At 71.4% G+C, this 114,485-nt stretch carries 100 protein-coding genes and 6 pseudogenes (2 of these 106 only partly in view); 36 read left to right on the forward strand and 70 right to left on the reverse strand.

Annotation, left to right across the window (positions count from 1 at the left end):
• Both AMK25_RS22325 and AMK25_RS22330 read right to left on the reverse strand, forming a co-directional pair.
• Positions 1–526, reverse strand: the 5' portion of a protein-coding gene (locus tag AMK25_RS22325) for an alkaline phosphatase PhoX (protein ID WP_073830332.1). Its footprint begins 644 nt before the window's first position; 526 of the gene's 1,170 nt are visible here — the first part of the coding sequence; the start codon lies at positions 524–526; the stop codon falls past the left edge of the window.
• 104 nt (positions 527–630) lie between these two features.
• Positions 631–1,050 carry a 50S ribosomal protein L7/L12 gene (locus AMK25_RS22330; protein WP_073830333.1) on the reverse strand — a complete coding sequence of 140 codons (420 nt, stop codon included), beginning with the start codon at positions 1,048–1,050 and terminating at the stop codon, positions 631–633.
• A gap of 67 nt (positions 1,051–1,117) precedes the next feature.
• Here AMK25_RS22330 and AMK25_RS22335 point away from each other — a divergent pair, with 67 nt between their 5' ends.
• Positions 1,118–2,713: a phytoene desaturase family protein gene (locus tag AMK25_RS22335; protein ID WP_073830334.1), complete on the forward strand. Its 1,596-nt coding sequence runs from the start codon at positions 1,118–1,120 to the stop codon at positions 2,711–2,713.
• A gap of 56 nt (positions 2,714–2,769) precedes the next feature.
• Here AMK25_RS22335 and AMK25_RS22340 read toward each other — a convergent pair whose 3' ends face one another.
• Positions 2,770–3,408 (reverse strand): TMEM175 family protein, encoded by a 639-nt coding sequence (locus AMK25_RS22340; protein WP_073830499.1) that lies wholly within the window; start codon positions 3,406–3,408, stop codon positions 2,770–2,772.
• A 108-nt stretch (positions 3,409–3,516) separates the two neighbouring features.
• The gene (locus tag AMK25_RS22345) at positions 3,517–5,097 is read right to left on the reverse strand and encodes a Rieske 2Fe-2S domain-containing protein (RefSeq protein ID WP_073830335.1); all 1,581 of its coding nucleotides are present in this window, start codon (positions 5,095–5,097) and stop codon (positions 3,517–3,519) included.
• Positions 5,098–5,344: 247 nt separating this feature from the next.
• On the opposite strand from AMK25_RS22345, the gene AMK25_RS22350 reads away from it, so the two are divergent.
• Positions 5,345–5,569, forward strand: coding sequence for a hypothetical protein (locus AMK25_RS22350; RefSeq protein WP_073830336.1), 225 nt, complete (start codon positions 5,345–5,347; stop codon positions 5,567–5,569).
• Positions 5,570–5,644: 75 nt separating this feature from the next.
• Here the strand turns inward: AMK25_RS22350 and AMK25_RS22355 are convergent, their stop codons facing one another.
• From AMK25_RS22355 to AMK25_RS22400, 10 genes are all read right to left on the reverse strand, one after another.
• Positions 5,645–6,862, reverse strand: a complete 1,218-nt coding sequence (locus tag AMK25_RS22355) for a DivIVA domain-containing protein (RefSeq protein WP_073830337.1) — start codon at positions 6,860–6,862, stop codon at positions 5,645–5,647.
• Positions 6,863–6,884: 22 nt separating this feature from the next.
• Positions 6,885–8,030: a 23S rRNA (adenine(2503)-C(2))-methyltransferase RlmN gene (rlmN, locus tag AMK25_RS22360; protein WP_073830338.1), complete on the reverse strand. Its 1,146-nt coding sequence runs from the start codon at positions 8,028–8,030 to the stop codon at positions 6,885–6,887.
• Between the two features lie 104 nt (positions 8,031–8,134).
• Positions 8,135–9,439, reverse strand: coding sequence for a phosphatidate cytidylyltransferase (locus tag AMK25_RS22365; protein WP_073830339.1), 1,305 nt, complete (start codon positions 9,437–9,439; stop codon positions 8,135–8,137).
• A 252-nt stretch (positions 9,440–9,691) separates the two neighbouring features.
• Positions 9,692–10,249 (reverse strand): ribosome recycling factor, encoded by a 558-nt coding sequence (gene frr / locus AMK25_RS22370; protein ID WP_030504243.1) that lies wholly within the window; start codon positions 10,247–10,249, stop codon positions 9,692–9,694.
• Positions 10,250–10,336: 87 nt separating this feature from the next.
• Positions 10,337–11,104 carry a UMP kinase gene (pyrH, locus tag AMK25_RS22375; protein WP_043325891.1) on the reverse strand — a complete coding sequence of 256 codons (768 nt, stop codon included), beginning with the start codon at positions 11,102–11,104 and terminating at the stop codon, positions 10,337–10,339.
• 157 nt (positions 11,105–11,261) lie between these two features.
• Positions 11,262–12,089 carry a translation elongation factor Ts gene (gene tsf, locus AMK25_RS22380; RefSeq protein WP_073830340.1) on the reverse strand — a complete coding sequence of 276 codons (828 nt, stop codon included), beginning with the start codon at positions 12,087–12,089 and terminating at the stop codon, positions 11,262–11,264.
• A gap of 127 nt (positions 12,090–12,216) precedes the next feature.
• The gene (gene rpsB / locus AMK25_RS22385) at positions 12,217–13,101 is read right to left on the reverse strand and encodes a 30S ribosomal protein S2 (protein WP_073830341.1); all 885 of its coding nucleotides are present in this window, start codon (positions 13,099–13,101) and stop codon (positions 12,217–12,219) included.
• Positions 13,102–13,430: 329 nt separating this feature from the next.
• A complete protein-coding gene (locus AMK25_RS22390) occupies positions 13,431–14,495 on the reverse strand; it encodes a hypothetical protein (RefSeq protein ID WP_073830342.1) in 1,065 nt (354 codons plus the stop codon).
• Between the two features lie 598 nt (positions 14,496–15,093).
• Positions 15,094–15,561: an SUKH-3 domain-containing protein gene (locus tag AMK25_RS33260; protein ID WP_073830343.1), complete on the reverse strand. Its 468-nt coding sequence runs from the start codon at positions 15,559–15,561 to the stop codon at positions 15,094–15,096.
• A gap of 605 nt (positions 15,562–16,166) precedes the next feature.
• On the reverse strand, positions 16,167–17,360 hold the full coding sequence (locus AMK25_RS22400) for a helix-turn-helix domain-containing protein (protein ID WP_073830344.1): 1,194 nt from the start codon (positions 17,358–17,360) through the stop codon (positions 16,167–16,169).
• A gap of 174 nt (positions 17,361–17,534) precedes the next feature.
• On the opposite strand from AMK25_RS22400, the gene AMK25_RS22405 reads away from it, so the two are divergent.
• Positions 17,535–17,798: a flavin reductase gene (locus AMK25_RS22405; RefSeq protein ID WP_073830345.1), complete on the forward strand. Its 264-nt coding sequence runs from the start codon at positions 17,535–17,537 to the stop codon at positions 17,796–17,798.
• A 27-nt stretch (positions 17,799–17,825) separates the two neighbouring features.
• Here the strand turns inward: AMK25_RS22405 and AMK25_RS22410 are convergent.
• The 5 genes and pseudogenes from AMK25_RS22410 to AMK25_RS22430 all read right to left on the reverse strand — a co-directional run.
• Positions 17,826–18,209 (reverse strand): annotated as a pseudogene (locus AMK25_RS22410) (tyrosine-type recombinase/integrase); the annotation flags it as partial.
• Positions 18,209–18,907, reverse strand: a pseudogene (locus AMK25_RS22415) (FtsK/SpoIIIE domain-containing protein); the annotation flags it as partial. The pseudogenes AMK25_RS22415 and AMK25_RS22410, both read right to left, overlap by 1 nt.
• 121 nt (positions 18,908–19,028) lie before the next feature.
• On the reverse strand, positions 19,029–19,427 hold the full coding sequence (locus tag AMK25_RS22420; RefSeq protein WP_073830346.1) for a hypothetical protein: 399 nt from the start codon (positions 19,425–19,427) through the stop codon (positions 19,029–19,031).
• 9 nt (positions 19,428–19,436) lie between these two features.
• Positions 19,437–26,378: an RHS repeat-associated core domain-containing protein gene (locus AMK25_RS22425; protein WP_073830347.1), complete on the reverse strand. Its 6,942-nt coding sequence runs from the start codon at positions 26,376–26,378 to the stop codon at positions 19,437–19,439.
• Positions 26,379–26,490: 112 nt separating this feature from the next.
• Positions 26,491–30,018 (reverse strand): LamG domain-containing protein, encoded by a 3,528-nt coding sequence (locus tag AMK25_RS22430; RefSeq protein ID WP_143194779.1) that lies wholly within the window; start codon positions 30,016–30,018, stop codon positions 26,491–26,493.
• A 491-nt stretch (positions 30,019–30,509) separates the two neighbouring features.
• Here AMK25_RS22430 and AMK25_RS22435 point away from each other — a divergent pair, with 491 nt between their 5' ends.
• The 5 genes and pseudogenes from AMK25_RS22435 to AMK25_RS22455 all read left to right on the forward strand — a co-directional run bounded on the left by AMK25_RS22435 (position 30,510) and on the right by AMK25_RS22455 (position 37,213).
• Entirely contained in the window at positions 30,510–30,869 is a 360-nt protein-coding gene (locus AMK25_RS22435) for a YraN family protein (RefSeq protein ID WP_073830500.1), read from the forward strand.
• 1 nt (position 30,870) lies between these two features.
• Positions 30,871–31,788, forward strand: a pseudogene (locus AMK25_RS22440) (YifB family Mg chelatase-like AAA ATPase); the annotation flags it as partial.
• A gap of 68 nt (positions 31,789–31,856) precedes the next feature.
• The gene (locus AMK25_RS22445) at positions 31,857–33,434 is read left to right on the forward strand and encodes a recombinase family protein (protein WP_073830349.1); all 1,578 of its coding nucleotides are present in this window, start codon (positions 31,857–31,859) and stop codon (positions 33,432–33,434) included.
• Between the two features lie 736 nt (positions 33,435–34,170).
• Entirely contained in the window at positions 34,171–34,533 is a 363-nt protein-coding gene (locus tag AMK25_RS22450) for a hypothetical protein (RefSeq protein ID WP_206744914.1), read from the forward strand.
• A gap of 1,231 nt (positions 34,534–35,764) precedes the next feature.
• Entirely contained in the window at positions 35,765–37,213 is a 1,449-nt protein-coding gene (locus tag AMK25_RS22455) for a hypothetical protein (protein ID WP_073830351.1), read from the forward strand.
• 34 nt (positions 37,214–37,247) lie between these two features.
• Here AMK25_RS22455 and AMK25_RS22460 read toward each other — a convergent pair whose 3' ends face one another.
• Positions 37,248–37,907, reverse strand: a complete 660-nt coding sequence (locus tag AMK25_RS22460; RefSeq protein ID WP_198937630.1) for a recombinase family protein — start codon at positions 37,905–37,907, stop codon at positions 37,248–37,250.
• Positions 37,908–38,309: 402 nt separating this feature from the next.
• Between AMK25_RS22460 and AMK25_RS22465 the strand changes: the two genes are divergently transcribed.
• The 5 genes from AMK25_RS22465 to AMK25_RS22485 all read left to right on the forward strand — a co-directional run bounded on the left by AMK25_RS22465 (position 38,310) and on the right by AMK25_RS22485 (position 42,770).
• Positions 38,310–39,482 (forward strand): DNA cytosine methyltransferase, encoded by a 1,173-nt coding sequence (locus AMK25_RS22465; RefSeq protein ID WP_241826449.1) that lies wholly within the window; start codon positions 38,310–38,312, stop codon positions 39,480–39,482.
• 24 nt (positions 39,483–39,506) lie between these two features.
• Positions 39,507–40,451, forward strand: coding sequence for a hypothetical protein (locus AMK25_RS32040; protein WP_143194780.1), 945 nt, complete (start codon positions 39,507–39,509; stop codon positions 40,449–40,451).
• A gap of 58 nt (positions 40,452–40,509) precedes the next feature.
• A complete protein-coding gene (locus AMK25_RS22470; protein WP_073830353.1) occupies positions 40,510–40,908 on the forward strand; it encodes a very short patch repair endonuclease in 399 nt (132 codons plus the stop codon).
• A 142-nt stretch (positions 40,909–41,050) separates the two neighbouring features.
• Positions 41,051–42,160 (forward strand): hypothetical protein, encoded by a 1,110-nt coding sequence (locus AMK25_RS22475; protein ID WP_143194781.1) that lies wholly within the window; start codon positions 41,051–41,053, stop codon positions 42,158–42,160.
• Positions 42,161–42,488: 328 nt separating this feature from the next.
• Positions 42,489–42,770 carry a hypothetical protein gene (locus AMK25_RS22485; RefSeq protein WP_073830356.1) on the forward strand — a complete coding sequence of 94 codons (282 nt, stop codon included), beginning with the start codon at positions 42,489–42,491 and terminating at the stop codon, positions 42,768–42,770.
• Positions 42,771–43,549: 779 nt separating this feature from the next.
• Here the strand turns inward: AMK25_RS22485 and AMK25_RS22490 are convergent.
• The 4 genes from AMK25_RS22490 to AMK25_RS33265 are packed head-to-tail and all read right to left on the reverse strand — an operon-like array spanning position 43,550 to position 46,870.
• Positions 43,550–45,286, reverse strand: coding sequence for a type IV secretory system conjugative DNA transfer family protein (locus tag AMK25_RS22490; protein ID WP_073830357.1), 1,737 nt, complete (start codon positions 45,284–45,286; stop codon positions 43,550–43,552).
• Positions 45,283–46,107 (reverse strand): ABC transporter permease, encoded by an 825-nt coding sequence (locus AMK25_RS22495; RefSeq protein ID WP_073830358.1) that lies wholly within the window; start codon positions 46,105–46,107, stop codon positions 45,283–45,285. Before AMK25_RS22495 ends, AMK25_RS22490 begins: the two co-directional genes overlap by 4 nt.
• Positions 46,104–46,289, reverse strand: coding sequence for a hypothetical protein (locus AMK25_RS22500; protein ID WP_073830359.1), 186 nt, complete (start codon positions 46,287–46,289; stop codon positions 46,104–46,106). The genes AMK25_RS22495 and AMK25_RS22500 overlap by 4 nt, the downstream gene beginning before the upstream one ends.
• Positions 46,286–46,870 carry a helix-turn-helix domain-containing protein gene (locus AMK25_RS33265; RefSeq protein ID WP_083664796.1) on the reverse strand — a complete coding sequence of 195 codons (585 nt, stop codon included), beginning with the start codon at positions 46,868–46,870 and terminating at the stop codon, positions 46,286–46,288. Before AMK25_RS33265 ends, AMK25_RS22500 begins: the two co-directional genes overlap by 4 nt.
• Positions 46,871–46,961: 91 nt before the next feature.
• On the opposite strand from AMK25_RS33265, the pseudogene AMK25_RS22510 reads away from it, so the two are divergent.
• The 3 genes and pseudogenes from AMK25_RS22510 to AMK25_RS22520 all read left to right on the forward strand — a co-directional run.
• Positions 46,962–47,576, forward strand: a pseudogene (locus tag AMK25_RS22510) (ATP-binding protein); the annotation flags it as partial.
• A complete protein-coding gene (locus tag AMK25_RS22515; RefSeq protein ID WP_143194782.1) occupies positions 47,573–48,751 on the forward strand; it encodes a DNA-processing protein DprA in 1,179 nt (392 codons plus the stop codon). The pseudogene AMK25_RS22510 and the gene AMK25_RS22515, both read left to right, overlap by 4 nt.
• A gap of 259 nt (positions 48,752–49,010) precedes the next feature.
• A complete protein-coding gene (locus tag AMK25_RS22520) occupies positions 49,011–49,397 on the forward strand; it encodes a hypothetical protein (RefSeq protein WP_073830361.1) in 387 nt (128 codons plus the stop codon).
• 46 nt (positions 49,398–49,443) lie between these two features.
• On the opposite strand, the gene AMK25_RS22525 is transcribed toward AMK25_RS22520, so the two are convergent.
• Entirely contained in the window at positions 49,444–49,785 is a 342-nt protein-coding gene (locus tag AMK25_RS22525) for a hypothetical protein (protein ID WP_073830362.1), read from the reverse strand.
• A 422-nt stretch (positions 49,786–50,207) separates the two neighbouring features.
• Between AMK25_RS22525 and AMK25_RS22530 the strand changes: the two genes are divergently transcribed.
• Together AMK25_RS22530 and AMK25_RS22535 are read left to right on the forward strand one after the other, a co-directional pair.
• Positions 50,208–51,134, forward strand: coding sequence for a tyrosine recombinase XerC (locus tag AMK25_RS22530; RefSeq protein WP_073830503.1), 927 nt, complete (start codon positions 50,208–50,210; stop codon positions 51,132–51,134).
• A gap of 49 nt (positions 51,135–51,183) precedes the next feature.
• The gene (locus AMK25_RS22535; protein WP_073830363.1) at positions 51,184–52,365 is read left to right on the forward strand and encodes an aminotransferase class V-fold PLP-dependent enzyme; all 1,182 of its coding nucleotides are present in this window, start codon (positions 51,184–51,186) and stop codon (positions 52,363–52,365) included.
• Between the two features lie 129 nt (positions 52,366–52,494).
• Here AMK25_RS22535 and AMK25_RS31635 read toward each other — a convergent pair.
• Positions 52,495–53,022 (reverse strand): annotated as a pseudogene (locus AMK25_RS31635) (murein hydrolase activator EnvC family protein); the annotation flags it as partial.
• A gap of 194 nt (positions 53,023–53,216) precedes the next feature.
• Here AMK25_RS31635 and AMK25_RS22545 point away from each other — a divergent pair.
• Positions 53,217–53,873: a methyltransferase domain-containing protein gene (locus AMK25_RS22545; protein WP_073830364.1), complete on the forward strand. Its 657-nt coding sequence runs from the start codon at positions 53,217–53,219 to the stop codon at positions 53,871–53,873.
• Complete coding sequence (locus tag AMK25_RS22550; RefSeq protein WP_073830365.1) at positions 53,873–54,979, forward strand: sulfite oxidase; 1,107 nt, start codon at positions 53,873–53,875, stop codon at positions 54,977–54,979. Before AMK25_RS22545 ends, AMK25_RS22550 begins: the two co-directional genes overlap by 1 nt.
• Positions 54,980–55,004: 25 nt before the next feature.
• Here AMK25_RS22550 and AMK25_RS22555 read toward each other — a convergent pair whose 3' ends face one another.
• The 12 genes from AMK25_RS22555 to proS all read right to left on the reverse strand — a co-directional run bounded on the left by AMK25_RS22555 (position 55,005) and on the right by proS (position 63,358).
• On the reverse strand, positions 55,005–55,328 hold the full coding sequence (locus tag AMK25_RS22555) for a DUF2469 domain-containing protein (protein ID WP_011905215.1): 324 nt from the start codon (positions 55,326–55,328) through the stop codon (positions 55,005–55,007).
• Positions 55,325–56,200: a ribonuclease HII gene (locus AMK25_RS22560; RefSeq protein WP_073830366.1), complete on the reverse strand. Its 876-nt coding sequence runs from the start codon at positions 56,198–56,200 to the stop codon at positions 55,325–55,327. Before AMK25_RS22560 ends, AMK25_RS22555 begins: the two co-directional genes overlap by 4 nt.
• Complete coding sequence (locus tag AMK25_RS22565) at positions 56,194–56,661, reverse strand: NUDIX hydrolase (RefSeq protein ID WP_073830367.1); 468 nt, start codon at positions 56,659–56,661, stop codon at positions 56,194–56,196. Before AMK25_RS22565 ends, AMK25_RS22560 begins: the two co-directional genes overlap by 7 nt.
• A gap of 90 nt (positions 56,662–56,751) precedes the next feature.
• Complete coding sequence (lepB, locus tag AMK25_RS22570; protein WP_043325910.1) at positions 56,752–57,384, reverse strand: signal peptidase I; 633 nt, start codon at positions 57,382–57,384, stop codon at positions 56,752–56,754.
• Positions 57,381–58,265: a signal peptidase I gene (lepB, locus tag AMK25_RS22575; protein WP_073830368.1), complete on the reverse strand. Its 885-nt coding sequence runs from the start codon at positions 58,263–58,265 to the stop codon at positions 57,381–57,383. The genes lepB (AMK25_RS22570) and lepB (AMK25_RS22575) overlap by 4 nt, the downstream gene beginning before the upstream one ends.
• Positions 58,266–58,433: 168 nt before the next feature.
• Complete coding sequence (rplS, locus tag AMK25_RS22580; RefSeq protein WP_073830369.1) at positions 58,434–58,793, reverse strand: 50S ribosomal protein L19; 360 nt, start codon at positions 58,791–58,793, stop codon at positions 58,434–58,436.
• Between the two features lie 143 nt (positions 58,794–58,936).
• Positions 58,937–59,725, reverse strand: coding sequence for a tRNA (guanosine(37)-N1)-methyltransferase TrmD (trmD, locus tag AMK25_RS22585; RefSeq protein WP_073830370.1), 789 nt, complete (start codon positions 59,723–59,725; stop codon positions 58,937–58,939).
• Positions 59,726–59,752: 27 nt separating this feature from the next.
• Positions 59,753–60,292, reverse strand: coding sequence for a ribosome maturation factor RimM (gene rimM, locus AMK25_RS22590; protein WP_073830371.1), 540 nt, complete (start codon positions 60,290–60,292; stop codon positions 59,753–59,755).
• A complete protein-coding gene (locus AMK25_RS22595; RefSeq protein WP_030500803.1) occupies positions 60,292–60,552 on the reverse strand; it encodes an RNA-binding protein in 261 nt (86 codons plus the stop codon). The genes rimM and AMK25_RS22595 overlap by 1 nt, the downstream gene beginning before the upstream one ends.
• Complete coding sequence (gene rpsP, locus AMK25_RS22600; protein WP_073830372.1) at positions 60,527–60,985, reverse strand: 30S ribosomal protein S16; 459 nt, start codon at positions 60,983–60,985, stop codon at positions 60,527–60,529. The genes AMK25_RS22595 and rpsP overlap by 26 nt, the downstream gene beginning before the upstream one ends.
• 243 nt (positions 60,986–61,228) lie before the next feature.
• Positions 61,229–61,876: a DUF402 domain-containing protein gene (locus AMK25_RS22605; protein WP_073830504.1), complete on the reverse strand. Its 648-nt coding sequence runs from the start codon at positions 61,874–61,876 to the stop codon at positions 61,229–61,231.
• Positions 61,877–61,951: 75 nt separating this feature from the next.
• A complete protein-coding gene (gene proS / locus AMK25_RS22610) occupies positions 61,952–63,358 on the reverse strand; it encodes a proline--tRNA ligase (protein ID WP_073830373.1) in 1,407 nt (468 codons plus the stop codon).
• A gap of 92 nt (positions 63,359–63,450) precedes the next feature.
• Between proS and AMK25_RS22615 the strand changes: the two genes are divergently transcribed.
• On the forward strand, positions 63,451–64,026 hold the full coding sequence (locus AMK25_RS22615) for a TetR/AcrR family transcriptional regulator (protein ID WP_073830374.1): 576 nt from the start codon (positions 63,451–63,453) through the stop codon (positions 64,024–64,026).
• A 22-nt stretch (positions 64,027–64,048) separates the two neighbouring features.
• Here the strand turns inward: AMK25_RS22615 and AMK25_RS22620 are convergent, their stop codons facing one another.
• The 8 genes from AMK25_RS22620 to ftsY all read right to left on the reverse strand — a co-directional run bounded on the left by AMK25_RS22620 (position 64,049) and on the right by ftsY (position 73,757).
• Entirely contained in the window at positions 64,049–65,128 is a 1,080-nt protein-coding gene (locus tag AMK25_RS22620; protein ID WP_073830375.1) for an amidohydrolase family protein, read from the reverse strand.
• Positions 65,129–65,146: 18 nt separating this feature from the next.
• The gene (locus AMK25_RS22625) at positions 65,147–65,728 is read right to left on the reverse strand and encodes a Uma2 family endonuclease (protein WP_073830376.1); all 582 of its coding nucleotides are present in this window, start codon (positions 65,726–65,728) and stop codon (positions 65,147–65,149) included.
• A 66-nt stretch (positions 65,729–65,794) separates the two neighbouring features.
• A complete protein-coding gene (gene ffh / locus AMK25_RS22630; protein WP_073830377.1) occupies positions 65,795–67,348 on the reverse strand; it encodes a signal recognition particle protein in 1,554 nt (517 codons plus the stop codon).
• A 187-nt stretch (positions 67,349–67,535) separates the two neighbouring features.
• A complete protein-coding gene (locus AMK25_RS22635; protein ID WP_073830378.1) occupies positions 67,536–69,800 on the reverse strand; it encodes a [protein-PII] uridylyltransferase in 2,265 nt (754 codons plus the stop codon).
• Positions 69,801–69,817: 17 nt separating this feature from the next.
• On the reverse strand, positions 69,818–70,156 hold the full coding sequence (locus AMK25_RS22640; RefSeq protein ID WP_174537509.1) for a P-II family nitrogen regulator: 339 nt from the start codon (positions 70,154–70,156) through the stop codon (positions 69,818–69,820).
• Between the two features lie 25 nt (positions 70,157–70,181).
• Positions 70,182–71,537 carry an ammonium transporter gene (locus AMK25_RS22645; protein WP_073830379.1) on the reverse strand — a complete coding sequence of 452 codons (1,356 nt, stop codon included), beginning with the start codon at positions 71,535–71,537 and terminating at the stop codon, positions 70,182–70,184.
• A 166-nt stretch (positions 71,538–71,703) separates the two neighbouring features.
• Entirely contained in the window at positions 71,704–72,567 is an 864-nt protein-coding gene (locus tag AMK25_RS22650; RefSeq protein ID WP_174537508.1) for an aminoglycoside phosphotransferase family protein, read from the reverse strand.
• Positions 72,568–72,575: 8 nt separating this feature from the next.
• Positions 72,576–73,757 (reverse strand): signal recognition particle-docking protein FtsY, encoded by a 1,182-nt coding sequence (gene ftsY, locus AMK25_RS22655; RefSeq protein WP_073830380.1) that lies wholly within the window; start codon positions 73,755–73,757, stop codon positions 72,576–72,578.
• 146 nt (positions 73,758–73,903) lie between these two features.
• Here ftsY and AMK25_RS22660 point away from each other — a divergent pair, with 146 nt between their 5' ends.
• The 4 genes from AMK25_RS22660 (at position 73,904) to AMK25_RS22675 (ending at position 78,300) form a co-directional block, all read left to right on the forward strand.
• A complete protein-coding gene (locus AMK25_RS22660) occupies positions 73,904–75,616 on the forward strand; it encodes an alkaline phosphatase D family protein (protein ID WP_073830381.1) in 1,713 nt (570 codons plus the stop codon).
• 13 nt (positions 75,617–75,629) lie between these two features.
• Positions 75,630–76,055, forward strand: a complete 426-nt coding sequence (locus tag AMK25_RS22665) for a MarR family winged helix-turn-helix transcriptional regulator (RefSeq protein ID WP_073830382.1) — start codon at positions 75,630–75,632, stop codon at positions 76,053–76,055.
• A gap of 110 nt (positions 76,056–76,165) precedes the next feature.
• A complete protein-coding gene (locus tag AMK25_RS22670; protein WP_073830383.1) occupies positions 76,166–77,710 on the forward strand; it encodes an MDR family MFS transporter in 1,545 nt (514 codons plus the stop codon).
• Positions 77,711–77,772: 62 nt separating this feature from the next.
• On the forward strand, positions 77,773–78,300 hold the full coding sequence (locus tag AMK25_RS22675; RefSeq protein ID WP_073830384.1) for a DinB family protein: 528 nt from the start codon (positions 77,773–77,775) through the stop codon (positions 78,298–78,300).
• 6 nt (positions 78,301–78,306) lie between these two features.
• Here the strand turns inward: AMK25_RS22675 and AMK25_RS22680 are convergent, their stop codons facing one another.
• From AMK25_RS22680 to AMK25_RS22690, 3 genes are all read right to left on the reverse strand, one after another.
• Positions 78,307–78,924 (reverse strand): HAD family hydrolase, encoded by a 618-nt coding sequence (locus AMK25_RS22680; RefSeq protein ID WP_073830385.1) that lies wholly within the window; start codon positions 78,922–78,924, stop codon positions 78,307–78,309.
• The gene (smc, locus tag AMK25_RS22685) at positions 78,921–82,520 is read right to left on the reverse strand and encodes a chromosome segregation protein SMC (protein WP_073830386.1); all 3,600 of its coding nucleotides are present in this window, start codon (positions 82,518–82,520) and stop codon (positions 78,921–78,923) included. Before smc ends, AMK25_RS22680 begins: the two co-directional genes overlap by 4 nt.
• 314 nt (positions 82,521–82,834) lie before the next feature.
• Positions 82,835–83,029: a hypothetical protein gene (locus tag AMK25_RS22690; RefSeq protein ID WP_013284566.1), complete on the reverse strand. Its 195-nt coding sequence runs from the start codon at positions 83,027–83,029 to the stop codon at positions 82,835–82,837.
• 373 nt (positions 83,030–83,402) lie between these two features.
• Between AMK25_RS22690 and AMK25_RS22695 the strand changes: the two genes are divergently transcribed.
• Together AMK25_RS22695 and AMK25_RS22700 are read left to right on the forward strand one after the other, a co-directional pair.
• On the forward strand, positions 83,403–84,509 hold the full coding sequence (locus AMK25_RS22695) for a CAP domain-containing protein (RefSeq protein ID WP_073830387.1): 1,107 nt from the start codon (positions 83,403–83,405) through the stop codon (positions 84,507–84,509).
• A gap of 78 nt (positions 84,510–84,587) precedes the next feature.
• Positions 84,588–85,457, forward strand: coding sequence for an endo alpha-1,4 polygalactosaminidase (locus tag AMK25_RS22700; RefSeq protein ID WP_073830388.1), 870 nt, complete (start codon positions 84,588–84,590; stop codon positions 85,455–85,457).
• 271 nt (positions 85,458–85,728) lie between these two features.
• Here the strand turns inward: AMK25_RS22700 and AMK25_RS22705 are convergent, their stop codons facing one another.
• From AMK25_RS22705 to rsmD, 9 genes are all read right to left on the reverse strand, one after another.
• Complete coding sequence (locus AMK25_RS22705; protein ID WP_073830389.1) at positions 85,729–87,945, reverse strand: MMPL family transporter; 2,217 nt, start codon at positions 87,943–87,945, stop codon at positions 85,729–85,731.
• Positions 87,946–88,184: 239 nt separating this feature from the next.
• Positions 88,185–89,042 carry a bifunctional DNA-formamidopyrimidine glycosylase/DNA-(apurinic or apyrimidinic site) lyase gene (mutM, locus tag AMK25_RS22710; RefSeq protein ID WP_073830390.1) on the reverse strand — a complete coding sequence of 286 codons (858 nt, stop codon included), beginning with the start codon at positions 89,040–89,042 and terminating at the stop codon, positions 88,185–88,187.
• A complete protein-coding gene (gene rnc, locus AMK25_RS22715; RefSeq protein WP_073830391.1) occupies positions 89,035–89,838 on the reverse strand; it encodes a ribonuclease III in 804 nt (267 codons plus the stop codon). Before rnc ends, mutM begins: the two co-directional genes overlap by 8 nt.
• Positions 89,835–90,794 (reverse strand): phosphate acyltransferase PlsX, encoded by a 960-nt coding sequence (locus AMK25_RS22720; protein WP_192900265.1) that lies wholly within the window; start codon positions 90,792–90,794, stop codon positions 89,835–89,837. The genes rnc and AMK25_RS22720 overlap by 4 nt, the downstream gene beginning before the upstream one ends.
• 132 nt (positions 90,795–90,926) lie before the next feature.
• The gene (rpmF, locus tag AMK25_RS22725; protein WP_073830392.1) at positions 90,927–91,100 is read right to left on the reverse strand and encodes a 50S ribosomal protein L32; all 174 of its coding nucleotides are present in this window, start codon (positions 91,098–91,100) and stop codon (positions 90,927–90,929) included.
• 5 nt (positions 91,101–91,105) lie between these two features.
• Positions 91,106–91,669: a YceD family protein gene (locus AMK25_RS22730; protein ID WP_073830393.1), complete on the reverse strand. Its 564-nt coding sequence runs from the start codon at positions 91,667–91,669 to the stop codon at positions 91,106–91,108.
• Positions 91,670–91,792: 123 nt separating this feature from the next.
• A complete protein-coding gene (locus tag AMK25_RS22735) occupies positions 91,793–92,290 on the reverse strand; it encodes a hypothetical protein (RefSeq protein ID WP_073830394.1) in 498 nt (165 codons plus the stop codon).
• 163 nt (positions 92,291–92,453) lie between these two features.
• A complete protein-coding gene (coaD, locus tag AMK25_RS22740) occupies positions 92,454–92,930 on the reverse strand; it encodes a pantetheine-phosphate adenylyltransferase (protein ID WP_073830395.1) in 477 nt (158 codons plus the stop codon).
• Positions 92,927–93,490: a 16S rRNA (guanine(966)-N(2))-methyltransferase RsmD gene (gene rsmD, locus AMK25_RS22745; protein ID WP_073830396.1), complete on the reverse strand. Its 564-nt coding sequence runs from the start codon at positions 93,488–93,490 to the stop codon at positions 92,927–92,929. The genes coaD and rsmD overlap by 4 nt, the downstream gene beginning before the upstream one ends.
• 251 nt (positions 93,491–93,741) lie before the next feature.
• Here rsmD and AMK25_RS22750 point away from each other — a divergent pair, with 251 nt between their 5' ends.
• Positions 93,742–94,683, forward strand: a complete 942-nt coding sequence (locus AMK25_RS22750) for a cell wall anchor protein (protein WP_073830397.1) — start codon at positions 93,742–93,744, stop codon at positions 94,681–94,683.
• Between the two features lie 64 nt (positions 94,684–94,747).
• On the opposite strand, the gene AMK25_RS22755 is transcribed toward AMK25_RS22750, so the two are convergent.
• The 3 genes from AMK25_RS22755 to AMK25_RS22765 are packed head-to-tail and all read right to left on the reverse strand — an operon-like array spanning position 94,748 to position 99,555.
• Positions 94,748–95,683 (reverse strand): serine hydrolase domain-containing protein, encoded by a 936-nt coding sequence (locus tag AMK25_RS22755; RefSeq protein ID WP_073830398.1) that lies wholly within the window; start codon positions 95,681–95,683, stop codon positions 94,748–94,750.
• A gap of 60 nt (positions 95,684–95,743) precedes the next feature.
• Positions 95,744–97,945 (reverse strand): ATP-dependent DNA helicase RecG, encoded by a 2,202-nt coding sequence (gene recG / locus AMK25_RS22760; RefSeq protein ID WP_073830399.1) that lies wholly within the window; start codon positions 97,943–97,945, stop codon positions 95,744–95,746.
• Complete coding sequence (locus tag AMK25_RS22765; RefSeq protein ID WP_073830400.1) at positions 97,942–99,555, reverse strand: DAK2 domain-containing protein; 1,614 nt, start codon at positions 99,553–99,555, stop codon at positions 97,942–97,944. Before AMK25_RS22765 ends, recG begins: the two co-directional genes overlap by 4 nt.
• A gap of 210 nt (positions 99,556–99,765) precedes the next feature.
• Here AMK25_RS22765 and rpmB point away from each other — a divergent pair, with 210 nt between their 5' ends.
• Positions 99,766–99,957 (forward strand): 50S ribosomal protein L28, encoded by a 192-nt coding sequence (rpmB, locus tag AMK25_RS22770; protein WP_011905179.1) that lies wholly within the window; start codon positions 99,766–99,768, stop codon positions 99,955–99,957.
• 186 nt (positions 99,958–100,143) lie between these two features.
• Positions 100,144–101,400: an ATP-grasp domain-containing protein gene (locus tag AMK25_RS22775; protein WP_073830401.1), complete on the forward strand. Its 1,257-nt coding sequence runs from the start codon at positions 100,144–100,146 to the stop codon at positions 101,398–101,400.
• Here AMK25_RS22775 and AMK25_RS22780 read toward each other — a convergent pair.
• On the reverse strand, positions 101,397–101,864 hold the full coding sequence (locus AMK25_RS22780) for a GNAT family N-acetyltransferase (protein ID WP_073830402.1): 468 nt from the start codon (positions 101,862–101,864) through the stop codon (positions 101,397–101,399). The two genes, AMK25_RS22775 and AMK25_RS22780, sit on opposite strands and share 4 nt — an antisense overlap.
• Before the next feature lie 159 nt (positions 101,865–102,023).
• The gene (locus AMK25_RS22785; RefSeq protein ID WP_073830403.1) at positions 102,024–102,974 is read right to left on the reverse strand and encodes a thiamine-phosphate kinase; all 951 of its coding nucleotides are present in this window, start codon (positions 102,972–102,974) and stop codon (positions 102,024–102,026) included.
• Positions 102,975–103,137: 163 nt separating this feature from the next.
• On the opposite strand from AMK25_RS22785, the gene AMK25_RS22790 reads away from it, so the two are divergent.
• Both AMK25_RS22790 and AMK25_RS22795 read left to right on the forward strand, forming a co-directional pair.
• Positions 103,138–103,371: an Lrp/AsnC ligand binding domain-containing protein gene (locus AMK25_RS22790; protein WP_013284547.1), complete on the forward strand. Its 234-nt coding sequence runs from the start codon at positions 103,138–103,140 to the stop codon at positions 103,369–103,371.
• Positions 103,372–103,956 (forward strand): DUF3515 family protein, encoded by a 585-nt coding sequence (locus AMK25_RS22795; RefSeq protein ID WP_073830404.1) that lies wholly within the window; start codon positions 103,372–103,374, stop codon positions 103,954–103,956. It abuts the gene before it with no gap.
• A 16-nt stretch (positions 103,957–103,972) separates the two neighbouring features.
• Here the strand turns inward: AMK25_RS22795 and AMK25_RS22800 are convergent, their stop codons facing one another.
• Entirely contained in the window at positions 103,973–105,076 is a 1,104-nt protein-coding gene (locus AMK25_RS22800) for a D-alanine--D-alanine ligase family protein (RefSeq protein WP_043325953.1), read from the reverse strand.
• Between the two features lie 167 nt (positions 105,077–105,243).
• Entirely contained in the window at positions 105,244–105,468 is a 225-nt protein-coding gene (locus AMK25_RS22805) for a hypothetical protein (RefSeq protein ID WP_073830405.1), read from the reverse strand.
• Positions 105,469–105,745: 277 nt separating this feature from the next.
• Here AMK25_RS22805 and AMK25_RS22810 point away from each other — a divergent pair, with 277 nt between their 5' ends.
• Positions 105,746–106,591, forward strand: a complete 846-nt coding sequence (locus tag AMK25_RS22810) for a helix-turn-helix domain-containing protein (RefSeq protein WP_073830406.1) — start codon at positions 105,746–105,748, stop codon at positions 106,589–106,591.
• Positions 106,592–106,595: 4 nt separating this feature from the next.
• The gene (locus tag AMK25_RS22815; RefSeq protein WP_073830407.1) at positions 106,596–106,796 is read left to right on the forward strand and encodes a DUF397 domain-containing protein; all 201 of its coding nucleotides are present in this window, start codon (positions 106,596–106,598) and stop codon (positions 106,794–106,796) included.
• Positions 106,797–106,806: 10 nt separating this feature from the next.
• On the opposite strand, the gene AMK25_RS22820 is transcribed toward AMK25_RS22815, so the two are convergent.
• The 5 genes from AMK25_RS22820 to AMK25_RS22840 form a co-directional block, all read right to left on the reverse strand.
• Positions 106,807–107,871: an ROK family protein gene (locus tag AMK25_RS22820; protein WP_073830506.1), complete on the reverse strand. Its 1,065-nt coding sequence runs from the start codon at positions 107,869–107,871 to the stop codon at positions 106,807–106,809.
• Between the two features lie 87 nt (positions 107,872–107,958).
• The gene (locus AMK25_RS22825; RefSeq protein WP_073830408.1) at positions 107,959–108,750 is read right to left on the reverse strand and encodes a putative protein N(5)-glutamine methyltransferase; all 792 of its coding nucleotides are present in this window, start codon (positions 108,748–108,750) and stop codon (positions 107,959–107,961) included.
• Positions 108,751–108,922: 172 nt separating this feature from the next.
• Positions 108,923–110,056: a cystathionine gamma-lyase gene (locus AMK25_RS22830; protein ID WP_073830409.1), complete on the reverse strand. Its 1,134-nt coding sequence runs from the start codon at positions 110,054–110,056 to the stop codon at positions 108,923–108,925.
• Positions 110,053–111,060: an NAD(P)H-dependent glycerol-3-phosphate dehydrogenase gene (locus tag AMK25_RS22835; RefSeq protein ID WP_073830410.1), complete on the reverse strand. Its 1,008-nt coding sequence runs from the start codon at positions 111,058–111,060 to the stop codon at positions 110,053–110,055. The genes AMK25_RS22830 and AMK25_RS22835 overlap by 4 nt, the downstream gene beginning before the upstream one ends.
• Positions 111,057–111,782: a lysophospholipid acyltransferase family protein gene (locus AMK25_RS22840; protein WP_073830411.1), complete on the reverse strand. Its 726-nt coding sequence runs from the start codon at positions 111,780–111,782 to the stop codon at positions 111,057–111,059. The genes AMK25_RS22835 and AMK25_RS22840 overlap by 4 nt, the downstream gene beginning before the upstream one ends.
• Before the next feature lie 95 nt (positions 111,783–111,877).
• Between AMK25_RS22840 and cofC the strand changes: the two are divergent.
• Together cofC and AMK25_RS22850 are read left to right on the forward strand one after the other, a co-directional pair.
• Positions 111,878–112,486, forward strand: a pseudogene (gene cofC / locus AMK25_RS32785) (2-phospho-L-lactate guanylyltransferase); the annotation flags it as partial.
• Positions 112,487–112,771: 285 nt separating this feature from the next.
• Positions 112,772–114,485, forward strand: partial view of an RNA degradosome polyphosphate kinase gene (locus tag AMK25_RS22850; RefSeq protein WP_443189922.1) — the 5' portion only. 584 nt of this gene lie beyond the right edge of the window; 1,714 of the gene's 2,298 nt are visible here — the first part of the coding sequence; the start codon lies at positions 112,772–112,774; its stop codon lies off the right edge, out of view.

Below are 114,485 nucleotides of genomic sequence, written 5' to 3' on the forward strand. Positions count from 1 at the left end.
CCTCGTGCTTGAAGCGGCCCATCCGGGTCCGCTCCTCGCCGGCCCGGCCGCCCTCCGGCCAGGTCTCGAAGACCCGGCCCAGCGGCACCTCCTCGCAGGACAGCCACGTCCCCCACGGGGTCGGCCCGCCCGCGCAGTTGACGTTGGTGCCGCCGAGGATCCGGTACGCGGCGGCGATCGCGCCGTCGGCGGCGAACCGCACCGCCGAGGCGCCACCGACGAGCGGCACCTCCGAGTTGGAGACGTAGATCCAGCCGTCGCCGGACGGGAAGCAGGCGCCGCCGTCCGGCGCCGGGTGCCAGGTGTACGAGGTGCCCGCGACCCGCTGCCCGGAGCGCGCGATCACCCGGCTGGTGAAGCCGGCCGGCACCTGGAGACCGTTGGCGTCGGCGGACAGCAGGTCACCGTACGGGCCGGGACCGGGCTGGGCGGGCTGGGCCGGTGCGGCCGCGGCAGCCCAGAGGCCACCGGCGAAAGCGGCCGCGCCGCCGACGGCTGTGGCACGCAGGACGGTACGACGATCCATCGGGGATTACCTCCCGGAGGCGGTGGGTGTCCCGTCGACGGTAGGACGGAAATGCATCGACAACTGCCACTATAGGGTGAACGCCCGGTGCCGGCCGTCCGGCGTCAGAGGCCCTCGACGTACCGCTTGGCGTCGGCGAGCGACATGTGCGTGTGCTCCCGTACCACCTTGATCGCCTGGATCTTCTTCCCCCGGTGCAGCAGCCGCACGGCCTCGGCCCGCACCGCGTCGTCGACGCCCTTTCCGGGCGCCGGGGCGCCGGGCGACCAGGTGCCGCCGGCCGCCAGCGCGTCCACCGCCCGCTTCGCGTCCAGCAGCGACAGCCCGGTCTGCTCGCGCAGCACCTTGACCGCCTCGACCGTACGCCCCGCGCGGGCCAGCCGGAGCACCTCGGCCTGCCCGTCGCCGGCCGGGCGATCCGGGGTGACCAGGTCCCGGGGACGGTCGCGCCGCAGCACCAGCAGGAGAAGGAACACCACCACGACGAGCGCCACCGCGAGCGCGATCTGGACAGCCGGGGACATGCCGGGAACGGTAGCGCCCCACGGCGAACCCTCCCGCAAGGGCTCGCCCGCCGCTACGCTCCGGCCCATGAGCGACGCGAGTGAGCTGCCGTCCCGCGCCGACGTCGTGGTGGTCGGCGCCGGGCACAACGGCCTGGTCTCGGCGATCCTGCTGGCCCGCGCCGGCCTGGACGTGCTGGTGCTGGAGGCGTCCGGGGTGATCGGCGGGGCGACCCGCACCGAGAACCCGTTCCCGAAGGTGCCGGGGCTGCGTCACTCCACCGGGTCGTACCTGCTCGGGCTGATGCCGCCGGAGCTGCTGGCCACGCTCGACGTGAGCATCCCGGTGCTGCGCCGCGACCCGCACTACTTCCTGCCCACGCCGGGCGGGCTCGGCTCGCCGTACCTGCTGGCGGGCAGCGACGTCGCGGCCGGCCGGCGGCAGCTCGCGGAGATGTTCTCCCCCGCCGACGTCGCAGCCGACGACGCGTTGCACGCCGAGCTGGCCCAACTGCGGGAGGATCTCGCCCCGGCGTGGCTGGCCGAACCGCTGCCGGTCGAGGAGACCGCCGAACGCTACGTGCGGCCCGCGCTGCGGCAGGTCTTCGTCGACCTGGTCCGCGGCTCGGTCGCCGACCACCTGGCCCGCTTCGACTTCCGCTCCGAGCTGCTGGTCAGCATGTACGCGGTCACCGACGGCCTGTCCGGGCTCAACGCCGGCCCGGACGACCCGGGCACCGGGCACAACTTCCTGGTGCACAACATGTGCCGGCTGCCGGGCGCGGACGGCACCTGGATGATCACCCGGGGCGGCATGGGGACGGTGTCGCGCACGTTCGCCGAGGCAGCCGTGCGCGCCGGGGCGCGGATCGTGGCCGACGCGCCGGTCACCGCGATCCGGCTGGCCTCCGGTGCCGCCGCCGGGGTGACACTCGCCGACGGGCGGGAGGTGGACGCCCCGGTGGTGCTCGGCGCCTGCGACCCGTACCGGCTGATGGAGCTGTTGCCCGACGGCGCGCTTCCGGCGGAGCTGGGCGCGCGGATGGCGGCGGTCCGCCGCCCCGGCACCACGCTCAAGCTCAACCTGGCGCTGACCGGGCTGCCGCGCTTCTCCTGTCTGCCGGAGGACGCGCCGAGCCCGTTCGGCTCGACCATCCACCTGCTGCCCGGCTCGGCCTCGCTCGTCGGCGACGGCGGCGAGTCGCCGATGGCGGCGCTGCGCGGCATGTGGGCGGACGTGCGGGCCGGGCGGCTGCCCGACGAGCCGACCATCGAGTGGTACCTGCACACCACTGTCGACCCGTCGCTGTCCGACGACGCGGGGCACCACTCGTCGGCGTTGTTCGTGCAGTCGGTCCCCTACGAGCTGGCCGGCACCACCTGGGACGCGGCGCTGCCCGGCTACGTGGAGCGGCTGATCGCGATCTGCGAGCGGTACGCCCCGGGCGCCGGTGACCTGGTCGCGGACGCGGTACCCCTGCCGCCGCCCGGCATCGAGGCGCACTTCGGCATCACCGGCGGGCACATCCACCACGTCGACAACACGGTGTCGTTCGCCGACCGGATGCCGTACGCGACGGGTGTGGACGGCGTGTACGCGGGCAGCGCCGGCTGCCACCCGGCGGGCAGCGTGATCGGCGCGGCCGGCCACAACGCGGCCCGCCGCATCCTCGCCGAGATGTAAGGAAGGGCCCCCTATTAACGCCTCAGGTAGAGGAAGGGCCCCTTCTTAACAAACGCTCACGGCGTGTCGGGCGCCTCCTGGCCGGCGGGCGGAAGATCGCCCGGACCCCGCACCAGGTAGACGCCGACCAGCAGCAGGTACGCCAGCAGGCTCAGCAGCGGGTCGATGAACACGATGGCGAACGCGACCACGTAGAGCAGCGGGCCGAGCCGGAACCGGCGGGCCACCGCGCTCGCCAGCCTCGGGTCGAGATCCGGGTGCAGCAGCCCGCGGCGGCGCGCCCACCACCAGCTCAGGTTGAAGAAGAGCGCCTCGCCGAGCACCACGCCCACGTACAGCGCGGCGGTCAGCCGCTGGTCGCGGACGGTGCCGCGCAGGTTGTCCGCGAGCAGGTCGGCGGTGAACGGGATCGCCGCCACGAACATCAGCAGCAGCAGGTTCAGCACCAGCAGCATCTGGTCGACCCGGCGGACGTAGCGCCACATGTTGTGGTGGGTCAGCCAGACCTGGCCGACGATGGCGAAGGTGATCACGTACGCCAGGTAGGCCCGCCACTCCTGCATGAGCACTGCGGCCAGCCCGTCGTCCTGCGGCAGGTCAGGGTCGAACGCGAGCAGTTCGACGGCCATCAGGGTGAGCACGATGGCGATCACCGCGTCGCTGAACGCCTCCACCCGGGAGGCGTCGCGCGCCATCTCGCTGCCGCGCCCGAACCGGTACGCCGGTTCCCTGTCCGCACCCGTCACGCCGCCCCCTCACGCCTGATGGTCGCGTGCCGGGGGCGGCGGGCGGGGCGGAAACCGTCAGATGGCCGCTTCCCCGGCCGGCGCCGGGGTCTCCGCGTCCGCGCGGTGCGCCCGGATCTTGTGCCCGACGCTGGTCAGGCAGCGACCGCTGGCCAGGTCGAACTTCCAGCCGTGCAGCTGGCAGGTCAGCTGGTCGCCGTCGACGATGCCGAACCGGCTCAGGTCCGCCTTCAGGTGCGGGCAGCGCCGCTGCACCACCCAGCCGTCGAGCGTGATGTCCTCGGCGTCGACGGCCCGCTCGTGCTCGTCGTACCAGCCCTCGGCGTACTGGAGACGCTCCTCGGAGAGGCACTTGAAGAAGGCGTAGACGAACTCGTTGTACTGGCCGATGCGGGCCGCCGAGAAGCGGCAGGACAGGAAGAGCGAGTTGACCCAGTCGACCTCGCCGATGTGCAGCAGGTGCTCGATGAGCGCCCGCTCGGTACGGAAGCGGTAACGGACCTTCTCGTCCGCGTACGGCCGCACCTCCTTGCCCGGGAAGTCCACCACGATCGACTCGACGCTGTCGCCGTCGTAGCCGACCAGGTCGAAGCGGACCGGACCGCCGACGCCCTTGGCCAGGTAGATCGACTCGTCCAGCAGCGGCTCGATCCGGCGCTTCATCTCACCCAGCACGTCGACCTCGGGGTGCCGCCAGGACGCCTTCTCGGCCTCGATGACGCCGCGCTTGCGCTCCCGCATCTCCTCCAGGTGGGCGACCTTGTTCGCGAAGAACTCCTCCACCGGCACCGGGTGCGTGGTCGTCGCGCCCTCGGTGGTGATCTCCGAGACGCTGCCCGGCAGCAGGACGATGCCGTTGGTGCCGCCGACCTTGGCGTACTCGGAGAGGAACACCGACTGGTCGGGGAAGATGTTGCCCTCGTCGCCGAAGATGTCGTTGAACTGCCACAGCTCGTCGTCGAGGAAGCACGGCGGGCCGGCGATCGGGAAGACGTGGTCGGCCTTCAGGTCGTCGATGTAGCGCCAGGTGCGGTCGAACTGCCGGTCCCGCTTCTGCTTGCCGAACGCGGTCTTCGCCGCCTGCGGCAGCTCGTAGACCATCGGGTACCAGATCGCGCCGGAGAACTGCAGCATGTGCGCGTGCACGTGGCCCAGCTCGGCGAAGACGCTCAGGTCGGTCGGGCGGGCGTCGTTCTGGTTGAGCAGCCGGACGCCGTCGTACTCGACCCAGAGCGAGGAGTCGCCGATCGGGCCGTCGGTCGGGCTGGTCAGCGCCTGGATCATGATCTTCAGGCCGCCGGGCAGCTCCACTACCTGCTCGTTCGGGGCCTTGAGGAACTTGGTGAAGCCCAGCTCCCGGAACTCGTCCTCCATCTCCGAGGTGGGGAACTCGGGGAGCAGGACGGTGGCGTCCTTCGACACGAAGTCGCGCAGGTGCTTGGCGTCGAAGTGGTCCCGGTGCAGGTGCGACACGTACAGGTAGTCGACCTGGCCGAGGGTCTCCCAGTCGAGCAGGGAGTTGTCCGGGAAGGGGAACCACGAGGCGAAGTAGGCGGGATTGACCCACGGGTCGCACAGGATGCTGCCCGCGGCCGTGTCGATCCGCATGCTGGCATGGCCCGTACCGGTCACTCGCACCGCAGTCCCCCTCAAAAAGGCATCAGGTGTACGTCAAGACGCTACCGGAGGCAGTGTGCTCGCCGTCCCGCGACGCCGGTAGTGCCCAACCGCCCCGACCCGGACGGGACCTACGGCCCGGGTCACGCGACAACAGCGCTGTCGCCCGCCCGGGTCATCCAGCGCACCGGAGGCCGGACCCTGCGCCGGGGCCGGTTGAGGGCGTGCCAGACTGATCGGAGATCCGATCGCGAGGGAAGGACCGACAGTGGCAGGAGACGAGCCGGTAACCGCGCCAGATCAGCACAAGCCCGGGCACCGCAAGTCCGGACGGATCGGCGCGGTGCTGTCGGCGCTGGTCTTGGTTCTGATGGCGTTCTGCGGGATCGAGGAGGGCCGGGTGGAGCACATCTGGCTGTTCGGGATCGCCGGGCTGCTGATCGCCATCGTCATCGGCGACGCCGTGCTGCGCCGCAACGGCCTGCGGTCCTGACGCGCGGCGCCCACGGTACGCGGAAGGGCCCACCCCTCACGGGGTGGGCCCTTCGTCGTCGGGTGACCGGGCGGGTCAGCGGCCGAGCAGGATGTCCTGCACGTCCTTGAGCGCGGCGTCGACCTCGGCTTCGAAGTAGCCGCCGGGCACCAGCCCGAAGCGCAGCGTGTCGAGTTCCTTCGGGTTCACCGGCATCGGGTTGCGGCCCTGCATGCCGCCGAGCAGCGTGTCGAAGAACCGGTCGACCTGGTCCGGGTCGTACCCGCTGCCGAACCGGCGGACCTGGAAGCTGCGCCGGATCTGGTCGACCCGGTAGAGGTCGCTGCCGGGCGGGCCGGCCATCGGCGGTCCCACCATGGGCGGGCCGGCGACCGGTGGGGTCACCAGCGGCGGGCCGGTCATCGAAGGGCCCGGGCCGTAGCCCTGGTCCGACGGTCCGTAACCCGGGTCCGGCGGCCCGTAACCGGGCTCCGGCGCGCCGTAACCCTGCTGCGGCAGCGCCGGCGGGCCACCGGGGCCACGACCGCGCAGCTCACGCTCGGGCATGCGGATCTCGGCGGTCATGTCGGCACGCCCGCGCCGGCCCGCCTCGAAGCCGTCGAAGCGCTCCTCCTGGCCGTACCCGCCGGGGCCGCTGTCCTGGCCGTAGCCGCCCGGGCCGCTGTCCTGGCCGTACCCGCCGGGACCGCTGTCCTGGCCGTACCCGCCCGGGCCGGTGTCCTGGCCGTAGCCGCCAGGGCCGGGCGGCAGGCCGCGCGGCGGCGGGCCGCCGTGCCCGATCGGCGCGCCCGGACCCATCGGGCCGGGGCCGCCCGGGCCACGCGGGCCGTCGTAGCCACCGCGCGGACCGTCGTACCCGCCGGCGAACGCGCCGGTCGGCTCGTCGTAGCGGCTGCCGTAGCGGTCGGCGGGCGGGCCGGGCTGGGCCGGCATCTGCCGGGGCGGCATCGGCGGCTGCGGCACCGGCGACATGCCCCGGTCGTCGCGCATCGGCGGGCCGAGCCGGTCGGCCATCCGGGGGTCGCCACCGCGCCCGGCGGGGGCGCCACCGCGCTCCTCCAGCTCGGCGAGCTGCCGCTCGACCCGGTCGAGGTGCAGGTCCACCTGCCACTCGTCGTAGCCGTTGAAGCGGACCCGGAAGACGACGTCGTGGACCTCCTGGGAGGCCACGGGCGCGCCGACCGGCTGACCGGCGAGTGTCGCCTCGACCCGGTCCAGGAAGGCGTCGACCTCGTCGACCTTGTATCCCCGGCGGAGCGCCTTACGCCGGAAACGCTGACCCTGACTCGCCACTATGTCTCCTGGTCTCGTACCGCTACGCCGTTGCCGCGCGTGAGTCGCCGTCCGTGTCCCCGGCGGCGGCGAGTTGGCCACACGCCCCGTCGATCTCGCGCCCCCGGGTGTCCCGCACGGTGGTCGACACCCCGGCGTCGCGCAACCGCCGGACGAACTCCCGCTCGACCGGCTTCGGGCTGGCGTCCCAGCGGCTGCCCGGAGTCGGGTTGAGCGGGATCAGGTTCACGTGGGCCAGCTTGCCGGCCAACAGCCGCCCGAGCAGATCTGCTCTCCACGGCTGGTCGTTCACGTCCTTGATCATCGCGTATTCGATGGACACGCGACGCCCCGTCGTGGCCGCGTAGTCCCACACCGCGTCCAGCACCTCGGACACCTTCCAGCGCTGGTTGACCGGGACGAGTTCGTCGCGCAGCTCATCATCGGGGGCGTGCAGCGACAACGCAAGGGTCACGGAGAGGTCTTCGCTGGCCAGTCGCCGGATCGCCGGGACCAGCCCGACGGTGGAGACGGTGATGTGCCGCTGCGACAGGCCCAGACCCTCCGGCGCCGGAGCGACCAGCCGGCGGATCGCCGCCACCACCCGCGAGTAGTTGGCCAGCGGCTCGCCCATGCCCATGAACACCACGTGCGACAGCCGCGGCGGCGAGCCGGCCACCGCGCCGGACGCGGCCACCCCGGCCAGGTAGACCGCCTGGTCGACGATTTCCGCGGTGGACAGGTTACGGGTCAGCCCGGCCTGGCCGGTCGCGCAGAACGGGCAGGCCATGCCGCAGCCGGCCTGGCTGGAGATGCAGACGGTCACCCGGTCCGGGTAGCCCATCAGCACGCTCTCCACGAGCGAGCCGTCGTGCAGCCGCCAGAGCGCCTTGCGGGTCGCGCCGTCGTCACAGGCCAGCTCGCGCACCGGGGTGAGCAGGGTGGGCAGCAGCGTGCCGGCCAGCCGCTCCCGGGTCGCCGCCGGCAGGTCGGTCATCCGCTCCGGGTCGCGCACGAGGCGGCCGAAGTAGTGGTTGGAGACCTGCTTGGCGCGGAACGCCGGCTCGCCCAGCTCGGCGACGAGCGCCTGCCGGCCGGGCAGGTCCAGGTCGGCGAGGTGGCGCGGGGGCATCGAGGGTCGGCGGCCGCGGGCGTCGGGGTCTACGGAGATCAGCGGAAGACTCGTCATGGCGCGTCCAGTCTGACACGCTCCCGCCCGGACGCACCCGTCCGTACGTGTCGAATCGCCCCCGGCCGCCCGGCCCGCCACGGGTCGCCGCCGTGACGCATGCCTCAGCTCACCACCGGGACGAACACGGCGAGCAGCAGGTAGGCCACCGGCACCGCGAACAGGACCGAGTCGAGCCGGTCCATCAGACCGCCGTGCCCGGGCAGCAGGTTGCTCATGTCCTTGACGCCGAGATCCCGCTTGATCATCGACTCGGCGAGGTCGCCGAGCACCGCGGAGACCGAGATCGCCATCCCGAACAGCGCGCCCCACCAGGGCGCCACGTCGAACAACACCCACAACAGCACCGCGCTGCCCGCCGCCGCGGCGGCCACCGAGCCGGCGAAGCCCTCCCAGGACTTCTTCGGGCTGATCGTGGGCGCCATCGGATGCTTGCCGAACGTCACCCCGGCCGCGTACCCGCCGGTGTCGGAGAGCACCACCGCGACCAGCGTCACGAGCACCCGCAGGTGCCCGTCGCCCGGCGCCGCCGCGAGCATGGCCGCGAACCCGGCGAGGAACGGCACGTACACCGCGATCAGGGTGGCCGCGGTGAGGTCGCGCTGGTAGTTACCCGGCCCGTCGCCCAGCCGCCAGATCATCGTGCCCAGCACCGTGACCAGCAGGCCGAGGCAGAGCGCGTCCGGGCCGGCGAACCATGCCAGGCCCACAGTGATCACGCCACCGGCTACCAGCGGCGCCAGCGGCGGGTGGGCGCCGCTGCGGCGTACCGCCCGGGCCATCTCCCAGATGCCGATCCCGACCGCTGTCGCGAGCACGGCGAGGAACGCCGGCATGAAGAAGAACAGCGGCACCACCACCGCGGCGCCGAGGGCCACCCCGACGCCGATCGCGGCCGGCAGGTTGCGCCCCGCCCGGGACGTCTTCGGCACGACGGTCGGCGGTCGCTCCGCGCTCGCCCGCCGCCGCCCCCGGCCCCGCCGGCCGGTTTGCGGCTCGGGCTCGGGCTCGTCGCGTACCGCCGGGATCTGGTCGGTGGGCTCGTCCCGCACCGGCGCGATCTGCGCGGTCGGGTACTCGTCGTCGCGGGGCGGCTCACCCCACGGGCCGCCGTGCTCCGGCCCGCCGGGCCGGCCGCGGTCGCCGGCCTGCGGTCCGTCGTACCGGCCGGGTCCGTCGTGGTGCCGCGACGTCGTCGGGTACGGCCCGGCGTACGTGTTGTCGGGGCCGGCGTACGTGTCGTACGCGTCCGGGCGGGCGTAGGTGTCCGGCTCGGCGGGGTGGGCGGGCGCCGCCGGACCGGGCCGCCAGGGGCCGGGTTCCAGGTCGGTGTCCGGCCAGGGCAGGGCGGGGGCCGGACGGTCCCAGCCACGCGGCTCGGTGCTGCCGTAGGGGTCGGGGTGGGACATCACGCACCGGCAGCCGGTACGAGAGCCACCACATGACGCAAGACCAAAACCATCCCCTACCGGCGTGAGACTTCCTGTTGACCGACCGACGGCCGGGCGACCCCCGCCGTTCACCCCGTGGTGGTCGGGAATCGTGCCGAGCCTACTGCACCCGCCGGAGCCCCGAGGGTGTGCGCCGCCGGGCACGACGACGGCACCGGGCCGCCGCCCGTGCGGGCGACGGCGGCGGTGCCGTGCGGGGTACGCGCGCGCTCAGACTTCGAGCAGCTCGCTCTCCTTGTGCTTGACCAGCTCGTCGACTCCTGCGACGAAACGGTGGGTCAGGTCGTCCAGTTCCTTCTCCGCGCGCCGGCCCTCGTCCTCGCCGACCTCGCCGTCCTTGACCAGGCGGTCCAGCTCTTCCTTGGCCTTGCGGCGGATGTTGCGGACGGCGACCTTGGCCTCTTCGCCCTTCTGCCGGGCGACCTTGATCATCTCCCGGCGCCGCTCCTCGGTCATCTGCGGCAGGACGATGCGGAGCTGGTTGCCCTCGTTGTTCGGGTTGGCCCCGAGGTCCGAGTCGCGGATCGCCTTCTCCATGGCGCCCAGCTGCGAGTTGTCGTACGGCTTGATGATCACCATGCGGGGCTCGGGCACCGCGATGGAGGCCATCTGCGGCAGCGGGGTCGGGCTGCCGTAGTAGTCGATGACGATCCGGGAGAACATGGCGGCGTTGGCGCGACCGGTACGGATCCCGCCGAACTCCTCCTTGGCGTGCTCGATGGCACGCTCCATCTTCTCCTCCGCCTCGAGGAGGGTGTCGTCGATCACCGGTCTCCTCGCCTCCTTCTGTCGCTCGTCGTGGGTAGTGCGGGTGCCGCCGTGGCAGAGGGACCGCTTGTCGATCCGGCGGGCCGGTCAGGCGGTGATCAGGGTGCCGATCTTCTCACCGGCGACGGCCCGGACGATGGTGTCGTCGCCCTGGGCGCCGAAGACCAGCATCGGCAGGCCGTTCTCCATGCAGAGGCTGAACGCCGCGGCGTCGGCCACCCGCAGGTTGCGGCGCAGCACCTCGGAGAAGGTGATCGAGTCGAGCTTGCTCGCGGTCGGGTCGATCCGGGGGTCGGCGGTGTACACCGCGTCCACGCCGTTCTTGCTCATCAGCACCACGTCCGCGCGGATCTCCAGCGCCCGCTGGGCGGCCACCGTGTCGGTGGAGAAGTACGGCATGCCGGCGCCCGCGCCGAAGATGACCACGCGGCCCTTCTCCAGGTGCCGGATCGCCCGCAGCGGGATGTACGGCTCGGCGACCTGGGCCATCGTGATCGCGGTCTGCACCCGGGTCTCGATGCCCTCCTTCTCCAGGAAGTCCTGGAGGGCCAGGCAGTTCATGACCGTGCCGAGCATGCCCATGTAGTCGGCGCGGGCCCGGTCCATGCCCCGCTTCTGCAGCTCGGCGCCGCGGAAGAAGTTGCCGCCGCCGACCACCACGGAGACCTGCACGCCGCGGCGTACCACGGTGGCGATCTGCCGGGCGATGCCCTGCACGACGTCGGGGTCGACGCCGATCGCGCCGCCGCCGAAGACCTCACCGGAGAGCTTCAGCACCACCCGGCGGGACCGACCGGGAGGAGGCGCGGTCGGATCCTCCATCGCCAGGCTCCGGTCACTCACAACCTGCGTCATCCGCCCCGCCCCTTCTCCCCGCGCATCGCGCGAGCGTCGCGTACGTGCCCTTGCCGACCCTATGTGACGAGGAGGCCGCGGTGCCTGTCACGTACACCGGCGGCCTCCTCGTCGACGTTTCCCCTGTGCCCGGGCCCGGAAGGCCCGGCGCGGCGGCTCAGGCCTGGCCGACCTCGAACCGCAGGAAGCGGGTCACCTCGATGCCGGCGTCGGCCAGCACCTGCTTGACGGTCTTCTTGTTGTCGGCGACCGACGCCTGCTCCAGCAGGACGAAGTCCTTGAAGAAGGCGTTGACCCGGCCCTCGACGATCTTCGGCAGCGCCGCCTCGGGCTTGTTCTCCTCGCGGGCGGTCTGCTCGGCGATGCGCCGCTCCGACTCGACGGTCTCGGCCGGCACCTCGTCGCGGGTGAGGTACTTCGGCCGCATCGCGGCGATCTGCATGGCCACGGCGCGCGCGTCGGCGTCCGCCGCCTCGTCGGTCTTGCCGGTGAACTCCACGAGCACGCCGACCGCCGGGGGCAGGTCCTGGCTCTTGCGGTGCATGTAGACAGCGGTGGTGCCGTCGAGCTTGGCGAAGCGGTTGAGCACCAGCTTCTCGCCGATCTTGGCGGACTGCTCCTGGATCAGGTCGGCCACGCTCTTGCCGTCGATGCTGCTGGCGAGCAGCTCCTCGGCGTTGGTGGCGCCGCTGGCCACGCCGTGCTCGACGAGCTGCTGGGCCAGCGCGATGAAGGCGTCGTTCTTGGCGACGAAGTCCGTCTCGCAGTTGAGCTCGAGCAGCGCCTGGCCGGAGTGGGCGACGAGCCCGTTGGCGGCGGTGCGGCCGGCCCGCTTGCCGACGTCCTTGGCGCCCTTGACGCGCAGGATCTCGACGGCCTTGTCGAAGTCGCCCTCGGCCTCCGTCAGCGCCTTCTTGGAGTCCATCATGCCGGCGCCGGTGAGGTCGCGGAGCTTCTTGACGTCCGCGGCGGTGAAGTTGGACATGACTCTCTCTTCGGTGTCAGTGAGGTGGTCTGGGGTGCTGGTTACCCGGTTCCGGGCCGGTGCTGACCCGGCGTACCCGTCGCGCCCCACCGCCGGGGATCCGGACGGTGGGGACGCGACGGCGAGATCACTCCGCGGCGGCGGTCGCCGGCTGCTCGGCAGCGGCGGGCTGCTCGGCGGCGGCGGGCTCCGGCTGCGCGGCGGCGGGCTGCTCGTCGGCCTTCTTCGGCTCCTCGAGCAGCTCGCGCTCCCACTCGGCCAGCGGCTCGTCGGCGGCGACCTGGCCGGCCTCGGGCTTCTCGTCCGCGCCCCGGTTACGGCCGGAGCGGGCGATCAGACCGTCGGCGACGGCGGCGGCGACGACCCTGGTCAGCAGCTCGGCCGAGCGGATGGCGTCGTCGTTGCCCGGGATCGGGAAGTCGACCTCGTCCGGGTCGCAGTTGGTGTCGAGCACGGCGATCACCGGGATGCCCAGCTTGCGGGCCTCGTCGACGGCGATGTGCTCCTTCTTGGTGTCGACGATCCAGACCGCGGCCGGGAGCTTCTGCATGTCCCGCAGACCACCGAGGGTCTTGGTGAGCTTGATCTTCTCGCGGGAGAGCTGGAGCGTCTCCTTCTTGGTGTAACCGGCGGCGGTGCCGCTCAGGTCACCCAGGGCCTCCAGCTCCTTCATCCGCTGCAGCCGCTTGTACACGGTCTGGAAGTTCGTCAGCATGCCACCGAGCCAGCGGTGGTTGACGTACGGCTGGCCGACCCGGGTCGCCTGCTCGGCGATGGCCTCCTGGGCCTGCTTCTTGGTGCCGACGAACAGGATGCTGCCGCCACCGGCGACGGTGGTGCGCACGAACTCGTACGCCTTCTCGATGTAGTCGAGCGTCTGGCGCAGGTCGATGATGTAGATACCGTTGCGCTCGGTGAAGATGAAGCGCTTCATCTTCGGGTTCCAGCGCCGGGTCTGGTGCCCGAAGTGCACACCGCTTTCCAGCAGCTGACGCATGGTCACGACGGCCATGGTGGGTTACTCCTACTTTGTCCCTGGTTGTCCGTCCGGTCGGCGACCGGACGCCTGGCGCCCGGTCGCCGGCCTGGGTGGGCCCGGGTGAAGAACCGGGACCAGGGAGGCCGTCGCCCCACGGAGGAGACCGTGGAGAGGGCACGCGAGGTCGACCGCGCGAGGCGGTCGCCAGTCGACCAGTGTACGCGCCCTGTCCGCCGCACGGCCCTCGGGTGCGGAAGGCCGCCTCGACTTGATCGTCTCGCTTGATCGTCTCCAGTACGGCGAAGTGGCGGCATCGACCTGTCGGTGACACCGCCACTCCGGCGTACTGGTTCAGCGAAAGCTCAGCCCGCGGCGAGGGCGGCGGCGAGGAAGAGGACCAGCCCGACGGTGAGGTAGGCGGTCGGCGGGCGCAGCCAGCCCCGGCTGCCGTCGGCGAGCGCCAGCCCGCCGGTACGCAGCCCGTACAGGCCGGTGCCGAAGATCGGCAGCCCGACCACCAGGAACATGCCCACCACCACGTGCGACGTCGACACCGGGTCGCCGAACAGGCCGTGCAGCAACACCCGCACCGCCGGCACCTCCAGCACCAGCACCATCACCGCCAGCAGCACCGCCAGCGCCGGACGCCGGGTCCGGTACACGCCGTCACCGGGCGGCGGACCCTCCGGCCGGGGCATGAGTGCCGGCATCGGGCCGGTCGGCATCTCCAGCGGGTTCGGGGTCGCCGCCGGCTCGGCCGGACCGGCCGGGCGCTCACCGATCCGCAGCGGAGTCGCCTCGCCGGGATTGAGCCGCGCCGCGGCCGACGGGTCCGCCCCACCGGTCGCCGGCGGCTCGGCCGAACGGCCGGTGTCCACGATCGGGTAGCCGCCGAGCGGCCCCGGACCGGCCTGGCCGGCAGCGCCGCCGAGGGCCAGCGCGTTACCGCCACCGCGCGGATCGGCGTTGTGAGCGGCCAGGCCGTACGGGTCGCCGCCGGTACGGGACGCGCCGTCGGGGGCCGGGGCGCCGAGCGGGCTCGCCGGCACCGCGCTCAGCGGGTTGCCGTGCGCGGCGGTGCCGAGCGCGTCCACACCGCTGCGGGACACCGCGGCGAGCGAATCGTCCGCGGACTCGCGGGCTGCCCGCCGGCCGGCCCGCGTCCCGGGCAGCTCACCGGAGACCTCCGGGTCGTCGGGCCGCTGCGACCGCCAACTGCTCGTGTCGTCCACCAGCGGGTCGGCGGCGGAGTACCGGCCCGGCTCGGCGTACCGGCTCTCACCGGCCCGCTGCTCCGGCGTGCGGTAGTCGTCGTCGCGGTAGCGGGGCTCACCCGCGGCGCGCCAGTCCGACTCGTATCCGCGGTCGCCCCATCGCGACCCCTGCTCATCCTCGGGATAGCTCCGTCGTCCGTCCACGACCGGCACGGTATGCGACCGGCTCCAGCCGCGCCATTCGGGTCCGGTGGACATCGTCCCAGCTCGCACGGACTATCTCGCGTCATCGGATCGTCGCATCTCGTGAGTTGGGCGCGACGGTCGCCTAGTGAGGCTCGACGCCTGCTGGCACTCGCTACCGTCGAACCCGCCCCGCTGAGGTGCACCACTTGACCGATCCGCAGGCCGCCGACCAACGGGTGCACCAAGAGGCCACGTAGGGCCGAACAGGGCAAATCTTCGGCCACGACGGACATGCCCCCGTAACGCCGCCCCCTCGGCGACCCACCTCTTCGTGGCAGCCAGCGGAAGCCAGGGCACTACTCAGCATGTCACCCTCACCCCGATGAGACACAACCGAAGACGCGCCGGCACTCAGGGCAGCGTTGGCATGGGAAGCCGAACGCCTCCTGCCCGCGGAGTAGCTACCTAGGGCAGCCCACTCCACAACCGGAGGCATTCGTCTCCACGCCCACTCACGTTGCGCAGCAATAGCATAGCTGTGAGTTGTGGCGGTGGCGGCTTGGACGCATCCAACCACTCCGGGCACCCTGAGCGGGAAAGCTCAATAAGCCCCGCCGCCACAGGCTCACTGAGCCGCCCAGTCGCCCAAGAAGGATGGGCGGACTCCATTCTTCATCATCGAGAACATGTCGTTCCGACTATTCCCATATCGGTAGACCGAGGAATCGAATCCCGCGTAAAACCTGCCATCACTCCCTGAATATATGGTCAAATGAAAGCTGTCGACTCCAACTGGCATGAGAGCGACGCCAGCCACTGTCGCACAGCGCCGGGATATTCTCGCGTCCCGCACTGTACATACGGCCGACGGTTCAAACCGAGTCCAGCTCGCAATCCTTTCCCCTGCGATGAGGAGGGTTGGAGGATGCTCAACCGTCAGGCCGATGTATTGACCCAAGAATGCGTGACCCTCCTCGTGACACTCAAATCCTGCCCGCTTCAGATTCGCCGCGACAACTTCTATTTCAGGCAACCCACCAGCCGCCCTCGAATTGAACGAGCCGAGGAACCCGAACAGTTCTGCTTCATGCATAGTTCACCTTGACAGGTCAGTCGCTCCACGCCGCACGAGGACACTTTGACAGGATAGGCATGCCGCCTCCGAGACACCAGTTGCATTGCGAACAGTCAAGAACTCGATGTCACTCAAACGTAGCGAGCGTCCGGCTCGAGCCTCGAACGCCGCTCCGTGCTCTGCGATAAGAGCGTTGCAAGCCCGAATCTCCGCGCAGTTGTCGGCCCCTCGGCCCGCAATCTGCCCGCCATCCGCAAGAGCGGAATCGATCTCGGGCTCGAAATAGGCTGGACGGGACGAATGGCCAGAGTGGCCGATCGAAACCATGTCGGTCCCTCGAAACCGGGCTGCGGCAGTCATCGTGGCGTCTTCGGGCGCTGATCGCGCTGCGGCTCTAGCCTCAGATCCGCAGTTGTGCACGAGTACCGGAGTGTTGCCGGCCACCACATAGTACGTGTGGCGTTGCTACGGCGGCTGCGGCGAAGTCATGGCGTCGATCTTGGCAGGGAGCTGGGCGTATGCTCAACCACCCGCCGCCAGCTCATCGATTGTCGGCGATTTTGACAGCAGTCGTGACAGCAACGTGGGCGCACGTCGGGCCGAGCGGGGGGTCTGTTGGCCGTCTACTCGGTCGGTCGTCTGGTCCTGTTGGCGGACTTCTTCTGTGCGCGGCGGTCGATGAGGCGATCCACGGCGGCGATGCGGCGGTGGAGGCGTGTGGAGCCGGCGTCGATGGCGGTGGTGTCGATGCGGCGCAGGACGGCGCAGGCGGCGTCGAGGTCGCCTGCTCTGGCGTGGCCTTCGGCGAGCCAGGTTTGGTAGAGGGCGACTTCGCGGGCGTGGTCGTGGTTGTAGGCGCCGAGTGCGCGGGTGAGCAGGGGTTCGGCGGCGGCTGGGGTGCCGAGTTCGATGAGGCAGCGGGCGGCCATGACGTCGATCTCGGCGCGGTTGAGCCAGTACACCCATTCGGGTTCGGCGGCGCCGTCGGAGTGCTGGTCGTAGGCGTCGTTGACGGCGTCGAGGGCGCGGCGGGTGGTGTCGGTGTCGCGGAGGCGGGCGGCGGCCCAGGCGAGGCGTTCCAGCAGCAGCGCCCGCACGAGCGGGCTGGCGTGGGGTGCGCCGGTGACGGCGGAGCGGGCGATGAGGAGGGCGTCGTCGCGTTTGCCGATGTTGGTGATCTGGTAGGCGAGGCTGGAAAGCAGTTGCGCGCCCAGTGCTCGGTCGCCGGCTGTTTCGGCGGCGGTGACGCCGGACAGGTAGAGGCGTTGGGCGTCGGGGTAGTGGCCGGCGTCGCTGGCGACCCAGCCGGCGAGTTGGGCCAGTTCACCGATCACGGTGTACAGCCGCTTACCGGAAGTGTCGGTGTAGGAGGCGGTGCGGGCGAGGTGTTCGGCCTGGTCGAGTTCGGCGCGGATGACGGGTAGCAGGGTGCGGCTGCCGACGGTGTCGTCGAGGTGCCGTAGTTCCACCACCCTGGCTTCCAACGTTCGGATCTGGCCGACGCCGATGCGACGATCGGCGCGCAGGCAGCGGGTGGCGGGCGGGTTGCCGATGAGCCATTCGTGGGTGCGGCGGACCGGGTCGTGTGGGGTGCCGATCGGCACGCCGAGGACCTGTTCGTAGCGTTCGACGACGTCGGGGGTGGCAGGGCGGCGGCCGGTTTCGACGAGGCCGAGGTAGGACTTGCTGAAGTGGGTGAGCACGGCCATCCCGGCGAGGCTGTGCCCGGCGGCCTCGCGGGCGGCGCGCAGGTGAGCGCCGAGGTCGGCGGTGTCGGGTGTAGACGAGGGAAGACCCTCGCCTGCTTCCATGGTCATCTCTCTCCCCTGATCCTGGTGGCAGGCCCAGCGGGGACGTGCATCGAGTCCGGACCTGGCTGGTGCTGTTCCGGGAGGGCCGGGACGGGCACGAAGATCGGCATTCTTCATACCCGGGTGCGTGCCCGGCCCTCACACCGTAGACCACGTACGTCTCCGGAGGGTTGAGCAGCGATGTCGATGCACCTGCCGGTTCGCCCGGCCTGGACCTGTGCCGGGTGTGGGCAGGCGTGGCCGTGTCTCAGCCGCAAACGTCAACTGTTGGCCGAGTTCGCCGGGGCGCGGGTGTCGCTGATGCTCTACCTGTCGCGGTTCTTCGTCGAGGCGTGCGTGGACATGCCGGCCACCACGTCGGGGACGCTATACCGCCGGTTCTTTACCTGGCCATACGAACCAGCCGACGGCCGCCAGGGCGAGAGCGCCCCGCCGGGGCGGTGATCCCGGCGGGGCGCGTTCTCGGTCGGCTCAGTCGTCGGAGCCGAGGTTGTGGTCGTCGTCGGGCTGGTCGGGTTGCAGCGCCTGGTCCATGGACTCGACGGCGTGGCGTTGCAGGCGGAGCCGGACGTGGGAGTAGATGTCGGCGGTGGTGTGGATCTGCGCGTGGCCGAGCAGGTCCTTGATCGTCACCAGGTCCACGCCCTGTTCGAGCAGCAGCGTGGCGCAGGTGTGTCGCAGGTCGTGGAAGCGGATGTAGCGGACGTCGGCGAGTTCGCAGATGGCCTGGTGGTGGTGGTGCACCGCGGCCGGGTCCATCGGCCCGCCCGTGGTGTTGGCGAATACGAGCCCGGTCTCGGTCCAGTTGTCGCCGGCCTCGCGCCGGTCGATGTCCTGCCGTGTGCGGTAGCGCTGCCGCCCTTGCCATCGATCAACACGAACTGCACCGCCGAACTCGCCGCGAGTTGACAGAACCGGGCGTTTAGCAGCGAGGTCTTCCCGAAGCCGGCCAACCCCGCGACCACCACCCCCGACACCCCGGAGGAACGGATGGTGACCGGCTGACTGTCAGCGTCAACACCCGCCGACCATGTCTCCAGGTGGTCGGCGGTCGTGGTCTGCCCGTCCCAGGCGGTCGGTTGGGTGAGCGGGTCGACCAGCAGTGCCCGCAGCCGGACCAGACCCGGACGGACCTGCGCTACCCGCACCTGCGGCACGCGCCACGCGTCGGCGAGATGCCCGGCGGCGTTCTGGAACTCGGCCAGGCCGAGCCGGCCGACCGTCGAGGCGTCGACCTCGACACCCCAGCGTCGCGCCCGTACCCGGACCGCCGGAACCAACTCCCGCCGCACCACCACCGTCTGCGGCCGAGACGACCACAACGGCGGACGGACGCGTTCGGTCTGCACCAGGCCCACCCGCACGGCGGTGCGCCGCCACGTCCACCGGATCCGCCAACCGACGCGCAACGCCGGCCGGATCTCCGCGTCGGCCAGCAGATACCGCACCAGATGCGCGGCCAGCCACACCGTCGCCACGGCAGCCGCCGCGCCCAGCAGCACGGCGGGAACCATGGTGAGCAACCTCAGATATGCGTTCCAAATATCTGACATCAGTCGTGACAGCAACCGGGGTGCACAACCATGCACCCCGGCGCGCGACGTCACTGAACCTGCACCATACGGAGTGGTCCGCCGATGCTTTACAACTCCGGATCAATCGAACGTTTGGAAATCAAATAGCCGACCGCTTGCTCGACTCTGCTTCGATTTCGGCGATCATTTCAGTTACGTTCTCAGCCGAGAAGACGAACGGGCGCATTTGATCGACCACAGCCTCTCTTTTGGCTTCCGGCGTGGGTAACTCACCCCACATTTTGGCTAGGTAAGCGCGCACGGCAGGGCGTTCCATTGCTCGCGCTTCAAAGCGACGCCAATCACGCCAACCTTGCGCTTTCCGCGACTCCCCCACTTCTTCGTGATACGCAATGATCGTCTCAACTAGCCGCTCATGTACGCGACTCAGGAACGGACTACCTTTCACCGCCCAATCCACATCGGCCGCGTTGAAGCGGATCTCCATCAAGCCCTTCTGAAGTGCGTAAAGCTCGTCGATGTTGTCGATCTCGAACATACTTCCTCATCATCCGAATGGATTCGGGCCATGGAAAACCACGTCATCGAGCGTGAATCTGAACGACCCCGTGTGCATTAGCTCGTTGGGCTGTGAGCCGGGCACCAGTCTAGTCCCAGCGGGCAACCTAAACGCGATCAGGTGGGTTCCTCGGTCCCCGCCCCTTCCCATGAAGAGTGCGTTGCTTGTTTCCTTGGAGCTAAGCATCTCCCTTGTGAAGTATGTGACGCCCTTTGCGTTTGCAGTTACCACACCGCCGTCCATGATTTTGGCGTGGCTGCCTTCGGACGTGTAATGGAATACGACATTGTCGTCTAGCGAGTCCGCAAGGTTATCCACGCTGTGCTTCGCTGCATCGCCGCAGTTGTGTACGAGGACCGGGGTGGCGCCGGCCACCACATAGTACGTGTGGAAGACGGAGACCGTCAGGTCGCGCATCACCTCACTGCCGCTGAAGTTGCGGACCTTGACGACGTCTACCGTCGACCCGTCCGCCGCGAGCAGCCCTTCGGCGGCCTTGAGCTCACCCGCGCCGACCCACTGCTTGCGGGTGACGCTCCAGAACGGGTGGTGCTGCGTGGTGTCGATTGTCGACACAGCGCCCTTGCCATCGCGGACGACCAGGTCGGTCAGGGCGTCGTCCTGGTTGATGTGCAGCTTTTCCACCGTCTGGGCACTGGTGGCCCCCCGCTCGGGGTCGTGGGCGAGGACCTGGTCGCCCTCACGTACCTCGGCGATCGGCTGCGTCGTCCCGTCGGCCATGAGGACCGGGGTGTCCGGCGAGAAGCTGTGTGTCGGGCAGCCGCCCTTGGAGCTGGGTGCGCCTCCGCCGTTGTTTCCGCCGGTCTTGCCCTTGGCTGGCGCGACGGGCTCCTTTTTCGGAGGTTCGGGCGTCTTCGGTGCCGGTGGCCGCGGAGTCTCCCGGATCTCCTTCTTCAGCAAGGCCATCTCTTTGGCCTCGGCCGCCGGGTTGATCGACGGGGGCTTGCCCCACCTGATGCGCGCCACGACTGCGCCGGCCTTGTCGGCTCCCCAGTCGATGACCTTCTTGCACCACCTGCCGAGCTTGCAGGCCCAGTCGAGTCCGGGCACGACCGAGACGCCGGACAGCGCGGCCTCCCGCCAGTTTCCTTCGGTGGCGTAAATGACCGCGTTGACGCCGTCACATCCCGCGCCCAGACCGATGAGGAAAAGGCCACACGCCTCAAGGGACTCGTGCGTCTTCTGTCGGCCGGTCTTCTTCGTCGGCCCCCCACTGCCGTCGTTGCGACTGGGACCATGGCCCTGGCCGGTCTTGCCCTCCGCGTAGTTCTGGCACGCATAGCCCCCGAGGCCGCTGCAAACAACAATGTTGTTGGCCGTCGGGTTGAGGTACTCGGGGATGATCAGACCGCTCGGGTCGCTGAACGTGACCGGGTTGTTCGACGCGTAGGTGTAGGCGGACAACTGCTGCGGGTTGCCCGGGTCGTTGATCGGGTCGACCGAGATGAACCGGCCGATGGTCGGGTCGTATTCACGGGCTCCGAGATGGGTCAGGCCGGTGGGATCCTGATAACCACCGAGGAACCCCTGTTGGTTGGGCCAGGTAACCGCCGCACCCCGGGGCGACCCGTACGGCGTCTGACGGCGCTGGGTGATGGTCTGGTTCGTGTCGTTGGCGACGCTGACCTGCGAGGTCCCCTGGTGGTCACTGGCCAGCCAGGTGATGCCGGTGACGGTGCGCTGCGCGACCACCTCCCCGCCGAACGAGTAGTAGCGGGTGGCCGTCACCTGCCCCGTGGTGCCGTTCTTGCGGATCTCCTGATCACCGAGGAACAGGGTGCTTCCGGTGGGATCGGTGGCGATGAGCCGGTTGCCGCCTGCGTCGTAGATGTAGGAGCTGGTACCGGTGCTGTCGGTCACCGAGGCCAGGTGCCCCTCGACGTCCCAGGTGAGGCTCTGCTGCCCGGACCTGCCTGGCCGGCTCTTCGTGTTGCCGGCCTCGTCGTAGGTGTACGAGCCGGTGGTGGTGCCGGTGTTGTCGGTCCTGCTCCACCCGTTGAGCCGGTGCGACTGCGGCGTGCCCGCCGTCGGGTAGGAGTAGGACGTCGTCACCGTCCCCGTCGGGGTCCCGCGCTCGATCTGGGTGCGACGGTTGCCGATGCGGCCCTCCGGGTCGTTCGGCGCGCCGAACGACCACTGCTGCCAGTACGGTGCCGGGCCGCCCAGTTGGGTCTCGGTCTGCGGTTTCGCCGTGCAGTCGAAGGAAGCCGGAGTCCACGCCTCGGTGAGCCGGCGCTGGTGGTCGTAGGTGAAGCACTGGGTGTCGCGGGGACGGGTACCCGTGTTGTCGTCGATCTTGGTGATATTGCCGCTGGCGTCGTAGTCGTAGAACGTGTTCAGCACATAAGACGGGGCGACTGAGCGGGTCACCGAACTGCTGCTGACCCGGCCCGTGGTCTCGTCGTACGAGTTCTTGCTCTGGACCGACTTCGCACCCGTCAGCGCGGTGGCGCGGGTGATGGTGTTCAGTTCGTGCAGGTCGCTGTAGCCGGCGTCGACCACGTAGTAGGTGGCGTCGATGTAGTCGGTCGCCAACCGGTCCAGCATCGCGTACGTGGTGTCGTACTTGTAGTTCAGCACCTCCTGGTCGAGGCCACCCGCGGCCGGAATGGTGAGCGTGTTGGGTGAGCCATCGCCCAGGAAGGTCGCCTTGGACGTGAAGCTACAGGTGACCTTGCCGATACCGCAGAAGCCGGCCTGCGACGCCGGGAGGGTGAGCTTGGTCTGCGTCGTGTTGTACATCTTGTCGACAGTCACGACCTCGGAGCGGTACTCCTCGGACCCGATCCACCGCGACGACGACGTGGCGATGCCCTTGACCGGCGAGTCGTAGGTCAACTCCGTGCGCTTCTGCCCCGTCAGGCTGCCCTCGTGGGTGGTGCGTAGCCGTCCGACCTCGTCGTAGGCGTACCAGAGGTCAGGCGTGTCGGGGCGGGAGTCGGTAGTCCTCTCCAACTCCCCGAGGGTGTTGTACTTCCTGGTGGACGTGCCGGCGTCCGGGTCGCTCGACGAGATCAACCGGCCCTGGATGTCGTAGGCGTAGGACCAGGTGTTGCCGGACGGGTCCTTGACGGTGGCCAACTGCCCCACCGGGTGGTAGGTGTACATGGTCTCGTCGTAGGTCCCGGTGGCGGTCCGCCCGTGGTACTGCCAGAGCTTCTCCGTCCGGCCGTACGGGTCGGTCCATACCGTGGTGGCGGCCTGCCCGCCCGGAGGCTCCACGGTGACGTGGTCACCGTGATACGTGGTCGAGGTTCTGGCCTTCTCGACCTGGACGCTCGCGACCGAGCCGAGAAGCAGGGAGTGAGTCTGTCGGCCGGCGTTGTCGTAGATCGCCTGGGTCTGGCTCGGCACGTCCTGGTCGAGCCGCGATCTGATGGTCGAGGTGTCGATCGCGCCGGAGTCGTAGTAGGCCGAGTTGGACTTGTAGATGCGACCGGCCGCGTCGTAGAACGTCTCGGTCATGATCCGGCCGCTGCGATGGGCCGGTTCCTGCGTCTGCCGCTGGCGGCCCAGCGCGTCGAAGATCATGTACGAGGTGTCGCTACCACCGAGAGCGTTCACCGCGGTGGTCACCACGTACGACGGCGCCGTCTTCGACAGCGTGTAGGCATAGCTGGTCGACGGCGTGGTGGGGTTGTTCGCCCGCTGCCGGTTGGGCAACCACACCTGGAGGGCGCGGCCCAGGGCATCGTAGGTGTACTCGGTGACGTAGTTGTTGACGTCGGTGCTCTTGAGCGCGAGGCCGGTGGCCGGGTCGAGGTCCACCGTCGTGGTCCACTGCAACGGGTTGGTGGTCGTCCGCTGGGTGACCGGCCCACCGGTGGCCGGGACGTACGCGGTCGTCGTCTTCTTCCCGGCGATGTCGGTGACCTCGGTCGTGCGGCCCCGAAGGTCGTACTTGGCTGTCCCCACCTGCTGGTAGGTGCGGTTGCCGCCGGCAAAGTCGACGATCTTCTCGCTCGCGGTGAGCAGCCCCTTGTCCGGCGCCGTGCCGTACGCCTGCCCGTCGTAGCTGAACCGGACGTCACCGAGGATCTGGTTGGTGTCGGTGGGCGTGGTGGAGCACGCCCCGACCCAGCCGTGGATTCGCTTGACCGGCGTGAGCAACCACCGGTTGGCGTTGCGGATGTACTCGGTCTTGCTGCACCGCTTGTCCCCGGTGGCGCCGCCGTCGGGGCTGTCCTCCTGGGTGGTCGGCATGCCGTAGTCGTCGAAGTCGGTGGTCGACGTGCTGCGCCGCCAACCCGAGTCCGTGGCGGTGCGGGAACTCACCGTGCGTACCCGGGTGTACCGGGATTCGGCGACTGGGCTTCCCGCCCGGGTGGCCGTCGCCTCGGAGCGCCACATCGTGTATACGGTCGCGGACAGGACGTTTCCGTCCAGCCAGGTGATCGTCTCGCGGGGCGAGCCGCTGAAGTGGTCGTAGTCGTTTACCGCCCCGCCTTCCAGACCCTGGACTTGCGTCGTGCGGGTGCTGCCGTTGGCGAGCTTGTCGCCGTACATCCCTCGGTAGTAGAGGGTTTCGGTCTTGGTCCGCGCGGGGCCCTCACCGACGTAGGTCACCACGCGGGGGAAGCCACGCCACTGCGACCAGGTACGGCGGTCGTTCGGAGTGATGCCGGTGTCGTCGTCGTGGTGCCACAACGCCTCGTTGTTGGTGTTGAGGTACTCGTACGCGGTGCGCAGCGGCCTCGACCCTCCGGTGGGGTCGATCTGCTGGACCTCCTCCACGACGTACTTGTGGAAGAAGTCGGTGACCTTGTCCCTGCCGTTGGGTGCCCACTCGACCGGATAACAGAGCAGTTTGTTCTTGTCCAGCGCGTCCTTCGAGGGCATCACGCTGCCGCGGACGCATTGCGGCTGCTTGTAGGTGACGAAGATCTGCCCGCCGGTCTCCAGGGTGATCAGGTTGACCCGGTGCCAGTTCATCGCCAGGGCCCAGTCGCTGCCGCCGGCGTCCACCCGGTTCGGCATCTGGATGCCGGAGAAGGTCACCTCCGGCGTCGTGATCGTGCCACCGTTGAGACCCTTGTGGGTGATGCCTTCGAGCCAGAGACCGGCCCTCGTGCCGTCACCGGGGTCGAGGAACGCGTGGCGGAAGGTCCACGAGTCCGCCTTCTGGTAGGCCGAGGCGGACGCCTTCCACGCCTTGGTGGTGATCTCCGTGGTGCGCTTTGCGGACCAGAACGTGGGAGAGCCGTTGGTGCACGGGTTGGTCGAGGCGGTGCAACTCTGGTCCCAGGGAGTGTCCGGCCAGTTCGTCGCATTCTTCGTGGTGCAGTTCTGCAGACACCGGTCCACGTTCGTGAACTCGATACGTCCCGGCACGTTCTCGATGTACGGCGACGTGGCGGCGTACTCGTTATCGTCCCGGTTGTCGCTGCCGTAATCGATGCGGGTCAGGTAGCCGGCCCGGTCGTACACGACGGGCGTCGTGCCCGTCAGGTTCTTGGCGTAGTAGTTGGTCTCCTTGGCCCACCAGTAGGACATGGTGTTGCCGTGGATGTCCTGGACGTAGTCGAGATTCCACCGCCAGGCCTGCGGCTTCCCGTTGCAGTCGGAGGCGGCGAAGGTGCCGGCGTTGCAGGGTTCGCCCGGGTTGTTGCCGTACACCGGGACGGTCAGCACGGAGTTGGTCGTCGGACGGCCGGTGGCCCAGCCGGGAAGCCGGTGACGTCCGAACCAGTACTGGGTGCCGTCGGTGCCGGTGACCTTCCAGTATTCGTTGTCGTTGTCGCCGTTGGCGTACGCCGACGCGGTGAGCAGCTCGACCTTGGTTCCGTTCTCGCTGCGGGGGTGCCAGGTGCCGTCGCTGCCCTTGAGCAGTTCGACGGTGCTGCCGTTGAGCGACATGACGGCGTTCTCCGGGCCCCAGCACAGGTCACCGGTCTTGACCGTGTTGTTCGCGTTGCCACCCATGTCGTCGGCGCACGCCTTGTAGCGCCGCTCGACGAAACCGGGGGAGAACTCGAAGCCCTCCCCGAACAGGCTCGGCTGGTTGTTGGTCGCCGCGTGCCGACCGTCCACCGACTGCGACGAGTAGCCGATGCCGAGGGTCGGTTCCGGTCCGCCGGGGCCCGGCGGGACACGCATCGGGTACGACCACTGGAAGCTGCCGGTGGCACCGCTGTGGCTCCACGACGACGTGGAGGCGAGGCTGGAGGCGGCGAAGTCGCCGGCTCCACCGGACGGACCGGCGGTCAGGGCGAAGACCGCAGCGGCCTGGGCCTCGGGCACCGACACGGTGGTGGTGACCGTCCGGGTCCGCACGTCGTTACGCGAGTTCAACGGCGTGCTGCGGCAGTCCGCTGCGGCGGGGGTGCTCAGGGCACAGTCGGGCAGCTGCGCCAGCCGCAGTCTCGACGCCCAGTCACCGCCGTACGCGGTCGCGAAGGCGGCGTAGTCGATACCCACCTCGACCGGGCCGGCCGCCCGCACCCCGTCAGTGCGTCCGAGGCGTACCAGTAGGCCGTTGATGCCGGCCGCTTCGGCCTGGGCCTTCGGCAGGACCTCGACCCGGACCTTGGCGGGCGCGGCCACCGCGCTTCGGTTGGCCGAGGACGCGGTAGCCGGCCGGACCGTGACCGGCAGCGACCCGGCCCGGCTCGGTGTTGCCGCTGCGCCGGCGGTCGCCGCCAGTGACACCTCGGCGGAGCCCGCCGTTGGCCAGACCGGTGCGGGGCGCCGCACCTTGGCCGCCGCGGCGTCCTTGTCGGGAATCCGCTTGCTGGACGCGGCCTTGTGCAGCGGGGCGGAGGAGTACCGCTGCGGGTCTAGGTGGAGGGCCTGCTCCGGCCGCTCCGCGCGGGCCGGCAACTGGCCACCGAGCGTGGCGGCGAGGACCGTGGCCAACCCCGCGACGAGGGTACGACGGGCGCCCCGTCGCACCGCGACGCTGACCCGCATCCCCCCACCGCCTGGTTGCGGCCGGCCGGATCGATCGATTCTCATTTCTGCCCTTCAAGAACGAGAGGTTGCCGCACCTGCGTTGCGGACGGGACGGGACGGGAGCCGCGCGTCAGTCGGTTGCGGCGAACGCCGCCTGGACCTCTGCGGCGCTCAGCGCGCCCTGCCATACCTGGACACGGTCGATGTCACCGTTGAAGTAGTCGGTGGGCGCCCCCCACCTGCCTCGGCCGACCGCCAGCCCGCCTGTTCCGTGCCACGGGTTGAAGGTGGGGGTGAGCTGACTGAACAAATTGCCGTCCACGTAGAGGCTCATCGTCCGGCTCGTGGCATCCTGCACGGCCGTGAGGTGCGTCCACTGGTTGACGAGGCAGGTGCTGCCGGTCACGTAGAACCCAGGCGCGGAGGTCAAGTCGCCGGAGCGGAGCATGATCGACCACTTCGACCCGTTCGCGTCGGTACGACAGCTCAGGAACGAACTGGAGATGTTCACACCGTCCTGGGCGATCACCGTGCGGGCGCCCGCGCCGCCTGCGAACCGCACCCACGCCGAGACGGTGTACGACTGGTCGGTGCGCAGCACCGGACCGCTGGTCTGTGCGGCACCCGAGATTCCGTCGAAGCGCAGGGCAGTCGATCCGTTGAAGCCCTCCGTGGTCCAGTTCGCGGCCGGTGCCGGACCGAGAGTCAGTGGCGTCCGGTAGTCGGAGGAGTCTCCCGATTCCCTCGGCTCGTCCTGGTCGTCACTGTCCATGTCCCACTGGCCGACCCGCACAGGGGCCACGATCTCGGACAGGTCCGTCTCCGGGTCGATGACCCGGTCCCAGACCCGGGCCTCGCTGATGGCGCCGTTGATCCAACCGGTCGGTGCCCCGTTGCGCGCAGCACCGATCATCAGCGGCCCGGACGCGGACCACACGGAGGCGTTGGCCATGCCCACGCCCTTGCGGACCCCGTTCACGTACAACGAGAGCTGGTTGGTCGAGCCGGCATCGTAGACACCGGCGAGGTGTACCCACACGCCCGGTTGCACCGGCTCGGTACCGCACGCGGGTGACGGGGTCGCCAGAGCATTGACCGTGTCCGAGGCGTAGGTGACCCAGCACCATCGCTGCTTGGCCGGATGGTACTGGAGTTCGAACGGGCTCTTGTTCGTGCCGACCTGCGCCATGACCACCCCACCGGCCACATCGGCGCGGACCCAGGCAGCGAAGGAGAAGCTGCGGGTGGTGTCGATGACCGATCCCGTGGTCGCGGCCTGATCGTCGCCGTCAAACTTGACCGCCCAGTCCTTGCCGCTTCGCCGGCTCGTACCCAGCACACGCGAGTCTGCCCAGGCCGGGGACGGGCTCATGGTCGCCACCGGAGCGCCCTCGACCTTGTTGTTCAGGGTCAGACCGGTTCCCTCATCCATCGCCCAGTGCGCGACCGGGCCGGACGGGTCGCCTGCCAGGAAGGCGTAGTCGTAGGGGGCGGACGAGTTCCCGGCCTGGTCGCGGCTGCGGACGGTCAGCACGTTCTCATGCCGCAGCGTGGGCGTCGCCACCGTGGTGGCGGTGCCGCCGAGACTGCTGGCACGGACGACCATCTCCGGACCACCGTTCATCTGGTAGACGTAGTCGTATACGTCGGCGGCGCCGTTGGCCGAGAAGGTGAAGCGCCCGGTGTAACCGACCGATCCCCGCAGGTCCTGGTTCGTGCCCCGGGGCGGCGACTCCAGGTAGAGGCCGTCGGCGGCGACAACCCCGGGGGTCGCCTCGGGTGCGGAGTAGTCGACGGAGAACTCGCACCACGGGGACGCCGTGGAGGAACCGCCGAGGGTGTCCTTGGTCTGCACCTGCCACCGGTAGATCTCGCCGTTGACCGTCTTCGCGGACAGCTGCAACTCGGCCTTGGCTCCGGGCGCGACCCCGGAATCGGTCTTGGGCCAGCCGGACACGTTCGTCCAGGTGCCACCCACCAGCTTCTGGAGGGTGAAGACGCCGGAGAGGCTGCCACCACCGCTGCCGTCCGGGTCACTGACCGTCGCCTTCAGCCACGGGAAGTCCGAGCGCACTGCCGGCCGTGACGTACCGGTCACACACGCCTGCCCCGGAGCGGTGTAGCCGGCGTGGGTCGACAGTTGTGCAGCCGTCGGGGTGTTGGGGTTGGTGTTGTACTCCACCGTCAGCTTGGTCTGCACAGGGTCGAACTTCTTCCACCAGTTGCTCGTCGACTCCGATGTGCCGTCGGACTCGCGGGTCGACAGCGCCAGCGTGTAGATCTCCTGGCCCCGGTTGGCGCTGATGTCGGCGGTGACGTTCGGGCTGGCGAACTCCATCGGCTGGTCCGGCTGGGGGTCGTCGGGGCAGCCCTCACCGGTGGATGGCTTGTGGGCGTGCCCGGACCGCTTCTCCAACCACTTGGAGAAGCTCGGCCCGGACCAGGTCTGCTTGCCTGTGGTCGCCATGTCGGCCGTCCGCCAGAGGTTCACTGGGGTGTTGCCGCAGTCCCACGAGTGCGTCATCTCCGTCAGGAACTTGGCGCTGCGGATGGTCTTGCCGGACAGCGACGTGAGCTTGAACGAGAAGTACGACCGGTAGGTGCCGGACCCCTCGGGGTCCCGGCCGACGCGGGCCACACCGTCGTTGCGGGTCGCGTTGTTGGTGCTCGAGTAACCCCACCGGGTCTTCTCGATTGTGCTCCACGGATCGATGACCACTGGGTAGACCGTGTTCTTGCCCCGCAGCAGCGCCTGGTCCGGCACGATGACCAGGTCGTCGCCCTGCACCCGGGTCGGAATCTCCGCCTTGCGCGCGTGGTCCGGCGCGACCCGCAACGACTCGCGCCGGTCCCAGGCTGCGAAGTCGGCTGCCGCCCGGCTCGTCCCCGCACGAGCCTTCGGCGCCACCCCGGCCGAATCCCACATCAGCGCACCGCCCGCGGACAGCATCGGGCTACCGGTCGGGTCGACCACCTCGAATCCGCCGCCGGCCTTGGACCGCTTGGTCAGCGACCCCGTCGTCCGCAGCGAGAAGCGCAACTCGTTCAACATCGGGTTCGCCGCGGCCTGCGCGGACTTCACCACGAGCGCCCAGGTGAACCCGTCGCGCAAGGCCCGCAGCCGCAGGTCCACGTCCGGCAGCACCGAGGCGTAGACGGCGGTGTCGCCGTCGAGCGAGGGGGCCGGGAGCTCCCCCGGCCAGGACAACGACACCTGCCCGTCGGCCACCGGCAGCCGAATTGCCGGTGCGCTTCCGCCCTGGCTGAACGTCACGTCGGCCAGCGTCGCCACGGGCCCCAGCGAACCGTCGGCTCGCCGTTCGAGCCGGGTATCGATCCGTTGCCACGAGTTGTTGTTGCGAGTCTTCGTCCACTGCGGCTCCACGTATGACTCCAGCACCAGGTTGCCCTGGGGCGTGGCGAGCACACGTGAGTTCTCGCTCTTGAGGCTGGTGACCTCGACCTGCATCTTGAGCTTCCTGGCCTGCGCCAGCGCGTCGACCTCGCCCAGCACGGGTGCGTCCGGGGACGCCGGCGGTTCGGCCACCGCTGGCGACGGCAGCAGGGTCGGGCTGCCGACCGCGATCAGGGCTAGCGTGACGACTGCGGCGGCGAAACCGCGACGACGCCACGCGAAAACCGATCCAGGTGCTCTCACCTAGACACTCCTCATTGCGTTTTGGCACGTCAGAGGGCCGTGCGGGGCACGGGACTCAAGGCGTGGAAATCAAGAACCTGTAGCGGACGGCGGTCGCTCCGGCGCCCGACGTCGGGATGTGTCAGCGCGAGCGGCTCGTCAGCGGGCGAGTTGATCGACGACTGGTCGGCGAGAGTGGCTCAGCGCGACGGTCGTTCTATAGATCAAGCTCAAGTTCATTACAGCCCCCGTTCATTGCTCCTCAGCGATGCGACAGTAAAGATCAGCTACACGCCCTGTAAAGAGACGTCACAACTGGTTAGCGCAAACCGCCCACATGCTCCCGAGGTCGTCACCGCCGTCACCGTCCGCCACTGGCGTCTCGCATGTGCGGCCGGCAGCCTTACCACATCGATCCGGTGATCGTGGCTCCGTCCACAACCGTCAGCTTGTCCACAGGGCAGCCGCATCCGTCCCGCCGCCCCGGGCCGCCCCGGCGCATCCTGGCCGGCATGACGAACCGGAACCGAGCCGTCGGCGCGTACGGCGAGCGGTGCGCGCTGCGGCACCTGATCGAGACGGGCCTGCGCCCGGTCGCCCGCAACTGGCGCTGCCCCGAGGGCGAGATCGACATCATCGCCTGGGAGGGCCCGGTCCTCGCCATCTGCGAGGTCAAGACCCGCCGCACCGAGCAGTTCGGCTCCCCCGCCGAGGCCGTCGTCCGGGCCAAGGCCCGCCGGCTGCGCGGCCTGGCCGCCCGGTGGCTGGCCGAGACCGGCACCACCGCGGACGAGGTCCGCTTCGACGTGCTGTCCGTCCGGCTCCCGCTCACCGGCCCCGCCCGCGTCGAGCACCTCCGTGGCGCGTTCTGACATGGGGTACGCGAAAGTGCTGAGCGTCGGCCTGGCCGGAGTCGCCGGGCACGTCGTCGAGGTCGAGGCCGACCTCGCCCCCGGCCTGCCCGCCGTGATCATCTCCGGTCTGCCCGACACCGCGCTGCACGAGGCGCGCGACCGGGTCCGCGCCGCGATCGTCAACTCCGGCCAGAAGTGGCCCAACCGTCGGATCACCCTCAACCTGCTTCCCGCCACCCTGCCCAAGTACGGCTCGGCGTTCGACCTGGCCATCGCCGTCGCCGTGCTCGCCGGCTCGGGTGAGCTGCCGCCGGTCGCGCTGGACGCCACTGTCGTGCTCGGCGAACTCGGCCTCGACGGCGCGGTGCGCCCGGTACGCGGCACGCTGCCCATGGTCGCCGCCGCCGCCCGCGCCGGGCACACCCGGGTCGTCGTGCCCGCCGGCAACGCCGCCGAGGCGGCAGTCATCCCCGGCGTACGGGTGCACGCCGTCGACACGCTGCACCGGCTCGTCGCGCACGTCCGCAACGGCACCCCGCTGCTCACCCCGCCCGCTCCGGCTCCGACCGGTGCCGCCCTCGGGCCGGACCTGGCCGACGTGGCCGGCCAGCCGCTCGGGCGGCGCGCGCTGGAGATCGCCGCCGCCGGAGGTCACCACCTCGCGCTGCTCGGCCCGCCCGGCGCCGGCAAGACCATGCTCGCCGAACGGCTGCCGTCGGTGCTGCCCGAACTGGACGACGAGGCCGCCCTGGAGGTGACAGCGCTGCACTCGATCGCCGGCCTGCTGCCGCCCGGCGGCGGGCTGCTGCGCCGTCCCCCGTTCCAGGCGCCGCACCACACCGCCACGGTGCCCGCCCTCGTCGGTGGCGGCTCCGGGCTGGCCCGGCCCGGCGCGGTGTCGCTGGCCCACCGTGGGGTGCTGTTCCTCGACGACTCTAAGTCAAACTTTTGACGCCGCTCTAAACGTCCCCTAGCCTGCGCAAGCATCCAACAGGAGGGGGCACCGTGGGCAGGGTGCTTGGTGTCGTAAGGCTTTCCCGGGAGCGGGAAGAGTCCACGTCGGTAGCGCGGCAACGCCAGTACATACAGTCTTGGGCCGAGCAGAACGGGCACACCCTAATTGGCTGGGCTGTAGATACAGACGTCTCCGGGAGCGTCGCGCCGTGGGAGCGGCCCGAGCTTGGGGCGTGGCTGCCGGTGACCTTGGGCGGCACCGCCCCGGCAGCAGGCTTCGACATTCTGTGCGCCTGGCGGCTGGACCGGGTGTCCCGGCGGGTACTCCACCTGGCTGCCCTGATCGATTGGTGCCGGTCCACCGGCCGGGCCCTGGTCTCCACCTCCGAGGGGTTCGACATCAACTCCCCGATGGGCGCGGTGTTCGTCAACATCCTTGCCGCCTTGGCGGAGGGCGAGCTTGAGGCGATCCGAGAGCGGGCCCGTTCATCCTTCGCCCACCTCATGAGGCAGGGCCGTTGGCGGGGCGGCTTCGTGCCGTACGGCTACCGGGCGGTTAAGGCTGACGCCGGGAACGGGTGGCGACTTGAGGTGGACCCAGAAACCAGCGAGGTAGCCAAGGGGATCGTGCGTCGCATCCTCGACGGCGCGTCTGCCAACTCGGTCGTGCGCTGGTTGAACGAGGAGAAGACGCCTAGCCCTCTTGACGCCCAGAGGAAGCGGGCCGGGAAGGCAACCACCGGCACTGAGTGGCGTGTAGCGAATCTCCTCAAGATGCTCCGCTCTCACACGCTACTGGGATACGCGGAGATGACAGAGACTCGCACTCAGGCGGATGGCACGAAGGAGAGCATCACCCGCCTAATCCGAGGCGAGGATGGCCTACCGCTGCGGCGTGCTGAGCCGATTCTTGCCACCGCGGACTGGGAGAAGCTACAGGAAGCGTTGCAAAGGAACGCGAACCCGAAGGCGGGCAACCGCGTTGGCGGTTCCCCACTGCTGCGGGTGGCATTCTGCGAGTGCGGAGAACCCCTGTACAGGAACCGGGGCCGCAACGGCATGTATTACCGCTGCGGCTTGAGGGCCCGCGCTGGCCGGAACTGCCCTAAGGGCATGTCGTCCATCCCTGCCGCCCTGTTGGAGGAAGCCGCTGAGGAGAGCTTCCTCTTGATGGTGGGTGATCTTGAGGTGATGCGGCGCGTCTTCGTGCCCGGGTCTGACCACACCGGGGACCTGAGGGAGGTTGAAGAGTCCCTTGCGGAGCTGCGGGAGCACCTAGCCGCCGGCCTGTTCCGCGGTGATCGAGGTAAGGCAGAGTTCGCGGGCATGTACGGGGCCCTTGAGGCACGCCGTGAGGCGTTGGAGGCACTACCGACCCGGCCGGATGAGTGGAAGCTTGAGCCAACCGGGCAGACGTACCGGGAGCGATGGAAGTCGCTTGAGTCCCCGACCGACCGGGGCCGGGAGATGCGGGAGGCAGGCGTCAGGGTGGTCGCGCGTGCGCGTCCCGTTTACACGCGGTCACTGTTCCCCGGCATGCCCTCGGGTACCACGGGAGGGCGGGTTGAGGTCCAGCTACCCGGGGACCTCCGGGAGAGAGTCCTACAGAACGCCTCCAAGACAGCCTAGGAGAACCTCAGAGCTACGCTCACCCGGCCTGCATACTCGGGAGAAGGGTTCAACCATGGGGCGCTCTACCGGCCCCTGGAGCGCGTTAGATTCAATGCCGTTTAAACGCAATCAAGGCGAGTGTTCGGCTGCGTAGGCTGTTACAGCCGGCGGTACGGTGAGATTGCGTCAGCCTGCGGCAGCGGACGCCTGTTGGCGACCGTATAATGGAACGCGTTACAGTCGCCGTTCAGCTTCACGCTGGGCGGCAGGGTGTTGCACGACGCCTACCCTGATGACCAAGGACAAGGGCCCACTGTTGGGCCCTTTTTCTATCTCTATCCCCAAGAAAGGCAGAGAGATGACCCGTGAGCTTATGGGGCTACTTGTACGGCTAGTGGGGGCGCTTGAGGAGGCGAACCAACTCCGCCGTATCGAGATGCGCGCTAACGGCACGCTTCCGAGTAGCGCCTCACGCTAGACCGACGGAAAGGCAGACTGACAGACTGTGGATACCCCTACGTGCCCTCACGGCACTAAAACGCTTTCCCCCCGTGGAGATTTTTGGAACTGTCCGGGACTCCACTGGCCCTGTCGCCCGGAGCGGGTGCACGACGCCCCGCCCCAAGGTGCCGTTGTCCGGCACGATCAGCCGACCGCCACGACCGGGGTCCCCAAGCGGGCTCCCGCCCGGAAGCCGCCCACCGGGGCCCCGAGGATTCGCGGTGACTGGCGTATCCGGTGGCGGCAGGAGGTGATGAGGGCCAAGCGTCCCAACGGCCGGGGTTTGACAATGACGGCGCTTAAAGCGGCCGTCGCTATCTCGGACTCGTTTGCCGACAAGCCCACTCCTCCGCCGACGCGGGGCACCTGGGTTTCTCAAGACGAGTTGGTGAGGCGTACCGGCGTGTACGACCGGAAGGAGTTCAAGGCCGGTTACCGGGAGCTTGAGGCCGCCGGGTTGCTGCGGGTGCTGACTGGCGACCAGGCGGAGAAGCACGTTGCCGCCGCGATGGGCGACACCTACGACGCTGGCAGGCGTCCTCAGAACCGAACGGTCTATCTCCCTGCGTTCCCTGAGGGGCAGGGGGGTGGTCACCCCCGTTTGGTAGGGGGGTGAGAGAGGGGGGTCGTCACCCCGCCTTATCTCTCTAAAGAGAGAGGGAACCTCTTTTGAGGTTCCTACTGGCTATAAACCGTAGAGGGGCCTACCGGCCCCGTCTGTATAGCTCACTTCGTTTGCAGCTTCGCTCTCAGCCTGACGGCTGACGCTCGCTTATCCCGGGGTGGAGTTGAACGACACCGCGGGTTCGAGGGCAGCTTGAGGCTGCCCTACGACTGACAACCCCCACCTCAGCCACCAAGGCTAACTCTGTGAGGATTCCACCAACAACCTAAGCCCTCATCGGAACCCACAACTACGGCAGGGGCTACCGCGACCCGGGCTGTTGCAAGGGCCACTTAGGCTGTCTCTGTGAACTCTGCTCTTCTGCAAACAGCCGACTGGGGCGACATACCCGCCTGGATAAGCGCCATCGGCTCTTTCGGCGCTCTCATAGCCGCTATCGCGGCTTCGGTAATCGCACGGCGCATCTACCGGATCGAGTCCGAGCGTGACCAACGCGCCGAGGACGAACGGCGGGAACGGCGGGAGGATGAGCTACAAGCCCAAGCGCGTAGAATCTCCGCGTGGATTGTTGTCAAAAGCTTGCTCCCTAATCCCGAGGTCCCACGATACATGGCAGCCCATGTTCGGAACGCTTCCGGTATGCCAGTTTATGCCTTCGAGCTGGGATTGGTTGTGACCGACAGCAAGGGAAATGACCGACGCATTGCCTCGATAAAGAAGGACACCCTTCCCCCTGGGGCAAAGCCCCAAGAGCTTATTCCGACGGACAGGCTCAGAAACGGGATCCAGTTCACAGATAATTTCTCTAATGCCCGTGCAACTATTTATTTTACGGACACAAACGGAATCCGGTGGAAGCGGGACACTTCTGGGCATCTAGAGATGCTGGGACGGGGCTAACAGACCCGCTCACATCTGACTGGAGCAGGGAGGGGGGTCGAAACTCTCCCCCTCCCTCTCTCTGGACCCATGCCTTTAGGCGCATTTTTGCGCCTGCGATTGCCCCGAGCCTGTGGGAATTCGATAAATAAGAAGCGGACTGGGCGCACTCTAACGAGTCGCACCATCCGAGCCGAGCTGCTCCATCCTGTCGCTCCTCCCCTGCCTCCATCACAGCCTTCAAGGGCTGTCTTGGACGCGGTGGACCAGGCGGCAGGATCAGGCAGGCCTCATCCAAAATCAGGGTCGATTTCGGACCAACGCCTGTGCCAGGCTAGATCGCATGACTGACGACGCGAGGCCCCTAGCTCGCCGCGCCCCGTCGGGGGACATCGACCTGCAGGGGTTCGAGGAACGCCTCCTGGACCGGGTCGAGAAGCTTGGTCTCCCCACCAACAACATCCTTGTCCCGGTCAGGCAGCGCGCCAACGTCCTCTCGGGCGTAGAAGCGGCCCTTGAACCACTGGACACGGCGCAGCGGCGTGACTCCGTCTACCTGTCCAAGTTCCTCGCCGCCGTCGCAGCCGGGCTCTTCGACGCCGCCCTCAACTACTTGTGGGACGAGACGATCGGCGAGCTGCGACGCCGAGTTGCCGCGTACGACCTGGCGTACTTCTTCGATCTCGCGGTAGGCCCGACCTCCGACCGGCGCAAGAAGCTGTCGGCAGCAGAGGACTTGTCCAAGGTGGAAGACCAGGAGCTTGTCCTAGCCGCCAACCGGATGGGGTTGCTGTCTGACACAGGGCTACAGCAGCTCGACCTTGTGCGATACATGCGCAACCACGCAAGTGCAGCACACCCGAACCAGGTGCAACTGCGCGCACTTCAACTGCTTAGCTATCTTGAAGTCTGCATTGCAGAGGTCATGACTCTGCAACCGGATGATCTGGTAGTTGAGATCAAGAGGCTGCTCGCCAACATTAAGACCACAAAGCTTGAGGCCGAGGATGCTGCGGTCATCGCCGCGACTTTCGATAAGTTGCAGGACGAGCAGGCCGACAACCTCGGAAATGGGCTCTTTGGAATTTATACTCGGCTCAACGCCGATGATCAAACAAGGGAAAACATTCGGCTCTTGCTGCCAGAACTATGGCCTCACCTTCGCGAGGAGACGCGCCGACAGTTCGGGGTGAAGGCGGGACGCTACAGGGTTAATCACCAGCAAGCCGAGTACCAGCTAGCGCGAGAACTGCTGGATACTGTAGACGCATCAAATTACCTGCCTGACGAACTGCGGAGCCCAGAGATTGATGCAGCCCTCGATGCCCTGATGGCGGCTCATCTCGGATACAACAACTTCACTGCTGAGGGGCCGCCCGCTGGTCAGTTGGCATTGCTTGTCGGCGATCCCCCAGCCGTACCTGGTCCGGTCCGACGCAAGTACGTCAAGACCCTGGTCTTCGTGTTCCTGACGAACGGCTATGGAGAGTCATGGGCGGCGAAGTCTACCTACAAGCAGCTGATAGAGGCCTTCACCCCTTCAGAGGCGAGACACGCCCTGGGCCTGTTTACCGATAAAGACATCATTAATCGGCTACATCAGGAGCGATCAGACCGCAAGTTCCGAGAGTTGCTGACACTGATCGACAAGAAGATCGTCGGCAGAACACGTCGCCAGCTTCTGGATGCCCTGACAGCGACACCGAAGGGCCAACTGCATGCAGCGCACAGCGAAAAGCAGATCATGAACCTTTACAAGGAGGCCCAACGCTCCACCCGGGCAGCTGTCTAGTCCCTAAGGCGCGTCTCGCGCTATCACTGACCTCCTACCGAGAAGCGAGCACCGCTCGAACCGTGGAGGGGTACCACTTCTTGCCGCCCTGGGCGGTAGGCACATCATCGTCGTTTAAGCCACGGGCGATGGCCGCCAGACTGCTACCGCTGGCGGCCTCGCTGCGAATCCGGCCGCGCACCTGAGACGGTAGGGCGACGGGCCGCCCGAGACGGACACCAGCGGCCTTCTTGGCCGCAAGCCCCTCGCGCGTGCGCTGGCCGATGATGCGCCGCTCCCACTGAGCGGCAGAGGCCATGACGGAGGCGAGGAATTCGCCCGCCGGGGTGGAGAGGTCGATGCCGAGATCAAGGGCAATCAGGTTCCAACGCTTCGCGCGCGCCCGGTCCATCAGGGCGGCGAAGTCGATCAGGGACCGGGAAAGCCGGTCCAGCTTGGCAACTACCAGGGTTTCAGCCAGTCGGGACTCCACCAACTCCAAAGCCTCCGCCAAGCCCTCACGCCCATCAAGAGACTTCCCGGACACTCCGGCATCTTCCTTCCACGCCACGATGGTCCAGCCCCGCCGGGCTGCCTCCGCCTCGATGGCCGCTCGCTGCGCCGCGAGTCCGGCACCGGACTCGGCCTGCTCTTCGGTCGAAACCCGAAGGTAGGCAACAGCGGTGTTTGCGGGGGCGTTCCTGATCCTCGGCATGCCCATGATCATACAGCAAACGACCGTTTGGTGTATGGACCGACGGGCGGCAGACTCAGTCGAACCGCTTAGCCGACCGCATCTCACGAACTTGCCGGACGATCAGCCGTAGGGCCCGCCGACGCTCCGCCACCCCCTCAGGATTGGTCCGCAACTCCTCCGTCGCGTGCTCCCTGCCGAGCCGGCGAAAGTGATCCCTGGCTTCCTGCCAACCGTCTACCACGTAACGTCTCCTCACCCGCTCATAGACGTGCCTGCCACAGCGTAGGGTGCCAGGGCTGCACCACCAGCGGAGCCCCGTTACGGCAGAGCCTCGTTCTACCCACGGCAGGGCCCAACTTGCCCTGCGACACCTGCCACGCAGGATCGACCTGCGACGAGATTTGACTTAGGGTCGCTTGGGTGAAGATCGCAACAACGCTGAAGAGTGTTCCGACAGAGCCAGAGACCTCCATGCTCACCGCGGCCGAGTTCTTCGCTGGCATCGGCCTTGTGCGCCTCGGCTTGCAGGAGGCTGGCATCAGCGTTGTGTGGTCCAACGACATCGAGCCGGCCAAGCAGGAGATGTACGAAGGACACTTCGGCAATACCGAGGGTCACGTCTTCAAGCCGGGCGACGTAGGCAAGGTCAAGGGCAGCGACATGCCGTCCAACCTTGATCTTGCTTGGGCGTCGTTCCCCTGCACTGACCTCTCCCTAGCCGGCTGGCGCAGAGGGCTCAGCGGCAGTGAGTCTTCGACCTTCTGGGGTTTCACGAAGGTACTGGAAGAGATGGGTGAGGACGGCCGACCCGCGGTCGTCGCGCTTGAGAACGTGGTTGGCTTCGCAACCAGCCATGGCGGCGAAGACCTGGCGACCGCCATTCGTGAGCTCAACCGTCTTGGCTACTCGGTCGATGTATTGACTCTTGACGCACGGCGCTTCGTGCCGCAGTCGCGGCCCCGCTTGTTCCTCGTCGGGGCGCTTAACCCGCCAGAAGACGAGCCGGTCCCCAACAGCGAGCTTCGCCCCGATTGGCTTCAAGCGCCGTTCGGAGATCCGACCTTGACGACCCATCGTGCCGCTCTGCCTGCCCCTCCGCCGCCAAAGATCGAAGGATTTTCGAAGCTGGTTGAGGCCGTGGGCCCTGACGGTTGGTGGGACGAGAAGCGCCGGGATGCCTTCCTCACCTCCCTGTCTCCCGTGCAAGCGGGGCGGCTTGAGGACTTGAAGGCACGGAAGACCGTCACCTACCGGACCGCCTACCGCCGGACGCGAAACGGCAAGCCCACTTGGGAGATCCGTCCAGATGACATCTCTGGATGCCTGCGCACCGCCCGCGGCGGATCATCTAAGCAAGCAGTCGTGGAGGTAGGCGGTGGAGCCGTTCGTGTGCGGTGGATGACCCCACTTGAGTACGCGCGCCTAATGGGAGCCGGGGACTACACGCTCAGCAACCTTCGAAGCAATCAAGCTCTCTTTGGCTTCGGAGATGCCGTCTGTGTGCCGGTGGTGGCCTGGCTCGCAGAGAAGTACCTCGTTCCCCTGATGAACGGCGAAATGAAGCCGCGCCGGCTGACCGCCGTGGCAAGCTAGAGCCCCTCGCGAGGAAGAGCACAAGTGAAGAGCAAGAAGGTCCAAATCAAAGACTCTCTCCCCTGCTTGCACCGCTTCCCTTCTGAGAAGATTCCCACAACAAAGGAAATTCTCAGGAACTTGTCTCAGACCCATCCCGAGATCCTTGAAGCGGCTCAGATTGAAGAAGAGGACTGGATACCGCTGCTTCGTGCCACGGTAGAGCGCATGCGTGGCGAGACCTCAGCCAGCGGAGCTGACAAGAAACGTTTTATTCACGCGGTTCTTGATCATTGCCTTCGCAGGGGCGACATCGTTAAGTGGGATTTCATCGGCACGGGTGGCCGCCAGGACTATCGAGTTGACCTGCTTGACGGTACAACGGTTGCTATCGAGGCTAAGGGCTGCCCTGATGGCAACAACACCACGATTTGGGATCGCCCAAGCTGGGCAGACGAATTCGTTGTGTGGAGCCTTTGCCCGGAAAGCCTCGCCAAGCCCCCGGGAGAGGGTGCGTGGGCGGGCATTTCAACAAGGCTTATGCCGAAGATCGTGGCTGAGCGCAAGGTGGTTGACTCGTTCATCTTCTTTGACGCCCGATGCGGAACGAGTCGGCGCGAATGCCCGAAAGCCTTCGGGGTAACTGGCGACCTGCGCGCCGAGGCCACAGATTTTGAAGGACAAGAAGGCAAGGAAGATTGGGTGCCCCCGCCTTGCATCTACCTCTTCCCTCGGTCCAATCCATCAATCCCGCACAACCAGCAGCCGCCGCTTCACACCCTTAATACATCGAGGTTCCCTCGGGTGCTGCTGAATGCCTTCAATGTGCCAGAAGTAGAGCATGAGGCTTATGTCCACTCGGCGGAGGTGGGAGCGAGAGGCTCCGCTAAGGGCACTCAAATCCAAGTTTCAGTAACGTCCCGGTGCTGGCCTGACGGAGAGGAGCGGACCAAAACGGCCGCTTGGAAGCCGCTCAAGCGAGAGACGTAGTTAAGTGCCGGCGAGCAAGCCTCCGTCATGGGCGACGACGCCGGCCGTCCGTCGATCCATGCAATCGAATCGAAGCCGGGACACGAAGCCTGAATTGCTGCTTCGCCGCGCCCTTCATGCTCGCGGCCTGCGCTATCGCGTTTGCACAAATCCGCTACCTGACCTGCGGATGAAGGCGGACATAGTTTTTCGCCCAGCTAGGGTGGCCGTGGAAGTCCGCGGCTGCTTCTGGCACGGATGCCCCGAGCATCATCGCAAGCCGACGGCCAATAGTGAATACTGGACCGCCAAAATTGGTCGGAACATGGCTCGGGACCGGAAGAATGAAGAGCTCCTGAGGAGCGCCGGTTGGCTACTGATCACGGTATGGGAGCACGAAGATCCCATTGCCGCCGCCACCCACGTTGCTGAGCTGGTCCGCCGGCGGCGTTCCGTTGACACCAATGGCGCGTGCTGACGGCACTGCTTGCCGGGGCAGCGGATGCCTAAGGGCTTGTCGTAAGCTGCGACCGCTCGATCACCTTCGGTGATGTTGGCAGTTGATGGCGGGGAGGCCACATGAAGTCACCAGGGCTGGCCGCGCAGTTTGAGCTGGCCGCATGAGCGGCGGCTTCTTCGTAGATCCTGCCGGCATGAATGGGCTGTACAACCTGCTCCACCGGGCGTCTGAGGACGCCGCGGACGCCCACGGCTACATGACCCGGCACTGTGACCTCACGTTCGATCAGCAGGGCCTGCTCTTCATGCTCGCGGGCCCTCACCGCACGGCCTACCGCCGGATGACCGAAGGATTGGAACGGCTCAAGACGTTGTCACAAGGGGCCGCTACTCAGGTCAACTTGGCGCAGCGTGAGTACGCCACCTCTGATGCATCGTCGGCAGCGCGGCTGGATAAGACCTACCCGGGTGCGCGTGACTCGTCCGCCCTACGCGGCACGCTTGTCGGCCCTACCCGTCCCGACCTTTGGCCGACGGCTTCCCGCTCGCCCTTCGCCGACGTGGCCGACGCCGGGGCCCGGCTAGTGCCTCCGAACTACGCAACCGGCATCGAGATGTTCCAACTCAACCCACTTGCCGACCTGGTCAGTCCGGCTGCCTGGCTGCGTCAGACAAGTGTGTGGGTTTTCGGTGAAGACCCGTTCGAGGCTTGGGGCAAGGCGTTCAGTGGTGACTGGGACTCATACGTCCACTGCGCTGCCGCATGGCGGATCATCGGCAATGCGATGGACGACCTCGGTCGGAACCTGATCAGTGGCGCGGCGGACGTTCCGTCCGTCTGGCGAGGTAACGCAGCAGAGGGAGAGCAGGAGTACCAACTGTCTCTCGGCTCAGCAGCTCGCGCCCTACGCCCTGTCTGCGATCAGTATGCAGACCTATACAGCCGTGCAGCCGAAGCGGCGAAGCAGCTTCACAATGTCGTCACCGGACTGATCACCAAACTGATCGACGTGCTGATCATGGTCAACGCCAGCGCAGCGGTTGGCACAGCCACCATCGAGACGGGCGTAGGCCCGGTCCTCGGCTACTCGGTGGCAGCGTGGTACGTCTGGCAGGCGTACGACCTGTACAACGAGATTTCGACGTTCTTCGGCAATGCTGAAGCGACCTTCAAACTCATCGCTGGTTCTATCGAGATGGTGAAGGCTGGTATGGAGGTAGCGAAGCTGCCGGACTTGAAGCCGTATCAGCACCCTGGCTTGGGGTCCTGATGACGGACGACATCACCCGGGACCCCCTCGCCCGCGCCGTCCTCGCCACGCTGGCTCACAGCAGGGGCCCGGACGATCCTCTTGGTTCGCTGGCCCACACCGTCCTCAGCGGTGAGGCAGACCTCCGCACAGCGGCGTCGATGTCGTGGCACGGCACGGCCTTGCACGCGGAGTTCGCTGAGGCCATGGCTCGTCGTGATGCGATGGCACCGGAGGAGCGAGCCGAGTTCGAGCGACAGGCCCGGCTACTGCACAATGCAGGCGACTCGGCATTCCCAGACTCGGACGGCACGGCCGGCCCGGACCGCCCTGAGGAGGAGCGACCGCAATGAGCGTTTGGAAGCGGTGGAGAATCGCCTTCCCGCTGCTCGCCCTCAGCCTGCTGATGTTCGTGCCGGCAGTCTTCGGCACATGGGCTTGGTGGTCCGAGAACGGCACCGCGTACCGCGTGCTGTCGATCATCATCTGTCTGGTCGTCGCCGGCTGCGTCGGCGTCTCCCTCTCCGTCGGCATCAAGCGAACCGAGGATGTGCCGTGGCTCCGTATCGGGCTCGTCGCCCTGGGCGTGCTCACCGTCTGCGGCCTGGCCGCCCTCCGCGACTCGGTGTGATTGAGCTGAGCCGGCTCTAGCGGACCCTGAGTTGATCGGCAGGGTTGCGCGACCTGAGGCCGACTCTTCCGACGTCTGTATGACCACTGCGTCGGACTTATGCGATCTTGCGCGAGTAGCGCGCTTCCTGCGGTAGGCACTTATTCGCAGGAACCGAAGAGCACCCAAAGCGGACGCGTGCATCGCGCCACGGCTTCTGACCATCCCCCGAAACGTGGCCGGGGAGGCCCCCGTAAGGCTCTGTGACGGGCTCTCTTTAATTCCCGACGGCCGTCACCCCTCTCAGATAAAGAGGAATTTCTACGAGCCATCCAGGGCCTAACGGCGCGTTGCCGACCCTCTGGTCCTGCTTGACCGGCTCTCGGCCGATGAACAACGATTAGCAACCGACGGTGTCGGGCGCGATTGGCCCGAAAGAAGCAACGCCCGGGATTCCGCCCCAGGCGCTGCTAGTAACTCCGTCGTCTTTGTCAGGGTGACAAGCTTATAGGGAGCTAGTTTGAATCTACCTAAACTAAAGAACAGCGTCAACGCAAGTAGGGACGCCGAGGACGAGACTTCCTCCGGTCATGATGAGGACCGCACGGAAGAGCAGGAACAGCGACACAAGCGGCGACTTGCTTACATGCGCGCGGTACCGCCGATTCTGGGGGCGGCAGCAGGAGTGCTGGTTGCCCTCGGGAACCTGCTCGCCTCGCTGCTCAACAGGTAACGGATAGGGCGGAGGGCCCGGCTTCGGCCGGGCCCTCGTCGCGCAGCATGCCTGGCTCTGGGCTACCTCACCTGTCTGCCCAAGCAGCAAGATCGTGTCTTGCGTACAGGTCAGCGTTCCCCTGCTTGCCGCGCGCCTCGGGCACGTTGCCCACGCGCCGCTGTAGCCGCTTCTTGGCCGCCTCGTACGACCAGGGCAGCACCCCGGCATCTACGGCCTGGCGCAGCGTCAGGAAGTCCCCGGCAGGGCTTGATGGGCCGTTGACCTGCGAAGTCCCCGAGGACCGGGGACATGCAAGCTCCCGAGCCTCCGCAACGGTCAGGTGAGCGACCTGGGTTTCCGTGGTCTGACCACCGATGGCGATCTGCCACCGTCCGAGCGTCCGAGACGCCCGGGGCATGGCAGCCTCAGGAACCAGCATCTTCCAGTTGTTCGCCGTGTACCTGGCAAGGCACCGAACCCCGAAGTTCTCCCGCGCTTCCGGGCCACCGATGGCCCGCGCGGTGAGCATCTGCGCGATAGCCAGCACGTTGACCTTCGCACTACGACCCATGAAGAGCAGGTCAGCCAGGGCAGAGACGGCCGGGGACCGCTTCGGGTCGCCCTTGCCGCGCACCTCAGCCCAGAAGTTGACGAGCTGCCCGATGGTCGCGTTCAGCTCCTCAGCGATCACCAGCACCCGGGGGCCAGGGTCCCAGTCCTCAGCCTCATGTAGTGCAAGCTGGTTGCGTTCGTCCGCCAGAGCGGCGAGGCGCACCAGGGCGTCATGCATCTGCGTCGGCTTGGTGCAGTAGTCCACCCCCGCCAACCCGAGGGCCCAGCGATGCGATCCCTTGCGGTCGAGGATGACGACCCTGCCACCCCGATTGAGTACCTGCACGGCAACCAGCTCCGCTAGCACGCTCTTGCCCGCTCCGGTGCCCGCGCTCACGGCGATGTGCGGCGAGTCGTCACGCAGGGAAAGCGTGACCGGCCGATCCCCGGCACCTTGCCCGAGGTAGAACTCCCATTCGGCCAACCCCGCAAGGTTGGCCGCGACCTGCTCAGCACCGACCCGGGAGGGCGGACGCTTGCGCACGGTCCACGTAGCGGTCACCCGCGGCCCTACCTGGTGCCACGTCTCCACCAGGTCAGCAACGGGAATCTTGCTGCTCACGATGGACGAGACGACCTGCCGTTGCTCCCGAGTCAGGTAGGGCGTGTCGGCGGTCAGGTCGATACGCGGGCCCTTGTCCGGGTCAACGGGACGGCGGAACACAGCCAGCCGGGACGTGATCGGCTCCGCCTGCCGTTGTATCGCCCACGCGGCCCGCTGAGCACGCTCAGGAAGCCACCGGATGATCGGCTCTACGTTCTCCCCATACCAGAGCCGCACGGCCATCTCAGCCGGGCTGAGCGGCTTAGCCAACCGGGGAGTCAGGTTGCCCAGCGTCGGATCGACGTGGAGCCGCACGCCGGTCTGTAGGCCCATTGCCGGAGCGAGAGCGGCGAGGGTCGGGGTGACGTACTCCCTGTTGAAGCGGCGCATCACGAACCGGCGGCGCGTACGCCACCCGGTGACCGCTACGGCGGCCCCGAGCACTCCACCAACCTGCCCCGGGTAGGCCGCAGTCACGGCGGCTACGGCCGGAATCCCGAGGCGGTAAGCCTGACGCTGCCAACCAGCCCACTGACCCTTGCCACGCTGGCGGTACGGGTAGCCCTCGCGGCCGTCGAGAGGACGGCCGGAGAGGTACCGATAGGCAACCCGGGAAATGGTGTGCTTGCGTCGTAGCCGGCGGATAGCCCGCTCAAGCTCGGTCACTGCTCGCTCCCCTCACCGGACAGGTGAGCAAGGGCGGCAGCCATGCCGAGCACGGCCACGGGGAGGCAGGCAACCAGGGTGGTGATCCACCAGGGAGCCGACTGGATGCCGGCAGCCACCAGCAGGTGATACGCGACCTGACCGAGAGCACCCACCAGCAGCGACCCGATAGCGGACCACTTGGCGAACCGGCGGGCCCGGGACGGAACCAGGCCCGACAGCCAAGCCCGGAGGGCGTAAGCGGCGTACACCTCAACGCCGACCGGCAGTGTGATAGCGGTATTGATGCTGAACCCGTCAGCGATCCCGGGAAGCGGGTGGACCACTCCAAACCCGGTGAGTCCACCAAGCCCAACCCACCCGGACCAGATAGCCACGAACGCCGGGAGGGCGATCAGCACCACCGGCCAGGTAGCCAGGCTGCGCCGCTTGAGCGGCACCGGGGAGGGCTCCGCCGTGACCGGCGGGTGTCCGTCCCCCTCAGGCTGCGGCAACGGCTCAGCGACCTTCACAGCGGGCAGGATCACCGGACCCGGGGTGATGTCCACCGACGGCACCGGCGGGACCAGGTCCACCGGGGCAGGCTCGGCGTACTCCCACGGGTTCGAGGCAGGCTCGGCCTCGGTCTCATCGGGCAGCGTGATGGGCTCAGCAACCAGGGCCAGCCGGACGGCCTGAGCCTTCGGCGCACCCACCTTGAACTCACGCATGATCCGGTTGCGGGACGGGATTTCCCCGAGCCTGTCCGCCAGGTCCCGGACGGCGGGAAGCAGGTCAGTGACGGCGGCCGGGTACGCGCTGGGAACGGTGGTCGTCGTCATCGGGCGATCAGCTCCCGGCGGCTGGTGGCGACAGACGGCGCACCAGCCTGGTGCGCGATGTCGTCAGCAACCTGCTGCGAGTGCTGGGCGGCCAAGAGGCAAGCGACGACGAACGGCGTGAGCATCACGGTCGGTCCACCGATCAGGACCAGGGCAAGGGCGTAGGCGGCGGTGTTCGTCATCGGGCACCCGCCAGAGCCTCAGAGCGGCACGGGCCACAGTTGCCCCGGGGGCTACCCCGGTGGGTCCGGCACTGCTCCGCCTTGTCAGCAACCGGGAGAGCGGCCCCACGACGCTCTACGGACCCGTACGGGACTCGCTGAGTGGGGTTCTTGGGTTTGATCCAGCTACGCCAGTCACGCGCGCCAGCGCGCTTCATCTTCGATTGGTCTTCTCCACTTCGGGTGACACCCTGGCTGTCACCCACGGGGCCCTCGTTTGTCACCCCGTCGCGCTGGTTGTCACCCTCGGACGGCTTCCCCGTCACCAGCCGATAGACCCGGGTAGTGATGTTGGCGGCCTGGCGCACGACCAGGCGGCCAAGCTGAACCAGCTTCGCCAGGGCCCGCTGAACAGTCCGGGCGGAGACTCCCGCGTACTCGGCGATCGTGGCGACCGACGGCCAGGCCAGGCCGTCACGGTTGGTGTGCGCCGCGATGGCGACCAACACAAGCCGCTCATTGGGGCGGAGGTCTTTGGACTCCAGCAGGGCCGTCTTTACGGCGGCAGCACCCCCCGCGGGGGCAGGGCTTACAGTGGTCACGGGTCAGGACTCCGATTCCTGATCAAGCCCCCGGCTCAGTGTTCGCAGCACTGCCCGGGGGCGCTCCTTTGGGTGGAGTCAAACTAGATCACTCGACGAGGCGCCCGAGTTCGGCAAGGGCGCCCTGGAGGCGTTGCGGCAGCCGCTGGAGAGCGGCCGGGTACGTGTGGCACGCACTCGCGGCGCCACCGAGTACCCGGCCCGCACCCAACTGGTGCTGGCCGCCAACCCGTGCCCCTGCGCGAAGCCGTCCGGCGACGTCGACTGCGAGTGCACGCCGCTGGCCCGGCGGCGCTACCTGGGGCGGTTGTCGGGGCCGCTGCTCGACCGGGTGGACGTGCAGGTCCGACTGCAGGCGGTACGCGCGGCGGAACTGTTGCGGACCGACGCCGCGCACGAGTCCTCGGCCACCGTCGCCGCCCGGGTCGCCGCCGCGCGGCAGGCTGCCGCCGACCGCTGGGCGGCCACCGGTCACCGGGTCAACGCCGACGTCCCCGGCCCGCACCTGCGCCGGCCGCCGTGGCATCTGCCGGCCCGGGTCACCGCGGACCTGCGGCACCGGCTCGACACCGGTTCGCTGTCCGCGCGCGGCTACGACCGCGTACTGCGGCTCGCCTGGACCATCGCGGACCTGGACGGGCGGGACCGGCCCGACCACGACGACGTCGCGGAGGCCATCCAACTGCGGACGGGAGAGGCCGCGTGAGCACCGACGAGACCAGGCTGGCGCGGGTCGCGCTCACCTGGCTCGCCGAGCCCGGCACCCGATCCGTGTATGCCCTGGTCGAGCGGATCGGCCCGGTCGCCGCGCTCGACCTGCTGCTGTCCGGCGGCGCGCCGGAGCGGACCCTGCGCTCGGCCGTGGCGGCGCGGGCCGCTGCCGGTGACGCCCGCGCGGTCGCGGCGGAGGCGCTGGCCCGGGGCGAGCGGCTGGGCGCCCGGCTGGTCACCCCGGACGACGACGAGTGGCCGGTCCAGGTCCGTGACCTCCGGCGACTCGCGCTGTCCGGTGCCACCCGCCGGGTCGACGTGGAGACCGACCCGCCGCTCTGCTTCTGGGTACGCGGGGCGTGGCCGCTCGGCGAGACGCTGGCGCACTCGGTGGCGGTGGTCGGCGCCCGCGCGGCCACCCCCTACGGTTCGCACGTCGCCACCGAACTGGGCTACGGCCTGGCCGACCGGGAGTGGACGGTGGTGTCGGGCGGGGCGTTCGGCATCGACTCCGCCGCACATCGTGGCGCGTTGACAGCGGGCGCGCGCACCGTCGCCGTGCTGGCGTGCGGGGTGGACCGCCCGTACCCGATGGGCAACGCCGCGCTGTTCGACCGGATCGCCGAGACGGGCCTCCTGGTGAGCGAGTGGATGCCGGGCGCGGAGCCGCTGCGGCCACGGTTCCTCATCCGCAACCGGGTGATAGCCGCGGCGACACGCGGCACGGTGCTGGTGGAGGCGGCGGCGCGCAGCGGCGCCACCCAGACGCTCAACCGGGCGCTCGGCCTCCGGCGCCACGCCATGGTCGTTCCCGGGCCGGTCACCTCCGCGATGTCGGTCGGCGGGCACGAGGTGCTGCGCGAGCGGCCGGACGCCCGGCTGGTCACCGGCCTGGCGCACGTGCTGGAGGAGGTGGGGCGGATCGGCTACGACCTGGCCCCGCCGGCCCGCGCGCCCGAGCGCCCACGGGACCGGCTCGACGAGGAGGCCACCCAGGTGCTGGAGGCGTTGCCCCGCCGCCGGGCGCTCGATCTGGAGAGCGTCGCCGCCCGGGCCGGCATGGATCTGCGTACCGCGATGCGCAAGCTGTCCCTGCTGGAGGAACTGGCGATGGTGGTGCGCCGCGACGGCGGGTACGCGCTCGCCCCGGCAGCGGCCGGCCCGCCGTGAACGGCCGGCGCGCGCTCCCTCGGAACCGCCCTGCGACGGGGCCGTGGGACCGGCCTCGGTCTTCTAGGATCACCATTTCGCGCGCGGCGGAGGCCGTTGCGGGAACGATCGCGCCGGGCCGTACGCCGGGCGCCGTCACGGGGAGAAGGATGACTGGGGCAGCGGATCGTCGAATACGTCCACAATGGCCAGGACCATGCGCCGAGGCACGGCTCACCGTGCCGGCGTCGGCCATCCCGCTGGCGCGCACAGGTGGCCGATGAGCACGCAGGAGACCTCGCGCCGCAACCCGGCGGCGGGCCCACCCGGATCCGGGCGTCGGGCGCTCGGCGGCATGCTGGTTGTCGTCAGCCTCTTCGTGCTGTTCTTCGCGTTCCTGTCCCACCGCGACATCGGTGACTACGACCCGAACGGCCCGACAATGTGCGGCGAGGACGTGATGACGCCCCGGGACCGGTGCATGTTCGGCGCGGGCGACGGCTCCTACCAGGCGCAGAAGGCCGAGGCGGAGAAGCAGCACGACCTCGACCTGATGGTCCGGGACATCGGCTTCGTCGCCGGTCCGGCGCTGTTCGTGGCCGGAGTCCTGCTGATCGTGTGGGGCACGCGGCGGATCCGGGCCACGCGGCAGCCTGCCGCGACCTGAGCCGGCACGGCGCCGCCACGGAAGGGAACGCGCGATCGTTGCGGTGTCAGTCGCCCTCGAAACGGATCTCGGTGTCGCGGCGCTCCGCGCAGCGGCGGGCCAGCCGGGCCAGCCGGCGGATGTGGTCCGCCTCCGCCGGCGCCCGGGCCACCTCGGCCAGGCACCGCAGGTCGGCGAGCAGTTGCGACATCCGCTCGGTGTCCACGCTCAGCTCGCCGAGCGGGTCGACGCGATCCAGCAGCGGCGTCCGGCCACCTCCGCGGACCCGCGCCAGCAGGCCGAGCAGCACGTCCTGCGGGTCCGCGACGACCTCGATCGAGACGTACGCGGGCCGGCGACGACTGCTGCCCGCCGATATCTGTCGGTAGAGGACCGCGTCCACTCCCACTGTCGGCCCCATTTCGTACCGGGCGTCACCGTCGCGGGACGCGGCTGTCCGATCGCGGCCGGATCGGCCACCCGTGGGGCGCCGGCTCAGCCACGCTGCCGTCCGGTTGCCGCCCTGTGCCTGGCCGCAGCATGAGTTTCCTCTGTCCAGGCCCGCTTTAGCCACCCCCGCTCGGCGCGGCGCGATCGTCAGGCCGAAGGCACGGGCGCGGCGGCGCAGGGCATACCGCAGACGCGACGGGAACGACCCGGCCGGCGCGGTGAGGGCGGTGCGGCGGCTCAGCGCGCGGCGGCGCTCCGGCCGTACGCTGGACCGGTGATCGCTGTCCGCCTCCGGCACTACCGCGTGCGCCAGGTCAGGGCGCCGCGGTGAGCCAGGGGCGGCGTGGCACCAGGGCCGCGCACGAGGACCTGCCGGCGTCGATGCGCGAGGCGGTGGACGACTTCGCCGACCACCTGTCGCGGGTGCGCAACCGGTCCGTCCACACCGTCCGGGCGTACGTCACGGATCTCGTGTCGCTGCTCGACCACGCGGTCCGGATGGGTTGCGCCGAACTGCCGGAGCTGGACCTCGCCGTGCTGCGCAGCTGGCTGGCGAAGCAGCGGACCATGGGCGCGGCCCGGACGACGTTGGCCCGCCGCGCCGCCGCCGCCCGGACGTTCAGCGCCTGGGCGCACCGCACCGGTCTGCTCGCCGACGACATCGCCGCGCCGCTGGCGAGCCCTCGGGCCCGGCGGGAACTGCCCACCGTGCTGCGGGCCGACCAGGCCGCCACCCTGATGGAGGCCGCCCGGCCCGCCGACGCCCCGCAACCCGGAGGAGCACCCGGCGCGGACATACCCGAGGCCGTGCTGCTGCGTGACCGGCTGCTGCTCGAACTGCTCTACGGCACCGGCGTGCGGATCAGCGAGGCGTGCGGCCTGGACGTGACCGACGTCGACCAGGGCCGCCGGGTGGTGCGCGTGCTCGGCAAGGGCGGCCGGGAGCGGTCGGTGCCCTACGGGGTGCCGGCGCAGCGGGCGCTCGACACATGGCTGAGCCTCGGAAGGCCGGCTCTGGCGACGCCCGCTTCGGGCCGGGCGCTGCTGCTCGGGGCGCGGGGCGGACGGCTCAACCCGACCACCGCACGGCGGATCGTGGCCGACTGGACCGAGGCCGCCGGAGTGCCCCGGGTGACGCCGCACGGGCTGCGTCACTCGGCCGCCACCCACCTGCTCGAAGGGGGCGCGGACCTGCGGGCGGTCCAGGAGCTGCTCGGGCACTCGTCGCTGGCGAGCACGCAGATCTACACGCACGTGTCGGTGGAGCGGCTGCGCGCGGCGTACCGGCAGGCGCACCCCCGCGCCTGACCGACGGAATCCGGCCGGGTGATGATTCATCCCGGGCTAGGATCGACGGATGACGGTGCCGCAGCCGCCCGAGCCGATTCCCGGTGCTCGGCTGCTCTTCTCCCTCGATCCCTCCGTCAGCCACCTCAACCACGGCTCGTTCGGCGCCGTGCCGATCGCCGTGCAACGCGCCCAGCAGCGCCTGCGCGACGAGATGGAGGCCAACCCGCTGCGGTTCTTCACCCAGGGCCTGGTCGACCGGATCGCCCACGCCCGGCGGCATCTGGCCGCGTTCCTCGGCGCGGACCCGGACGGCACCGCGCTGGTCGGCAACGTCACCGCCGGCGCGGCGGTCGTGTTGCAGTCGCTGGCGCTGCGCCCCGGCGACGAGATCCTGACCACCGACCACGGGTACGGGGCGGTGGCCCTCTCGATCGCGCGGGAGTGCGCCCGCACGGGGGCGGTCTCGCGCACCCTCCCGGTGCCGTTGACCGCCACCGACGAGGAGGTGGTCGAGATCGTCCGCACCGGGCTGCGGCCCGGGCGTACCCGGCTGCTCATCGTCGACCAGCTGACCTCGCCGACCGCCCGGCTGTTCCCGACCGCGGCGCTCGTCGCGGTGGCCCGGGAGCAGGGCGTGCCGGTGCTGGTGGACGCCGCGCACGCGCCGGGCATGCTGCCGGCCACCGTCGCGTCGATCGGCGCCGACTTCTGGGTGGGCAACCTGCACAAGTGGGCGTACGCGCCGCGCGGCACCGCCGCGCTCGTGGTGGCGCCGCAGTGGCGGGAGAAGATCCAGCCGCTCGTCGTCTCGTGGGAGCAGGACAGCGGCTTCCCGACCCGGGTGGAATGGCAGGCGACGCTCGACTACACCGGCTGGCTGGCCGCCCCGGTGGGCCTGTTCACGCTGCGCAGCCTCGGGGTGGACCGGGTACGGGCGCACAACGCGGCGCTGGCCGCGTACGGGCAACGGGTCGTCGGGGACGCGCTGGGGGTGGCGCCCGAGCGGCTGCCGGAGCCCGGCGGACCGGCGGTCGCCATGCGTCTCGTGCCGCTGCCGCCGGGCGTCGCGACGACCCTGGACGAGGCCCGGGAACTGCGGGCCCGGATCGCCGACCGGCTCGCCGCCGAGGTGTCGGTGGCCGGCTGGAACGGGCGCGGTTACCTGCGGCTGTGCGGCCAGGTCTACAACACCCCCGACGAGTACGACCGGCTGGCCGTCCGGCTGCCCACGCTGCTCGCTCAACGCTGAGCGGCGAGCGGCGCTGAGCGGCGCGTCCGGCGGGAACGGGCTCGCCCCACCGGCATCGGGCGGACCCGGATCGGCAGCGGCGCCACGACTCAGGGGACCGGCGCTCAGAGGACCGGCGTCGGCGATCGGGTCGAGCGGCAGCAGCCGGACCCGGCCGAGCCCGAGCAGCGCGAGCGGATCCAGGTACTCCGCGCCGCGCCGCAGCCCCCAGTGCAGGCAGGCCGCGTCGGCGCAGCCGGGGTGCCCGGCGAGCAGGTCACCGATCGGTGTGCCGGCATCCACCCGGGTGCCGGCGGTGAGCCGGGACCGGACCGGCTCGTAGGTGGTGCGCAGCCCGTCGTGGTGGCCGACGGTGAGCACCGGCCGGCCGGCGACCGAGCCGGCGAACAGGACGGTCCCGGCACCGGTCGAGCGGACCTGCGCACCCGGCGCGGCGGCCAGGTCCACGCCCCGGTGCCCGGCCATCCACGGCTGCGGCGGCGGGTCGAACCGGCGTGCCACGCGGGGCGGACCGGGCAGCGGCCAGCGGAACCGTCCGGCGGTCGCCGGCCCGCCGAACGCGCCCCGGTACCCCGCCGCCGAGACGCCCGCTGCCACGGAACCGTCAACGCCCGCTGCCACCGGACCGTCATGGCCCGCCGCGGAGCCGCCCGGCAACCAGAAGGCGAGCACGAGCACCAGCACCAGACCCCTACCGGCCCGACCGATCGAGATTCGCACACCGCGTATCCTGACCGGCCGCGCGCTGCCCCGCGCGCAGCGCGCGGCCGTCCTGTGGACGACGCCCCTACTGTGGACGAGCGCCGAAATCGGGGCGGATCTGCTACGGCCGGGACGCCTATGCTGGCCGGGTGACGAAGGACTGGTACGCCTGGCACCGCGACTACGACCAGCCCGAGTCCGCACTGGCCCGGCGGCTCGCCGAGGTACGGCAGCGCGTCGCCGAGGCGCTCGATGCCGCGCCACCCGGTCCGCTGCGCGCGCTGAGCCTCTGCGCCGGCCAGGGCCGCGACCTGATCCCGGTGCTGGCCGCCCACCCCCGCGGCGGCGATGTGACCGCCCGCCTGGTCGAGCTGGACCCGCGCAACGCCGACCTGGCCCGCCGCGCCGCCGCCGACGCGGGGCTCACCGGCGTCGAGGTGGTGACCGGGGACGCCGCGCTGACCGACAGCTACGCCGACCTGGCCCCGGCGGATCTCGTGCTGGTCTGCGGGATCTTCGGCAACATCACCGACGACGACATCCGGGCCACGGTGCGCCACTGCGCCTCGCTCTGCGCCACCGGCGGCACGGTGCTGTGGACGCGGCACCGGCGGGAGCCGGATCTGGTGCCGGTCATCTGCGAGTGGTTCGCCGAGGAGGGGTTCACGCCGGTCGCGGTGGGCAGCCCGGCCGACGGCGTGGGCGTCGGCGCGCACCGCTTCACCGGCACTCCCCGCCCGCTGACGCGGGGCGAGCGGATGTTCGAGTTCGTGGGCTACGACGTGCTGGAGCGGACGGAGCGGTAATGACCACTGTGGATGACGTCAGCCGGCCCTCCCGGGTGGCCGGGCCGGACGAGGCGATCAGCGCCGAGGAGCTTCAGCTCGCCGCGCGTAACCACGGTATTCCGCTGGAGGCGCTGCGCTACGACGTGACCCCGGCGGGCCTGCACTACCTGCTCATCCACTACGACATCCCGGACGTCGACCCCGCCGCGTACGCGCTGACCGTGTCCGGCGCGGTCGAGCGTCCACTGCGGCTGGACCTGGCGGCGCTGCGCGACCGGCCCCGGGTGACCCACCGGGTCACGCTGGAGTGCGCCGGCAACGGCCGCGCGCTGCTGCATCCCCGGCCGGTCAGCCAGCCCTGGCTGGTGGAGGCGGTGGGCAACGCCGAGTGGACCGGTACGCCGCTGGCGCCGCTGCTGCGCGAGGCCGGGCTGTCCGGCGACGCGGTGGACGTGGTGTTCACCGGCGCGGACCACGGCGTGGAGCGCGGCGTCGAGCAGGACTACCAGCGGGCGCTGCCGGTGGCCGACGCGCTGCGCGAGGAGGTGCTGCTGGCGTACGAGATGAACGGCGCTCCCCTGCTGCCGCAGCACGGCGCGCCGCTGCGGCTGATCGTGCCCGGCTGGTACGGCATGGCGCACGTGAAGTGGCTGCGCGACATCGCGGTGACGACGGAGCCGTTCGACGGCTACCAGAACGCGGTGGCGTACCGGTTGCGGCGCGACGCCGACGACCCGGGCGTGCCGGTGACCCGGATCGAGCCGCGTGCCCTGGTGCGCCCGCCCGGCTTCCCGGACTTCATGTCCCGTACCCGGGTGGTGCGGCCGGGACCGTGCACGGTGGACGGCCGGGCCTGGTCCGGGCACGCGCCGGTGACGTCCGTCGAGGTGACGATGGACGGTGGCGGGACGTGGACGCCGGCGGTCCTGGACGAGCCGGCCGGGGGCGAGTGGGCGTGGCGCCGGTGGTCGGTGAGCTGGACGGCGACCCCGGGGCGGTACGTGCTGGGAGCCCGGGCGACCGACGCCTCGGGGCGGACCCAGCCGGTGGAGCAGCCGTGGAACCGGGGCGGGTTCGCGAACAACCTGGTGCAGCGGGTCGACGTGGTCGTGCCGGAGCGGTGATCCGGGGCGGCGGGCCGCCCGGGGCTCAGCTCCCGAATCCGGAATCTGCGGGAAGCGAGATGTCGGGCTTTTCGAGCTCTTCCACATTGACGTCCTTGAACGTCATTACTCGGACGTTCTTGACGAAACGGGCAGGTCGGTACATGTCCCACACCCAGGCGTCGTGCATCTCGACCTCGAAGTAGACCTCACCGTCCGAGTTGCGGACGTGCAGGTCGACCTGGTTCGCCAGATAGAAACGGCGCTCGGTCTCCACCACGTAGGAGAACTGGCGGACAATGTCGCGGTACTCCCGGTAGAGCTGCAGCTCCATCTCGGTCTCGTACTTCTCGAGATCTTCCGCGCTCATCGCACTCCGCCTTCCATGACCACATCTTCCCCCACCGACGCCGGAGGTCGCGGCTGCTCGCCCAACGCCACGCCGACGGTACCCCCTGGCGCGCCGGAGCGCCCCACCGGCTCGTCCGGGCGCCCGGCGAACGCACCGGGCCCGAGTCCCGGCAGCCCGGCCGCGGGCTCGGGCCGCCCCGCGTCCGCGCCCGCCGGGCGGCGGGCGCGGGGAGGCCGGCCGTCCCGTCCGGAGACGGCGGCCACGTTCACGTACGAGAAGCGGTGCTCCCGGCAGGGCCCGAGCGCGCGCAGCGCGGCGCTGTGCTCGGCGGTGATGTAGCCCTTGTGCTCGGCGAAGCCGTAGCCGGGGAACCGCTCGTCCAGCTCTACCATGATCCGGTCCCGGGTGACCTTGGCGAGCACGCTCGCCGCCGCCACGCAGGCGGCCACCCGGTCACCCTTCCAGACCGCCAGCCCCGGCACGTCGAGCCCGTCGACGCCGAAGCCGTCGGTCAGCACGTACTCCGGGCGGGTGGTCAGCGAGGCGAGCGCCCGGCGCATCGCGGCGAGGTTGCACACGTGCAGCCCGCGGGCGTCCACCTCCTCGGCCGGGATGACCACCACGGCGTACGCGAGCGCCCGCGCCACCACCTCGTCGTAGACGCGCTCCCGGGCGGCCGGGGTGAGCAGCTTGGAGTCGGCCAGCTCGTCGATCTCGCCGCGGCGCCCCTCGGGCAGCACCGCGGCGGCGGCGACCAGCGGCCCGGCGCAGGCCCCACGGCCCGCCTCGTCGGCGCCCGCCACGTACCGGAAGCCCCGCCGTTGCAGGGCCCGCTCCAGCGCGTAGAGGCCGCCGTCGCGGCGCACCACGGTGCGCGGCGGGGTCAGCATGCGCCGCCTCCCGCCAGCACGGCGCCGAGGCGGCCGGGCAGGTCCGGCGGGTAGTAGCGCTCGGCGGAGGCGGCCAGGTCGGTCATCGTCCACCAGCGGTGCCCGTGCACGCTCGCGCGCTCGACCTCGTTGAAGCCGGTGGTGTCGACCTCCCAGCCCGCCACCCGGACCAGGTAGAACTGCTGCTCCTGGCGGTACCAGACGCCGTCGAACGGGAACTCGACAGTCTCCGACCAGACCGGCGCGCCCAGCTCGGCCGGGGCCAGCCGCAGGCCGGTCTCCTCGGCCAGCTCGCGGGCCGCGCCGTCGGCCGGGGACTCCCCCGCGTCCAGCCCGCCGCCGGGGGTGAACCAGTAGCGGTGACCCGGCCGGGCCGGATCACTGCCCTCGAAGAGCAGCACCCGGCCGGACGCGTCGACCAGCAGCACCCGGGCCGCGCGACGAGGGGTGTAGACGGTCACCGCACCAGCCTGCCAGACGGCTGCGACGAACGACCACGCCCTCCCGCCGGCGGCCGGGGGTGGGCGTGGGGGCGCGCGGAAGCCGTCGGGTCAGGGATTGGGGATCCCCTCGAACTGCTTCGGGACGCTGAGCCAGGTGGCGCGGCTGACCGGCCAGAAGATGGTGAAGGCCCGCCCGACGACCTCGCCCTCCGGGATGGTGGCGACGGTGATGTCCTCGCCGGACTGCTGCCAGTGCTCCAGCGAGTCGCCGGAGGCCTCCCGGTGGTCGCCCATGACCCACAGCCGGCCCTTCGGCACGGTGATGTCGAAGTCCTGGTCGGCGGGCTTGTTGCCGGGGAAGATGAACGGCTCGTCGACCGGCTTGCCGTTGATGACCAGCCGGTCCTGCCCGCCCGTACGGTCGCAGCAGACCACGTGATCGCCGCCGACGCCGATCACCCGCTTGATGAAGTCCTCGCCGTCGGGGTTTCCGCTCCACTCGGTGGGCGCCTTGAAGACGATCACCTCGCCCCGGTGCGGCGAGCGGAAGTCGTAGACCAGCTTGTTGACCAGCACCCGATCGTCGATCTTGAGGGTGTTCTCCATGGACGGCGACGGGATGAAGAAGGTCTGCAGCACGAAGGCGCGAACCAGCACTGCGACCAGGATCGCCACACCCAGGAGGATGGGCAGCTCCTTCCAGAAGGAGTTGCGTGGCTTCTCGGTCTGCTCGTCGATCACGGGAGGAGCCTACGTCCCCGGGTGCGGCGCAGTCGCCCCGAACCCGCGAGAACGGCGAGCGTCGCCGCGACCGGCACAATCAGGACGACTCCGCCCACCGGGTCGGGGTCCACCGGGACCGGACCGGCGGCCGCCGCGGCGTCCGCGCGCGGCACGTTCGTGAACGTCTCCGGTACGGGCAGGGTGGTCCACCGCTGCGACGGCCAGACGATCATGAAGGCCCGGCCGATCACGTTCTCGATCGGCACCGGCCCCTGACATCGGGCGTCCTGCGAGACCAGCCGGTGGTCACCCATCACGAAGATCTGCCCCGGCGGCACCACCACCTCGGTGAACTGCCGGGACCGGCACTCCTTCGGGTTGGGCGGCAGCTCGGCGGGCGAGTCCTCGGAGACGTACGCCTGCTCGTCCAGCGGGGTCCCGTTGACCACCACCCGGCCGTCGTCGCAGCACCAGATCTTGTCGCCCGGCACGCCGATGACCCGCTTGATGAAGTCCTTCTCACCGGGGCGGCTGACGCCCACCAGGTCACCGAGCGTGCGGCTGACCTGGCCGGCGAAGTTGGTCGGCGGCGCGGGCGCCTCCTGGGCGACCCAGCGGTCGGTGCCGCGGAACACCACCACCTCGCCGCGGACCGGGTCCCGGACGTCGTAGACGACCTTGTTGACGAGCACCCGGTCGCCGACGAGCAGCGTGTTCTCCATCGACCCGGAGGGGATGAAGAACGCCTGGAGCAGGAACGAACGGATCAGCACCGCGAGGCAGAACGCCACGATGAGCAGCAGCGGCAGCTCCTGCCAGAGCGGCATCTGGCGACGCCCGCGCCGGGCTCGCCGGCGCCAGGGATCGGCGGCGCCGTCCTCGTCAACCATCTGCACCATGCCACTCTCCGGTCCGCGGAAACGACACTACCGCCCGGGAGTCTCCTCGGAGACCCCACGGGCGGCAGTGGACCGCTTCGCGCCGTCCGGCTGCGCCCGTACCGACCAGGGTAATGCGGTCTGGTCGATACGACATCCGCGCAGCTCGGGCGGCGTGGCGAACGAAAGTCAGTTCGCCGGCTGCTTCTCGCGCAGCTCCTTGATCTTGGCCTTCTTGCCCCGCAGCTCGCGCAGGTAGTAGAGCTTGGCCCGGCGCACGTCACCGCGGGTCACGATCTCGATCCGGTCGATGCCGGGGCCGTTGAGCGGGTAGGTCCGCTCCACGCCGACGCCGAAGCTGACCTTGCGGACCGAGAAGGTCTCGCGCAGACCGTCACCCTGGCGGCGGATGACGACGCCCTGGAAGATCTGGACCCGGGACCGGGCGCCCTCGACAACTCGCGCGTGCACCTTGACGGTGTCACCGGCACGGAAGTCGGGCAGGTCGGTACGCTTCGACTGGGCGTCAAGGGCGTCCAGGATGTTCATCGCTGCGTCCTCGTGAGGCTCACGGCGCATCGTCAGTCGATGCGCGAACGGGTGATTCTGACCCCCGGGTGGTGACCGGCTCCGCCGGCCCCGGTCGAGGGTCCTCGCATCCGCTCACGGCGTGGGCGGATGCGGCAACCCCTCTACTTTGCCACATGCCCGGGTGGCGAGGAAAATCCACCCCGGTCCAGCGCCGCCCGGTCCCGCTTGTCGAGCGTCTCCGGGGCCAGCGCGCCGATCATGTCGGGGCGGCGGGCCGCGGTCCGCAGCAGCGCCTCGTCCCGGCGCCAGCGGGCGATCCGGCCGTGGTCGCCGGAGCGCAGCACCTCCGGCACGTCGAGCCCGCGCCAGGTCGCCGGCTTGGTGTAGAGCGGGGCTTCCAGCAGCCCGTGCGCGTGCGACTCCTCGTCCAGCGAGCCGGCGTTGCCGAGGACGCCGGGCAGCAGCCGGGTGACCGCCTCCAGGATCACCAGCACGGCCACCTCGCCGCCGAAGAGCACGTAGTCGCCGAGGGAGACCTCGGTCACCGGCATCCGGGTCGCGGCGTGGTCCAGAACACGCTGGTCGATGCCCTCGTACCGGCCGCAGGCGAAGAGCAGGTGCGACTCGGCGGCCAGCTCGTGCGCCATGGCCTGGGTGAACGGCACGCCGGCCGGGGACGGGACGAGCAGCCGGGGCAGGGTGTGCCCGTCCGGGCTCAGCTCGCCCGGGGCCAGCGCGTCCAGCGCCTCCCCCCACGGCTCCGGCCGCATGACCATGCCCGGACCGCCGCCGTAGGGCGTGTCGTCGACGGTGCGGTGCACGTCGTGGGTCCAGGTCCGCAGATCGTGTACGGCCAGCCGCAGCGTGCCGTTCGCGCGGGCCTTGCCGATCAGCGACAGGTCCAGCGGGGCGAAGTACTCGGGGAAGATCGACACGATGTCGACGCGCATGCGGTGGCTCCAGCCGGAGGTCGAGAGCTAGAGGTCGAGCAGGCCACCGGGCAGGTCGACGACGACGCGACCGCCGGCCAGATCCACCTCGGGCACGATCGCCTTGACGAACGGGACCAGCGCGGTACGCCCCTCGGGACGCCGCAGCACCAGCATGTCGGACGCGGGCGCGTGGTCGATGCGGGCCACCTCGCCCACGTGCTCCCCGTCCCGGGTGACCACGGTGAGCCCGACCAACTGGTGGTCGTGGAACTCCTCCGGGTCCTCCGGCGGGGCGACGTCGGCGCTGTCCACGCCGAGCAGCGTGTTGCGCAGCGCCTCGGCGACGTCGCGGCCCAGCACGCCCTCGAAGACCACGAGCAGGCGCCCCTGGTGCCAGCGGGCCGACTCGACGGTGAGCGTCGGCGGCACCCGCCAGGCGCCGGGCTCCGACGGGACCACCCCCGGCTCGGTGGTCAACACCGAACCGGGGGCGAACCGTGCTTCGGGCTCATCGGTGCGCACTTCCACGGTGACCTCACCGCGGATGCCGTGCGGCTTGCCGATGCGGCCGACGACGAGAAGCATCAGTACGAGTCGACGATGTCGACGCGTACCCCACGCCCGCCGATGGAGCCGATCACCTGGCGCAGCGCCTTGGCGGTCCGGCCGGACCGCCCGATCACCGTGCCGAGGTCCTCGGGGTGCACGCGGACTTCGAGGCGCTTGCCCCGACGCGAGTCGACCATTCGCACCCGGACGTCGTCCGGGTGGTCGACGATCCCCTTGACCAGGTGCTCCAGGGCGGGACGCAGCGCCATGTCAGGCCTGCTCGCCGGACTCGGCACCGGTCTGCTCCTCGGCCTTGGGCTCGGCGGCCTTCGGCTCCTCCGCCTTGGCGGCGGCCTTCTTGGCCGGCTTGGCCGGGGTGTCCGCCACGCCGGCGGCGGCCTTCGCCTCGGCCTCGTACGCCGCCTTGCGGTCGGCCCGCTCGGGGGCGACCTTCAGCGGCGGCGGGGCCGGCAGGCCCTTGAACTTCTGCCAGTCACCGGTCAGCTCCAGCAGGCGCTGCACGGCCTCGCTCGGCTGAGCGCCGACCGACAGCCAGTACTGGACCCGCTCCGACTTGACCTCGATCACCGAAGGGTCTTCCTTCGGCTGGTACACACCGACGAACTCGATCGCGCGACCGTCACGCTTGGTGCGCGAGTCGGCGACGACGATGCGGTACTGCGGGTTGCGGATCTTGCCCATCCGCAGGAGCCGGATCTTTACGGCCACAGTTGTTTCGCTCCTGTTGCGATCTCACCGGCCCGTACGGGCGGTGTGGCGGGTGAGCGCCGACCGGCACAGTGGGGTTTGGGCCGGAGACTGCTCGGTGAACTGGCGACGCGCCCGGGTTAGAGGGCGCCGGACGCGTGCCGGATACCAGCGAACCATTCTGCCAGATCCGGCCCGGAACTCTCACACCGGACCCGGACACCACGCCTGGGGGCGGGCCGGGCCGTGACGGACGACACTCGCTCAGCGCACCGGCGGGCGGTCCCACCCGGGCGGAAGCTCGTCCGGTACGTCCCATTCGGCGGGCGGGGTGAAGTCGCACCAGGTGCCGTCGAACGGGAACTCGCCCGCCTCGGCGATCCGGATCACCCGCTCGCCCTCGGCGCGTACCGCCTTCTCGTCGGTCACCCAGTAGTGCTCCGGGAACGCCAGCCGCTCGGCGAACTCGTCCTCGTCCTTCCACTCCCAGCTCAGGTCCGGGTGGACCACGACGTCGAGGTCCTGGTCGACCATGTCGACGCCGGCCACCGCGCCGTCGTCCCAGCGGACGCCGGGCTCCTCCAGGTTGACGTACCAGTTCTGGAAGCGGCCCGCCGCGTCGCGGAACCACCAGACCGAGTGGGCCGCGCCAGTGGGCAGGAACTTCAGCACCGGCGGCCCGTTCCACAGCCCCTGCGCGAGCCGGTAGGACGACGTCACCCACTCGGCGAACGGCACGGCCCGCATGCCCAGGCCGGCCGCTGTCACCTCGTGCGCGACGGGCGCTGTCCGCGCCACCCAGAGCAGCAGGCCGCGCTCGTCGTCGGAGACCACGCGGGCCGACCGGACCCAGCCGATCCGGCCGTGCCGCACGTTCCGGTGCATGATCAGCCGTCCCGGTTCGAACCGCACGCTCACCCCCACCGTCGTGTTAACAAGGGCCCCCGCCTATGCGGAATGCGTTAAGAGGGGGCCCTTCCTTACACCTCAGTAGGCGCGGGCGAGGATCGCCACCAGGTCGGGCTCGTCCTCCGAGTCCGGCACCGAGCCGTCGGCGCGTACCAGGCAGCGGACCGTCACGCCCTGGCCGTTCGCCTCGGCCTCGCCCTCGACGCCGACCGCCGACCACGGCACCCGCGCCCAGCCGGTGGCGGACGCCTCGATCGCCTCGGCGAGCGTCGACACCTCCACGGTGCGGGACCGGCGGAACTCCAGCGCCTGGTCGTGCAGCGCCCGCTGGTCGGCCTCCAGCGCGGCCAGGACCGCGCCGACCACGTCGGCCACCGCCGTCGGGGCCTTCGAACCGTCAGTACGCCGGACCACCACCGCGTTGCCGGCGGCCAGGTCACGCGGGCCGACCTCGACGCGTACCGGGTAGCCGCGCAGCTCGGCGTCGACGGCGCGGCGGCCGAACGCGGTGTCGGTCCGGTCGTCCAGCGCCACCCGCACCCCGGCGTCGCGCAGCGCGTCGCTGAGCTTGCGCGCCGCCTCGCCCACGCCCTCGCCGTCCTTGACGATCATCACGTACGCCTGGACCGGCGCCAGCTTCGGCGGCACCCGCAGCCCGTTGTCGTCGCCGTGGCACATGATCAGGCCGCCGAGCATCCGGGTGGACGTGCCCCAGGAGGTGGTCCACGCGTGCTCCCGGCCACCCTCGGCCGAGGAGTAGCTGATGTCGAACGCCTTGGCGAAGTTCTGGCCCAGCTCGTGGCTGGTGCCCAGCTGCAGCGCCTTGCCGTCGCCCATCATGCCCTCGCACGTGTACGTGGCGGTGGCGCCGGCGAAACGCTCCCGGGCGGTCTTCAGGCCGACCACGACCGGGATGCCGAGCACGTTGACCATCAGGTCCTCGTACGCCTCGTGCAGGATCCGCCGCGCGTAGGCGCGGGCGTCCTCGCGGGTCGCGTGCGCGGTGTGCCCCTCCTGCCAGAGGAACTCGCTGGTGCGCAGGAAGATCCGCGGGCGCAGCTCCCAACGGACCACGTTTGCCCACTGGTTGAGCAGCAGCGGCAGGTCGCGGTACGAGTCGATCCACTTGGCCATGAACTCGCCGATGACCGTCTCGCTCGTGGGGCGCACCACCACCGGCTCGGCGAGCTGCTTGCCGCCACCGTGCGTGACGACTGCCAGCTCCGGCGAGAAGCCCTCGACGTGCTCGGCCTCCCGCTTGAGGTAGCTCTCCGGGATGAACAGCGGGAAGTACGCGTTCTCCGCGCCGGCCGCCTTGATGCGGGCGTCCATCTCGGCCTGCATCCGCTCCCAGATGGCGTAGCCGGCCGGTCGGATCACCATGGTCCCCCGGACCGGGCCGTTGTCGGCCAGCTTCGCCTTGGCGATCAGGTCCTGGTACCAGCGGGGAAAGTCCTCCGCACGGGGAGTGAGCACGCGTGCCATGACCGCACATCCTATGCGCCGTGCGGGGCGGGGGTGCGCCGGGGAGCCGGGCCGCGCCGTGTCGTGCGGCGCGGCCGTAGACTTCGACGGCGATGGGTGAGACACGGGACGCGATCGTGGAGGCCGCCCGGGCACAGACCGTGGCCCTCGGGTGGGACCGCGTCCGGATGGGCGCGGTGGCCGCCGTCGCCGGCGTCAGCCGGCAGACGGTCTACAACGAGTTCGGCACCAAGGCGGGCCTGGGCGAGGCGCTCGCCCGGCACGAGGTGGACCGCTTCGTCGGCGAGGTCCGGGCCGCGCTCGGCGAGCACGACACCGACGTGCGGGCTGCCGCGTACGCGGCGATCCACCGCACGCTCGCCTCGGCCGCCGAGAACCCGCTGGTGCGGGCCGTGCTGACCAGCACCCGGGGCGGCTCGGAGGAGTTGCTGCCGTACCTGACCACACGCTCGGAGCTGGTGCTCGCCGAGGCCGCGGCGGCGCTGCTGGAGTGGACGGGGAAACGCCTGCCCGACGCCGATCCGGCGGCCCTCGCGTTCGCGGCGGACAGCGTCGTACGCCTGGTGGTGAGCCACATCGTGCTGCCCGGCGGCCCGGTCGACGAGACCGCCGACCGGCTGGCCGACCTGGCCGTGCGCCTGTTCCTGATGGCGGCGACGGCCCGCTAGGGCCGCCCGCGACGGCGGCCGGTCAGCGGACGACCCGGCCGCGCAGGACGATCCGGCTCGGCGTGCGGACCACCCGCAGGTCGCGGCGCGGATCTTCGGGGTAGACCACCAGGTCGGCAAGACCACCCTCGACCAGCCCGGGGAAGCCGAGCCACTCCCGGGCCCTCCAGGAGGCGGCGGCGAGCACGTCCGGCGCGGACATGCCGGCCTGCTCGTGCAGCAGGAGCATCTCCTCGGCCGCGAGCCCGTGGTCGATGCCGCCACCGGCGTCGGTCCCGACGTAGATCGGCACGCCCGCCTCGTACGCGGCGCGCACCACCTCGGGGAAGCGGTCGCGCAGCGCGAGCATGTGGTCGGCGTACCCGGGAAACTTGGGCCGGGCCTGCTCCGCGATGTGGCCGAAGGTCTTGATGTTGATCATCGTGGGGACCAGCGCGGTGCCCTGCCGGGCCATCAGGTCGATCAGGTCGAGGCTCAGCCCGGTGCCGTGCTCCACCGAGTCCACCCCGGCCCGCACCATGATCTCCACCGCCGACTCGGAGAACGTGTGCACCGCCGCGCGTACCCCGGCGGCGTGCGCGGCGGCGACCGCCGCGGTCATGGTGTCGGCGTCCCAGGCCGGCGCCAGGTCGCCCACCCCCCTGTCGATCCAGTCGCCCACCAGCTTGACCCAGCCGTTGCCGGCCGCGGCCTGCGCGGCCACCGTCTCGGCCACCTCCGCCGCGCCGACCTCCACGCCGATGTCGCGCAGGTAGCGCTTGGGCGGCGCGACGTGCCGGCCCGCGCGGGCCAGTCGCGGCAGGTCCGGCTCGTCCTCCAGTTCGGGGTACGGGTACGGCGACCCGGCGTCCCGGATCGCCAGCACGCCCGCGTCCCGGTCGATCCGGGCCAGTTCCCGCGCCTGGTCGAGGGAGGTGATCGGGCTGCCGCCGCGGGCGATGCCGATGTGGCAGTGCGCGTCGGTCAGGCCGGGCAGCACGAAGCCGCCGTCGGCCACCGTCTCGGCGCCGGGCACCGGTTCGAAGGTGACCCGGTCACCGACCAGCCAGACGTCCCGGACCTCGTCGTCGGGGAGGAACACACCGCGCACGTGCAGAGCCATGTGCACAGTCCTACCCGATCAGTCCTCCTCGACGGCGAGCAGGTCGTTGCGGCGCGCGGTCAGCGCCGGCAGATCGACAGAGACCTTCCAGGGCCGCTCGGTGACGAAGAGGTCCTCGGTGTGTGCCAGTTGCTCGTACTCGCGGGCGGCGCCGTCGAGCGTGTACTCGGTCAGCGCGATCCGCTCGTGCTGCGGGTCCACCACCCAGTAGGAGCGGACCCCGGAGCGGGCGTAGACCCTCGCCTTGTCGTACAGGTCGCGGAAGTGCGACGTCGGCGAGACGACCTCGACGGCGAGCAACGCGTCCTCGACCGGGACCGGCGACCGGCCGGCGTGCTTGCGCCGGATCACCACCACGTCCGGGCGCGGCTCGTTGCGGCGGTCCACCCGCATGGACAGGTCGATGCTCACCAGGAACTCCGGCGGGCAGTTGACCTCAAGCGCGAGCAGGAGACGGACACACAGATCCTGGTGCAGGGCGGTGGGCGACGGCACGATCAACCTTCCGTTGATCAGTTCGTACGGAAGGTCCTTGGGCAGGTCGCCCAGGTCGTCGACCGTCCACTCGTGCCGCTCGGGCAGGATCGGCGCCGCGGTCATGACATCTCCTTCCAGGGGGCGAACCGACCCTAGGTGATGATCACATCGCCCACCGTCACCGACACGCTAGCGGGGGCCCTTGTCGCCGCCCTTGCCCAGCTTGTTGAAGTCGATCTTCGGAAGCTTGAAGCCCGGCGGCAGGCCCTGCCCACCCGCGAGGTCACCCGGGTCCAGGCCCGGCGGGAGCTGCGGCATCCCGCCCGGGAAGCCACCCGGCATACCGGCGCCGGTACGCGGCCGCCCGCCGCCCTTGGTGCCCTTGCGCTTGTTCTTCGGCGACTTGGTCGCCTTGCGCCGGCCACCGCCGGGCAGGCCCATCATGCCGCCCATCTGCTTCATCATCTTCTGCGCGTCGGTGAAGCGGTTGAGCAGCTGGTTGACGTCCATGACGGTGACGCCGGAGCCGCTGGCGATCCGGGCCCGGCGAGAGCCGTTGATGATCTTCGGGTTGGTGCGCTCGGCCGGGGTCATCGACCTGATGATCGCTGTCACCCGGTCGAAGTGCTTGTCGTCCAGCTCGGCGAGCTGGTCCTTCATCTGCCCCATGCCCGGCATCATGGCCAGCACGTTGGCGATCGGGCCCATCCGCCGGACCGCGATGAGCTGATCGAGGAAGTCCTCCAGCGTGAAGGTCTCCCCGCCCATCAGCTTGGCGGTCATCTTGTCCTTCTGATCGGAGTCGAAGGCCGCCTCGGCCTGCTCGATCAGAGTGAGGACGTCGCCCATGCCGAGGATCCGGCTGGCCATCCGGTCGGGGTGGAAGACGTCGAAGTCCTCCAGCTTCTCGCCGGTGGAGGCGAACAGGATCGGCTGGCCGGTGACCTCGCGGACGGAGAGCGCCGCACCACCGCGGGCGTCGCCGTCGAGCTTGGACAGGACCACGCCGGTGATGCCCACGCCGTCGCGGAACGCCTCGGCGGTGCGGACCGCGTCCTGGCCGACCATCGCGTCGATGACGAAGATGACCTCGTCGGGCTGGACCGCGTCGCGGATGTTCGCGGCCTGCTGCATCATTTCGGCGTCGATGCCGAGCCGGCCGGCGGTGTCGACGATCACGATGTCCCGGGCGGCGCGGCGGGCGTGCTCGATCGAGTCGCGGGCCACCTGCACCGGGTCGCCGACGCCGTTGCCGGGCGCCGGGGCGTACACCTCGACGCCGGCACGGCCACCGAGCACCTGGAGCTGCCCGACGGCGTTCGGGCGCTGGAGGTCGGCGGCGACGAGCAGCGGCTGGTGGCCCTGGCTCTTGAGCCAGCGGGCCAGCTTGCCGGCGAGCGTCGTCTTGCCGGAGCCCTGGAGACCGGCCAGCATGATCACGGTCGGCGGCTGCTTGGCGAACTGGAGCCGCCGCCCCTCGCCGCCGAGGATGTTGATCAGCTCCTCGTTGACGATCTTGATGATCTGCTGGGCCGGGTTCAGCGCCTGGGAGACCTCGGCGCCGCGCGCCCGCTCCTTGACGTTCGCGATGAAGCCCTTGACCACCGGCAGGGCGACGTCGGCCTCCAGCAACGCCATCCGGATCTCGCGCGCGGTGGCGTCGACGTCGGCGTCGGTGAGCCGGCCCTTGCCGCGGAGCTTGGTGAAGATGCCGGACAGGCGGTCACTCAAGGTGTCAAACACGCGAACATCCCGTTTGTCGTTTTCGGCGGGCACATGCTGGTCGGGCCGGTGGTCCAGCCCACCGTTAGGGTAGCCCGCCGCCCGCACCCCCGCTCCGGCCCGGCCGTCCACGGGCCCGCGCTGCTCGTCGGTGGGGTGTTAACAGGGGGCCCTTCCTCTACCGGAGGCGTTAACAGGGGGCCCTTCCTTACACGGCGGCGAGCACGGCGGCCTCGATCCGGGACCGTTCCTCGTCCGGCGGCCAGCCGCCGACCAGGTAGAACGCGTCCACCACGTCACCGCCGAGCGTGGAGATCCGGGCCGCCCGCACCTGGGCGCCCGCGTCGTCGAGCGCGCAGGTGACCCGGTACAGCAGCCCGGCCGCGTCGGCGGCGCGCAGTTCCAGCAGCACCGCGTCGGTGGCCGCCTCCCGGTGCCAGACGACCCGGGGCGCGGCGCCCTGGCTCCGGGCGGCGAGCGCCCGGCCACGCAGCCGCTGGATCACCGAGACGTCGCCGCTGACCGCGCGGCGCAGGTCGGCGCTGAGCGCGATCGGGTTCGGGGCCAGCCCGTAACGCGGCTGCACGCGGCACTGCACCAGGGCGCGGCCGTCGACGGTGGCGGCGTCCGCGGAGATCACCTCCAGGCGGTGCAGGGCCAGGCAACCGGCCACAGTGGCGAGCAGCCCTCGCCGGTCGGCGGCGGCCACCGACACCCGGTCCTCCCCCAGGTGTACGACCGGCAGCGGCCCGGCGACCAGCGCCGGGTCGGGGGCCGGCGGGGCGGGCACCTCGCCGGTGTCCAGCGTGGTCCGCACCCGGGCCACCAGCTCGGCGATCAGCCGGCCCTTCCAGGCGGACCAGGCGGCCGGCCCGGTGGCGGCGGCGTCGGCGCGGACCAGGGCGTGCAGCAGTTCCAGCGTGGCGGTGTCGCCGACCCGCTCGGCGACGCCGGCGACTGTCTTCGGGTCGGACAGGTCCCGGCGGGTCGCCACGTCGGGCAGCAGCAGATGCAGCCGGACCAGCATGCCGATCAGGTCGGCCTCGGCCGGCGGCAGCCCGATCCGGGTGGCCACCGCCTCGGCCAGCGGCGCGCCGACAGTCGAGTGGTCCCCGTCCAGCCCTTTGCCGATGTCGTGCAGGAACGCGCCGAGCAGCAGCAGGTCGGGGCGTTCCACGTCGCGGGTGTGCCGGCTCGCCTCGTACGCGGTCTGCACCAGGTGCCGGTCGAGCGTGAACCGGTGCACCGGGTTGTGCTGGGGCAGGCTGCGCATCCGGGTCCACTCGGGCAGCCAGCGGTCGATCAGCCCGTACCGGTCGCAGGTCTCCCAGGCGGGCACCAGGCCGGGACCGGCGCCGAGCAGCGTGATCAGCGCGGCCCGTGCCGCCGGCGGCCAGGGCGCGGGCAGCGGCGGGCAGTACGCGGCCAGCCACTCGCAGGTGGCGCGCGCGATCGGCAGCCGGGTGGTGGCGGCAGCGGCGGCCACCCGCAGCGACAGGCTGGGGTCGGGGCGGGCCCCGATGGCGGTACGGGCGAGCACCAGTTCCCCGTCCTGCTCGACCACGTCCCGCGCGACCGGGCGGCGCAGCGGCCGGCCGGGGGCGGCCCGGTGGCGGCCGGAGCGGAGCCGGTCGGCGGCGCGCCAGGCGTCGTCCAGGGCGTGGCTGACGGTGCGGGCGTCGCCGGCCACCAGCCGCAGCAGCGCGTCGCCGTCCTCGGCGCCGAGCAGCCGCGCCACGCCGTCGCGTTCCTGGGCGACCAGGCGGTCGACCCGGCGGCCCACCTGCTGGTGCAGCGCGTCGCGGGTGTCCAGCAGCCGCCGGTGCGCCGCGTACACGGCCGGGCGGAGCGCGTCGGTGACCCCGGCGGTGGCGATGGCCCGCAGGATGGCCACGTCGCGCAGCCCGCCGGCCGCCTCCTTGAGGTCCCCTTCGAGCAGGAACGCCAGTTCGCCGTGCGCCTCCCAGCGCGCGGCGGTGATCTCGCGCAGGCCGGGGAGCTGGCGGATCGCGGTCCGCCGCCAGTGGTCGGTGGCGGTCCGCGCGAGCTGGTCGGTGAGCGCCGGGTCGCCGGCCACGTGCCGGGCGTCGAGCAGGCCGAGGGCGACCTTGACGTCGTCCTGGGCCACCGACAGCGCCTCGGCGACGGTACGCACCGAGTGGTCCAGCCGCAGCCCGGCGTCCCAGATCGGATACCAGAGCGACGCGGCCAGCTCGTCGATGCCGGGTACCCCGGCGTGCAGCAGCACCAGGTCGAGGTCGCCGTAGGGGGCGCACTGCCGGCGGCCCAGCCCGCCCACCGCCACCAGCGCGACTCCGTCCCGGGCCGGGAAGGTCCGGCGCAGCCAGGCCTCGAGCGCCTCGGCCCGGGCGATCCGGGCCGGCTCACCGATGCCGCCGGGTACGCCGACGACCTCGTTGACCACGGGCACGTCGTCCCCGGCGGGGGCGGCGGCCGTGGTCAACGAGGTCATGTCAGCGGGTTCGGCCGTCAGAGGGCGTCGAGCCCGCGCTCGCCGGTGCGTACCCGGACGACCTCTTCGACGCCGGTCACCCAGACCTTGCCGTCGCCGATCTTGCCGGTCCGGGCGGCGCCGACGATCGCGTCCACGATCTTGTCGACGTCGATCTCGTCGGTGAGCACCTCGACCCGGATCTTGGGCAGGAACTCGACCGTGTACTCGGCACCCCGGTAGACCTCGGTGTGCCCCTTCTGCCGGCCGTAGCCCTGGACCTCGCTGACCGTCAGCCCGGCCACGCCGAGGGCGTGCAGAGCCTCCTTCACCGCGTCCAGCTGGTACGGCTTGATGACCGCGGTCACCAGCTTCATGTCCAACCCCTCCATCCCAGGAACGTTAACCGGCGACCTTCTCGCTGACCGGCGCGGACTCGTCCGGCTCGACGGCGGGATCCGAGCCGGGCTTGCCGGCGCCGATCCCGGCCATCGCGAACGCACCACCGCTGCTGCCCGTGGTGGGCGACAGGTCGTAGCCGCTCTCCGCGTGCTCGGCGATGTCGATGCCGTCGACCTCGGACTCGGCGGAGACCCGGAGGCCGATCGTCTTGTCGATCACGAAGCCCAGGGCGAAGGCGACGACGAAGGAGTAGACGCTGACGATCAGCGCGCTGATCGCCTGCTTGCCGAGCAGCGTGGCGTCGCCACCGACGAACAGGCCGTCGGTCTCCACCAGCGAGCTCACCGAGGCGGTGCCGAACAGGCCGATCCAGAGGCAGCCGATCCAGCCGCCGACGAAGTGCACGCCGACCACGTCGAGGGAGTCGTCGTAGCCGAGCCGGTACTTCAGGCCGACCGCGAGGGCGCAGACCGCACCGGCCACCACGCCCAGCAGCACCGCTGCGGCCGGGGTGATGAACGCACAGGCCGGGGTGATGGCGACCAGACCGGCGATGGCGCCGGACGAGGCGCCGACCAGGGTCGGCTTGCCGTCGCGCACCCACTCCACCACGATCCAGCCGAGCAGCGCCGCGGCGGTGGCGACCTGGGTGTTGATGAACGCCAGCGCGGTGACCCCGTCGGCGGTCAGCTCGGAGCCGGCGTTGAAGCCGAACCAGCCGAACCACAGCAGCGCGGCGCCGAGGGCGACCATCGGGACGTTGTGCGGCTTCATGCTCTCGCGCGGCCAGCCGACCCGTTTGCCGAGCACGAGCACCAGCGCGAGCGCCGCGGCGCCGGCGTTGATGTGCACAGCGGTACCACCGGCGAAGTCCAGCGCGCCGATGTCGCCGCCGATCAGTCCGCCGCCCCAGACCATGTGGGCGACCGGGAAGTAGACCAGGCTGGCCCAGCCGAACGCGAACAGCAGCCAGCCGGCGAACTTCACCCGGTCGGAGAGCGCACCGCTGATCAGCGCCACGGTGATGACCGCGAACATCATCTGGAAGGCGATGAAGACGTAGATCGGGATGCCGGTCTCGCCCCACAGGTCGTTCTCGCCGACGAAGGTCTTGGTGCCCAGGTACTGACCCAGGTCACCCCAGAACTTGCCGCCCTCGCCGAAGGCGACGGTGAAGCCGTAGAAAAGCCACAGGATGCTGACGAGCCCGATGGACGAGAAGCTCATCATCATCATGTTCAGAACGCCCTTGGACCGGTTCAGGCCGCCGTAGAACAGCGCGAGACCGGGGGTCATGAGCAGCACGAGGGCAGTCGAGACAAGCAACCAGGCAGTGTTCCCGGTGTCGATCTCCACGCTGCCTCCTCTCGTTGTCGTATTCCTCCCTCCGACTGAGTCCTGGCAGCATCGCCCGTCAGCCGGTTGCGCGGAAGCTTTGTCGCCGGCTGTTTCCTTCAGCGACACCGCGCGATTTCCGACGCGTGACGGGTTGTTTCCGGCGTGTGAAGAACGCCGATCTTGGTCAGCGCAGCGCGTACTCCAGCTGGTGCCGCTCGTAGTCGAGCAGCCGCAGGTCACGCATAGGGCGACGCAGGTGGCCCTTGTGGACGATCCGGACGAACGCCGGCTCACCGGCGGCGGCCATCCGCCGGATGCCCTCGACGTGGTCGACGATGCGCTTGCGGATGGTCCGGATGAGCCGGTGCCGGTCGCGCGGGATCAGCCCGTACGCGTCGGCGAACAGGCGCAGCCGGCGCGGACGGTCGGGGCGCTTCCAGCCGAGCGTCACCGAGTCACGGTCGGAGAAGATCGGCACCCAGGTCCAGGCCGCGTACGCCACGTCGTAGATGCGGGCGCCGGGCGAGGCGAGGTCGAAGTCGATCAGCCCGAGCGTGCCGTCCGGCCGCCAGATCACGTTGTGCGGCGCGGCGTCGTGGTGGCAGATCACCTCGGTGTCCGGCGGGGGCGGGCCGAACGAGCGCCAGACCGCGCCGGGCGGCGGGGTGAAGCCGTACTGGGCGTCGTGGAACATCCGCAGCATGGTGGCCACCGTGACCAGGGCCTCGTCGGTGACCCAGTGCGGGGCCAGCGGGTACTCCCCGCACTCCCCCTCCAGGTACGACAGGACCTCCCGGTTGCGCTCGTCCATGCCGAGCGCGCGGGGCGCGCCGGTGAAGCCGACGTACTCCAGGTGACGCAGCAGCGCGTGCACCGAGGGCGTCCACGGGCCGGCGTTGCGCCGGACCGTGTCTCCCACACGGACCACTGTGCTCACGTTCCCGCCGTGCAGCGGAATCTCCTGCGAAGTCACGTACGGTCTCCCGAGGCGTGGCGACGGGTGGCTGGGGTCGCGCCACCCCGCGTAGGCGCGATCGTCAGTCGTCACGGGAGAGGCTACGCGTCCCGGGCGAGCGGCTCGGTGCCGAGCAGCGCGTCGACGAACTGCGCCGGGTCGAACGGGGCCAGGTCGTCCTTGCCCTCGCCGAGGCCGACCAGCTTGACCGGGATGCCCAGCTTGCGCTGCACGGCGATCACGATGCCGCCCTTGGCCGTCCCGTCGAGCTTGGTCAGCACGACGCCTGTCACGTTGACCACCTCGGTGAAGACCCGCGCCTGCTCCAGCCCGTTCTGGCCGGTCGTGGCGTCGAGGATCAGCAGCGTCTCGTCGATCGGGCCGTGCTTCTCCACGACGCGCTTGACCTTGCCCAGCTCGTCCATCAGGCCGATCTTGTTCTGCAGCCGGCCGGCGGTGTCGATGAGCACGGTGTCCACGCCGGTGTCGATACCCCGCTTGACCGCGTCGAACGCGACGCTGGCCGGGTCGGCGGCCTCGGGCCCGCGGACCGTCTCGGCGCCCACCCGGCCGCCCCAGGTCTCCAACTGGTCGGCGGCTGCGGCCCGGAACGTGTCGGCCGCGCCGAGCAGCACGCTGCGGCCGTCCGCGACCAGCACCCGGGCGATCTTGCCGCAGGTGGTGGTCTTGCCGGCGCCGTTGACGCCGACCACCAGCACGACCGCCGGGACGCCCTCCTTCGGCGCGGTCCGCAGCGAGCGGTCCAGGCTCGGGTCGAGCGCGTTCACCAGCTCGGCGGCGAGCAGCGCGCGCAGCTCCTCCCCGGTGCGGGTGCCGAGCACCCGGGTCCGCTCGCGCAGCCGGTCGACGATCTCCCGGGTGGCGTCGATGCCGACGTCCGCGGTGATCAGGCTGTCCTCGATCTCCTCCCAGGTGTCCTCGTCCAGCCGGTCGCGGCTGAGCAGGCCGAGCAGGCCCTTGCCGAGGGCGTTCTGCGAGCGGGACAGCCGGGAGCGCAGCCGGACCAGCCGCCCGGCGGTCGGCTCCGGCACCTCGACCGGGGGGGCCTCCACCGGCGGGACCTCGACCACCACGCCGGTGGTGAGATCCGCCTCCGGGGCCTCCACCGGCGGGCCGGCCAGATCCTCCTCGGCCCGGGTGTCGACCTCCGTGCGCGGCAGCGGAGGCTCCGGGCGCCGGCGCAGCCGGGGCACCACGAGGCTCAGGCCGCCGATGATCAGCACGCCGAGCAGGGCGAGAGCGACGAGGAGGTATTCCGTCATGCCCGAAATCCTGTCAGATGCCGGCGACGGCGTCCCACTCACCGCCTCGGCACGCGAACAACCTGCGGGTACGCTCGCACCGGAAGGCGTACCGCAACCGCCGGCCGGGTAGGGAACAGCCGAAACGATCTTGACGGAGGTGCGTCGTGCCCGGTTCCCGCCTGCTCATCGGCCCGCTGCTGCGCCGGGTCGTCGACACGCGGGCGACCGTCTGGGTGGAGACGAGCTCGCCCGCCCTGGTCACCGTCCGCACCGCCGACGGCGCCACCGGCAGCGCGCCCACCTTCTCCGCGTACGACCACCACTACGCGATCGTCGTGGTGACCGGGCTCACCCCCGACAGCGCCACGACGTACGAGGTGCTGATCGACGGCGAGGTGGCCTGGCCGCTGCCGGACTCGTCGTTCCCGCCCAGCGTGATCCGGACCCGCGCGCTCGACGACGCCGACCAGCCGGTGCGGCTGCTGTTCGGCTCCTGCCGGGAGACCACCCAGCACTCCACCGCGCGCAAGCTGCCGCCGGACGCGCTGGATGCGTACGCCCGGCGGGTGATGGCCGCGCCCGAGCAGGCCGTGCTGCCCGACCTGCTGGTGCTGCTCGGCGACCAGGTGTACGCGGACGAGACCTCGCCGACCGTGCGGCGGCTGCTCAAGCGTCGCCGCAAGCGGCCGAAGGACGCCCCGGCGACGCAGGTGGTGAGCTTCGACGAGTACACGAAGCTCTATCTGGAGTCGTGGCGCGACCCGGAGATCCGCTGGCTGCTCGCCACCGTGCCGAGCGTGATGATCTTCGACGACCACGAGGTGATCGACGACTGGAACACCTCGCAGTCGTGGCGGGCGGACATGCGCGAGCAGCCGTGGTGGGCCGAGCGGATCCGCAGCGGCCTCGCCTCCTACTGGGTCTACCAGCACCTGGGCAACCTGAGCCCGGATGAGATCGCCGCCGACCCGGTGTACGCGAAGGTGATGGCCGCCGAGGACGCCACCGGCGTGCTGCACGAGTTCGGCGAGCGGGTCGACAAGGAAGCCGACCTGGCGCACGACACCGAGCGCTGGCGAGCCGTGCAGTACCAGTGGAGCTACGCGCTGGACCTGGGCCGCACCCGCCTGGTGATGCTGGACAACCGCTCCAGCCGGGTGCTCCTGCCCGGCAGCCGGGCGATGCTGCCGCCGGGCGAGTGGTCGTGGTTCCTCGACCAGGCGCACGGCGAGTACGACCACCTGGTGGTGGGCAGCTCACTGCCGTGGCTGCTGCCGCCCGGCATCCACCACGTCGAGGCGTGGAACGAGCGCCTGGCCGACTCCAGCCGGCCCTGGGTGGCCCGGATCTCCGAGCAGATCCGCCGGGGCCTGGACCTGGAGCACTGGGCGGCGTTCCGGCGCTCGTTCGAGGCGCTGGGCGAGCTGTTCGCGCGGCTGGGCAGCGGCACCGCGCCGCGCACCGGGGCGCGGGTGGGCGCCGGGCCGGCGTACGCCCGACCGGCGTCGATCAGCGTGCTCTCCGGCGACGTGCACCACTCGTACGTGGCGCGGGCCCGGTTCGCCGACCGTGACGTCCGCACGCCGGTGCACCAGCTCACCTGTTCGCCGATCCACAACCAGGTGCCGGCCGGCATGCGCCCGCTGATGACGCTGGGCTGGAATCCAGGGCCGGCCGGGGCGACCCGGGCGCTGGCGCGCTCGGCCGGGGTACGCCGTCCGCCGGTGCGCTGGCGGAAGCTGGCCGGGCCCTATTTCGGCAACGCCGTGGCCACGCTCACCCACCAGGGCCGTAAGGCCGCCGTGGTGATCGAGGGCACGACCAGCGAGGGCGAGCTGCGACCGGTGGCGCAACAGCAACTCAGCGACGGGGACTGAGTACCCTCTGAGCGTGGACGAGACGCTGCGCGCCGTGGAGCACGAGTTGACCGCGTTGCTGCGCAGAGGCCGGGCGCTGTCCTGGGAGATCGCCCGCGAGGTCCACCCGAACCTGGAGCCCAACGCGTACGGCCTGCTGCTCTGGCTGCGGCGGTCGGGCTCGACCCGGCTCACCGACCTGGCCGTCAAGCTGGGCATCGGCAAGGGCACGCTGAGCCGGCAGATCGGCGGGCTGGAGGCGCTCGGCCTGGTACGCCGGGACCCGGACCCCACCGACCGGCGGGCGGCCCAGCTCAGCCTCACCGAGGAGGGCACGCGGCGGTTCGACGCGGCTCGCGCGGCTCGACTCGGACAAATAAGGCGTTCGCTGGAGAGCTGGCCGAAAGAGGATGTGGCGGACCTCGCCCGGCTGATGCACCGCTTCAACGAGTCGTTCTGACCTGGCGCGTTCCGGAACAAAGCCGCCCCGCCACAAGTTGTTGCTTTAGGCAACCACACCCTACGGTTGCCCGCGGCAACAGTTCTCCCCCGTTCCGGAGGCAATCCACGATGACTCAGGCGACTGCGCCCGCCCGGGCGACCGCCGTCGACATGTCCCACCGGCAGATCCTGGAGGCGCTCTCCGGCCTGCTGCTGGGCATGTTCGTCGCGATCCTCTCCTCCACGGTCGTCTCCAACGCGCTGCCGCGGATCATCACGGACCTGCGCGGCGGCCAGTCCGCGTACACCTGGGTGGTCACCTCGACGCTGCTGGCAACCACGGCGACCACGCCCATCTGGGGCAAGCTCTCCGACCTGTTCAGCAAGAAGCTGCTGGTCCAGATCTCCCTGGTGGTATTCGTGCTGGGCTCGGTGCTCGCCGGGCAGGCCCAGACCACCGGCGAGCTGATCGCCTGCCGGGTGGTGCAGGGCGTCGGCGCGGGCGGCCTCACCGCCCTCGCCCAGGTGATCATGGCGACGATGATCGCCCCGCGTGAGCGCGGCCGGTACAGCGGCTACCTCGGCGCCGTCATGGCCGTCGGCACGATCGGCGGCCCGCTGATCGGCGGCGTGATCGTGGACACCTCCTGGCTCGGCTGGCGCTGGTGCTTCTACGTCGGCGTGCCGTTCGCCGTGCTCGCCCTGATCGTGCTCCAGCGGACGCTGCGGCTGCCGGTGGTCAAGCGCGACGTGAAGATCGACTGGTGGGGCGCCACGCTCATCACCGCCGCCGTGTCGCTGCTGCTGGTCTGGATCACCCTGGCCGGCGACAAGTACGACTGGATCTCCTGGACCAGCGGTGCGATGGTGACCGGCGCCGCGCTGCTCGGCGCGCTCGCCGTCCGGGTCGAGAAGCGTGCCGCCGACCCGATGATCCCGCCGCACCTGTTCCGCAACCGCACCATCACGCTCGCCGTCATCGCCAGCATCGCGGTCGGCGTCGGCATGTTCGGCGCCTCGGTGTTCCTCGGGCAGTACTTCCAGATCAGCCGCGGCGCCAGCCCCACCATGTCCGGCCTGATGACGCTTCCCATGATCGGCGGCCTGCTGGTCTCCTCGACGGTGGTCGGCCGGATCATCACCGCCACCGGCCGCTGGAAGAGCTGGCTGGTCATCGGCTCGGTGCTGCTCACCGCCGGCTTCGCGCTGATGGGCACCATGCGGGCGGATACGCCGTACTGGCACCTCGCCGTGTTCATGGCGCTCATCGGTCTCGGCGTCGGCATGTCCATGCAGAACCTGGTGCTCGCCGTGCAGAACACGGTCCGCCCGGACGAACTCGGCGCGGCAAGCTCGGTGGTGTCCTTCTTCCGCAGCCTCGGCGGCGCGATCGGCGTGAGCGCGCTCGGCGCGGTGCTCGGGCACCGGGTCACCGGTTACCTGGCCGACGGCCTGAGCCGGCTGGGCATCCCGGCCTCCGGCTCCGGTGGTGGCCTGCCGGACGTGCACACGCTGCCCGGCCCGATCCGGACCGTCGTCGAGTCCGCGTACGGGCACGCCGCCGGTGACATCTTCCTGGCCGCCGCCCCGTTCGGGCTGCTCGCCCTGGTCGCGGTGGTCCTCATCCGGGAGGTGCCGCTGCGCCGCTCCAACGCCGACGTCGTGGTGCCCTGAAAGGAAGGGCCCCCTGTTAACGCCTCGCGTTGTACAGGGGACCCCTCTTAACATCTGCGCCCATGACCTGGACCGTGCCTGAGATCGACCGCCGCCACGAGCCCTACGTCGCCGACGAGCGCACCATGCTCGAAGGCTGGCTCGACCACCATCGCGACACGCTGGTGCACAAGTGCGCCGGGCTGACCGCCGAGCAACTGCGTACCCGCAGCGTGGAGCCCTCCGGGCTGACGCTGCTCGGCCTGGTCCGGCACATGGCCGACGTGGAACGCTGGTGGTTCCGCGTCCGCGCCACCGGCCAGGAACTGCCCGACCTCTACGACTACGACGCCGACCCGGACGCGGACCTCAACGACATCGCCGACGCCGACCCGGCCGAGGCGTTCGCCACGCTGCGCGCCGAGATCGAGGCGGCCCGGGCGGCGGTGGCCGGCCTGCCGCTGGAGCACACGTTCCGCCACCGCCGGGGCGACACCACGCACGAGATCAGCCTGCGCTGGGTGTACGTCCACATGATCGAGGAGTACGCCCGGCACAACGGCCACGCCGACCTGATCCGGGAACGCATCGACGGCGTCACCGGCGCCTGAGCCGGGTCAGTACGCCAGCGCCGCCCGCAGGTAGCGCAGGTCGGCCGGGCCGCTCCAGCGGTGGGCGGACAGCCCGGCCACCCGGGCGCCGGCCACCGCGCGGTCCTCGTCGTCGACGAACAGCACCCGGGCCGGGGGCGTCCCCAGCGCCTCGCAGGCGGCCTGGAAGTACTCCTTCGCCGGCTTGTGCACTCCGACGACAGAGGAGTTGACGATCACGTCCAGTTCCTCGGTCAGGCCCAGCGCGGCCAGGTCGGCGTCGAGCAGGTCGGTGGCGTTGGTGCCCAGCCCGACCCGGATGCCCGCGGCCCGCACCTCGCGGATGAACGCCAGCACGTCCGGGTCCACCTCGCCGCGGTAGCTCTGCCACTCCTGGACCGCCGCACGGGCCCGGTCCGCGCCGACCGCGGGGGTCAGCGCGTCGGCCACGCTCACCATCCACTGGGCGTGGCTGACCTGGCCGGTCAGCACCGGCTGGAGCAGTCCCCAGGACATCGCGATCTCACCGAGGACACCCTCGGTCAGCCCGTACTCCCGCTCGACGCCGGCGGCCACCGCCGGATCCCAGCGGCGCAGCACGCCGTCGAAGTCCACCAGGAGCGCCGTGGCGCGTTCCCGACTCACTCGCTCGTCACCTGTTCCTCGTCGTCGGCCCGGTTGAGCCGCTGGCTGATCACCTGGGTCACGCCGGCCCGCATGGTCACCCCGTACAGCGCGTCGGCGATCTCCATGGTCCGCTTCTGGTGCGTGATCACGATCAGCTGGCTCTTCTCCCGCAACTGTGCCAGCAGCGTGATCAGGCGGCCCAGGTTCACGTCGTCGAGCGCCGCCTCCACCTCGTCCATGATGTAGAACGGGCTGGGCCGGGCGCGGAAGATCGCCACGAGCATCGCCACGGCGGTCAGCGACCGCTCGCCGCCGGAGAGCAGCGAGAGCCGCTTGATCTTCTTCCCCGGCGGCCGGGCCTCGACCTCGACGCCGGTGGTGAGCAGGTCCTCCGGGTCGGTCAGCACGAGCCGGCCCTCGCCGCCGGGGAACAGCACCGTGAAGACCTGCTCGAACTCCCGCGCGGTGTCGGAGAACGCGCTGGCGAAGACCTCCAGGATCCGGTCGTCCACGTCCTTGACCACGGTGAGCAGATCGCGCCGGGTGGCCTTGAGATCCTCCAGCTGCTCCGAGAGGAACTTGAAGCGCTCCTCCAGCGCGGCGAACTCCTCCAGCGCGAGCGGGTTCACCTTGCCCAGCAGGGCCAGTTCCCGTTCCGCCTTGGCGGCCCGCTTCTCCTGCACCGGCCGCTCGTAGCGCACCGGGTCCGGCACCGGCCGGCCGTCCTTCTCGGCCAGCGCCACGTCCGCGTCGGTGGGCGGGACGAGCCGGTCCGGGCCGTACTCGGCGACGAGCGTGGCCACGTCCAGGCCGAAGTCCTCGGCGGCCTTGGCCTCCAACTGCTCGATGCGCATCCGCTGCTCCGCGCGGGCCACCTCGTCGCGGTGCACCTGGCTGGTGAGCCGTTCCAGCTCGGCGGCGAGGCGCTTGGCCGCGCCGCGTACCTCGGACAACTCGGCCTCGCGGGCGGCGCGCTCGCGGGCGACGGCGTCGCGGTGCTCCTCGGCCCGGGCGATCGAGACGGTGAGCCGGGTGAGCGCCTCCCGGGCGCCGCCGACCACGGCCCGGGCGATCTGGGCGCCGCGGGCGCGGGCCGCGCGCCGGGCGGCGGCGCGCTCCCGCGCCGCGCGTTCGGCGGTGGCCTGCCGGGCCAGCGAGTCGGCACGTCCGGCGATCGAGGCCACCCGCTCCTCGGCGGTACGCACCGCGAGCCGGACCTCCATCTCGTTCTGCCGTGCCTGCGGCACCATGGCGGCGAGCTGGTCGCGTTCCTCGGTGGACGGTTCGGCGTCGAGCGGAGTGGCCTCGGCCAGGCGCAGCCGTTCCTCCAGCTCGGCCAGTGCCGCGAGGTCCCGTTCCCGGGCCGCCTCGGCGCGTGCCCGGGACTCGCCGAGCCGGTCGGTCTCCGCCTTCGCCGACCGGGCGGCCGCGCCCAGTTCGGCGAGGCGGCGCGCGGCGGCGTTGCGGTGGCTCTCCGCCTCCCGCTTGGCGGCGGCGGCGTGCTGCACGGCCTCCTTGGCGGCAGCCACCTCGGCGCGCGCCTCGGCGAGCTGTTCCCGCAGCTCGGCAGCGGTCCGCTCGGCGGTGGCGCGGTTCGCCCGCGCCTCCTCGACGGCGGCCTGCACCTCGATGAAGCTGGGCGCCTTGGCCGACCCGCCCGCCGCCGCCCAGGCACCGACCACGTCGCCGTCGGGGGTGACCGCGCGCAGCTCCGGGTTCGCGGCGACGAGCGCGGACGCGGCGGCCAGGTCGTCGACGAGCGCGACGTCGCGCAGCGCCCGGTGCACGGCCGGCCGGATCGCGGCCGAGCACTCCACCAGGTCGGGCGCCCAACGCGCGCCCTCGGGCAGCTTCGGGCGCAGGGCGTCCGCGGAGCCGTCCATGCCCGGCCCGGCAGGGCTGCCGACCAGCAGCCCGGCCCGGCCGGCGTCGGAGATCTTGAGCAGCCGCATCGCCTCGACCGCCTCGTCCACGCCGGTGACGGCCACCGCGTCGGCGAGCCCGCCCAGCGCGGCGGCGAGCGCCGCCTCGTCGCCGGGCGCGACGGTGAGCAGCCCGGCGAGGCTGCCGAGCAGGCCGGGCACCTGGTCGGCGCGGGCCAGCAGCTCACCTGCGCCGTCCTTGCGGCGCAGGCCCATCGCGAGCGCCTCCTCGCGGGCCTTCCAGGTGGCGGCGTCCTTCTCCGCGGCGCGCTCCCCGTCGGTCAGGCTGCGCACCGCCGCCTGGGCCCGCTCGTGTACGGCCACCGCCTCGTCGTGCCGGGCGTCCAGGTCGGCGTTGTCCCGGTCGGCCTCGGTCGACTGCTCGGCGACCGCGTCCACGTCGGCCTGTGCCTTCTCGGCCCGGCCCATCGCGTCGGCGTGCGCGGCGGCGAGCCGTTCGATCTCCTCACCGGCGCTGGTGGTCCGCGCCCGGGCGGAGTTCACCTGGCCGGTCAGGCGGGCCAGCCCTTCGCGCCGGTCGGCGATCGCCTTGGCGGCGGCGACCAGTTCCCGCTCGGCGGCGGCGAGCTGCCGTTCCAGCTCCTGCCGGTGCTCGACCGCCTCGGCCAGCCGGATCTGGTCCTCGGTGAGCGCGGCCCGCAGCTCCTCCTCCTGCTCGCGGACCCGCCGCGACTCCGCCTCCAGCTGCTCCGGGTCGCGGCCGGGGCGTTCGTCGTCGCCGGCGGCGCTGAGGTGACGCAGCCGCTCCCGGGCCAGTTGCTCGATCGAGCGGAACCGTTCCTGGAGGGCGGAGAGGCGGTACCAGGTGTCCTGCGCCGCCGCCAGCAGCGGCGCGTCCTCGGCCAGCGCCGCCTCCAGCTCGCCGAGGCGGCCCTGCACCTCGCCGTGCTCGGCCTCGATCACCTCACGCCGCTCCCGCAGCGCCGTCTCGTCGGCGATCTCCTTGTCCAGTGTGGTCCGCAGCGTGTGCAGGTCGTCGGCGAGCAGCCGCAGCCGGGCGTCGCGCAGGTTGGCCTGGATCGCGGCGGCGCGGCGGGCCACCTCGGCCTGCCGGCCCAGCGGTTTGAGCTGGCGGCGCAGCTCGGCGGTGAGGTCGGTCAGGCGGTTGAGGTTGGTCTGCATCGCGTCGAGCTTCCGCAGCGCCTTTTCCTTGCGCTTGCGGTGCTTGAGGACGCCGGCCGCCTCCTCGATGAACGCCCGGCGGTCCTCCGGCTTGGCGTGCAGCATGCCGTCGAGCCGGCCCTGCCCGACGATGATGTGCATCTCGCGGCCGATGCCCGAGTCGGAGAGCAGCTCCTGGATGTCGAGCAGGCGGCAGGAGTCGCCGTTGATCTCGTACTCGCTCTCGCCGGAGCGGAACATCCGGCGGGTGATGGAGACCTCGGTGTACTCGATCGGCAGCGCGCCGTCGGTGTTGTCGATGGTGAGGGTGACCTCGGCCCGGCCCAGCGGCGCGCGTCCGGCGGTGCCGGCGAAGATGACGTCCTCCATCTTGCCGCCGCGCAGCGCCTTGGCGCCCTGCTCGCCGAGTACCCAGGCGATGGCGTCGACGACGTTGGACTTGCCGGAGCCGTTCGGGCCCACCACGCAGGTGATCCCGGGCTCCAGCTTCAACGTCGTGGCGGAGGCGAAGGACTTGAAGCCCTTCACCGTCAGGCTCTTGAGATGCACCTTCTCGATCCTCGTCCGGTGGCCGCCGTACCGTCGCCGGCTGCGCGGACCTGGTGAACCCGCAGACTAACCCGGGACCGCGACGCCGCCGCGACGCGACCCACCCGACGCCCGCGGTGTCCGTTTTCCGCCCGGCCGTCGTGGGGGAACGGAAATGCATGATCACAATTACCGGGCGCAATTCCGGGCGGTTTCGCAAGATCGAGAATTACGGCGGGAACCACGAAAAGGGGTACGCACATGGCTGCGCGCCGGCACTTGAGTGTCGGCGCGCTTTTCGGTGTGGTGCGATTCAGTTTTCCGGCGACTGGAGATCAGGTCAGCGCGGGCTCGGCCAGACGGAGGAGGTCGTCGGCCTCCGCCGCTGCCGCCGCAAGCCGATCGTTGTCGGCACGCAGACGCGTGATCTCGAACTCCAGTGCCTGAACCCTGGCACGCAGACGGGTGACCTCGTCGAGCAGGCGCCGGTCGGGCGCTGCACTTACGTGGCCGTAGAGGGCCTTCGCCATGCTGAACTCCTTGATGTGCGCTGCCGGAAAGGCCGGCCAACGCGCGCCCATGATGTTCGCGGCTACCATTCCCACTGCATCGGGGCATGGCTGGGCGCGACTGGCGACACCACTATATTGAGCCGAAACCCCCTGCTTCGTCAAGTTGACCAAGGCCGTAGATCATCTCCACGTCGGCCGGGCCACTCACCGGGGGGCTGCCACAAGGCGCGGACACGCTCTGTCCGGACGCCTTTACTGTACGCCGGAAATGTGTGAACGCCTCACTCCCGGCGGCTGCTTCGCCTTAACTCTTCCTTAGCCACGTTGCCGCAGCTCCGAGCGCGCCCGTAGCGTCACCCCGGCCCGCAACCAACCCGTGAAGGGGACAGGCGTGTACCGCTGGAACGACCCGATCGACCCGGAGGGCACCGCCCGGCGCCCCGAGCAGCCGACCGACGAGGGTCCGGCGTGGCTCACCGACCGGCCCGAGCCGCGGTCGTCGTACCTCTTCGGAGACGGCGCGCAGCAGCAGCCGCCCGCCGGCTACGGCCCGGCCGGCTACGGCCCCGAGCCGGCCGGCTCCTACCCGCCGCCCCGCGACCGGTGGAACGGCGAGGAGCAGCCCACGGCCGCCTGGCACGGCCAGGAGCCCGCGTGGCACGGCCACGAGCAGCCGGCCGGCGGCTGGGAGCAGCCCGCCGCGACCTGGCAGCCGGCGAGCGACATCCCGGCCGACGAGCCGCGACGCCGCAAGCGGCGCCTGTCCCGGCCGCTCGTGATCGGCGGGGCCGCTGCCGCGGCGACGCTCGTGGTGAGTCTCGGCGTGGGCGCGGTCCTGCTGCCCGGCGATGACCAGGGCACGAATCGGACCTCCGCCGACGCCCCGGTGGCCGCCGCACCGCAGGCGCCCGAGGATGCCGGGGACGGCCCCGCGGAGGCGCTCGCTGCCGAGTCGGGCAGCCCGTCGGCCGTACCGACCACCGTCGCGCCGAGCCCGTCGAAGAAGGCCACTCCGAAGCCGAGCCGCAGCACCGCGCCGTCGCGGCAGCAGGAGCGCAGCAGCGCCCCGAGCGGCGGCGGCACCGGGGCCACCAAGGCCACCGCCACGACCGCGCTGAGCGCGGAACTCCAGAAGGTCGTCACGCTGGTGAACCAGGAGCGGGCGAAGGCCGGCTGCAAGGCGCTGACCGTGAACGCCAAGCTGAACCTGGCCGCCCAGCGGCACAGCCAGGACCAGGCCGACCACAAGAAGATGGACCACAACGGCAGCGACGGCAGCAAGCCCTGGGACCGGGTGAAGCGCGCCGGCTACAACTACAGCATGGTGGGCGAGAACGTCGCCTGGGGCTACCAGAGCGCGGCCGAGGTGATGGACGGCTGGATGAACTCCGCGGACCACCGGAAGAACATCCTCAACTGCGGGTACACCCAGATCGGGATGGGTCTGGCGCGCAGCAACGGGCCGTACTGGACGCAGGTCTTCGGCACCCCGGCCTGACCCGCGCGTCGTGACCGGCCCGGCGCTCGTTGACCGGTCGGGGGCGGCGTCGGGCCGCCCGCGTCCGGGGAGTCGTCGATGCGGATCCGGCCGGGGTGGGCCGTGCCGCGCGCCCGGCCGGCCCGCGTCCGCCGACGTGGCCCGCGCCGGGGCGTGGCGCTCGCGCTGACCGCGCTGCTGCTCGCCCCGGTGCCGGCCTGCCGGCGGCCGATCACCCCGCCCGGCGCGCCCACGCCCTGGCCGGTCGCACAGGCCGACAGGTGGCGGTGGCAGTGGCAGCTCACCAGCCCGGTGGACGTCAGTGTCGACGCCGACGTCTTCCTCCTCGACCCGGTGGCGACCACCTCGACCGAGACCGCCGCGCTGCGCGAGCAGGGCCGCCGGCTGGTCTGCCACGTCCGGGTCGGCACGTACGCCGCCGACGATCCGGACGCCACCCGCTTTCCCGCCGCCGTACGCGGCTCGGCAGTACCCGGACGACCGGGGAGCCGCTTCTTGGACGTACGGCGCTGGGACGCGCTGTCACCGGTGCTTGCCGACCGGTTCCGGCTGTGCCGGGGCAAGGGCTTCGGCGCGGTGGCACTGGCCGACGCGGACGGCCACCGGTACCGCTCGGGCTTCCCGCTGGACTTCGACGACCAGTTGCTGTTCAACCGCCGGCTGGCCGGGCTGGCCCGCAAGCTCGGCCTCTCCCCCGGGCTGGTCGACGACGTGGCGCAGGTGGCCGCGCTGGCGCCCGACTTCGACTTCGCGGTCAACCAGGAGTGCGTACGCCACCGCGAGTGCGCGAAACTGCTGCCGTTCGTCGACGCCGGCAAGCCGGTCTTCCACGTCGAGTACACGGGTGAGCCGGCGGACTTCTGCGTCACCTCGCTCGGCTACGGCTTCGCCTCGATGCGCAAGGATCGGCAACTGGACGCCTGGCGGGAACCCTGCGTGCTGCCGTGACGCGTCGGGGCACAGCTCAGCCGGTGGTCGCGTCGCGGGCCGGAGTGCCGGTGGCGGCGCCGCTGCTCACGACGCGCTCCGGGGCCGGCGCCTCCGGCCATCCGTCGTCAAGGCGGCCACGAGAACTGCCGATACTCTCCGTGACCTCACCGGCTGATAGCTGCACAGAAAGCGGTATACCTGAGAGGCATAATCATGACTCTCAGGTATACCGCGCGAACACGGATGCCTTCTCGGCGGCCGGCACGAGCCGGAACGGGTCCGATCAGGCTCAGCGGGCGCCGACCAGCTCCGGAGCCGGGGCGGGCGGCGGCTCGACCGCCGGGACGACGACCGTACGGCGGCGCATGAAGCGCGGCGCCCACCAGTTCGCGTCCCCCAGCAGCGTCATCACCGAGGGCAGCACGACCGCTCGGATGATCGTGGCGTCCAGCAGGATCGCCGCCGCCAGGCCGATGCCGAGCTGCTTGAAATCGATCATGCTGAGCGTGGCGAAGATGGAGAACACCGCCACCATCACCACCGCCGCGCTGGTCACCACCCCGGCCGAGGAGGTGATGCCGTGTGCCACCGCCTCCCGGTTCGGCATGCCCCGGTCGACCGCCTCGCGGATCCGGCTGACCACGAAGACGTGGTAGTCCATGGACAGTCCGAAGAGGACCACGAACAGGAACAGCGGCAGCCAGGTGACGATCGCGTCCATCGAGGTGAAGCCGAGCAGCCCTTCCGCCCAGGTGCTCTGGAAGACCAGCACCAGCAGCCCGTACGCGGCGCCGGCGGAGAGCAGGTTCAACACGATCGAGGTCAGCGCCACCACCACCGACCGGAACGTCCACGCCATCACCAGGAACGTCAGCGCCAGCACGAACGCGGCGACGATCGGCAGCTTCGCCCAGATGTGGGCGGCGTAGTCCTCGCTGGCGGCCACGCCGCCGCCGACCGCGTACTCCACGCCCGGGATGGCGCCGAGCGTGGCCGGGACCAGGTCCTCGCGCAGCTCGTGCAGCGACCGGGACGCCTCGTCGGAGCGGCTGGCGTGCGGCGTCGCCACCTCCAGCACCGACACCCGCCGGTCCGCCGACACCCGGATCTCCGGGCCGTCCGCCTCGGCCGGCGCGAAGAGCGGGTCCACGGCGGTACGGCCGGCCAGGTCGGTGAGCGCGGCCCGTACCCGGTCGGCCTGCTCGGCGGGCGCCCGCACGGCGACGGTGTGGCTGGTTCCGTTGCTCGGGAAGGCGGCGGTGAGCCGGTCGTACGCCTGCATGGCCGCGGTGTTGCGCGGCACGTCCTCCGGGCCGGGGAACTTCAGCTTCATGCCGAGCGCGGGCGCGGCCAGCGCGAGCAGCAGCGCCACCGAGATCAGCAGCGTGGCCACCGGCGCGCGCAGCGCGGGCTTGAGCACCGCCGGCCAGAACCGGGGCCGGGCGGGCTGACCGTCGCGCGGCGCGGTGAGACGCCAGAGCAGCGGCACCCGGGGCCGGTCGACCCAGCGGCCCAGCTTCGCCAGCAGCGCCGGCAGCACTGTGAGCGAGCCGATCACGGCGACCGCCACAACCAGGATCGAGCCGACGGCCAGGGACGAGAAGATCGCGTCCTGGGCGAGCAGCAGACCGCCCATCGAGATGATCACGGCGGTGCCGGAGACCACCACGGCGTGCCCGGAGGTCTCCGCCGCGATCTCCACCGCGTCCAGGCCGGACCGGCCCTTCGCTCGTTCCTCACGCTCCCGCCGCACGTAGAACAGCGAGTAGTCCACCCCGACCGCCATGCCGATCAGCAGGATGACGCTGGCGGTGGTGTCGGTGGCCGGCACCAGGTGCGAGGCGAGAGTGGAGAGTCCCATCGCGGCGGCCACCGAGGAGAGCGCCAGCAGCACCGGCACCCCGGCGGCGATCAGCGCGCCGAACGCGATGATCAGGATGGCCAGCGTCACCGGCAGGCTGAGCAGCTCGGCGCGCTTGAAGTCCTTGCCGAGCGTGTCGTCGAGCGCCTTGTCGATCGACGGGCCGCCGACCTGCTCCACCCGCAGCTGCGGGTGCGCGTCCTGCACCTTCGCGGTGGTGTCCCGCAGCGGCTGCACCCGGTCCCCGGCGGTTCCCGGGTCGCCCGACATGGTGATCGGCAGCAGCAGCGCGCTGCCGTCGCGCGACGGCATCGGCGTACCGATCGAGGCCACGCCGTCGACCTGCCGCAGCCGGTCGGCCGCGTCCTGGGCCGCGGCCTTCGCCGCCGGCTGGTCGAGCGTCCCCGAGCGGGCGGTGATCAGCACGTTCTCGGTCGCCGGCTGGTCGAACCCGCCACTGTCGACGATCAGCTGTGCCCGCCCGAACTCGCCGATCGCCTGATCCTCGTCGGTCGCCTCGTTCAGCCCGGCGGCGCTGCCGCCCACGAAACACACCGCCACGAAGACCACCCACAACGCGATCGCGCGCCACGGATGCTCCGCACTCCACCGTGCCAACCGCACGGTCACCGGTCGCCTGCCCATGTCCCGGGTTCCACCCTCCTGGTGCCGGCCCTGTGCCGACCCCAGATGACGCTAGGCAGCAGGCGGGGACCCGACATCGGGGAACGGCCCCCGCTCGTCCCCGATCCCGCGGACGCGGTCCGCGCGGCCGGAACCGGCCGCGCCGACCAGGCGCAAAAGGACATCTCCGGGTACGCTCCGGCGCGTCTCCGGGGACCGCCCGGCGATGCACACCGGCGCAACCCCGAACCGGCTCGGGGTCATCCCCGGAGGGTGCCCCGGGGCCGCGGCTGACACCGCGGGCAACTGTAGGAGGACCGGTTCATGAACGCCTCACGCCGGATCGGCGCGCCGCAGCGCGGGCAGGGCTCCCCCTCCCGGCCGTACGCGTTCAGCGACCTGTCGAAGTAGCCGCTCTCGCCGTTGACGTTCACGTACAGCTCGTCGAAGCTGGTGCCGCCCTGCTTGATCGCCTCGGCGAGCACGTCCCGCACGTGCCCGAGCAGCCGCAGCGCGGCCGGGCGGGTCAGCGCGTCGGTCGGGCGGGCGCCGTGCAGCTTCGCCCGCCACAGTGCCTCGTCGGCGTAGATGTTGCCCACCCCGGAGATCAGCGTCTGGTCGAGCAGCGCGCGTTTGATCTCCGTACGCTTGCGGCGCAGCGCCGCCACGAACGCCTCGTCGGAGAACTCCGGGTCCATCGGGTCGCGGGCGATGTGCGCGATCTCCGCCGGCAGCTCCGCCCCGCCTTCGGAGACGGACAGCCCGCCGAACGTGCGCTGGTCGACGAAACGCAGCTCCGGCCCGTCGTCGGCGAACCGGAACCGGACCCGCAGGTGCAGCTCGTCGGCGGCGCCGACCGGCTGCAACAGCAGCTGGCCGGACATGCCGAGGTGACCGATCACCGCGTCGCCGCTGTCCAGCGGCAACCAGAGGTACTTGCCCCGGCGGCGTACGCCGGTGATCGTCCGGCCGGCGAGCACGTCGGCGAAGTGCGCGCCGCCCGGCGCGTGCCGGCGTACCGCCCGGGGGTGTCGCACCTCGACGGCGGCGATCCGCCGCCCGATCACCCACTGGGCCAGCCCTTGCCGGACGGTCTCGACCTCGGGCAGCTCAGGCACGGCCGGCGCCCGCCTCGACGTCCGCCGCCTCGTCCTGCCCCGCCGCCTCGTCGCGCGCTCCGGCCGCCGCCTCGGCCTCGGCCTCGGCCCGCTCGGTGATCGTCCGCCAGGCCGACTCGGCGGCGCGCTGCTCGGCCTCCTTCTTGCTGCGCCCCTCCGCGCCGCCGTAGCGGTTGCCGGCGACCACCACCCAGGCGGTGAACGTCTTCAGGTGGTCCGGCCCGGTGCCCTCGATCCGGTACTCGGGCACGCCGAGCCCCAGCGCGGCGGTCAGCTCCTGGAGGCTGGTCTTCCAGTCCAGCGCCGCGCCCCGGCCCGCCGACTCGGCCATCAGCGGGTCGAAGAGCCGGTGGATCACGATGGCCGCGGTGTCCAGGCCGTACTGGAGGTAGATCGCGCCCAGCAGCGCCTCCAGCGTGTCGGCCAGGATGCTCGCCTTGTCCCGTCCGCCGGTGGCCTCCTCGCCCTTGCCCAGCAGCAGGTACGCGCCCAGCCCGTCCGGGCCCAGGCCACGCGCCACGTCGGCCAGCGCGCGCATGTTGACCACGCTCGCGCGCAGCTTCGCCAGCTGCCCCTCCGCCAGGTCCGGGTGGTTGTGGAACAGCGCGGTGGTGATCACCACGCCGAGAACCGAGTCGCCCAGGAACTCCAGCCGCTCGTTCGTGGGCAGGCCGCCGTTCTCGTACGCGTACGAGCGGTGGGTCAGCGCGCGTTCCAGCAGCTCCGGGTCGAGCGACACCCCGAAGGCCGCCTCCAGGTGGCCGACGGGAGCACGCCGCCGCTTGTCGTTGGTCATGGTGCTACCTCGGTGTCGTGTCGGTCAGGTGCGGATTCGTGCGGAACGTCGGCGAGCAGGGCGCGGACCGTCCCGGCGGCGTCGCGGCGCCAGAGGTGAGCGGCCAGGGCGATACCCGAGGCGACGTCCTCGGAGCCGGCCGCGCCGTGGCAGACGACCACTGTGCCGCCCACCCCGAGCAGGGCGGCGGCGCGGGGCGCGCCGCCGTTCGGCGGAGGGCCACCGGCCATCGCGTACGCGCCCTCGATGGCCTTCAGCAGGACGTTGCCGGTGAAACCGTCGGTCACCACCACGTCGGCGCGGGTGCCGAGGGAGATGTCGTACCCCTCGACCAGGCCGACGTAGCGCGCGTCGCAGGGCAGCGCGAGGGCGGCGAGCGCGGGATCGGCGTGCCGGCGCAGCCGGTCGCCCTTGCCGGTCTCATGGCCGACGGAGAGCAGCCCGACGCGGGGCGCGGTGACGAAGTGCGCCACGGCCGCGTAGGCGGCGCCCAGGACGCCGTGCCGGGCCAGCGTGGCGGGACCGGACTCGAGCGTGCCGCCCACGTCCAGCAGCACCACCGGACCTTCGACGGCGGGCAGCGTGGCGACGAGAGCGGGCCGGCGTATCCCGGTCCAGCGCCCGAGGCCGAGCGCGGCGGCGGTGACTGTGGCGCCGGTCGAGCCGGCGGAGACCACGGCGTCGGCGAGACCGTCGCGTACGGCCTGCACGGCCGCGCGTACCGTGCTCTCGCCGCGCGCGGCGGTGGGATGGTCGGCCATGCCGACGGCGGCCCGCACCGGGCGGACGGTGACCCGGGTTCGCTGCGCCGGGTCGAGCGCACCGATCAGCTCGTCGGCCACCTCGATCGGGCCGACGAGCATCAGGTGCAGGGCGGGATCAGTGCGTACCGCTCGCAGAGCGCCGTCAACCACGACGGCGGGAGCATCGTCCCCGCCGAGGAGGTCGACGGCGATCCGCGCGGTGCCCGGCTCCGCAGGTCCGCCGGCCGGGAGCCGGTCGGCGGTGAAGGGAGCCGGGGCACCGGGCGAGAGCCTTGGTGCGCGCGTCACCCGACCGGTGGTCGGGGACGTCACTCGGCGGCCGCGTCAGACCTCGAGGACCTGACGGCCGTTGTAGGTGCCGCAGACGGAGCAGGCGGCGTGCGGCAGCTTGGCCGACTTGCACTGCGGGCAGGCCACGGTCGCCACCACCGAGGCCTTCCAGTTCGCCCGGCGGGCGCGGGTGTTGCTGCGCGACATCTTGCGCTTGGGGACGGCCACGGTTCTTACTCCTCTGTACGGGTCAGTTGCGTCAGGCTCGCCCAACGCGGGTCGACCTGCTGATGGCTGTGATCGGCCGGCAGATCGTCCCAGTGCACCCCGCAGTCGGGGCACAGCCCTGGGCAGTCCTCCCGGCAGAGCGGGTTGGTCGGCAGCGCCAGCACCACCGCGTCCCGCAACGCCGGCTCCAGGTCGATCAGATCGCCCTGCATCCGGCCCACCTCGTCCTCATCGGCCGTGTCGTCCGTGGTGCTGTTCTCGTACGCGTACAGCTCCTGGATCGTCACGGCCAACGAGTCGTCGATCTCGCGCAGGCAGCGCCCGCACTCGCCCTTGACGGGACCGGTGACGGTCCCGGAGACGAGCACGCCCTCGGACACCGACTCCAACCTCAGGTCGAGGTCGAGGTCCGCGCCCTCCGGCACGCCGATCAACTCCCCGCCGAGGTCCGCCGGTGCCGGCACGACCCGCTTGTGCGTACGCAACGCGCCAGGTCGGCGCGGCAGTTCCCTCGTGTCGAGGACCAGCGGCGACCTGGGGTCGAGTGTGCTTGGCGAGTGTTTGGGCATAGTCAGACTCCGGCCGATGAGAGGCCGACAAAGAAGGTTACCTGCCAGGCGGCGGACCGTCGAACCGGGGGCGGACCTCCGGCTCGGCGGCAGCCGGCTGTCGGCGACCGGCCCGTGCGCCGCTCAGAAGGGTAGCGGGCGGTCCGCCTCGTCCCCGGCGAAGGTGCCGATCTCGCGCAGCGCGTGCATCTTGTCCCGGCCGCGCTCTATCGAGGCGAGCGCCCGGGTGAGGAACTGCTCGAAGTTCGCCAGCGCGGTGTCGACGTAGTCGTCCACCTCCTCGCGGAGGCGCTGCGCCTCGGCCCGTGCCTCGGCGATGATCCGCGCGCCCTCGTGCTCGGCCGAGACGGTGATCTCGTTGACCGAGACCAGCCGGGCGTGTTCCGCCTCACCCTCGCTGATGATCCGGTCGGCCTCGCGCTTGCCGGCCTCCATGATCTTGTCCCGCTCCTCCAGCAGCGCGGCGGCCCGGCGCAGGTCGGCGGGAAGCTCCGCGCGCAACTCGTCGAGCACGGCGATCATCTCGCCCCGGTCGACCATGCAGTTGTTGCGCGACATCGGGACGGAGCGGGCCTGCTCCACCATGGCGATCAGTTCGTCGATGCGATCGAGCGGGTCCACCGGTACCTCACTCCTGTCTTCGTCGGCCGCCCTCCATGATGCGGCCTGCGCCCGGCTTCGGCGCTGCACACATCATGTCGCGCCCGAGCCACCGACGCCCCACCCGCCCCACCCGGCGCGTCGCCCCCGGCCGCCGTCACCACCCCCGCCCACTCCGGGTGGGTCAGGGGCGGAGGCGGGTGGTCAGCTGCTCTCGAACCAGGTCGGGGACGTGGGCGGAGATGTCGCCGCCCCACTTCGCCACGTCCTTGATCAGGCTGGACGAGATGAACGAGTAGAGCGGGTTGGTCGGCATGAACAGCGTCTCCACGCCGGCCAGGCCGATGTTCATCTGGGCCATCTGCAACTCGTAGTCGAAGTCGCTCACCGCGCGCAGGCCCTTGATCAGCACACTCGCCTGCTGGGCGCGGCAGAAGTCGACGAGCAGGCCGCGGAACGACTCCACCCGGACGTTGTCGTACGAGGCGGTGACCTCGTGGAGCATGTCGATCCGCTCCTCGACCGTGAACAGGCCCTGCTTCGACTGGTTGATCAGCACCCCGACGATCACCTCGTCGAACAGCCGGCTGGCCCGGCCGATGATGTCGAGGTGACCGTTGGTGACCGGGTCGAACGAGCCGGGGCAGACCGCACGTCTCATGATCGGCGACCGTACCAAAGAGTGGTCTCGCCGTAACGTCTGCTCCGCTCCGGAGTGACACCTTCCACCCACGTGACCGGTCCGGATCGGCTGGACCGCTCGACGATCACCAGGGCGTCCGGGGCGAGCCAGCCGCCGTCGACCAGCGCCGCCAGCATCGCGGTGATCTCGGCGTCCGGCACCGCGTACGGCGGATCGGCGAAGACCACGTCGTACGGCCCGTCGGCCGGACCGGCGGCCAGCACGGTGGCGACCTTGCCGGTGACCAGGCGCGCGGCGGGGGCGGCCCGGAGCGCGGCGATGTTCTCCCGGACGACCCGGGCGGCCCGCGCGTCGGACTCGACGAGCAGCACGTGCGCGGCGCCCCGGGACAGCGCCTCCAGGCCGACCGCGCCGGAACCGGCGTACAGGTCGGCGAAGCGGGCCCCGTCCAGGTCGAGATCGGCCTGGACGGCGCTGAACAACGCCTCCCGGACCCGGTCCGAGGTGGGCCGGGTGCCCGCGCCGGGCGGCGCGGCGATCCGCCGTCCGCCGAGCGTGCCGGCCACGATCCGGGTCACCGTCGCTCCCTGCGCATGCCACGACGCTACGCGACGGGCGCGCCGAGGTGGATCGAGCACCCGGAGGCGACGCCGGGTGACTCGACGTACATCAATGATCTCGAATTCATAACGGACCCTTTACGACCCGTCGATCTCGGTAACGCCCGCACTGTCGATCTCGCTAGGGTCTGGCCCGATTGCCGAGCGGACGCGTGGCTCCGGTCCCTCCGCCCGGGTCTCTCCCATCCTCCCCCTCGTCAGGAGCAGGCGTGAATCGTCTCCACCTCCGGCGTGCCGCCGTCCTCACCGCCGGCACGCTGCTCGGCCTCGCGGGCGTCGCCACCGTCGCCGGCCCGGCCGCCGCCCACCACCCCGAGCCGTCCGGCAGCTACTGCGCCACCCCGAACGGCGCGGTCACCGTCACCTGGTCCGTGACCAGCAGCGAGACCGACATCTCCGGCCGCATCACCAAGCTCGTGTCCACAGTGCCCGGCCCGGTCGACGGGGACCTGGCGGTCGGCGCCGAGCTGAAGCCGGCCGGGAAGGGCACGCTCACCGGCACCCAGACCCACACGTTCTCCGGCCCGGTCCCGGAGCTGAAGCTCACCGTCGGGGCGCACTGGGACCGGGGCCGCAAGTCGCACGAGGGCGAGCGGACCGTGACGGCCCGCCCGGCCCGCGACTGCGCGACGCCGCGCCCGTCGCCGTCGCCCAGCACGCCGCCGAGCGTCACCCCCTCGCCGAGCACGCCGCCGCAGACCACCACCCCGACGCCGTCGGCGTCCGTCCCGCCGAGCCCGTCCACCCCGCCCAGCTCTCCGCCCGCGCCGGCAGAGCCGATCTTCAAGCTCGACCAGGACTGCGACTCGATGACGTTCGTGGTGGAGAACCCGGCGGCGGGCGCGCCGTTCACCGCCACGCTGACCACCGAGAAGGGCGTCACCAGGACGCTCGCGTCCGAGCCCGGCAAGACCAGCTCGGTCGAGTTCGACGCCTACCCGGGCCTCAAGGTCACCGTGAAGTACGACGTGGTCGAGGACGCCGAAACCATCCCGTACGCCCAGCCGGACGACTGCTCCGGCCAGGGTGGCGGCCTGCCGGTCACCGGCCCCGCCGCGGGCGCCATCGCGGGCGGCGCCGCGCTGCTGCTCGCCGCCGGCGCGGTGCTGTTCGTGACGGCTCGTCGCCGCCGGATCCGCTTCACCGCCTGATCCGCACCCGAGGGCGCGTCGACGACCGGTCGGCGCGCCCTCGCCGTGTGTGCCCCAGGCCCGGTCAGACCGTGTCGAGCACCGACGTGACCGCGACCGGGTCGACCTCGGCCTGGTTGGTCAGCAGGACGAGCCGCTCGTCGGAGTCGGGCAGCCAGGCGGCGAACGCCTTGTAGCCACCGTTGTCCCCGGAGTGGTGCAGCGCCCGCCGGCCGGCCAGCGGGCCGACGAAGAACCCGTAGCCGTACGCCTCGTCGGGCCGGCCGGTGGACGCGTGCGGCGCGGTCATCGCCGCCACCGAGGCCGGGGCGAGCAGCCGGCCCCGGCGCGGTACGTCCAGCCAGGTGAGCAGGTCCGCCCCGGTGCACCAGACGTCGCCCGCGCCCATGCTCACCGTCGCCAGGTCCCAGGACGGCACCGCACGGCCGCCCTCGTGCCCGGTCGCCACGTCCGGCCGCCCCTCGCCGGAACCGGCGAAGCTGCCAGTCATGCCCAGCGGCGCGAAGACCTCCTCGGCGAGGAACTCGGCGTACGGCCGGTCGGCCACCCGCTCGACGGTGCGGGCCAGCAGCACGTAGCCGGGGCTGCTGTAGTGCCACCCGGCTCCGGGGCAGAACAGCGGCGGCAGCGCCACGAACCGGTCGAGCAGTTCGTCCGGCTCGGCCGGCCCGTGCAGGCCGATCGCCGGGTAGTCCTCCCAGTGGCCGAGGCCGGACGTGTGGGTGAGCAGGTGGTGCAGCGTGATGCCGGACCACTGCGGCGGCGGCGTGCCGGGCAGCCGTCGTACGACCGGGTCGGACAGGCTCAACGCTCCCCGCTCGGCGAGCAGCAGCACCGCCACGGCCGCCATCTGCTTGCTGATCGAGGCGATCTGGAATCGCGTCGCCGGGGTGCAGCGCCGGCCGGACGTCTCGTCGGCGACTCCGGCGACCCGGTCCACCAGAAGCTCGTCACCTCGGGCCAGAAGCAGCACGCCGCGTTCGAGTGATGGTGTCGACATCTGCGCGAGCCTAGGCACGCCACGCGCGTGCCGCTGCCCCGCGACCGCACCGGCCCGCCGTCAGCCCTTCTCCAGGTATTCGGCGCGTTCCTCGTCGACGAGCGCGGCCACCGACGCCGCGAGAGCCGGGTGCCGGGCCAGGTCCGGGTCCTCCTCGACCAGTTCGATCGCCTCGGCCCGCGCGTCGCGGATCAGCTCGGCGTCGCGCAGTAGCGACAGCAGCCGCAGGTGCGAGCGCCGGCCGGACTGGGTCGCGCCGAGCACGTCACCCTCCCGGCGCTGTTCCAGGTCGAGTTCGGCCAGCTTGAACCCGTCGGTGGTGGAGGCCACCGCGTCCAGCCGCTCCCGCGCCGACGAACCCTCGGCCGCCTCGGTCACCAGCAGGCACAGACCGGCTGCGGAGCCCCGGCCGACCCGGCCGCGCAACTGGTGCAGCTGGGACACGCCGAACCGGTCGGCGTCCAGCACGATCATCACCGTCGCGTTCGGCACGTTCACGCCGACCTCGACCACTGTGGTCGCGACCAGCACGTCCAGCTCGCCGTCGGCGAACGCGCGCATCACCGCGTCCTTCTCGTCGGCGGGCAGCCGGCCGTGCAGCACCCCGATCCGCAGCCCGTGCAGCGGCCCCTCGGCCAGCAGCGGCGCCACCTCGGTCACCGCCAGCGGCGGGCGGCGGCCGTTGTCGTCCTCCCGCGGTGCCTCCTCGTCCGACACCGGTCCCTCACCGATCCTCGGGCACACCACGTACGCCTGGTGGCCCTTGGCGACCTCCTCGCGCAGCCGGCGCCAGGCCCGGTCGAGGAACGCCGGCTTCTCGGCGGCCGGTACGACGTGCGAGGCGATCGGCGAGCGGCCCTGCGGCAGCTGGGAGAGCGTGGACGTCTCCAGGTCGCCATAGACAGTCATGGCCACAGTGCGCGGAATCGGCGTGGCCGTCATGACCAGCACGTGCGGCGGCTGCTCGGCCTTGGCCCGCAGCGCGTCGCGCTGCTCCACGCCGAAGCGGTGCTGCTCGTCCACCACCACCAGGCCGAGGTCGTGGAAGTCGACGCCCTCGTAGAGCAGGGCGTGCGTGCCGAGCACGATGCCGGCCCGGCCCTCGGCCACCTCGGCCAGCGCCCGGCGCCGGGCCGCCGCGCCGAGCGAGCCGGTGATCAGCTCCACCCGGGTGGCGTCGTCGGCGGCGCCCAGCTCGCCGGCCCGGGCGAGCGGGCCGAGCAGGTCGAGGATGCCCCGGTAGTGCTGGGCGGCGAGCACCTCGGTCGGCGCGAGCAACGCGGCCTGGCCCCCGGCGTCGACCACCTGGAGCATGGCGCGCAGCGCCACCACCGTCTTGCCGGAACCCACCTCGCCCTGGAGCAGCCGGTGCATCGGGTGCGCGGCGGCCAGGTCGGCGGCGATCTCCCGCCCGACGACCTGCTGGCCGGAGGTCAGCTCGTACGGCAGCCGGGCGTCGAACGCGTCCAGCAGGCCGCCCGCCTTCGCCGGCCGGGCCCGTGCCGGCCACGCCGCCGCCCGGTGCTTGCGCTGCACGAGCGTGAGCTGCACGGCGAACGCCTCGTCCCACTTGAGCCGGCGGCGGGCCCGGTAGAGCGCTTCCTTGCTGGTCGGACGGTGGATCTCGCGCAGCGCGGTGCCGATGTCGATCAGGTTGCGGGTGGCCCGCACGGTGGTCGGCAGCGGGTCGTCCGGCGGGGTGAACGTGTCGAGCACGACGCGCACGCAGCGGGCGATCACCCAGGTCGGCACCGCCGCCGCGGCCGGGTAGACCGGGATCAGCGCCCCGGCGAACTCCTCGACCTCCTCGTTCGCGGCCGCCTCGCCCTCGCCGCCCTCGCCGAGCAGGACGTACTCCGGGCCGTTGAGCTGCCGCTTGCCCCGGAACTCGGTCACCTTGCCGGCGAACAGCCCCCACCGGCCCGGGCGCAGCTCCCGCTCGCGCCACGCCTGGTTGCCGAAGAACGTGCAGGTGAGCACGCCGCCGGAGCCGTCGCCGACGGTCACCTCCAGCAGGTTGCCGCGCCGCTGGCGCATCGGGCGCACGGCGGTGCGCTGCACCTGGGCGAGCACCGTGACCTGCTCCCCCACGTCGAGCGAGCGGATGTCGGTGTGCTCGCCGCGCTCGTCGTAGCGGCGCGGGAAGTGGTAGATCAGGTCGCCCGCGGTGTGCAGGTCGAGGTGCCCGGCCAGCGCCTTCGCGGTGCGCTCGCCGACAAGCTTCTTCAGCGGCGTGTCCACAGTGGCCGCCTCGCCAGTCATTCGACCCCCACCAGGAGCGGATAGTGCGGCTGCCCGCCCTCGTACGCCTGCACCTCGACGAACGGCCAGGCCCCCTCGACGTGCGCGCGGACCCGGTCGGCCAGCCCGGCCGGCGCGTCAGCGCCGCAGAGCAGCGTGACCAGCTCGCCGCCACCGCCGAGCATCCGGTCCACCACCGCGATGCAGGTGTCGACCAGATCCTGCCCGATCAGGTGCACCTCGCCCTCGACCAGGGCCAGCACGTCACCCGGGCGGGCCGGGCCGGCGACGGTCAGCGCCTCCCGGGCGGCGTGGCAGACCTCGGCGTACCGGCAGGCGCCGGCCGCCTCGGCCATCGCGATCACGTCGTCCTCGAAGCGCCGCTTCGGATCGCGTACGGCCAGCGCCGCGAGCGCCTGCACCGGGGAACGGGTGGGCACCACGCTCACCTTGATGCCGAGGCCGTACGCCTCCTTCGCCGCGGCGCTCGCCACCGACTGCGTGTTCGGGTCGTTCGGCAGCACCACCACCCGGGCGGCGTCGGTGGCCCGGATCGCGTCGAGCAGCTCGCCGGTGGACGGGTTGCCCGGCACCACCACGGCGCCCTCGGCGGCGAACAGCTCGGCGATGCCCGCGCCGGTGGCCACCACCACGGCGGCCCGGCCGTCCGGGCGCGCGACCCGCGACGCGGGCGCCGGGCCGGTCTGGTCGGCGAAGCGGGTCACGCCGATCCGGTGCGGCCGGCCGGCGACCACACCCGCCTCGATCGCCGCCCCGACGTCGTTGACGTGCACGTGCACGTTCCAGGTGCCGGCGCCGTCGCCGACGATCGCCAGCGAGTCGCCGAGCACGGCCAGCTCGGCGCGCAGCAGGGCCACCGCCTCGTCGTCCGCGTCGAGCAGGTACTGCACCTCGTAGGCGTACACGTCGGAGCCGCTCTCCCGCACAACGGTGGCCGGCGGGCGGCGGGTGGGCGGCGCGGGCGCCGGCTGCGCCGGGCTCTCCCCCGTGACCACCTCGACCAGCGCGTCGAGCAGCAGGCACAGGCCGCGCCCACCGGCGTCGACCACGCCCGCGCGGGCCAGCTCCGGCAACTGCTCGGGGGTACGCGCCAGCGCGTGGGCCGCCGCCTCGGCCGCCGCCCGGGCCACTGTGCGCAGGTCGTCGCTGTCCGAGCGGCGGGCCGCGTGTGCCGCGGCGGCGACCACGCTGAGCAGCGTGCCCTCGACCGGCCGGGCCACCGCGGCGTAGGCGGCGGTGGTGGCGTCGGCCAGCGCGTCGGCGAGCTGCCGCCCGCCCACCGCCGGCGCGGCGGCGAGCGTGTCGGCGAGACCGCGCAGGATCTGCGAGAGGATCACCCCGGAGTTGCCGCGCGCCCCGAGCAGCGCGCCCCGGGCCATCAGCCGCAGCGCGTGCCCGTGCGGGGTGTGCCCGTCGTCGGGGAGGGTGCCGAGGTCCATGGCCAGGGCCTGCTGGGCCGAGGTCAGCGTGAGGACCAGGTTGGTGCCGGTGTCGCCGTCGGGCACCGGGTAGACGTTCAGCTCGTCGATCTCGCCCTGGTGCCGCCGGAGGGCGGCCAGCCCGCTCGCGCACCAGCGGCGCACCGCTGCGGCGTCGAGGGTCTCCAGCACGTCGGGAAGCCTACTGGCGCGCACCGACACACGCCGGGGTCGTCCGCCGCGTGTCCGCCCCGCCCGCCGGCCCGGCCGGGTCGCCGGTACGCTGGGTGGGCTCGCGAAAGGGCCGGTTGGGCGTACCGACTGTCATCGGGTAACCTGACCAGGTTGCCCGGGCAGTGCCTGGCGGCGACCTCATGAACGTTTCAATCCCAGGAGTATCCCGTGGCTAGCGTGTGCGACGTCTGTGGCAAGGGGCCGGGCTTCGGCCACAACGTGTCCCACTCGCACCGGCGGACCAACCGCCGCTGGAACCCGAACATCCAGTCGGTGCGCACCCCGGCCGGTGGCGGCAACACCAAGAAGCTGAAGGTCTGCACCTCGTGCATCAAGGCCGGCAAGGTCACCCGCGCCTGACGCGGTAGCGCCACCGGAACATCGTCGGTCGCCGGCGGACCCCTCGGGGTCCGCCGGCTTCTGTCGTATCCACCGACCCGCGCCGCACACCTGACCGACCGTACGGCGACCGGCTGGTACGGGCCGGTTAGGGTGCTGCTGCGCCGGGCCGTCCGGTTCCGGCGCGAGCCGTGGGGAGGGTGACCGGTGGACCTCGATCTGGGCCGCGAGCAACTGGTGGTGGTGGGCGCGTCGATCGGCTCACTGAGCTGGTTCGACCAGCAGCTGCCGGCCGGCACCGTGGTGCTGGTCGAGGAGCCGGACGTGATCCGCCGCCGCGACCTGGCCCGGTTCGCCGAGCGGCTGCCGATGGTCGGGCGCCTCGTCGCCGCCGAGTACCAGACCGGCTTCGACGCCGACGCCCTGCTCGCCCGCGAGCCCGCCCTGGCCGACGCCCGGCTGGTCCTGCCCGGCCTGGAGTACGCGGTCGGCGCCGCCGCCCGGCTGGCCGAACGTCTCGGGTTGCCCGGCGCGGGTGCGGAGGCCGCGGACGTCTTCTCCGACAAGCACCGGATGCGGCTGCTCGCCGACCGGATCGGGCTGGCCAACCCCGTCTACGAGCTGGTGGACGACCCGGCGCGGGCGGTGGAGTTCGCGCAGGAGCACGGCGGACGGTGCGTGCTCAAGCCCACCCGCCGCTCCGGCAGCCTGGGCGTGCAGCTGATCACCGACCCGGCCGAGGTGTCCGCCCGGTGGGCGGCGAGCGCCGCGCCGCCGGATCCGGCCGAGGCCACCGAGCGCGGCCTGCCCACCGGTGTGCTGGTGGAGGAGCTGCTGGTCGGCTCCGAGCACAGCGTCGAGTTGCTGGTGGCCGACGGTGAGGTGATCTTCGCCAACGTGACGGACAAGCGGATCGCCGGTGGCCGGTACCCGGTCGAGACCGGCCACACCGTGCCGTCCGCGTTGCCCGCCGCCGAGCACGACGCGCTGCGCGCCGCCGCGGTACGCCTCGCCGAGGCGGCCGGCTTCCGCAGCGGCATGCTGCACAGCGAGTGGATCCTCGTCGACGGCGTGCCGACGCTGGTGGAGTGCGCGGCCCGGATGCCCGGTGACATGATCACCGCCCTCATCTCGATCGCCTACGAGCGCGACGTCATCGAGGCGTACCTGCGGGTGCTGCGCGGCGAACGGCCGGCGTTGCCGGCGCGGGCGACCGGCGCGGCGGCCATCGAGTTCCTGATCGCGCCGCCCGGCCGGGTGACAGCCGTGGACGGCAGGCGTGACGCGCTGCGCGTGCCGGGCGTGCTCGACGTGCAGGTGGAGACGAAGGTCGGGCAGACCGTGCCGGAGCTGCTCTCCTCGGCGCACCGCAGCGGGCACCTGATGGCCTGGGGCGCGACGCCGGACGAGGCGGCGCTCGCCGCGCGCCGCGCCGCGAGCGAGATCCGCATCACCGTCGGTTAGAGGGTGCGGCCGTAGGACAGGCAGCCCGGGGCGTCCTTGTAGAAGCCGAAGTTCGGGATCCGCTCGTAGCCGGACGAGGTGTACATGGCGATCGCCTCGGGCTGCTTGTCGCCGCACTCCAGCACGATCCGCTTGCGGCCGTGGTCGCGGGCGGAGCGCTCGACCGCGCCGAGCACCGCGCGGGCCACGCCCCGGCCCCGGACCGCCGGATCGGTGTACATCCGCTTCAGCTCGGCCGTGTCGCCGTCCGCGCCGTGGCTGCGCCAGCCGCCGCAGCCCACCGGACGCCCGTCCAGGTAGGCGACGAGGAACGCGCCGTCCGGCGGGGTGAACTCGGCCGCGTCGACGGGGGTGTCGTCGCCGCTGCCGCCGTAGCGGGCGCCGAGGTCGGCCAGCGCCGCCCTGATCAGCGCCTGCGACTCGGGCGCGTCGAAGCGCCGCTCCCGGATCTCGATCTCGCTCACCGTGCCAGGTTACGACCGCCTTCGACCCCCGCCCGGCCCGGCGGCCGGGGGTCGGACGCAGATCACTCCGGCCCGGCTATTCCGCCGTTCGGCGACTGAGCCGGCTACTCCGCCGTGCGGCGACTGAGCCGCTATTCCGCCGTCCGGCGACTGAGCCGGCTATTCCGCCGTCCGGCGGAAGTGGTCCCAGCCGCGCGGGCCGTCGTACCCGACGCCGTCGACGGTGACCCCGGCGCCGGCCGCCACCCGCCCGACCGGCCGCCAGCCGTCGGGCAGCGCGGCGTCCCCCGGGAACGTCGCCGCCAGGGCGTGGTCATCGCCGCCGGCCAGGATCCAGGTGTACGGGTCGACGCCGAGCGCCTGCGCCGCGTCGCGCATCTGCCGGGGCACCTCGAACGCCTCACGGCGCAGGTCGATCGCCACGCCGCTGGCGGTGGCCACGTGCCCCAGGTCGGCCAGCAGCCCGTCCGACACGTCGATCATGGCGGTGGCGCCCGCCGCGGCGGCGGCCGGACCGGACGCGTACGGCACCTCCGGGCGGCGGAACGCCTCGACAAGCAGCCGGGGCGTGCGGAAGCCCCGGGACAGCACCGTGTAGCCCGCGGCCGCCCAGCCGGTGCGCCCGGCCAGCGCCACCACGTCACCGGGCCGGGCGCCGGAACGGACCACCGGGGGCCGCCCGGCCAGGTCGCCGAGCGCTGTCACCGCGATGGTGAGCGTCGGGCTGGCCGACATGTCCCCGCCGACCACGCTCGCGCCGACGAGCGCCGCTTCCGCGCCCAGCCCGTCGGCCAGTTCCTCGGCCCAGGCCGGATCCAGCTCGGCCGGCATGCAGAGCGCGACGAGCAGCGCGGTCGGGGTGGCGCCCATGGCCGCGATGTCGGCGAGGTTGGCCGCCGCCGCGCGATGCCCCACGTCCCGCGCCGCCGACCAGTCGCGCCGGAAGTGCCGCCCCTCCACCAGCACGTCGGTCGATGCGACCACCCGCCGGTCCGGCGCCGCCACCACCGCGCCGTCGTCGCCGGGGCCGAGCAGGCAGCTCTCCCCCTGTGCCAGCCGGGCGGTCACCCGGTCGATCAGCCCGAACTCGCCGACATCCGTGACCGTCATGCCGTCCCCTCGATCCGCTGCGTCGTTCCGCACATCCCACCCCTGTCCGCGCCGGCGTGTGCTCGCTCACCGCGTCCGACCGGCAACCGATAGGGATCACTGCCGCTCAGTACGGTAGTTTCACCCTTCGGGTCGCCCGGAGGCGACGGACGGAGGTCGAGTCGTGGTACAGGCGTACATCCTCATCCAGACCGAGGTCGGCCGGGCGCGTGACGTGGCCGGTCTGATCGCGGACCTGGCCGGCGTGGTACGGGTCGACGCCGTCACCGGGCCGTACGACGTGGTGGTGCTCACCGAGGCGAACACCGTCGACGAACTCGGCAAACTCATCGTCAGCAAGGTGCAGATGGTGCCCGGCATCACCCGCACCCTCACGTGTTCGGTGGTGCGGCTGTAAGTGGACGAGAAGACCTCCCCGCGCCGGGACCGCTCCACCCGCCGCGCCGCGCTCTGGGCGACTGTGGTCGCGGTGCCGGTGACCGTGGCGGTGGCCGGGTTCACGTTCGCCAAGCTGGCCCCGGACTCCCCGGACGCCGGCGCGAGCGCGTCGGCGAGTCCCCGGGCGCAGTCGAGCGCGCCGGTCGAGATGCCCGCCCCGGCGCTGGCCGAGCGCCCGACCGTCCTCTGCCGCGCCCTGATGTCGCAACTCCCGGACAGCGTCCGTGACCTGGCGCAGCGTCCGGTCACCGCGGGCCCGGAGCAGAACGCCGCGTACGGAGACCCGGCCCTGACGGTGGCCTGCGGTGGCAGCCCGGCGCAGTTCCCGCCCACCGACGAGGTGTGGACGGTGAACAAGGTCTGCTGGCACGCGGCCGAGGAGGCCGACGCCACGGTGCTGACCACCGTCGACCGGGAGACCCCGATCCGGGTACGGGTGCCGAAGAGCTACGAGCCGCCGCTTCAGTGGGTGACCTCGATCTCCGACACCATCGTCAGCTCCGTGCCCTCGGCGAAGCAGGCCCCCTCGGGCTGCTCCGCCTGACGCCCGGCCGGCCGGGTCAGCGCCCGGCGCGGCGGTGCAGGGCGGTACGGATCAGCCGGTTGACCAGCTTCGGGTACTCCAGCCCGCTGGCCGACCACATCCGCGGGAACATCGAGGTCGGGGTGAAGCCCGGCATCGTGTTGATCTCGTTGAGGTAGACGTCCATCTGCGGCGTGACGAAGAAGTCGACACGGGCCAGGCCGGAGCAGTCGAGCGCGGTGAACGCGCGGGTGGCGTAGTCGCGCACCTGCCGGGCCACCGGCTCGGGCAGGTCGGCCGGGACGTCGTACTCGCAGACCTCGTCGGCGAAGATGTACTTGGCCTCGAAGTCGTACCAGTCGCGGTCGCCGATCATCCGCACCTCGGCGAGCACCGAGGCCTCCGGCGCGCCGCCGGCTTCGCCCTCCAGCACGCCGCACTCGATCTCGCGGCCGACCACGGCGCCCTCGACGAGCACCTTGCTGTCGATCTCCCGGGCGGTGACGAGCGCGGCGTCCAGGTCCGCCCAGTCGTCGACCTTGGTGATGCCGAACGAGGAGCCGGCCCGCGACGGCTTGACGAAGACGGGCAGCCCGAGGCGTTCCTTGTCCTCCTCGCTCAGCGACATCCCGGCGCGCAGCACCGCGTACGGGCCGACCGGGATGCCCTCGGCGGCGCAGAGCTTCTTGGTGAACTCCTTGTCCATGGCCGCGGCGGAGGCGAACACGTTCGCGCCGACGTAGGGGATGTCGGCCATCTCCAGCATCCCCTGGATCGTGCCGTCCTCGCCGTACGCGCCGTGCAGCACCGGGAAGACCACGTCCACGTCGGCGAGCGCGACCGGCCCCTGGGCCGGGTCGAGCACCATCAGGCCGCCCGCGGCGGGGTCGGCGCGCAGCACCAGTTCGGCACCGGACCCGGCGGTGATCTCCGGGAGTTTCCGGTCGGTGATGGCGAGCCGGCTCGGTTCGCCGTCGGCGAGCACCCACTGGCCCTGCCGGGTGATGCCGACCGGCACCACCTCGAACTCGTCCGGGTCGAGCGCGGCCAGCACGCTGCCGGCGCTGACGCAGGAGATGCCGTGCTCGGGGCTGCGGCCACCGAAGACGATCGCCACACGGGTCTTGCCTGGGGTGGTCATGGTCACCTCATCGTCGCGACTACGGCTGGCCGTGCTCGCCGGTGGCGCTCACCCGATTGACCTTACTGTGCGTTGTCGGCAGGGGTGGTCGATACCCGGGGAGACGCGGAGCCGCGTGGCAAACGGTCAAGGCAACATATACAGGGAGTAACGAGACGCGGCGTGGCTCAGAAGGCCGGGTGCCGGGGCCGGCGGCCGACCGCGATCACCTTGACGCGCTGCCGGCCGGCCCGCACCATGCCCAGCGCCATGAACGCGCCGGCGATCCGGTCGGCCGCCTCCCGGCTGTTCGCGCCGACGACCTGCCGCCGGCGCTCGGGGCTGGTCCGTTCGTCGCGCCCGCCGCCGTCCGGGGGGCGCACGTCGGTGAGGACCACGAGGAACCGGGTCATTCCCGGCCACCTCCACTCCGGAGGTGGCAGGCCGTCACCGTCATCGCGGAACCCCTCCCGTCTCGTGGAACGGCAGGGGCACGCGGCGGTCGGATCGTGGGGGAGTAGAAATCCGACCACCGCGCACCCCATCCCCTCCGGTCGCTCACCGCCACCGTCGCCACGACAACCGGCGGTAAGGACGCCGTCACAGAGTGACAGGTTCACACGCGTGAATGCAACTCTCATCGACTTTCTCTCACGCACATTTTCCCACCAGATGTGCGACCATCGATGCATGGCGCCGAAGACCGCCCGGGCCCGACGGCTCGGCATCGCCCTGCGGACCCACCGGGAGGCCGCCGGCCTCACCCTGGAGACCGCGGCCGACGAGATCAACAGCACCCGGAGCACGCTGTCCCGCTACGAGAACGCGCAGACGCTGATCAGCCCCGCCACCGTGCGCGCGCTGCTGACCAGCTACGGCGTGGGCCCGGACGAGATCGCCGCGGCGGTACAACTCGCGAAGGACGCCCGCAAGCCCGGCTGGTGGGTGTCCTACTCGTACCTGCTGGACCGCCGCACCATCGACTTCATCGCGCTGGAGGCCGAGGCCACCGGCATCGCGAACTTCGAGCCGTCGGTGGTGCCCGGTCTGCTCCAGACCGCCGACTACATCCGCGGCGTGATGCGCGGCGGCCCGCACACCCTCAGCGACGAGCAGGTGGAGCAGCGCGTGCAGCTACGGCTGGACCGCCAGCAGCGGCTCTCCGGGGACGAACCGCCGATTCTCGACGCCATCATCGACGAGGGCGCGCTGCTGCGCCCGGTCGGTGGCCGCTCGGTCATGTCCGCCCAGCTCCAGCACCTGGTGAAGATGGCCGAGCTGCCGAACATCACGGTGCAGGTGATCCCCCTGGCCGCCGGTTACCACCGGGGCACCCGGGGCTCGCTGCACATGCTGGAGTTCGCCGACCCGGAGGACCCGATCATCGCCTCGGTGGAGACCGTCGCCGGGCAGATGATCCTCGACCGGCCGGGCGACCTGCGTACCTGCACCAAGATCATGGAGCATCTGCGGACCGTGGCGCTGAGTCCGGCGGCCAGTCGGGACCAACTGCTCCGCCTGCTGAACGAGAGGTGACCAGATGAACGGCACGAACCGTCCGCACCCGACACCGGCCGGCTGGCGCAAGAGCAGCCACAGCGGCGACGAGGGCGCGTGCGTGGAGATGGCGCCGCTGTCCGGCGCGGTGGCGGTCCGCGACTCCAAGGACCCGGCCGGCCCGGTGCTGGTGTTCCCGCCGCACGCCTGGGCCGCGTTCACCGCGGCGCCGCCGCGCCCCTGACGGCGGGCCCTCAGGCGAGCGCGCCGCCCGGCCGCAGCGGCGCGGCCACGGCGGCGGCGCGCACGGTCTCCAGCGCCGCGATGGCCACCCCGCGCGCCCCGGCCATGTCCCGGTCCGGCACCAGCGCGAAGGTGGCCACCGCGCGCTGCTCCTCGCGCAGCACCGTGTGCTCGGCGACGGCGGCGAGGAACCAGTCCCGGAACTCCGGCGCCGCCTCCACCACGCCCCCGCCGACGAAGTACGCGTGCGGGTCGGTGAAGTTCGCAGCGATGGTGAACAACCGCCCCAGCGCCCGCGCCTGCTGGCCGAACACCTGGCGGGCCAGCGGGTCGCCCCGCTCGCCGTAGCCGCGCAGCAGCTTCGCCGCCCGCTCCGGCTCCTCCGCGGCCAGCGGATGCTCCGGATGCCGGGCCAGCCAGTACGGCAGCAGGTTGCGCCGGATCGCGGTCAGCGAGGCGACGCTCTCCGCGTCCCCGGTGAAGCCGCAGGCACAGACCGGCGCCGGCTGCTCCGGCTCGACCATGCCGTCCAGCGGGATGTGCACGTGGCCGAACTCGCCGGCCATGCCGGCCGCGCCGCCGACCACCCGCCCGGACTCCACCACTCCCCCGCCCAGCCCGGTGCCCACGATCGCGGACACCGAGGACCGGGCCATCGCGTCCGCGCCGAAGTGCACGTGATGGGCGTAGAGCGCGGCGGCGTTGCCGTCGTTGGCGTACACCACCGGCAGGCCGAGCCGCCGCTCCAACGCGGTACGCACGTCGAAGCCACGCCAGGCCGGCTGGGAGAAGTTGGTGGAGCCGCGCGAGGAGATCACACCGGTGGCGCTGGCCGGGCCGGGCGTGTCCAGCCCGACCGCGCGTACCAGGTCGCGGGGTACGCCGGTGTGGGCGAGCACGCCGTCGAACGCCCGCGCCAGCGCCTCCACCGCCGCCTGCGGCCCGGCGCCGACGTCACTCGGGATTTCCAGCAGCCCGTCCACCAGGAACCGGCCGTCGACGGTCAGCACCGTGGCGTTGTCGCTCGTGCCCCCGTTGTCCAGCCCCACCACCACCGGCACCCCTGCGCTGCCCACCGCCACCGCCTCCCGCCGAGCCTGATCCGAGGCTAGTTCTCGGCGGGCCCACCCGCCATGCCGCCGGCGGTACTGCCCCGCCCGCTCTCAGCCGGGGCGTCGGGCGGTCACCGCTGTCGCCTCGCGCTCCTCGTCGCGGACCACCGACGGGTGCAGCCCGGCGGCGGCGAACACTGCGCACAACGCCGCGGCCTGCCCGGCGCTCACCTCGACCGCGACATGCCCGCCCGGGGCCAGCCACTGCGCCGCGCCGGACGCGACCCGGCGCAGCACCGCGAGGCCGTCCACGCCGCCGTCCAGCGCCACCGGGGCCTCGTGCAACCGTGCCTCGGCCGGCAACGAGGCCACCGCGCCGGTCGGCACGTACGGCGCGTTCGCCACCACCAGGTCCAGCCGGCCGCGCCAGGTGGCCGGCACCGCGTCGAACAGGTCGCCCTGATAGACGGGGACGCCGAGCGGGTCGAGGTTGCGCCGCGCGCACGCCACCGCCACCGGGTCGATGTCGGCGGCGGCCAGCCAGCGCGGCGCCAGCCGCTCGTGCAGCACCACGGCGGCGGCGCCGGAGCCGCAGCACAGGTCGAGCACCGCGGGCGCCGGCCCGGCGACCGCCACCGCGGCGTCGACGAGCACCGCGGTACGCCCGCGCGGCACGAACACCCCCGGGTGGACGGCGATCCGCCGGCCGCAGAACTCGGCCCAGCCGAGCAGGTGTTCCAGCGGCAGGCCGGCGACGCGACGGTCGACCAGCCGGGTCAGTGACTGCGCCGAGTCGGCGGCGGCGATCAGCAGGTCCGCCTCGTCCTCGGCGAAGACGCAACCGGCGGCGCGCAGCCGGCGGACGAGGGCCGGGCGGTCGGGAGTGAACACGGTGGATGCCATGGCAGGCCTTTCGGGAAGCGCTCGTCGGCGTTCCCGGCGTCGCCTCAGCTCCTCGGCGACGCGGACTCGGAGGGAACGCCGGTCCTCTGCTGGGGGATCGGACTCACCTCCTCGGGTCGGGGCCGCACGGGCCGTGGCTGCCCGTCACGATAGCCCAGCGGGCGTCGCGCCGTCAGCCCGCCGCGTCGAGCGCCGCCGCCACGTCGGCGAGCAGGTCGGCGGTGTCCTCGATGCCGCAGGAGAACCGCACGAAACCGGGTGCCGTGTCGTCGCCCCACTGGGCGCGCCGGTCGGCTGTGGTGTGCAGCCCGCCGAACGAGGTGGCGGCGGCCACCAGCCGGGAGGCGCCGAGGAACCGGGCCACGCGGCGCTCGTCGCCCAGGTCGAACGAGAGCACGCCCGGTACGCGCCGCATCTGGGCCGAGGCGACCGGGTACGCCGGGTCCTCCGGCCGTCCGGGCCAGCGCACCCCGGTCACGTCCGGCCGGGCCGCGAGCAGGTCGGCCAGCGCCCGCGCGTTCGCGGTCTGCCGGGCCAGCCGCAGGTCGAGCGTGGCCAGCGAGCGGTGGGCCAGCCAGCAGTCGAACGCGCCGGGCACCCCGCCGGTGGCGTTGCGCCACGTGGTCGCCGCGTCCCGCAGCCCGGCGTCCCGGGTCGCCAGATAGCCCAGCAGCAGATCCGAGTGGCCGGTCAGCGCCTTGGTGCCGGAGGCGACCACCACGTCCGCGCCGAGGTCCAGCGGGCGCTGCCCGAGCGGCGTCGCGGTGGTGTTGTCCACCGCCACCAGCGCGCCGGCGGCGTGCGCGGCGGCGGCCACCGCCCGCACGTCGGCCACGTCCAGGCCGGGATTCGCCGGGGTCTCCAGCAGCACCAGCCGGACGCCGTCGAACGACGGGTACGGCCCGGCGGTCGGCACCAGCACCACGCGTACGCCGAGCTGTTCCAGCGTGTCCGAGGCGAACGAGCGCACCGAGAAGTAGCCGTCGGCGGGCAGCAGCACGGTGTCGCCGGGGCGCAGCACGGTCAGCAGCAGCCCGGTGATGGCGGCCTGGCCGCTGGCGAAGACGCGGCAGTCGGCGCCCTCCAGCTCGCCGATCGCCGTCTCCAGCAGCCGCCGGGTGGGGTTGTCGGGTCGCCCGTACCCGTCCGCCGCCGCCGACGGGCCGCGCTCCGGGTCGAGGTGGTACGGCGCCGCGAAGACCGGGCCGGGCAGGAACGGCTGCCCGGGTACGGCCTCCGGCAGGCCGGCGTGCACGCTGCGCGTGCCGTCGCCCCAGTTCCCGCCCGCCGCGCCGGCGGCGCTCACTCGTACGACTCCGGCTTGGCGGTACGGCTCATCAGCGCGTCCACCGCGAGGCGGGGGTCCATCCCCTCGTGGCAGATCCGCTCGATCTGCTCGGTGATCGGCATCTCGACGCCGTGCGCGCGGGCCAGGTCGCGGATGGCCAGGCAGCTCTTGACGCCCTCGGCGGTCTGCCGGGTGGCGGCCTGGGCCTGCTCCAGCGACTCGCCCCGGCCCAGGTGCTCGCCGAAGGTGCGGTTGCGGGCCATCGGGGAGGAGCAGGACGCGACCAGGTCGCCCATGCCGGCCAGCCCGGCGAACGTGATCGGGTCGGCGCCGAGCGCCACGCCCAGCCGGGCGGTCTCGGCCAGCCCCCGGGTCATCAGCATGGCCCGGGTGTTGTCGCCGAAGCCCATCGCGGTGGCGATGCCGTACGCCAGCGCGATCACGTTCTTCACCGCGCCGCCCAGCTCGCAGCCGATCACGTCGTCATTCGTGTACGGGCGGAAGTACGGCGTGCGGATGGACGCCTGCACCAGCGCGGTACGCCGGCTGTCGGTGCCGGCGACAACAGTCGCGGCCGGCTGCTCGGCGGCGATCTCCGGGGCGAGGTTGGGCCCGGAGACGACCACCACCCGGTCGGCGGGCACCCCGGCGGTCTCCGTGATGACCTGGCTCATCCGCTTGGTGGTGCCCAGCTCGATGCCCTTCATCAGCGACACGAGCGTGGCGTCCGGCGCCAGGTACGGCGTCCAGTCGGCGAGGTTGCCGCGCAGCGTCTGCGACGGCACCGACAGCACCACCACCTCTGCGCCCTCGATCGCCTCGGCGGCGTCGCCGGTGGCGGTGACCCGCTCCGGCAGGCGCACGCCCGGCAGGTACTCCGGGTTCCCCCGGCCGGTCCGGATCGCCTCGGCCACGGCGGCCCGGCGGGCCAGCACCGTGACGTCCCGTCCGGCGTCGGCGAGGATCTTCGCGAACGCGGTCCCCCAGGAACCGGCGCCCAGCACCGCCACGTGCCCGCTCATTCGCCGGCCTCCCGCGTGCCGGTGCGGGCGGGCCGCTGCCAGAGCGGCGGTGGCGTGCCGCCGCGGATCTCCGCGACCAGATCCCGGATGCGCAGCATGATGGTGTCCGTCATCTCCTCCAGGATCGGCCGGGTCGGCGTGGCGCCGGCCCAGGGGCTCAGGTCCACCGGTGGGCCGGCGATCACCGTCACCGGGGTACGCGGGCGCAGCCCGAACCGCGCGGTACGGGGGTCGAACATCCGCTCCGGGCCGACCATGGCGATCGGGACCACCGGTGCGCCGGTGGCCAGCGCCAGCCGGGCCGCGCCGGTCTTGCCCTTCATCGGCCACAGGTCCGGCTCCCGGGTGGTGGTGCCCTCCGGGTAGATCACCACGGCGCCGTCCTCGGCCAGCGCGGCGATCAGCTTGTCCAGCGACTTGACCGCCTCGACCGTGCCCCGCTCGACCGGGATCTGCTGGCAGCGGTGCAGGATCGAGCCGACCACCGGCACCCGGAACACGCTGGCCTTGCCGAGGAAACGCGGCCAGCGCCCGGCGTCGTAGATGTAGTGCGCGACCACGAGCGGGTCGGCGTGCGAGATGTGGTTGGGCACGAGGATCACGCCGCCGTCCTGGCGCAGGTGCTCCATGCCCCGCCAGGTGCGCCGGGTCCAGACGGTCATCAGCGGCTTCACCAGCACCACGGCGAGCCGTCGCCAGAACCCCAGCCTCCGCCGTCCCACAGTGCCTCCTCGATCCGCCCACGCGCCCCGGCACAGAATCATGCCTGTTCGCCCCCGCTGCGGCCAGTGCGGGTACCGGCGCTCCCGCTGGCAGGATGGTCGGCGTGTCTGAGGCCCGCTGGACCGTGGTGATGCCGGTGAAGCGCCTGGGTGCGGCGAAGAGCCGTCTGCGGGGCGCGCTGCCCGGCGTACCCCACGAGGAGCTGGCGCTGGCCCTGGCGGCCGACACCCTGCGCGCGGCGCGGGCGTGCCCGGCGGTCGCCGTGGTGCTCGTGGTGACCGACGACGCGCGGGTGCGCGTGGTGGCGGACGCGACGGGCGCCCGGGTCGTCGCCGACCCGGCGGCCGGGCTGAACGCGGCGTTCCGGCACGGCGCGGCCGTCGCCGGGCCGCGCGCCGCCGTGGCCGGCCTGACCGCCGACCTGCCGGCGCTGCGTCCGGCCGAGCTGGCCGCCGCGCTGCGCGCCACCGAGGGGGTACGCGGGTTCGTCGCGGACGCCCCCGGCGGTGGCACCGTGCTGCTGGCCGCGCCGGCCGGGGTGCCGCTGGCTCCGCGGTTCGGGCCCGGGTCGGCCGCCGCCCACGCGGCGAGCGGGGCGCTGCCGCTGGCCGGTGACTGGCCCAGCCTGCGCCGGGACGTGGACACCCCGGCGGACCTGGCCACCGCCGCCGGGCTGGGCCTGGGGCCGCGCACGGCGGCGCTGCTGGCCGGCGGCGGAGTCCGGTACGGTGCTGGCATGCAGGGGACGGTGGCCACCTACGACGCGTCGACCCGCAGCGGCGTGCTGCTGCTCGACGACGGCACCGAGCTGGCGTTCCCGGCCCGCGCGTTCGACGCCTCCGGGCTGCGGCTGCTCCGATTGGGGCAGCGTGTCCGGATCGAGCGGGACGCCGACGGCGAGGTGGTCCGGGTGACCTTGCCGACGATGGCGTGAACAACCTGGCCGGAGTTCATTTTCCGTTCACCCTTATCGGGGAATCATGAGGTGGTGAGCACCCCTCGCGAGCAACCCGACGGCCCGCCGCCGATCCTCGACCCCGGCACGCCCCGCAACGGCCGCCCCGGCCGCGGCCCGGACGGGCGGTTCCGCCAGCCCCGGCCCCCCGAGGAGCGCCTCGGCGCCGACCCGGAGGCGACCGCCGCCACCGGGCTGGACGAGCCGCTCGACCCGGTCGAGGGCCCCGACGAGACCGGCCCGGACGCCGGGCCGCCCCCGGCGCAGCCGCTGCCGGAGGACCGCTTCCTCAACCGGGAGCTGTCCTGGCTCGACTTCAACGCCCGGGTGCTGGCGCTCGCCGAGGACCCGCGCACCCCGCTGCTGGAGCGGGCGAAGTTCCTGGCCATCTTCGCCAGCAACCTGGACGAGTTCTACATGGTGCGGGTGGCCGGGCTGAAGCGCCGCCTCTCCGCCGGCCTGCCGGTACGCGGCGGCGACCGGCTGCCGCTGCGCACCCAGCTCGACCTCGTCACCTCCAAGGCCGCCGGCCTGGTCGCCCGGCACGCCACCTGCCTGGTCGACGACGTGCTGCCGAAGCTCGCCGCCGAGGACATCCGCGTGCTGCGCTGGAGCGACCTGGACGACGCCGAGCGGGAGCGGCTGCGCACCTGGTTCCGGGAGCACATCTTCCCGGTGCTCACCCCGCTCGCTGTCGACCCGGCGCACCCGTTCCCGTACATCTCCGGCCGGTCGCTGAACCTGGCCGTCTCGGTACGCGACCCGGACGGCGGGTCGGAACTGTTCGCCCGGGTCAAGGTGCCGAACAACGTGCCCCGGTTCGTCCGCGTCCACCGTGACCAGCCGGGCGTGCGGTTCCTGCCGGTGGAGGACCTCATCTCGGTGCACCTCGGCCAGCTCTTCTCCGGCATGCAGGTGGTCGAGTGCCACCTGTTCCGGGTGACCCGCAATGCCGAGGTCGAGGTGGACGAGGACCGCGACGAGGACCTGCTCCAGGCGCTGGAGCGGGAACTGGCCCGGCGCCGGTTCGGTCCGCCGGTACGCCTGGAGGTGGCCGCGTCCATCTCCGACCACATGCTGGAGCTGCTCGTCCGCGAGCTGGACGTGGACGACCACGACGTGCTGCGGGTCCGTGGCCTGCTCGACCTCTCGGCGTTGTGGCAGGTCTACGGCGAGGCCGACCGGCCGGACCTGAAGGACCCGTCGTTCGTGCCGGCCACCCACCCGCGCCTGGCCGAGGGCGAGGTGCCGCGCAGCGTCTTCGCCACGCTGCGCGACGGCGACGTGCTGGTGCACCACCCGTACCACTCGTTCGCCACGAGCGTGCAGCGCTTCGTGGAGCAGGCCGCGGCCGACCCGAACGTGCTCGCCATCAAGCAGACGCTCTACCGCACCAGCGGCGACTCCCCGATCGTGGACGCGCTGGTCGACGCGGCCGCCGCCGGCAAGCAGGTGGTGGTGCTGGTCGAGCTGAAGGCGCGCTTCGACGAGGTGGCGAACATCGGCTGGGCGCGCACGCTGGAGCGGGCCGGCTGCCACGTGGTCTACGGCCTGGTGGGCCTCAAGACGCACTGCAAGACCGCGCTCGTGGTGCGCCAGGAGGGCAACCAGATCCGGCGGTACTGCCACATCGGCACCGGCAACTACCACCCGAAGACGGCCCGGCTCTACGAGGACTTCGGCATGCTCACCGCCGACCCGGAGATCGGCGCCGACCTGACCGACCTGTTCAACGTGCTCACCGGCT

The sequence above is a fragment of the Micromonospora sp. TSRI0369 genome (assembly GCF_001905625.1).
GTDB classification, from domain to species: Bacteria; Actinomycetota; Actinomycetes; order Mycobacteriales; family Micromonosporaceae; genus Micromonospora; species Micromonospora echinospora_A.

Excerpts from the sequence above, each read along its gene's own strand:
- AMK25_RS22330 (WP_073830333.1), bottom strand. The coding sequence starts at position 1,050 with ATGTCCCCGGCTGTCCAGATCGCGCTCGCGGTGGCGCTCGTCGTGGTG.
- AMK25_RS22335 (WP_073830334.1), top strand. The coding sequence starts at position 1,118 with ATGAGCGACGCGAGTGAGCTGCCGTCCCGCGCCGACGTCGTGGTGGTC.
- AMK25_RS22340 (WP_073830499.1), bottom strand. The coding sequence starts at position 3,408 with ATGGCGCGCGACGCCTCCCGGGTGGAGGCGTTCAGCGACGCGGTGATC.
- rlmN (WP_073830338.1), bottom strand. The coding sequence starts at position 8,030 with ATGACGAGTCTTCCGCTGATCTCCGTAGACCCCGACGCCCGCGGCCGC.
- AMK25_RS22365 (WP_073830339.1), bottom strand. The coding sequence starts at position 9,439 with ATGTCCCACCCCGACCCCTACGGCAGCACCGAGCCGCGTGGCTGGGAC.
- pyrH (WP_043325891.1), bottom strand. The coding sequence starts at position 11,104 with ATGACGCAGGTTGTGAGTGACCGGAGCCTGGCGATGGAGGATCCGACC.
- tsf (WP_073830340.1), bottom strand. The coding sequence starts at position 12,089 with ATGTCCAACTTCACCGCCGCGGACGTCAAGAAGCTCCGCGACCTCACC.
- rpsB (WP_073830341.1), bottom strand. The coding sequence starts at position 13,101 with ATGGCCGTCGTGACCATGCGTCAGCTGCTGGAAAGCGGTGTGCACTTC.
- AMK25_RS33260 (WP_073830343.1), bottom strand. The coding sequence starts at position 15,561 with ATGCATGAAGCAGAACTGTTCGGGTTCCTCGGCTCGTTCAATTCGAGG.
- AMK25_RS22400 (WP_073830344.1), bottom strand. The coding sequence starts at position 17,360 with ATGACCATGGAAGCAGGCGAGGGTCTTCCCTCGTCTACACCCGACACC.
- AMK25_RS22405 (WP_073830345.1), top strand. The coding sequence starts at position 17,535 with ATGTCGATGCACCTGCCGGTTCGCCCGGCCTGGACCTGTGCCGGGTGT.
- AMK25_RS22420 (WP_073830346.1), bottom strand. The coding sequence starts at position 19,427 with ATGTTCGAGATCGACAACATCGACGAGCTTTACGCACTTCAGAAGGGC.
- AMK25_RS22425 (WP_073830347.1), bottom strand. The coding sequence starts at position 26,378 with ATGCGGGTCAGCGTCGCGGTGCGACGGGGCGCCCGTCGTACCCTCGTC.
- AMK25_RS22435 (WP_073830500.1), top strand. The coding sequence starts at position 30,510 with ATGACGAACCGGAACCGAGCCGTCGGCGCGTACGGCGAGCGGTGCGCG.
- AMK25_RS22450 (WP_206744914.1), top strand. The coding sequence starts at position 34,171 with ATGAGGGCCAAGCGTCCCAACGGCCGGGGTTTGACAATGACGGCGCTT.
- AMK25_RS22455 (WP_073830351.1), top strand. The coding sequence starts at position 35,765 with ATGACTGACGACGCGAGGCCCCTAGCTCGCCGCGCCCCGTCGGGGGAC.
- AMK25_RS22460 (WP_198937630.1), bottom strand. The coding sequence starts at position 37,907 with ATGCCGAGGATCAGGAACGCCCCCGCAAACACCGCTGTTGCCTACCTT.
- AMK25_RS22470 (WP_073830353.1), top strand. The coding sequence starts at position 40,510 with ATGCAATCGAATCGAAGCCGGGACACGAAGCCTGAATTGCTGCTTCGC.
- AMK25_RS22475 (WP_143194781.1), top strand. The coding sequence starts at position 41,051 with ATGAGCGGCGGCTTCTTCGTAGATCCTGCCGGCATGAATGGGCTGTAC.
- AMK25_RS22485 (WP_073830356.1), top strand. The coding sequence starts at position 42,489 with ATGAGCGTTTGGAAGCGGTGGAGAATCGCCTTCCCGCTGCTCGCCCTC.
- AMK25_RS22495 (WP_073830358.1), bottom strand. The coding sequence starts at position 46,107 with ATGACGACGACCACCGTTCCCAGCGCGTACCCGGCCGCCGTCACTGAC.
- AMK25_RS22500 (WP_073830359.1), bottom strand. The coding sequence starts at position 46,289 with ATGACGAACACCGCCGCCTACGCCCTTGCCCTGGTCCTGATCGGTGGA.
- AMK25_RS22520 (WP_073830361.1), top strand. The coding sequence starts at position 49,011 with ATGAGCACGCAGGAGACCTCGCGCCGCAACCCGGCGGCGGGCCCACCC.
- AMK25_RS22530 (WP_073830503.1), top strand. The coding sequence starts at position 50,208 with ATGCGCGAGGCGGTGGACGACTTCGCCGACCACCTGTCGCGGGTGCGC.
- AMK25_RS22535 (WP_073830363.1), top strand. The coding sequence starts at position 51,184 with ATGACGGTGCCGCAGCCGCCCGAGCCGATTCCCGGTGCTCGGCTGCTC.
- AMK25_RS22550 (WP_073830365.1), top strand. The coding sequence starts at position 53,873 with ATGACCACTGTGGATGACGTCAGCCGGCCCTCCCGGGTGGCCGGGCCG.
- AMK25_RS22555 (WP_011905215.1), bottom strand. The coding sequence starts at position 55,328 with ATGAGCGCGGAAGATCTCGAGAAGTACGAGACCGAGATGGAGCTGCAG.
- AMK25_RS22560 (WP_073830366.1), bottom strand. The coding sequence starts at position 56,200 with ATGCTGACCCCGCCGCGCACCGTGGTGCGCCGCGACGGCGGCCTCTAC.
- lepB (WP_073830368.1), bottom strand. The coding sequence starts at position 58,265 with ATGGTGCAGATGGTTGACGAGGACGGCGCCGCCGATCCCTGGCGCCGG.
- rplS (WP_073830369.1), bottom strand. The coding sequence starts at position 58,793 with ATGAACATCCTGGACGCCCTTGACGCCCAGTCGAAGCGTACCGACCTG.
- trmD (WP_073830370.1), bottom strand. The coding sequence starts at position 59,725 with ATGCGCGTCGACATCGTGTCGATCTTCCCCGAGTACTTCGCCCCGCTG.
- rimM (WP_073830371.1), bottom strand. The coding sequence starts at position 60,292 with ATGCTTCTCGTCGTCGGCCGCATCGGCAAGCCGCACGGCATCCGCGGT.
- proS (WP_073830373.1), bottom strand. The coding sequence starts at position 63,358 with ATGGCACGCGTGCTCACTCCCCGTGCGGAGGACTTTCCCCGCTGGTAC.
- AMK25_RS22615 (WP_073830374.1), top strand. The coding sequence starts at position 63,451 with ATGGGTGAGACACGGGACGCGATCGTGGAGGCCGCCCGGGCACAGACC.
- AMK25_RS22620 (WP_073830375.1), bottom strand. The coding sequence starts at position 65,128 with ATGGCTCTGCACGTGCGCGGTGTGTTCCTCCCCGACGACGAGGTCCGG.
- AMK25_RS22625 (WP_073830376.1), bottom strand. The coding sequence starts at position 65,728 with ATGACCGCGGCGCCGATCCTGCCCGAGCGGCACGAGTGGACGGTCGAC.
- AMK25_RS22635 (WP_073830378.1), bottom strand. The coding sequence starts at position 69,800 with ATGACCTCGTTGACCACGGCCGCCGCCCCCGCCGGGGACGACGTGCCC.
- AMK25_RS22640 (WP_174537509.1), bottom strand. The coding sequence starts at position 70,156 with ATGAAGCTGGTGACCGCGGTCATCAAGCCGTACCAGCTGGACGCGGTG.
- ftsY (WP_073830380.1), bottom strand. The coding sequence starts at position 73,757 with ATGACGGAATACCTCCTCGTCGCTCTCGCCCTGCTCGGCGTGCTGATC.
- AMK25_RS22670 (WP_073830383.1), top strand. The coding sequence starts at position 76,166 with ATGACTCAGGCGACTGCGCCCGCCCGGGCGACCGCCGTCGACATGTCC.
- AMK25_RS22675 (WP_073830384.1), top strand. The coding sequence starts at position 77,773 with ATGACCTGGACCGTGCCTGAGATCGACCGCCGCCACGAGCCCTACGTC.
- AMK25_RS22690 (WP_013284566.1), bottom strand. The coding sequence starts at position 83,029 with ATGGCGAAGGCCCTCTACGGCCACGTAAGTGCAGCGCCCGACCGGCGC.
- AMK25_RS22700 (WP_073830388.1), top strand. The coding sequence starts at position 84,588 with ATGCGGATCCGGCCGGGGTGGGCCGTGCCGCGCGCCCGGCCGGCCCGC.
- AMK25_RS22705 (WP_073830389.1), bottom strand. The coding sequence starts at position 87,945 with ATGGGCAGGCGACCGGTGACCGTGCGGTTGGCACGGTGGAGTGCGGAG.
- rnc (WP_073830391.1), bottom strand. The coding sequence starts at position 89,838 with ATGACCAACGACAAGCGGCGGCGTGCTCCCGTCGGCCACCTGGAGGCG.
- AMK25_RS22730 (WP_073830393.1), bottom strand. The coding sequence starts at position 91,669 with ATGCCCAAACACTCGCCAAGCACACTCGACCCCAGGTCGCCGCTGGTC.
- coaD (WP_073830395.1), bottom strand. The coding sequence starts at position 92,930 with ATGAGACGTGCGGTCTGCCCCGGCTCGTTCGACCCGGTCACCAACGGT.
- AMK25_RS22755 (WP_073830398.1), bottom strand. The coding sequence starts at position 95,683 with ATGTCGACACCATCACTCGAACGCGGCGTGCTGCTTCTGGCCCGAGGT.
- recG (WP_073830399.1), bottom strand. The coding sequence starts at position 97,945 with ATGACTGGCGAGGCGGCCACTGTGGACACGCCGCTGAAGAAGCTTGTC.
- AMK25_RS22785 (WP_073830403.1), bottom strand. The coding sequence starts at position 102,974 with ATGACGGTCACGGATGTCGGCGAGTTCGGGCTGATCGACCGGGTGACC.
- AMK25_RS22800 (WP_043325953.1), bottom strand. The coding sequence starts at position 105,076 with ATGACCACCCCAGGCAAGACCCGTGTGGCGATCGTCTTCGGTGGCCGC.
- AMK25_RS22805 (WP_073830405.1), bottom strand. The coding sequence starts at position 105,468 with ATGACCCGGTTCCTCGTGGTCCTCACCGACGTGCGCCCCCCGGACGGC.
- AMK25_RS22810 (WP_073830406.1), top strand. The coding sequence starts at position 105,746 with ATGGCGCCGAAGACCGCCCGGGCCCGACGGCTCGGCATCGCCCTGCGG.
- AMK25_RS22815 (WP_073830407.1), top strand. The coding sequence starts at position 106,596 with ATGAACGGCACGAACCGTCCGCACCCGACACCGGCCGGCTGGCGCAAG.
- AMK25_RS22825 (WP_073830408.1), bottom strand. The coding sequence starts at position 108,750 with ATGGCATCCACCGTGTTCACTCCCGACCGCCCGGCCCTCGTCCGCCGG.
- AMK25_RS22835 (WP_073830410.1), bottom strand. The coding sequence starts at position 111,060 with ATGAGCGGGCACGTGGCGGTGCTGGGCGCCGGTTCCTGGGGGACCGCG.